122 protein-coding genes, 1 tRNA gene and 2 pseudogenes (1 of these 125 cut by a window edge) are annotated in these 110,038 nt (G+C 63.4%); 79 read left to right on the forward strand and 46 right to left on the reverse strand.

Annotation, left to right across the window (positions count from 1 at the left end; genetic code table 11):
* The first annotated feature begins 477 nt into the window (after positions 1–477).
* Positions 478–996: an STAS domain-containing protein gene (locus ACXAF3_RS11420; protein ID WP_475112430.1), complete on the forward strand. Its 519-nt coding sequence runs from the start codon at positions 478–480 to the stop codon at positions 994–996.
* Between the two features lie 158 nt (positions 997–1,154).
* On the opposite strand, the gene ACXAF3_RS11425 is transcribed toward ACXAF3_RS11420, so the two are convergent.
* The 3 genes from ACXAF3_RS11425 to dusA form a co-directional block, all read right to left on the reverse strand.
* On the reverse strand, positions 1,155–1,628 hold the full coding sequence (locus tag ACXAF3_RS11425) for a tellurite resistance TerB family protein (protein ID WP_475112431.1): 474 nt from the start codon (positions 1,626–1,628) through the stop codon (positions 1,155–1,157).
* The gene (gene tal, locus ACXAF3_RS11430; RefSeq protein WP_475112432.1) at positions 1,609–2,604 is read right to left on the reverse strand and encodes a transaldolase; all 996 of its coding nucleotides are present in this window, start codon (positions 2,602–2,604) and stop codon (positions 1,609–1,611) included. The genes ACXAF3_RS11425 and tal overlap by 20 nt, the downstream gene beginning before the upstream one ends.
* Before the next feature lie 106 nt (positions 2,605–2,710).
* The gene (gene dusA, locus ACXAF3_RS11435) at positions 2,711–3,688 is read right to left on the reverse strand and encodes a tRNA dihydrouridine(20/20a) synthase DusA (RefSeq protein WP_475112433.1); all 978 of its coding nucleotides are present in this window, start codon (positions 3,686–3,688) and stop codon (positions 2,711–2,713) included.
* Between the two features lie 147 nt (positions 3,689–3,835).
* Between dusA and ACXAF3_RS11440 the strand changes: the two genes are divergently transcribed.
* A complete protein-coding gene (locus ACXAF3_RS11440; protein ID WP_475112434.1) occupies positions 3,836–4,918 on the forward strand; it encodes a tyrosine-type recombinase/integrase in 1,083 nt (360 codons plus the stop codon).
* 3 nt (positions 4,919–4,921) lie between these two features.
* On the opposite strand, the gene ACXAF3_RS11445 is transcribed toward ACXAF3_RS11440, so the two are convergent.
* The 9 genes from ACXAF3_RS11445 to ACXAF3_RS11485 all read right to left on the reverse strand — a co-directional run bounded on the left by ACXAF3_RS11445 (position 4,922) and on the right by ACXAF3_RS11485 (position 7,897).
* Positions 4,922–5,080 carry a hypothetical protein gene (locus ACXAF3_RS11445; RefSeq protein ID WP_475112435.1) on the reverse strand — a complete coding sequence of 53 codons (159 nt, stop codon included), beginning with the start codon at positions 5,078–5,080 and terminating at the stop codon, positions 4,922–4,924.
* Positions 5,073–5,468: a hypothetical protein gene (locus ACXAF3_RS11450; RefSeq protein ID WP_475112436.1), complete on the reverse strand. Its 396-nt coding sequence runs from the start codon at positions 5,466–5,468 to the stop codon at positions 5,073–5,075. Before ACXAF3_RS11450 ends, ACXAF3_RS11445 begins: the two co-directional genes overlap by 8 nt.
* A 16-nt stretch (positions 5,469–5,484) precedes the next feature.
* Entirely contained in the window at positions 5,485–5,742 is a 258-nt protein-coding gene (locus ACXAF3_RS11455; RefSeq protein ID WP_475112437.1) for a hypothetical protein, read from the reverse strand.
* 80 nt (positions 5,743–5,822) lie between these two features.
* Positions 5,823–6,068: a hypothetical protein gene (locus tag ACXAF3_RS11460; RefSeq protein ID WP_475112438.1), complete on the reverse strand. Its 246-nt coding sequence runs from the start codon at positions 6,066–6,068 to the stop codon at positions 5,823–5,825.
* On the reverse strand, positions 6,052–6,702 hold the full coding sequence (locus ACXAF3_RS11465; protein WP_475112439.1) for an HNH endonuclease signature motif containing protein: 651 nt from the start codon (positions 6,700–6,702) through the stop codon (positions 6,052–6,054). Before ACXAF3_RS11465 ends, ACXAF3_RS11460 begins: the two co-directional genes overlap by 17 nt.
* A complete protein-coding gene (locus ACXAF3_RS11470) occupies positions 6,695–6,946 on the reverse strand; it encodes a pyocin activator PrtN family protein (protein ID WP_475112440.1) in 252 nt (83 codons plus the stop codon). The genes ACXAF3_RS11465 and ACXAF3_RS11470 overlap by 8 nt, the downstream gene beginning before the upstream one ends.
* A complete protein-coding gene (locus ACXAF3_RS11475; RefSeq protein ID WP_475112441.1) occupies positions 6,943–7,320 on the reverse strand; it encodes a hypothetical protein in 378 nt (125 codons plus the stop codon). Before ACXAF3_RS11475 ends, ACXAF3_RS11470 begins: the two co-directional genes overlap by 4 nt.
* Positions 7,317–7,574 (reverse strand): hypothetical protein, encoded by a 258-nt coding sequence (locus ACXAF3_RS11480; protein WP_475112442.1) that lies wholly within the window; start codon positions 7,572–7,574, stop codon positions 7,317–7,319. The genes ACXAF3_RS11475 and ACXAF3_RS11480 overlap by 4 nt, the downstream gene beginning before the upstream one ends.
* Positions 7,571–7,897 (reverse strand): sigma factor-like helix-turn-helix DNA-binding protein, encoded by a 327-nt coding sequence (locus ACXAF3_RS11485; RefSeq protein WP_475112444.1) that lies wholly within the window; start codon positions 7,895–7,897, stop codon positions 7,571–7,573. Before ACXAF3_RS11485 ends, ACXAF3_RS11480 begins: the two co-directional genes overlap by 4 nt.
* Positions 7,898–8,096: 199 nt before the next feature.
* Between ACXAF3_RS11485 and ACXAF3_RS11490 the strand changes: the two genes are divergently transcribed.
* The gene (locus tag ACXAF3_RS11490; RefSeq protein ID WP_475112445.1) at positions 8,097–9,047 is read left to right on the forward strand and encodes a WYL domain-containing protein; all 951 of its coding nucleotides are present in this window, start codon (positions 8,097–8,099) and stop codon (positions 9,045–9,047) included.
* A 46-nt stretch (positions 9,048–9,093) separates the two neighbouring features.
* Here the strand turns inward: ACXAF3_RS11490 and ACXAF3_RS11495 are convergent, their stop codons facing one another.
* From ACXAF3_RS11495 to ACXAF3_RS11510, 4 genes are all read right to left on the reverse strand, one after another.
* The gene (locus ACXAF3_RS11495) at positions 9,094–9,591 is read right to left on the reverse strand and encodes a hypothetical protein (RefSeq protein WP_475112446.1); all 498 of its coding nucleotides are present in this window, start codon (positions 9,589–9,591) and stop codon (positions 9,094–9,096) included.
* Complete coding sequence (locus ACXAF3_RS11500; protein WP_475112447.1) at positions 9,566–10,009, reverse strand: helix-turn-helix domain-containing protein; 444 nt, start codon at positions 10,007–10,009, stop codon at positions 9,566–9,568. The genes ACXAF3_RS11495 and ACXAF3_RS11500 overlap by 26 nt, the downstream gene beginning before the upstream one ends.
* Positions 10,010–10,014: 5 nt before the next feature.
* Positions 10,015–10,425 (reverse strand): type II toxin-antitoxin system RelE/ParE family toxin, encoded by a 411-nt coding sequence (locus ACXAF3_RS11505; RefSeq protein WP_475112448.1) that lies wholly within the window; start codon positions 10,423–10,425, stop codon positions 10,015–10,017.
* Between the two features lie 145 nt (positions 10,426–10,570).
* Positions 10,571–11,320, reverse strand: a complete 750-nt coding sequence (locus ACXAF3_RS11510; RefSeq protein ID WP_475112449.1) for a helix-turn-helix domain-containing protein — start codon at positions 11,318–11,320, stop codon at positions 10,571–10,573.
* A 36-nt stretch (positions 11,321–11,356) separates the two neighbouring features.
* Here ACXAF3_RS11510 and ACXAF3_RS11515 point away from each other — a divergent pair, with 36 nt between their 5' ends.
* The 34 genes and pseudogenes from ACXAF3_RS11515 to ACXAF3_RS11680 all read left to right on the forward strand — a co-directional run bounded on the left by ACXAF3_RS11515 (position 11,357) and on the right by ACXAF3_RS11680 (position 37,149).
* Positions 11,357–11,593 (forward strand): Cro/CI family transcriptional regulator, encoded by a 237-nt coding sequence (locus tag ACXAF3_RS11515; protein WP_475112450.1) that lies wholly within the window; start codon positions 11,357–11,359, stop codon positions 11,591–11,593.
* A gap of 475 nt (positions 11,594–12,068) precedes the next feature.
* Positions 12,069–12,167 (forward strand): annotated as a pseudogene (locus ACXAF3_RS11520) (helix-turn-helix domain-containing protein); the annotation flags it as partial.
* A gap of 288 nt (positions 12,168–12,455) precedes the next feature.
* Positions 12,456–12,830, forward strand: a complete 375-nt coding sequence (locus ACXAF3_RS11525) for a hypothetical protein (protein WP_475112565.1) — start codon at positions 12,456–12,458, stop codon at positions 12,828–12,830.
* 5 nt (positions 12,831–12,835) lie between these two features.
* Positions 12,836–13,234, forward strand: coding sequence for a hypothetical protein (locus ACXAF3_RS11530; RefSeq protein WP_475112451.1), 399 nt, complete (start codon positions 12,836–12,838; stop codon positions 13,232–13,234).
* Entirely contained in the window at positions 13,231–13,548 is a 318-nt protein-coding gene (locus ACXAF3_RS11535) for a hypothetical protein (protein WP_475112452.1), read from the forward strand. The genes ACXAF3_RS11530 and ACXAF3_RS11535 overlap by 4 nt, the downstream gene beginning before the upstream one ends.
* On the forward strand, positions 13,545–14,054 hold the full coding sequence (locus ACXAF3_RS11540; RefSeq protein ID WP_475112453.1) for a hypothetical protein: 510 nt from the start codon (positions 13,545–13,547) through the stop codon (positions 14,052–14,054). Before ACXAF3_RS11535 ends, ACXAF3_RS11540 begins: the two co-directional genes overlap by 4 nt.
* 10 nt (positions 14,055–14,064) lie before the next feature.
* On the forward strand, positions 14,065–14,484 hold the full coding sequence (locus ACXAF3_RS11545; RefSeq protein WP_475112454.1) for a hypothetical protein: 420 nt from the start codon (positions 14,065–14,067) through the stop codon (positions 14,482–14,484).
* Complete coding sequence (locus ACXAF3_RS11550) at positions 14,481–14,669, forward strand: hypothetical protein (protein ID WP_475112455.1); 189 nt, start codon at positions 14,481–14,483, stop codon at positions 14,667–14,669. The genes ACXAF3_RS11545 and ACXAF3_RS11550 overlap by 4 nt, the downstream gene beginning before the upstream one ends.
* Positions 14,666–15,163 (forward strand): hypothetical protein, encoded by a 498-nt coding sequence (locus ACXAF3_RS11555; protein ID WP_475112456.1) that lies wholly within the window; start codon positions 14,666–14,668, stop codon positions 15,161–15,163. The genes ACXAF3_RS11550 and ACXAF3_RS11555 overlap by 4 nt, the downstream gene beginning before the upstream one ends.
* A complete protein-coding gene (locus tag ACXAF3_RS11560; protein ID WP_475112457.1) occupies positions 15,150–15,365 on the forward strand; it encodes a hypothetical protein in 216 nt (71 codons plus the stop codon). The genes ACXAF3_RS11555 and ACXAF3_RS11560 overlap by 14 nt, the downstream gene beginning before the upstream one ends.
* Positions 15,366–15,388: 23 nt before the next feature.
* A complete protein-coding gene (locus tag ACXAF3_RS11565) occupies positions 15,389–15,766 on the forward strand; it encodes a hypothetical protein (protein ID WP_475112458.1) in 378 nt (125 codons plus the stop codon).
* A gap of 10 nt (positions 15,767–15,776) precedes the next feature.
* Positions 15,777–16,115, forward strand: a pseudogene (gene ssb, locus ACXAF3_RS11570) (single-stranded DNA-binding protein); the annotation flags it as partial.
* 125 nt (positions 16,116–16,240) lie between these two features.
* The gene (locus ACXAF3_RS11575) at positions 16,241–16,552 is read left to right on the forward strand and encodes a DUF6378 domain-containing protein (protein WP_475112459.1); all 312 of its coding nucleotides are present in this window, start codon (positions 16,241–16,243) and stop codon (positions 16,550–16,552) included.
* Between the two features lie 72 nt (positions 16,553–16,624).
* Positions 16,625–16,969, forward strand: a complete 345-nt coding sequence (locus ACXAF3_RS11580; RefSeq protein ID WP_475112460.1) for a Gp49 family protein — start codon at positions 16,625–16,627, stop codon at positions 16,967–16,969.
* Between the two features lie 133 nt (positions 16,970–17,102).
* Complete coding sequence (locus ACXAF3_RS11585) at positions 17,103–17,324, forward strand: hypothetical protein (RefSeq protein ID WP_475112461.1); 222 nt, start codon at positions 17,103–17,105, stop codon at positions 17,322–17,324.
* Positions 17,325–17,399: 75 nt separating this feature from the next.
* Entirely contained in the window at positions 17,400–17,918 is a 519-nt protein-coding gene (locus tag ACXAF3_RS11590) for a hypothetical protein (RefSeq protein WP_475112462.1), read from the forward strand.
* Entirely contained in the window at positions 17,918–18,505 is a 588-nt protein-coding gene (locus ACXAF3_RS11595; RefSeq protein ID WP_475112463.1) for a phage tail protein, read from the forward strand. The genes ACXAF3_RS11590 and ACXAF3_RS11595 overlap by 1 nt, the downstream gene beginning before the upstream one ends.
* Positions 18,506–18,640: 135 nt before the next feature.
* Positions 18,641–19,261, forward strand: coding sequence for a terminase small subunit (locus ACXAF3_RS11600; RefSeq protein WP_475112464.1), 621 nt, complete (start codon positions 18,641–18,643; stop codon positions 19,259–19,261).
* The gene (locus tag ACXAF3_RS11605; protein WP_475112465.1) at positions 19,227–21,170 is read left to right on the forward strand and encodes a phage terminase large subunit family protein; all 1,944 of its coding nucleotides are present in this window, start codon (positions 19,227–19,229) and stop codon (positions 21,168–21,170) included. The genes ACXAF3_RS11600 and ACXAF3_RS11605 overlap by 35 nt, the downstream gene beginning before the upstream one ends.
* Before the next feature lie 6 nt (positions 21,171–21,176).
* Complete coding sequence (locus ACXAF3_RS11610; RefSeq protein WP_475112466.1) at positions 21,177–21,713, forward strand: hypothetical protein; 537 nt, start codon at positions 21,177–21,179, stop codon at positions 21,711–21,713.
* Between the two features lie 9 nt (positions 21,714–21,722).
* The gene (locus ACXAF3_RS11615) at positions 21,723–23,396 is read left to right on the forward strand and encodes a phage portal protein (RefSeq protein ID WP_475112467.1); all 1,674 of its coding nucleotides are present in this window, start codon (positions 21,723–21,725) and stop codon (positions 23,394–23,396) included.
* Positions 23,386–25,398 (forward strand): phage major capsid protein, encoded by a 2,013-nt coding sequence (locus tag ACXAF3_RS11620; RefSeq protein WP_475112468.1) that lies wholly within the window; start codon positions 23,386–23,388, stop codon positions 25,396–25,398. Before ACXAF3_RS11615 ends, ACXAF3_RS11620 begins: the two co-directional genes overlap by 11 nt.
* Positions 25,399–25,485: 87 nt before the next feature.
* Positions 25,486–25,956, forward strand: coding sequence for a hypothetical protein (locus ACXAF3_RS11625; RefSeq protein ID WP_475112469.1), 471 nt, complete (start codon positions 25,486–25,488; stop codon positions 25,954–25,956).
* Positions 25,957–25,959: 3 nt separating this feature from the next.
* On the forward strand, positions 25,960–26,244 hold the full coding sequence (locus ACXAF3_RS11630; protein ID WP_475112470.1) for a head-tail joining protein: 285 nt from the start codon (positions 25,960–25,962) through the stop codon (positions 26,242–26,244).
* Positions 26,244–26,675 (forward strand): hypothetical protein, encoded by a 432-nt coding sequence (locus ACXAF3_RS11635; RefSeq protein WP_475112471.1) that lies wholly within the window; start codon positions 26,244–26,246, stop codon positions 26,673–26,675. Before ACXAF3_RS11630 ends, ACXAF3_RS11635 begins: the two co-directional genes overlap by 1 nt.
* 105 nt (positions 26,676–26,780) lie before the next feature.
* Positions 26,781–27,707: a phage tail tube protein gene (locus ACXAF3_RS11640; protein WP_475112472.1), complete on the forward strand. Its 927-nt coding sequence runs from the start codon at positions 26,781–26,783 to the stop codon at positions 27,705–27,707.
* Between the two features lie 158 nt (positions 27,708–27,865).
* Positions 27,866–28,351, forward strand: a complete 486-nt coding sequence (locus ACXAF3_RS11645) for a hypothetical protein (RefSeq protein WP_475112473.1) — start codon at positions 27,866–27,868, stop codon at positions 28,349–28,351.
* 23 nt (positions 28,352–28,374) lie between these two features.
* Positions 28,375–28,512 carry a hypothetical protein gene (locus ACXAF3_RS11650; protein ID WP_475112474.1) on the forward strand — a complete coding sequence of 46 codons (138 nt, stop codon included), beginning with the start codon at positions 28,375–28,377 and terminating at the stop codon, positions 28,510–28,512.
* 12 nt (positions 28,513–28,524) lie between these two features.
* The gene (locus tag ACXAF3_RS11655; protein ID WP_475112475.1) at positions 28,525–30,582 is read left to right on the forward strand and encodes a hypothetical protein; all 2,058 of its coding nucleotides are present in this window, start codon (positions 28,525–28,527) and stop codon (positions 30,580–30,582) included.
* Complete coding sequence (locus ACXAF3_RS11660) at positions 30,583–31,047, forward strand: hypothetical protein (RefSeq protein ID WP_475112476.1); 465 nt, start codon at positions 30,583–30,585, stop codon at positions 31,045–31,047.
* Between the two features lie 3 nt (positions 31,048–31,050).
* Positions 31,051–33,783: an SGNH/GDSL hydrolase family protein gene (locus ACXAF3_RS11665; RefSeq protein ID WP_475112477.1), complete on the forward strand. Its 2,733-nt coding sequence runs from the start codon at positions 31,051–31,053 to the stop codon at positions 33,781–33,783.
* A 3-nt stretch (positions 33,784–33,786) separates the two neighbouring features.
* Positions 33,787–34,284, forward strand: coding sequence for a DUF1833 family protein (locus ACXAF3_RS11670; protein ID WP_475112478.1), 498 nt, complete (start codon positions 33,787–33,789; stop codon positions 34,282–34,284).
* Positions 34,285–34,289: 5 nt separating this feature from the next.
* Positions 34,290–34,700, forward strand: a complete 411-nt coding sequence (locus ACXAF3_RS11675) for an NlpC/P60 family protein (protein ID WP_475112479.1) — start codon at positions 34,290–34,292, stop codon at positions 34,698–34,700.
* Positions 34,684–37,149, forward strand: coding sequence for a host specificity factor TipJ family phage tail protein (locus ACXAF3_RS11680; protein WP_475112480.1), 2,466 nt, complete (start codon positions 34,684–34,686; stop codon positions 37,147–37,149). The genes ACXAF3_RS11675 and ACXAF3_RS11680 overlap by 17 nt, the downstream gene beginning before the upstream one ends.
* Here the strand turns inward: ACXAF3_RS11680 and ACXAF3_RS11685 are convergent.
* Entirely contained in the window at positions 37,146–37,379 is a 234-nt protein-coding gene (locus ACXAF3_RS11685; RefSeq protein ID WP_475112481.1) for a hypothetical protein, read from the reverse strand. The two genes, ACXAF3_RS11680 and ACXAF3_RS11685, sit on opposite strands and share 4 nt — an antisense overlap.
* A 9-nt stretch (positions 37,380–37,388) precedes the next feature.
* On the reverse strand, positions 37,389–37,529 hold the full coding sequence (locus ACXAF3_RS11690) for a hypothetical protein (RefSeq protein ID WP_475112482.1): 141 nt from the start codon (positions 37,527–37,529) through the stop codon (positions 37,389–37,391).
* A gap of 570 nt (positions 37,530–38,099) precedes the next feature.
* On the opposite strand from ACXAF3_RS11690, the gene ACXAF3_RS11695 reads away from it, so the two are divergent.
* The 3 genes from ACXAF3_RS11695 to ACXAF3_RS11705 all read left to right on the forward strand — a co-directional run bounded on the left by ACXAF3_RS11695 (position 38,100) and on the right by ACXAF3_RS11705 (position 40,049).
* Entirely contained in the window at positions 38,100–38,309 is a 210-nt protein-coding gene (locus tag ACXAF3_RS11695; RefSeq protein ID WP_475112483.1) for a hypothetical protein, read from the forward strand.
* A 436-nt stretch (positions 38,310–38,745) separates the two neighbouring features.
* Entirely contained in the window at positions 38,746–39,600 is an 855-nt protein-coding gene (locus tag ACXAF3_RS11700) for a hypothetical protein (protein WP_475112484.1), read from the forward strand.
* 29 nt (positions 39,601–39,629) lie between these two features.
* Positions 39,630–40,049, forward strand: coding sequence for a DUF5991 domain-containing protein (locus ACXAF3_RS11705; RefSeq protein ID WP_475112485.1), 420 nt, complete (start codon positions 39,630–39,632; stop codon positions 40,047–40,049).
* 19 nt (positions 40,050–40,068) lie between these two features.
* Here ACXAF3_RS11705 and ACXAF3_RS11710 read toward each other — a convergent pair whose 3' ends face one another.
* Positions 40,069–41,274: a glycerol-3-phosphate dehydrogenase/oxidase gene (locus ACXAF3_RS11710; protein ID WP_475112486.1), complete on the reverse strand. Its 1,206-nt coding sequence runs from the start codon at positions 41,272–41,274 to the stop codon at positions 40,069–40,071.
* Positions 41,258–41,950 (reverse strand): glycerophosphodiester phosphodiesterase family protein, encoded by a 693-nt coding sequence (locus tag ACXAF3_RS11715; protein WP_475112487.1) that lies wholly within the window; start codon positions 41,948–41,950, stop codon positions 41,258–41,260. The genes ACXAF3_RS11710 and ACXAF3_RS11715 overlap by 17 nt, the downstream gene beginning before the upstream one ends.
* Positions 41,951–42,270: 320 nt before the next feature.
* Between ACXAF3_RS11715 and motA the strand changes: the two genes are divergently transcribed.
* The 13 genes from motA to ACXAF3_RS11780 all read left to right on the forward strand — a co-directional run bounded on the left by motA (position 42,271) and on the right by ACXAF3_RS11780 (position 57,622).
* Entirely contained in the window at positions 42,271–43,134 is an 864-nt protein-coding gene (motA, locus tag ACXAF3_RS11720; protein WP_475112488.1) for a flagellar motor stator protein MotA, read from the forward strand.
* A gap of 5 nt (positions 43,135–43,139) precedes the next feature.
* Complete coding sequence (motB, locus tag ACXAF3_RS11725) at positions 43,140–43,997, forward strand: flagellar motor protein MotB (RefSeq protein WP_475112489.1); 858 nt, start codon at positions 43,140–43,142, stop codon at positions 43,995–43,997.
* Positions 43,998–43,999: 2 nt separating this feature from the next.
* Positions 44,000–46,054, forward strand: coding sequence for a chemotaxis protein CheA (gene cheA, locus ACXAF3_RS11730; protein WP_475112490.1), 2,055 nt, complete (start codon positions 44,000–44,002; stop codon positions 46,052–46,054).
* Entirely contained in the window at positions 46,051–46,548 is a 498-nt protein-coding gene (locus tag ACXAF3_RS11735; protein WP_475112491.1) for a chemotaxis protein CheW, read from the forward strand. Before cheA ends, ACXAF3_RS11735 begins: the two co-directional genes overlap by 4 nt.
* A gap of 6 nt (positions 46,549–46,554) precedes the next feature.
* The gene (locus ACXAF3_RS11740) at positions 46,555–48,222 is read left to right on the forward strand and encodes a methyl-accepting chemotaxis protein (RefSeq protein WP_475112492.1); all 1,668 of its coding nucleotides are present in this window, start codon (positions 46,555–46,557) and stop codon (positions 48,220–48,222) included.
* 5 nt (positions 48,223–48,227) lie between these two features.
* On the forward strand, positions 48,228–49,088 hold the full coding sequence (locus ACXAF3_RS11745) for a CheR family methyltransferase (protein ID WP_475112493.1): 861 nt from the start codon (positions 48,228–48,230) through the stop codon (positions 49,086–49,088).
* 122 nt (positions 49,089–49,210) lie between these two features.
* Positions 49,211–50,266, forward strand: a complete 1,056-nt coding sequence (locus ACXAF3_RS11750; RefSeq protein WP_475112494.1) for a protein-glutamate methylesterase/protein-glutamine glutaminase — start codon at positions 49,211–49,213, stop codon at positions 50,264–50,266.
* A 123-nt stretch (positions 50,267–50,389) separates the two neighbouring features.
* Positions 50,390–52,144, forward strand: coding sequence for a methyl-accepting chemotaxis protein (locus ACXAF3_RS11755; protein ID WP_475112495.1), 1,755 nt, complete (start codon positions 50,390–50,392; stop codon positions 52,142–52,144).
* 26 nt (positions 52,145–52,170) lie between these two features.
* Complete coding sequence (gene cheY, locus ACXAF3_RS11760; protein WP_475112496.1) at positions 52,171–52,557, forward strand: chemotaxis response regulator CheY; 387 nt, start codon at positions 52,171–52,173, stop codon at positions 52,555–52,557.
* Positions 52,558–52,582: 25 nt separating this feature from the next.
* Complete coding sequence (gene cheZ, locus ACXAF3_RS11765; RefSeq protein ID WP_475112497.1) at positions 52,583–53,278, forward strand: protein phosphatase CheZ; 696 nt, start codon at positions 52,583–52,585, stop codon at positions 53,276–53,278.
* 180 nt (positions 53,279–53,458) lie between these two features.
* Positions 53,459–54,595: a flagellar biosynthesis protein FlhB gene (gene flhB, locus ACXAF3_RS11770; RefSeq protein ID WP_475112498.1), complete on the forward strand. Its 1,137-nt coding sequence runs from the start codon at positions 53,459–53,461 to the stop codon at positions 54,593–54,595.
* A 22-nt stretch (positions 54,596–54,617) separates the two neighbouring features.
* A complete protein-coding gene (gene flhA / locus ACXAF3_RS11775; RefSeq protein WP_475112499.1) occupies positions 54,618–56,690 on the forward strand; it encodes a flagellar biosynthesis protein FlhA in 2,073 nt (690 codons plus the stop codon).
* 230 nt (positions 56,691–56,920) lie between these two features.
* On the forward strand, positions 56,921–57,622 hold the full coding sequence (locus ACXAF3_RS11780; protein ID WP_475112500.1) for an RNA polymerase sigma factor FliA: 702 nt from the start codon (positions 56,921–56,923) through the stop codon (positions 57,620–57,622).
* Between the two features lie 231 nt (positions 57,623–57,853).
* Here ACXAF3_RS11780 and traF read toward each other — a convergent pair whose 3' ends face one another.
* The 7 genes from traF to flgA all read right to left on the reverse strand — a co-directional run bounded on the left by traF (position 57,854) and on the right by flgA (position 63,702).
* Complete coding sequence (traF, locus tag ACXAF3_RS11785) at positions 57,854–59,002, reverse strand: conjugal transfer protein TraF (protein WP_475112501.1); 1,149 nt, start codon at positions 59,000–59,002, stop codon at positions 57,854–57,856.
* A gap of 17 nt (positions 59,003–59,019) precedes the next feature.
* Entirely contained in the window at positions 59,020–59,382 is a 363-nt protein-coding gene (locus ACXAF3_RS11790; RefSeq protein WP_475112502.1) for an energy transducer TonB, read from the reverse strand.
* A gap of 176 nt (positions 59,383–59,558) precedes the next feature.
* Positions 59,559–60,869: a DcaP family trimeric outer membrane transporter gene (locus ACXAF3_RS11795; RefSeq protein ID WP_475112503.1), complete on the reverse strand. Its 1,311-nt coding sequence runs from the start codon at positions 60,867–60,869 to the stop codon at positions 59,559–59,561.
* An 18-nt stretch (positions 60,870–60,887) separates the two neighbouring features.
* On the reverse strand, positions 60,888–62,144 hold the full coding sequence (locus ACXAF3_RS11800) for an EAL and HDOD domain-containing protein (RefSeq protein WP_475112504.1): 1,257 nt from the start codon (positions 62,142–62,144) through the stop codon (positions 60,888–60,890).
* Positions 62,145–62,210: 66 nt separating this feature from the next.
* On the reverse strand, positions 62,211–62,660 hold the full coding sequence (locus ACXAF3_RS11805; RefSeq protein ID WP_475112505.1) for a flagella synthesis protein FlgN: 450 nt from the start codon (positions 62,658–62,660) through the stop codon (positions 62,211–62,213).
* 4 nt (positions 62,661–62,664) lie between these two features.
* On the reverse strand, positions 62,665–62,940 hold the full coding sequence (gene flgM / locus ACXAF3_RS11810) for a flagellar biosynthesis anti-sigma factor FlgM (RefSeq protein ID WP_475112506.1): 276 nt from the start codon (positions 62,938–62,940) through the stop codon (positions 62,665–62,667).
* 84 nt (positions 62,941–63,024) lie between these two features.
* On the reverse strand, positions 63,025–63,702 hold the full coding sequence (flgA, locus tag ACXAF3_RS11815) for a flagellar basal body P-ring formation chaperone FlgA (protein ID WP_475112507.1): 678 nt from the start codon (positions 63,700–63,702) through the stop codon (positions 63,025–63,027).
* Between the two features lie 177 nt (positions 63,703–63,879).
* On the opposite strand from flgA, the gene flgB reads away from it, so the two are divergent.
* The 11 genes from flgB (at position 63,880) to flgL (ending at position 73,664) form a co-directional block, all read left to right on the forward strand.
* On the forward strand, positions 63,880–64,290 hold the full coding sequence (gene flgB, locus ACXAF3_RS11820) for a flagellar basal body rod protein FlgB (protein WP_475112508.1): 411 nt from the start codon (positions 63,880–63,882) through the stop codon (positions 64,288–64,290).
* A 203-nt stretch (positions 64,291–64,493) separates the two neighbouring features.
* The gene (gene flgC, locus ACXAF3_RS11825; protein WP_475112509.1) at positions 64,494–64,889 is read left to right on the forward strand and encodes a flagellar basal body rod protein FlgC; all 396 of its coding nucleotides are present in this window, start codon (positions 64,494–64,496) and stop codon (positions 64,887–64,889) included.
* A complete protein-coding gene (flgD, locus tag ACXAF3_RS11830; RefSeq protein WP_475112510.1) occupies positions 64,889–65,569 on the forward strand; it encodes a flagellar hook assembly protein FlgD in 681 nt (226 codons plus the stop codon). The genes flgC and flgD overlap by 1 nt, the downstream gene beginning before the upstream one ends.
* A gap of 22 nt (positions 65,570–65,591) precedes the next feature.
* Entirely contained in the window at positions 65,592–66,782 is a 1,191-nt protein-coding gene (gene flgE / locus ACXAF3_RS11835) for a flagellar hook protein FlgE (RefSeq protein WP_475112511.1), read from the forward strand.
* A gap of 19 nt (positions 66,783–66,801) precedes the next feature.
* Positions 66,802–67,545 (forward strand): flagellar basal-body rod protein FlgF, encoded by a 744-nt coding sequence (gene flgF / locus ACXAF3_RS11840; RefSeq protein WP_475112512.1) that lies wholly within the window; start codon positions 66,802–66,804, stop codon positions 67,543–67,545.
* A gap of 198 nt (positions 67,546–67,743) precedes the next feature.
* Positions 67,744–68,526, forward strand: coding sequence for a flagellar basal-body rod protein FlgG (gene flgG, locus ACXAF3_RS11845; protein WP_475112513.1), 783 nt, complete (start codon positions 67,744–67,746; stop codon positions 68,524–68,526).
* A 13-nt stretch (positions 68,527–68,539) separates the two neighbouring features.
* Positions 68,540–69,211 (forward strand): flagellar basal body L-ring protein FlgH, encoded by a 672-nt coding sequence (locus ACXAF3_RS11850; protein ID WP_475112514.1) that lies wholly within the window; start codon positions 68,540–68,542, stop codon positions 69,209–69,211.
* Positions 69,212–69,233: 22 nt separating this feature from the next.
* Complete coding sequence (locus tag ACXAF3_RS11855; protein WP_475112515.1) at positions 69,234–70,328, forward strand: flagellar basal body P-ring protein FlgI; 1,095 nt, start codon at positions 69,234–69,236, stop codon at positions 70,326–70,328.
* Positions 70,328–70,633, forward strand: coding sequence for a rod-binding protein (locus ACXAF3_RS11860; RefSeq protein ID WP_475112516.1), 306 nt, complete (start codon positions 70,328–70,330; stop codon positions 70,631–70,633). The genes ACXAF3_RS11855 and ACXAF3_RS11860 overlap by 1 nt, the downstream gene beginning before the upstream one ends.
* A gap of 199 nt (positions 70,634–70,832) precedes the next feature.
* Complete coding sequence (flgK, locus tag ACXAF3_RS11865) at positions 70,833–72,452, forward strand: flagellar hook-associated protein FlgK (RefSeq protein ID WP_475112517.1); 1,620 nt, start codon at positions 70,833–70,835, stop codon at positions 72,450–72,452.
* A 15-nt stretch (positions 72,453–72,467) separates the two neighbouring features.
* A complete protein-coding gene (gene flgL / locus ACXAF3_RS11870; protein ID WP_475112518.1) occupies positions 72,468–73,664 on the forward strand; it encodes a flagellar hook-associated protein FlgL in 1,197 nt (398 codons plus the stop codon).
* Between the two features lie 105 nt (positions 73,665–73,769).
* Here the strand turns inward: flgL and fliR are convergent, their stop codons facing one another.
* From fliR to fliF, 14 genes are all read right to left on the reverse strand, one after another.
* On the reverse strand, positions 73,770–74,555 hold the full coding sequence (fliR, locus tag ACXAF3_RS11875; RefSeq protein WP_475112519.1) for a flagellar biosynthetic protein FliR: 786 nt from the start codon (positions 74,553–74,555) through the stop codon (positions 73,770–73,772).
* Positions 74,556–74,807: a flagellar biosynthesis protein FliQ gene (fliQ, locus tag ACXAF3_RS11880; protein ID WP_475112520.1), complete on the reverse strand. Its 252-nt coding sequence runs from the start codon at positions 74,805–74,807 to the stop codon at positions 74,556–74,558.
* A gap of 14 nt (positions 74,808–74,821) precedes the next feature.
* Positions 74,822–75,553, reverse strand: coding sequence for a flagellar type III secretion system pore protein FliP (gene fliP, locus ACXAF3_RS11885; protein WP_475112563.1), 732 nt, complete (start codon positions 75,551–75,553; stop codon positions 74,822–74,824).
* Between the two features lie 17 nt (positions 75,554–75,570).
* On the reverse strand, positions 75,571–75,963 hold the full coding sequence (fliO, locus tag ACXAF3_RS11890; protein ID WP_475112521.1) for a flagellar biosynthetic protein FliO: 393 nt from the start codon (positions 75,961–75,963) through the stop codon (positions 75,571–75,573).
* A complete protein-coding gene (fliN, locus tag ACXAF3_RS11895) occupies positions 75,960–76,424 on the reverse strand; it encodes a flagellar motor switch protein FliN (protein ID WP_475112522.1) in 465 nt (154 codons plus the stop codon). Before fliN ends, fliO begins: the two co-directional genes overlap by 4 nt.
* Positions 76,421–77,464 carry a flagellar motor switch protein FliM gene (gene fliM, locus ACXAF3_RS11900; protein WP_475112523.1) on the reverse strand — a complete coding sequence of 348 codons (1,044 nt, stop codon included), beginning with the start codon at positions 77,462–77,464 and terminating at the stop codon, positions 76,421–76,423. The genes fliN and fliM overlap by 4 nt, the downstream gene beginning before the upstream one ends.
* A 13-nt stretch (positions 77,465–77,477) precedes the next feature.
* Complete coding sequence (gene fliL, locus ACXAF3_RS11905; RefSeq protein ID WP_475112524.1) at positions 77,478–77,957, reverse strand: flagellar basal body-associated protein FliL; 480 nt, start codon at positions 77,955–77,957, stop codon at positions 77,478–77,480.
* A 140-nt stretch (positions 77,958–78,097) separates the two neighbouring features.
* Positions 78,098–79,843: a methyl-accepting chemotaxis protein gene (locus ACXAF3_RS11910; RefSeq protein WP_475112525.1), complete on the reverse strand. Its 1,746-nt coding sequence runs from the start codon at positions 79,841–79,843 to the stop codon at positions 78,098–78,100.
* 138 nt (positions 79,844–79,981) lie between these two features.
* Positions 79,982–81,151, reverse strand: coding sequence for a flagellar hook-length control protein FliK (locus ACXAF3_RS11915; protein WP_475112526.1), 1,170 nt, complete (start codon positions 81,149–81,151; stop codon positions 79,982–79,984).
* Positions 81,152–81,161: 10 nt separating this feature from the next.
* On the reverse strand, positions 81,162–81,626 hold the full coding sequence (fliJ, locus tag ACXAF3_RS11920) for a flagellar export protein FliJ (RefSeq protein WP_475112527.1): 465 nt from the start codon (positions 81,624–81,626) through the stop codon (positions 81,162–81,164).
* A gap of 24 nt (positions 81,627–81,650) precedes the next feature.
* Complete coding sequence (gene fliI, locus ACXAF3_RS11925) at positions 81,651–82,964, reverse strand: flagellar protein export ATPase FliI (protein WP_475112564.1); 1,314 nt, start codon at positions 82,962–82,964, stop codon at positions 81,651–81,653.
* Between the two features lie 44 nt (positions 82,965–83,008).
* On the reverse strand, positions 83,009–83,686 hold the full coding sequence (locus tag ACXAF3_RS11930; RefSeq protein ID WP_475112528.1) for a flagellar assembly protein FliH: 678 nt from the start codon (positions 83,684–83,686) through the stop codon (positions 83,009–83,011).
* Positions 83,679–84,683, reverse strand: coding sequence for a flagellar motor switch protein FliG (gene fliG / locus ACXAF3_RS11935; RefSeq protein ID WP_475112529.1), 1,005 nt, complete (start codon positions 84,681–84,683; stop codon positions 83,679–83,681). Before fliG ends, ACXAF3_RS11930 begins: the two co-directional genes overlap by 8 nt.
* Complete coding sequence (fliF, locus tag ACXAF3_RS11940; protein WP_475112530.1) at positions 84,676–86,361, reverse strand: flagellar basal-body MS-ring/collar protein FliF; 1,686 nt, start codon at positions 86,359–86,361, stop codon at positions 84,676–84,678. Before fliF ends, fliG begins: the two co-directional genes overlap by 8 nt.
* Positions 86,362–86,589: 228 nt before the next feature.
* On the opposite strand from fliF, the gene fliE reads away from it, so the two are divergent.
* Complete coding sequence (gene fliE / locus ACXAF3_RS11945) at positions 86,590–86,907, forward strand: flagellar hook-basal body complex protein FliE (RefSeq protein WP_475112531.1); 318 nt, start codon at positions 86,590–86,592, stop codon at positions 86,905–86,907.
* Positions 86,908–87,241: 334 nt separating this feature from the next.
* Here the strand turns inward: fliE and ACXAF3_RS11950 are convergent, their stop codons facing one another.
* Together ACXAF3_RS11950 and ACXAF3_RS11955 are read right to left on the reverse strand one after the other, a co-directional pair.
* Entirely contained in the window at positions 87,242–90,754 is a 3,513-nt protein-coding gene (locus ACXAF3_RS11950) for an O-linked N-acetylglucosamine transferase, SPINDLY family protein (RefSeq protein WP_475112532.1), read from the reverse strand.
* Between the two features lie 141 nt (positions 90,755–90,895).
* Complete coding sequence (locus tag ACXAF3_RS11955) at positions 90,896–92,095, reverse strand: FliC/FljB family flagellin (protein WP_475112533.1); 1,200 nt, start codon at positions 92,093–92,095, stop codon at positions 90,896–90,898.
* Between the two features lie 269 nt (positions 92,096–92,364).
* Here ACXAF3_RS11955 and fliD point away from each other — a divergent pair, with 269 nt between their 5' ends.
* The 8 genes from fliD (at position 92,365) to ACXAF3_RS11995 (ending at position 99,458) form a co-directional block, all read left to right on the forward strand.
* Entirely contained in the window at positions 92,365–93,714 is a 1,350-nt protein-coding gene (fliD, locus tag ACXAF3_RS11960; RefSeq protein WP_475112534.1) for a flagellar filament capping protein FliD, read from the forward strand.
* Positions 93,715–93,732: 18 nt separating this feature from the next.
* Positions 93,733–94,152, forward strand: coding sequence for a flagellar export chaperone FliS (gene fliS / locus ACXAF3_RS11965; protein ID WP_475112535.1), 420 nt, complete (start codon positions 93,733–93,735; stop codon positions 94,150–94,152).
* Complete coding sequence (locus tag ACXAF3_RS11970; RefSeq protein ID WP_475112536.1) at positions 94,152–94,538, forward strand: flagellar protein FliT; 387 nt, start codon at positions 94,152–94,154, stop codon at positions 94,536–94,538. The genes fliS and ACXAF3_RS11970 overlap by 1 nt, the downstream gene beginning before the upstream one ends.
* A complete protein-coding gene (fliK, locus tag ACXAF3_RS11975; protein WP_475112537.1) occupies positions 94,535–95,677 on the forward strand; it encodes a flagellar hook-length control protein FliK in 1,143 nt (380 codons plus the stop codon). Before ACXAF3_RS11970 ends, fliK begins: the two co-directional genes overlap by 4 nt.
* Positions 95,674–95,958, forward strand: a complete 285-nt coding sequence (locus ACXAF3_RS11980) for an EscU/YscU/HrcU family type III secretion system export apparatus switch protein (RefSeq protein ID WP_475112538.1) — start codon at positions 95,674–95,676, stop codon at positions 95,956–95,958. Before fliK ends, ACXAF3_RS11980 begins: the two co-directional genes overlap by 4 nt.
* A 929-nt stretch (positions 95,959–96,887) precedes the next feature.
* A complete protein-coding gene (gene flhD, locus ACXAF3_RS11985; protein WP_475112539.1) occupies positions 96,888–97,193 on the forward strand; it encodes a flagellar transcriptional regulator FlhD in 306 nt (101 codons plus the stop codon).
* Positions 97,194–97,206: 13 nt separating this feature from the next.
* Positions 97,207–97,773: a flagellar transcriptional regulator FlhC gene (gene flhC / locus ACXAF3_RS11990; RefSeq protein ID WP_475112540.1), complete on the forward strand. Its 567-nt coding sequence runs from the start codon at positions 97,207–97,209 to the stop codon at positions 97,771–97,773.
* A 1,004-nt stretch (positions 97,774–98,777) separates the two neighbouring features.
* Positions 98,778–99,458 carry a fimbrial biogenesis chaperone gene (locus ACXAF3_RS11995; RefSeq protein ID WP_475112541.1) on the forward strand — a complete coding sequence of 227 codons (681 nt, stop codon included), beginning with the start codon at positions 98,778–98,780 and terminating at the stop codon, positions 99,456–99,458.
* Between the two features lie 20 nt (positions 99,459–99,478).
* On the opposite strand, the gene ACXAF3_RS12000 is transcribed toward ACXAF3_RS11995, so the two are convergent.
* Genes ACXAF3_RS12000 through ACXAF3_RS12010 form a run of 3 tightly spaced genes read right to left on the reverse strand, consistent with a single transcriptional unit; the run spans position 99,479 to position 103,580 of the window.
* A complete protein-coding gene (locus tag ACXAF3_RS12000; protein ID WP_475112542.1) occupies positions 99,479–100,447 on the reverse strand; it encodes a hypothetical protein in 969 nt (322 codons plus the stop codon).
* Positions 100,434–102,965 (reverse strand): TcfC E-set like domain-containing protein, encoded by a 2,532-nt coding sequence (locus ACXAF3_RS12005; RefSeq protein ID WP_475112543.1) that lies wholly within the window; start codon positions 102,963–102,965, stop codon positions 100,434–100,436. Before ACXAF3_RS12005 ends, ACXAF3_RS12000 begins: the two co-directional genes overlap by 14 nt.
* Positions 102,966–103,004: 39 nt before the next feature.
* Positions 103,005–103,580 carry a hypothetical protein gene (locus tag ACXAF3_RS12010; protein WP_475112544.1) on the reverse strand — a complete coding sequence of 192 codons (576 nt, stop codon included), beginning with the start codon at positions 103,578–103,580 and terminating at the stop codon, positions 103,005–103,007.
* A 306-nt stretch (positions 103,581–103,886) separates the two neighbouring features.
* On the opposite strand from ACXAF3_RS12010, the gene gltX reads away from it, so the two are divergent.
* The 6 genes from gltX to ACXAF3_RS12040 all read left to right on the forward strand — a co-directional run.
* Positions 103,887–105,362 carry a glutamate--tRNA ligase gene (gene gltX / locus ACXAF3_RS12015; RefSeq protein WP_475112545.1) on the forward strand — a complete coding sequence of 492 codons (1,476 nt, stop codon included), beginning with the start codon at positions 103,887–103,889 and terminating at the stop codon, positions 105,360–105,362.
* Positions 105,363–105,652: 290 nt separating this feature from the next.
* A tRNA-Ala gene (locus ACXAF3_RS12020) sits at positions 105,653–105,728 on the forward strand.
* Between the two features lie 366 nt (positions 105,729–106,094).
* Positions 106,095–106,886: an ABC transporter permease gene (locus ACXAF3_RS12025; RefSeq protein WP_475112546.1), complete on the forward strand. Its 792-nt coding sequence runs from the start codon at positions 106,095–106,097 to the stop codon at positions 106,884–106,886.
* Positions 106,883–107,614, forward strand: coding sequence for an ABC transporter ATP-binding protein (locus ACXAF3_RS12030; protein WP_475112547.1), 732 nt, complete (start codon positions 106,883–106,885; stop codon positions 107,612–107,614). The genes ACXAF3_RS12025 and ACXAF3_RS12030 overlap by 4 nt, the downstream gene beginning before the upstream one ends.
* Before the next feature lie 14 nt (positions 107,615–107,628).
* Complete coding sequence (locus tag ACXAF3_RS12035; RefSeq protein WP_475112548.1) at positions 107,629–108,855, forward strand: KpsE/RkpR family capsule polysaccharide export protein; 1,227 nt, start codon at positions 107,629–107,631, stop codon at positions 108,853–108,855.
* Positions 108,856–108,968: 113 nt separating this feature from the next.
* Positions 108,969–110,038 carry the 5' portion of a polysaccharide biosynthesis/export family protein gene (locus ACXAF3_RS12040; protein ID WP_475112549.1) on the forward strand. It continues 565 nt past the right edge of the window, so the window shows 1,070 of its 1,635 coding nt (coding positions 1–1,070); the start codon lies at positions 108,969–108,971; its stop codon lies beyond the right edge, outside the window.

The following is a 110,038-nucleotide window of genomic DNA, read 5'->3' on the forward strand; positions in this document are numbered from 1 at the left end:
CGGCGCGTTTACGGCGCATTGCGCCGTGCGCGACTCAGCGACCCGCCAGGGATGGCGGGGCCGGGGCCGGATCGAAAGCGCGGGGTCGCGCCAGGGATGGCGGGCATGCCCCGTATGCCGGCACCGACCGGTCGGTGTGCGGCGCGTTTACGGCGCATTGCGCCGTGCGCGACTCAGCGACCCGCCAGGGATGGCGGGGCCGGGGCCGGATCGAAAGCGCGGGGTCGCGCCAGGGATGGCGGGCATGCCCGCGTCTAGGCATCCACCGATGGAGTGCACGGGCTGACCGACTGGTCTGTTTGTCCGACCTTGGCACCCTTGCCAGCCCCGGCGCGCAGGAGTAAGCTCCGCCCACTTTATGCACAAACTGGGGCGACGGAATCACCCTGCCGTCGGCAGTTGTGTTCTCCACAAGTGAACTTTCGCCATCCACTTGCGCGCAGTACTTGCCGCGGGGCGGATGTGCCAGGGGTTGTTATGCAGTCCGGGCAGATTATGGTTGGGGCCCACGAGGGCGTCTACGTCATCAAGCTGGTGGGTGATGTGCGACTCAACCTGTGTACCTCTTTCGATAATTTTATCGACACCATGTTCGCGCAAGACGACTTTACCGACGTGGTGTTCGATATGCACGGCGCCGAGGGCGTCGACAGCACGACACTCGGGTTGATGGCCAAGATCGCCATCCGCGCGCTGGAGCGGGGCTGCCAGAAACCCCTCGCCCTCTCCGCCGACAAGGGTATCCGCCACCTGCTGGATGCGATGGGCTTCGATGCGCTGATCGAAATCAGCGACGAGCGGCGCGACTACGGCGCCGAGACAAAACCGCTGCAGTGCAAGACGCCGGACGAATGCGCGGCGCGGGAGAAAGTGCTGGAGGCCCACCGCGTACTGATGAGCATGAACGAGCAGAACGCGGAAACCTTCCGCGACCTGGTGCACACGCTGGAGCTGGAGTGCGACCCCATCGGCAAGCCCTCGGCGCGAATGCACTGACGTTCCCGGATGGTGAACACTCGGAAGGTGTAGACGTAGGATGGGGAAAGCGCAGCGTGCCCATCGCTGTCCCAGGTGATGGGCAGGTCGCTGCGCGCCTTTGCCCATCCTACTCGCGTCTGATTTAAATTGAAGGCACAACCGACGGGCCGGCCGGTTCAGTCGGGGCTATTTTCCTTTCCCCGCATTTCCCTCGCCTCGGCCCGCGCGCGGGTAAAGAGCCCGTGCGGCAGGTGGATCAGCTCGGCCACCCGGCGAATCATGTGTTCCTCGAAGGCTTCTATCACTTCATCGGAAAAAGCCACCTGCCACATCTGGCGAACCAGCAGATATTTGCTTTTCTCGTCGAACTGTTCGTTGACCGTCTGCGTGAACTCGTACAGGGAAGTGGCCTGTTCGCGGTGGGACAGGGCCTCGCGGACTAGCTCGTGAGCGACATCCGCGTCCAGTTGGTAGTGCTGTTGCAGTACCTGGGTGAGGGTTTCCTGCTCGCGCGGGTCCAGCTTCTGGTCCACGGTGGCGACCTCCGCCAGCAGCGCGGCGCTGATCATGCGCACATCCTTTTCGTCGCGCACCTCGACATCGGCGCCGCTGCCGATCTGCTCGAACAGCTTACGGATTTGTTGCAGCATCGGCTTCCCTGTGCCCCATCATTTGCCCCTGCAGGAGTATTTCCAGCCGCTCCTGATCCTGCACGAAATTGCGGATGCCCTCGGCCAGTTTTTCCGTGGCCATGGCGTCGCTGTTCAGCTGGTAGCGGAATTCCGCCTCGGACAGCGCGCGTGCCGGCCGCGGTGCGCCGTCCACGTGTTCCGGCAGCCCGTCGGCCAGCGTCGCCGTATCCTCCTCCAGCGCCTGGAGCAGCTGCGGGCTGATGGTCAGCCGGTCGCAGCCGGCCAGGGCCTCGATCTCGCCGGTATTGCGGAAGCTGGCGCCCATCACGACGGTGTCGTAGCCGCGGGACTTGTAGTAATGGTAGATGCTGCGCACCGAGTGCACACCGGGATCCTCGTCGGCGCTGAAATCGTCGCGGCCGCTGGCGGCCTTGTGCCAGTCCAGGATGCGGCCGACAAACGGCGAGATCAGCGTGACTCCAGCCTCGGCGCAGGCCACCGCCTGGCAGAAGCTGAACAGCAGGGTCAGGTTGCAGCGGATTCCCTCGCGTTCGAGTACCGCCGCCGCCGCAATCCCCTCCCAGGTGGACGCGATCTTGATCAGCACCCGTTCCCGCGGCACGCCGGCCTCATCGTAGAGGGCGATCAGGCGGCGCGCATAGTCGATGGTGGCGCGGGTATCGAAGGACAGGCGCGCGTCCACCTCGGTGGAAACCACGCCGGGCACCAGCTGCAGTATCTCGGCGCCAATGGCCACCGCGAGTTTGATCGCCGCCAGCTTTGCGGTTTCCGACGCATCGCCGCGGCCGTGGTGCCGCTCCGCCCAGGTCAGGGACTCGGCGATCAGTTCGCGGTACTGCGGCAGCTGCGCGGCCTTGAACAGCAGAGACGGGTTGGTCGTCGCGTCCTGCGGCCGGTAGCGGCGGATCGCGTCGATATCGCCGGTGTCCGCGACCACCTGGCTGCGCTGCTTCAGTTGTTCCAGCTTGTTCATACCAGTCCCTCGTCTGTGTTTCGATAGTGCGCAATGCTGTGGGGGCGAACCTTGTATTGGCCCGCCCGGGCCGGGATTTTACGGCGCCTTAGTCCCTATAAATGTCCTATGCCGCCCGGGTCATCAGCGCCAGCGCCTGTTCCACCACCTCGGGGCCGGCGCCCTTTTTGTGCGCGTTCTCGCTCAAATGGCGGCGGAAGCGGCGCGCCCCCGGCAGCCCCTGGAAGAGCCCGAGCATATGTCGGGTGATATGGTTCAGGCGCGCGCCCAGGCCCAGTTCGCGTTCGATATAGGGCAACATCCGCTCGACGACCTGGGCCGCATCCGGCCCCGGCTCGCCGCCGAACAGTGCGCTGTCCACCCCGGCGAGCAGCGCCGGCGTCTGGTAGGCCGCGCGCCCGAGCATAACACCGTCCACATGACGCAGATGCTGCCGGCATTCGTCCAGCGAGTTGATACCGCCGTTGATGACAATCTCCAACTGCGGATAGTCGCGCTTCAGCCGGTACACCATGTCGTAGTTGAGCGGCGGAATTTCGCGGTTCTCCTTCGGGCTCAGGCCGTTCAGCCACGCCTTGCGCGCGTGCACGATAAAAGTGGTGATGCCGACCGCGGCCTGGGCCTCGACGAAGCGGGTCAGGCCGGCGTAGTCCTCCATATCGTCGATGCCGATACGGTGCTTGACCGTGACGGGAATCGAGACCGCCTCGCGCATCGCCGCCAGCCCCGCGGCCACCAGCTCCGGCTCCGCCATCAGGCAGGCGCCGAAGCGGCCGGACTGCACCCGGTCGCTGGGGCAGCCGCAGTTCAGATTGATCTCGTCGTAGCCCCACTGCTCGGCGATGCGCGCGCACTCCGCCAGCGTCTGCGGGTCGCTGCCGCCGATCTGCAGCGCCAGCGGGTGCTCGGCCGCATCAAACTGCAGGTGCCGCTCCCTGTCCCCGTGCAGTATCGCGCCGGTGGTCACCATCTCCGTGTACAGCAGCGCGCGCCTGCTGAACAGGCGCCACATATAGCGGCAGTGTCTGTCGCTCCAATCCATCAGCGGGGCGGTGCAGAAGCGGTGAGGGGGTAAATCTGTCATAACTCGTTGATTTTACAGCGTATTACCTGAAATTCTGCAGTTGGGGGTGATTCGGTTTTTGTACCATATCGACCCCGTTTTCCCCCATTTTCTGCGTCCCTGTGGTACATTTCTGGTACGGGAATTGGCTTGTACCAGTGGGGAGATATGGCGACCATCAGGGCGCGCAAGAATGCGCGGGGTGAAGTGCGCTACACGGCGCAGATCCGCCTCTTTCAGGGTGGAAAGGTAGTTTATACAGAATCGGAAACCTTCGGCAAAAAAGCCTTGGCCAAAGCCTGGGCGGACAAGCGCGAGCAGGAGCTGCGCGACCCTGCCGAACGGCTCAAGCAGCAGGTGCGCGGTATCACCGTCGGCGACGTGCTGCAGACCTATCTCGGCGATTTTATCGACGTCGGCAGCTTCGGGCGCACAAAGCTGGCCGCCATCAAGGCGCTGATCAACCGGCCCGATATCGCCGGCCTCGATGCGGTGCACCTGCGCCGCGGCGACATCCTCGATTTCCTACGACGGCGCTTAAAGGAGGCGAAGCCGCAAACGGTGAAGAATGACATCATGTGGCTGTCGGTGGCCTTCCGCACGGTTGCCAATAGCCGCGAGTGGCCGATTGCGCACCAGGAGGTCAGCGCGGCATTCGATGTTGCTGTGCAGACGAAAATGGTGACGAAATCTGAGCAGCGCGACCGGCGGCCGACGCTGCAAGAGCTGGATGCGCTGCTGGATTACTGCTACGCCAGCCGAAAGATGGTGATACCGCTGGGCGAGGTCATCCTGTTTGCGATTTTTTCCGCGCGGCGTCAGGAGGAGATCACCAAGCTGTGCTGGGCAGACCTGGACCGCGAGCGCCGGCAGATCCTGGTGCGCGACGCCAAGGACCCGGTGCGGCCGGTCAGCTACTGGGTGCACGTCCCGGACGAGGCGCTGGCGGTGATCGAGCGCCAGCCCCGCAACAGTGAATTCATTTTCCCCTACGAGTCGAAGTCGATCGGCGACCGCTTCTTGTGGACAAGGAAGGTGCTGGGTATCGAGGACCTGAGATTCCACGATTTCCGCCACGAGGCGGCCAGTTACTGGTTCGAGCGTGGTTTACCGATCCACCGCGTGGCGCAGATCACCGGCCACCGCTCCTGGAACACCCTGCGGCGCTACACGCACCTGTACGACTTCGGCGAGCGGGACAAATACGCGGGGTGGCGGTATCGGCCGGTGCTGGAATCAGAGCCGGCCTGAGTGTCAGAGCAAGGTTAATTGGGTTTCCGCAAAGCGCCCGCGGCGAAACTGAAAGTCGATCAAGGTCTGCTGCACCTGCGGATCCTGGTAGTAGCCGTCTGCCCTGCGCCACAGTGCGAGGTTGCGCTGCTTGGCCCACTGCTCGAATGCTGTGTCAGCCATTGCCGGCCTCCGGTACTGCGGCGAGTAGATTGTCAATCGCTTTGCGTGTGGTGCGGTTGTCATAGACTCCGGCGCGCATGGCGCTCTCAGGGTTGCGCAGGTTTGCCCGCAAAATCGCAATGGCGTTCGCAATCGGCTCCGGTACTGCGGCTGGCTGCTGGGGTTCCTGCGCAGAGAAAGCTGGATCTACGTAATCGAGAAAATCTTCTTCTTCTCTCGTTACTACAATATGCACCTGTATGCCTGGAATCTCTGCTATGGCAAATCTTTCATCGCATATGTAAGGCGTTTGGCGCATTTCAGCCACAACTTTTTCAATTTCATGCTGAACCGCTTTTCTGTTGATACTGAGTGCCTCAAACCCTTCCCGTATTTTGTCGTTACCCATTTCTCTATCCATTCAGTCAGTGGGCTGGGTAAAGCTCTACCTTGCCCATGGTCAATTTTCTGGGGCTGGGCATCTTGCGATCTGATCCTGATGTCTTGTGCTGGCGCCGCAGTTCGGCGAGCACCGCCCGTTTCACAAGGTCGTATTTATCTGCACGCAGCGCCACCCTCGAGGGGGGGGCGGATTTGCAGCGCTGGAATGCCTCCACGAAGCGGGAGACCTCGTTCTTGACCCTGGTGGCTGTTTTGTTGAGTTGCAGTTTTGAAATGTCCATTGTCATCCCCTGAAAAGTGGGCCCCAGCACCGGCGGCCCTAGACGGTTGCTACTGAATGATGCGCCAGGGCGCGGTGAAATTATTTGCGGTCGGCGATGGCCAGCGGCGGCACCGGGTCGCGCGGCGCCTCGGGGATAAAACCGCTACCCTGGTCCGCGCCGGTGACTTTCATGAAATCGACTTCCACTTTGGCGGAGTTGATGACGGTCTGCGCCACGTCGGCGATGGCCTTGGCGCGCTGCAGTTCCATCGGGTTTCCCTCGTCCTGCAGGGCCTCGAGGGTGGCGAACAGGTGGTTGCGCAGGTCTTCAATCTTGTTTTTCACGTTTTGCTCTCTTGTTGATTTGCCGGGTTACCGCGCCCTTCAGCTGGCACAATTCGGCCAACGCCTTCGGCAGGGTGTGCACAGTGTTGCGGCGCATGTTTTCGGCCCGGGTGATGCACTCGAGGTTATCCAGGCGGATATCGGTCTTGTCGCCGTTCCTGAACACCAGCATGTGCCCCTTCGGCAACGGTCCGTGTTGCGATTCCCACAGCATCACGTGCACGAATTTCCAGTCCCTGGGGGTGTAGCCGGTGTCGGTTATCTTGCGCTGCAGGTAGCCATCCTTGGTTAGGCGCTCGCTGCCGATCGGTTTCCAGGTGTGCGGCCTGTGCCCCTTCTTGAACTGGGTTTTCTTCGCGTTGCCGCCGGCCTGCCAGCCCTTCACGCCCTTGTTGTGCGGCTTGTGCCCGGGCAGGAAGCGGGCGTCGGCACCGCGCGCGGATCCGGGCAGGGTGCGGCCGCTCTCCGGACTGGACAGAAACGCCTGGCTCTTCTGCAGGCCGAGAGCGTCGGCCTTGCCGTAGACGGCGCTGGTGCTGCGACCGAACTCGCGCGCGATATCGGCGGTGCGCCGGTTCGGGTACTCGGCGCGCAGCCTGGCGACCTCCTGCTCCGTCCAGGGGCGCCTAGCCATTGAGCCGCTCCCAGTCGTGCCGCGCCTTCTGCCGGCACTGGTCAATATGCTGCGCCAGGTCATTGGCGCTGATCAGCCACTCGCTCTTCTGCGATCCGCCGCGGTAGCACGGCACCGGCAGCTGTTGCAGGCGCGCGCGGGCGAGGGCTTTCTTCTCCCCCAGGCCGAAATACTTGTCACAGCACTGGCGCAGCGGGATATCGGCGCTGCCGAACTCGGCCATGAGCAAAAACACCGTGTTCACTGTTGGGTCACCTCCTGTCGGTCGGTGGTCAGCAGGTAGTTGATGTATTGGCTGCGCTGCACCAGGCGGTCGCTCAGCAGCTCGAGGCGCATATTGCCGGCCTCGATGGCGCCGAGCAGTTGGCTGACGCGGTGCGCGGGCTCGCCGGCCTTGCGGCGCACGCAGCTGGCGTGGTCGAGCAGGCTCTGGCGCAGGGCGTCCAGCTCGGCGGCGAGCTCGCGCGGGTCCGGCTGCTCCTCGAGCATCCTGACGGCCTCCGCGACGCTGCTCTGCAGCGCGCCGAGCTGGTAGGCGTGCTCCCGCTGCGGGTGGGCGGCCAGCGCCCTGCGCAGCATCCTGGCGACGTGTTTGGGGGTGTTGGCTTGCATGCTCATGCCGGTACCTCTCCGGTGCTGTGGATGGGTTCCCAGCGCTCGGCGCCGTGGTAGGGGTCGCCGCCCATGGCCTGCCACTGGTTGCCGTGCTCGTCCACGGCGATACAGCCGGGCTCCCAGCCCTGTGGGTCGCGCAGGGCGTTCATCCAGCCGGACGCCTCACCCTGGAAGATCACCACGACGCCGCCGGCGCAGCGGGGGTTCTGCCGGCGCCACCTGGCGGCGGTGGCGATGTGCTTGCTTGCGGTGTTCACGCTATCACCTCCCGGTAGATGCGGACGGCCTGGACCGGGCGGCGCGGCATGCGCGGGCGGACGAAGCGGTCCGCATCGAGCGCGGTGCCCAGGCACACGGTCAGCAGCAGGCAGAATTGGATCAGCCCGTACTTGATGGCCTTGGCCACGGCATCGGTGGCGCCGCGGGCGTGCAGCTTGAAGAAGCACTCGGCCAGCAGGTTGCCCACATTGGCCACGGAGCAGCCCATGGCGGCGGCGGTTTCGGCGTTGCTGAGGCCGCGCGCCCTGTAGGTCAGCGCCTCGGCCTGGCGCGGCGCCAGCTTGCGGTAGGTGGTTTCCATGTGTGTTCTCCCGAATCCCTGGGATAAAGATAAACCGGGGGGTTTATTTGGTGTCAACGAGTGGAGTTCATTTTTTCTGATAACAGTGCTGATCGGGCTGCAATAGCGTGTAATGGGGCGAGTGCTGAATGGCGGCAGTTGCTGGTTTACACTCTGGCCGGTGACCTGAAAATCCAATAACGACAGGGGAGGTGGGGCCATGTTTTCAACCAGAGGCAGAGAGCGCCAAGTACTGCGTGCGGAGCAGATAAAACCGGCGGACGCGCCGATCTCCAAGGTGCACGCGAAGAGGATCTACCGGGACTACATGCTGAAGACCGGGCATCTGGACAAGGATGAGATAGCCGAGCACGTCGAGTACCTGATTGATGACATGCGAGAGCATGAAGAAGATCTCAAGATGGAGCGCGACGACTGTCAGGATAACCTGGCCGAGGAAAAAAGAGAGTTGGCCCAGGCCAAGGAGGCGCTGAAAGTATTCTCCGGCACGGATGAGCAAGAGCGCTGGGAAGATGAAGTTCAGTCCCTGCAGGAAAGTGTCCGGCAGATGACCGAGGAGCTGGAGAGCAGCAAAGGTCAACTGGCTGCGTTTAAGGCGGATAAGCGGGCCTTCCTGGTGGAGTACATCAATCGGGAGATCTTTGCCGGTGAATGGGAGTTGGTAAAGGAAGAGGCGCTGAAAGCTGACGCGAAGCGCCAGGGCAAGTGCTATCGAATGAAATACAGCGATGCATCGGGAGCAGTAACCGAGCGGGACACGGGGCCGCTGGTGCCTGAGGGGGCCGACATGTTGACCGGCTATTGCTTTCTGCGGGGAGAGAGGAGAACCTTCAGGGTTGCCCGTATAGCGCAGCTGACGGATCTGCGTCTGAATATGGTGGTGGATCCCAAGTCCCTGTTCACCTCTGCTCCGGAGAAGGCACCTGCGTCAGCCCCGACGGCGAGTGCGCCACCGGCAAGTCGAAAGCCTGCGCCGGTTTCGCCCCCTCCGTCCAGAGAGCGCAGCGTGTCATTCTTGTTGGGGGTGGGGATATTTCTGATGCCCTATATCTTCGCCTGGCTGCTGTTGCGGCCGGGGTATAGCGATGGGGCCCGCACAGTTGGCTTTGTGTGGATGGGGCTAATGTTGCTGGGTATCCTGGCCGGGTAGGGGACGAGTTTGCAGAAATGAAAAAGCCCGCGGTTGCGGGCTTTTGTTATTCTGCAGCCTGTTGAGGCTGGCTTTCGCTGTTATGCGCTTTGGATTTGACCAAGCCATCAAATGTGGCGAGGGGTAATATTACTCTTCCCCATGGCATTGATGAAGTGATGGATTCCAGCCTGTCGCGCATCAGTCCATAGAGGATGTTGGCTCCGTTCATCACCAGCACCTTGTCAGCCGCAACGGGGTCTTCCTTATAGCCTTCCGGCGCCTCGTCGGTGAAAGAAAGGTAGCCAATTGCCTCTATGTTTACTGTATAAAATGTGCCAAAACTGCTTTTATGAAGGTCGTCAGACTTAGTTTTGACATTGAGCTTCACGATGGCCCGGCGAGGACCGTTTTCAATTTGTTCAGACTCAAATTGCTCCAAAGAAAAATCCAGATCATCGACCCGGAAAACCTCTGGCATATCCTCCGTCTCTGCTGCGATGTTGCACCTAACAGAGAAGTCTACAAACGTATAGTGCTCAAGCTGCAATATAGATTGATTCATCGCTTTCACACCCTGCTCGAATTTGTTCAAGATCAATTACTTTTCCTGGCTTATTACGTACCGGCTTGACATCTGCCTGAGCAGCCTTAATCCTCTCGGCCTCTTGCTTTTTGATTACGGCAGTAACCCTTTCAATCATTTCGTTGTAAATAGCCTTTGGCATCAGGGCAACTTTAACTTCGCAATCAAGCGCTGTTGCCAGTTTAGCAAGGCTGAGGATGGAAAAGTTTTTATCGCCCCGGAGTGCCTGAGTAACGTAAGAGCGGCTGCAGTTTAGCGCGCCGGCCAGGTCCGCTTTGGTCATGTTTTTCATGTCCATCGCATTTTCCAGCATTATCGCCAAGTCCATTTGGATCCTGGCGGCCTGGAGTTCTGGCCGATTAGAGAGCTTTGAAAAGATATCCTTGAAACGGGCCATGCTATTTACTCCTCCTCGTAATCCAGGATTTCCAGCGTTCCCGCCTCTTTGGCGGAAAAATAACGTTGCTTTAATCGCCTGGCTGTCTTTTTTTCTGATTTTGGCGTTTCTTGCCCTTTCTTTCGGAACAGGTGGCAGCAAATCACCATGTTCTCATCATCGGTGAAAAACGATATTCGGTAGTTGCCCTTAATGAACTCATATATATCGTTGGGCTTGTCGATGTGATGCCTGTTGGCGCTCGGCATATTCCGAGGCCCCATTTGGCTTGCCAGTTCAAGTAATGCCTGCCAGCGGGCTTGCTCGCCGGTGGTCAGCAGTTTGGCAAAACCTTCAGCCATCTCCGAATTACCGTCTTCGTCGGTTTCCACCAATACTCGCCAATTGCCGGGCGCGACTATATCAGAGAGTTTCACAGGTTGTTAACCTATTAGTTAACAGGTTTAGGGGAAAGTTCACAGAAATCAAATGCAGCCACTCCGATTTGGCCAGTTAGGCGTTATTTTTGTCCTGAATGGCCGGTCACCGGCTATCGGCGGCGGCTTTCTGGGTGCCTGTTAATTATCGCTTATTCCCAGTCATCAGCTCCAGGCTACTTTTCAGCACTGCTGTATGTTCTTTGGTCAGGGAGCCGTCGCGGGCCTTGCGGAGGATGGCGTCTACCAGGTCGCGGACATGGCGGGGGAGCTCTGCTTTGGGTGGGGGCGGCGCCTCGTCGTCCAGCGTGATGGTAAATCCGCTGGTGTACGTCTGGGCGCTTGGTGGCTGTTGTCCACTGACCATATCGCCCCACTGAAAATCCGGGTCGATATCAGTCGGCTTCACCTGTAGCAGCTTCGCGAACTTTAATAGGGCGTCGGTGTTCACTGGCGTTCTACCCAGCAGGTATGCACCAACGGCACCCTGAGAACTCCACCCAAACTGGTGCGCCGCCTTCTCCTGAGTAAGTCCCAGTTCTTTCTTCTTCGCATTCCAGATAGCGCGCAGATTTTGCTGCGCGATCTTCTCTCTGGCTGTCAGTGGGCGACGGTTTGTGATCTCAACTACTGACTGGGCAATCCAGCTGATATCCGTCGGCTCGCAGCCCAGTAGCTCTGCTGTTCTTACGGCAAAGGTGGATGCGACCCCACGTTCACGCCAATTTTGGATGGTCTGAGGTGTAACACCCAGTTCTCGCGCTAGCTGTGCCCATTTGAAGCCGGCAGCCTTAGCCAAGCGCTCGAAGGCCTTCCCTTTCTCTTGTGATTCTTTTGAGCGCTTCTTCATAAACGAAAAGTTTACCCGCGGCGCGCTTGTGTCGATAGATTCCACGCGTTTATACTTAAAATGTAAACAAGGGGATTATTCATGAGTTTGCCCATTGAAAAGGCTGCGAAGCACTTCGGCTCTCAAGCCGCGCTGGCTAGAAAGCTGGGTGTAACCCCGATGACTGTTAGCAACTGGAAGCGCAGGAGAGTTCCAGTAGAGCGAGCTGTGCAGATCGAGCGCTTGACCGATGGCGCCGTGCGGAAAGAGCAGCTGCGCCCGGATGTGTTCGGGCCGGCGCCGGAGTCGGCCGCAGAAGAGCAGCGCCAGGCCGGTTGAGCGGCCCGCGCTGCGGTGAGCAGTGCTTTGTAGTTATCAGCATTTGAAGAGTTTCCCTTATCCCTGCCTCGCATTGTGGGGGTGTAGCAAGGGGGAATGAATCAGCCGGGATAGATGGGGATTTATCCAGTACCGAATGCCCGGCATTGAACAATGCAGCCACCTCTGGAGGGGCAGAGCAGCCACGAGGGGGCTTTTAGGTGGCACGACACGACCGCGGGGAACTCTGTCCGAATCGCGGAGAAACAGCGCCAAGGGCTGTGATGGCCTGGAGCCGGTGGAAGCCCGGCCTCGAATAACCGGCGGGAGCCGGACGGGAATCGCCAGCGGTACCGGCGATGACGGAAATATCGAGTGTGGCAGTTGCCGCGCAAACCGGGGCCCCTGTGGGGGTGGGAGAGACTATGGCGATTGCGCTATCAGCGGGGGTGGTCGTATGAGCACGCGGATAATGGCCGAGTGCTGGCCCCTGTCTATGTCGCCGACACAGAAGTCGGTGCTCATATCTCTGGCCGACCAGGCCAACGATGCCGGCGTCTGCTGGCCCTCCATCGACACCATGGCCGAGCGCACCTGCTTGAGCCCGCGGTCTGTGCAACGGGCGTTGCGCGAGCTGCAGGCGTTGGGGCTGGTGGAGCGCAATGGCCGTTCCGGTCGCTCCAATTACTACACGATCACGCCGGCCAATTTCCGCCCGGAACCCCCGTCAGGGTGTCACCCCACCCCTGACACAGTGACACCCCCTGACAGAGTGACACCCCGTCAGAGTGACACCCCACCCCCGTCAGAGTGTCACCCCACCCCTGACACAGTGACGGGGGACCCCCGTCAGAGTGTCACCCAGAACCGTAAAGAACCGTCATTGAACCATCAGGGAACCGTCAGAGAGGGGCACGCAGGCGCGCCCCCTGCGCTGGTTGAAAAATCGCCAGCGAAAAAATCCGCTCGCGGCACCCGGCTGCCGAGCGACTGGCAACCGGGCCCCGAGTTCTTCGCCGCGGCTGCGGAGATCAATCCGCGGCTGAGCAACCTGCAGATCGTCGAGATCGCCAACGGCTTCCGGGATCACTGGATCGCCCAGCCCGGGCAGCGTGGCGTAAAGCTCGACTGGCTGGCGACCTGGCGCAACTGGGTGCGGCGCGAGCGGGGCCTGCCGCCGGTGCCGCCTGCACCGGCGGGCAATCGCCGCACTCGCGACGTCAGCGCAATGGAAATCGCCACGGACACGGGTTGGTGACTGGCATGCGCACAATCGAGTTCACCATCCCGCAACCGACGCCGCTCCTGAACCAGCTGCTGCGCAAGAGCCGCCAGCAGCGTTGCCGCGAAAACCGCGACCTGGCCATGCAGGTGCTGGCCGCGATGAGCCGCGCCGGTGTGCGCCGTCCGCGCGAGCCGCTGGCCCGCTGCCAGATCCACGTGGTGCGCGGCAGCTCCGGCCTGCCTGACTGGGACGGACTGTACGGCGGGCTGAAACCGCTGCTGGACACCCTGGTGCGCCCCAGCGCTCGCAATCCGCATGGCCTGGGCCTGATCGAGGACGACAACCCGCTGTGCGTGGTGAGCCTGCGGGCGGAGCCAGAGAAGGCGTCGCCGGGATCCGGTTACACCCGGGTAGTGATCGCGGAGGTGGTGGAGTGAATCGCGAACTGATGCCCCACCGCTGGGCCGCCGATATCGCCGAGGGCCGCGCCACCATCGAGAGCGTGCCTGCAGGCCTGCGCACCGCCGTCGAGTACCAACTGGGCCTGCTGATCGGCAGCCGCCGCGCCAAGCAACTGGACGTGCGCCGTGGGTTGGCCGAGCAGGGCAGCCGCATGACCGACTTCGAGCAGCTGAGCGACGCCACCAAGCGCGGTGTGCGCCTCGGCCTGCGCCGGGAATTTTTCTACCGCCGCCACCAGGCGCGGCAGTTTGTCCGCACGCAGATGGGTCACAGGGGGAACCGGGTATGACACACAGCATCGACGCGCAGCCGACGCGCAATTACTTCACCGAGGAGGAGCTGCAGTGCCGTTGTGCGCACTGCCAGGCGGAGCGGGCGGCGGGGGAGGCCATCGCCTTCAATGCCGACCAGGTGGACCGCGAGTTTCTGCGGCACCTGAACCTGGTGCGCGAGCAGTGGTACGGCAAGGCCATGCCGGTGTCGTCCGGCTTCCGTTGCCTCGAGCACCCGCGGGAGGCGAAGAAATTCCGCGCGGCGCGGGCGAGAGGCGAGGTCTTCGTGCTCGGGGATCACCCCAGCGGCGTGGGGGTGGATATCCGCGTGGCCGGCGAGCAGGCGCTGCAGCTGATCGAGGCGGTGGCTGCGTACAACTGGGCGCACCTGGAGGCCGGCAAGCCGCGGCCATTTACCGCCATCAGCCCGAACCAGCGCGGCGACTGGGGTAAGCGCTTTGTGCACCTGGGCGGCAACAGCCCCGCCACCGGCCGCCCCCGTCCCACCACCTGGACCTACTGAGGGGCGAGCCATGCGAATCAATCAACACCTGATCGAAATGCTCGAGGAGCGCCTGTACCAGTGGGCGCTGTTCCACGCGACTGGATCCGGCGGCTGCAGTACCAGCCCGATCTATGCGCTGATGATGACCAAGGTACAGAACCCCCGCAGCGGCGCCACTGTGCTGATCGACGATACCGCAGTGGCAGCCATCGACAGCGCCATGGCCGCGGTAAAGCGCGAGAGCCCGGAACAGTACCAGGTGCTCAGCGTGGAGGCCTTCAGCCTGCTGGGTGGTGACTCTCTTGCAATGCAGCAGTCCCGCGCCCGCCGCCTGCGCATGAGCCTGCGCACCTACCAGCGGATCCTCGAGCGCGCACGCATCTTCCTGACTGGTCTGCTGTTCGGCCCGGTGTGGAACCAGCACGCGGAACAGGGGGTGGCAGCGTGATCGATGCACAGTATTGCGAACAGTTTACGGACGACGAGTTGGATGTGGCGTGGCTACGCAACGGTCTGGTGCGGCTAGTGAAAAACCCAAAGCGTCGCCGCAAGCTGCAGAAGCGTGGCGTATTCCTGTGGTGGTCGTCTGCTCTTCAGGGGTGGCTGTGGGATCCGAAGGGGATGATGCCATGAGTCTGAAACCCTCCCGCCTGCCGAAACTGCTGGCGCTGGCCAACGGCCGCACCTGCGTGCGTTGCGGTGTCCACGACGACACCACTGTGGCAGCCCACTACCAGGGCTATCGCTCCCATGCCTACGGCAAGGGACGCGGCATCAAGCCCCACGATGCCATGGCCGCGCACCTTTGCTTCAAATGCCACGGCGAGGCCGACCGCAGCGGACTGGCGAAAGACCGTATTGAGCACAGCCGGGCCTTCCTGCGACTGATCGTCGTCACCCACATGCGTCTGTACTTTGAGGGCCTGCTGTACGCGGACGAGGAGGCCGGACAGCTGCTGGCGGGACTGTGCCAGAACGCGCGGGCCCTGATGCGCCAGCGTGAGGAGGATCTGCACCGCACGGCTCTGGAGATTGCCGGGCACTACGACCGCGGTGGCCTGCAGCCGGTCAAGCGGCGCGGTGCCAATGTCGGGGATTTTGTGGGGGTGATGTATGCGGGCGGTTAACGGATTTGGCGAGCTCTACTGCACCCGCGGCGAGCACTGGGGCGCCCCTGAAGAGTTCGCGCGGGATAGTCGCGCTAAGAGCGGCCGCAGCAGCTGGTGCCGGAAATGCACCGCCGAATACCGCCGCCAGCGCCGCACCCAGCAGAAAACCGACGAGCTCCGCCAGCTGGCGGAGCGCAAAAAACTACAGCCTATCTACTGAGGGCCAGGATGAGGGCCAGGACCATGGAAGCGAAAAAACAAACCAACCTGCTGCGCCACTTGTGGCTGCTGCGATTCCCGGGCCTGCTGGCAGCCGTCTTGGTAGTCACAGGGTTGGTGCCCGGCGCCATCTTGTGGTTGTGCCTGGAGGCGTGGTTGGTTGCCTGCGCACTGTTAGCTGCAGCATGGATTCCCGCCGAGGCTCTGTCCGATCTGCCTCGGCCACGGTACTCCACGGCCAATCTGTTGCAGCTCTGCCTGTACCTGATTGCCGGCGCTGCGTTTCTGGCGGTTGTATGGCTGGCGCTCATGTTGACCCTGGAGCGCCGGGCGCGAATCGCTGAGCGTTGGGCCGAGGGTGGACGGGGCCGGTCGCAAATTAGGGCCGGCGCAGCGGAGTAGGAGGCGAGACATGGCGCTCGGAATTAACAAGGTAATCCTGATCGGCAATCTGGGCGCAGACCCGGAGACCCGCTATATGCCCAGCGGCGGTGCTGTGACCAACGTGAATCTGGCGACTTCCGAGACCTGGAAGGACAAGCAGACCGGTCAGCAGCAGGAGCGCACCGAGTGGCACCGCGTGGTGTTCTTCAACCGCCTGGCGGAGATCGCCGGCGAGTACCTGCGCAAGGGCTCCAAGGTCTACATCGAGGGCTCCCTGCGCACCCGCAAGTGGCAGGACAAGAACACCGGCCAGGACCGCTACACCACCGAGGTGGTCGCGAGTGAAATGCAGATGCTGGACGGCCGGAACAGCGAATCACCGATTTAACTGAGGAGCAGGCGCCCAGCCGGCGGTGACGCCAGCCTGTGAGGCTCAATAACGGCAACCGGGCCTCGGTGCCGCGACTACCAACGGAAACAGGAGCAATGCGAATGAGTGATGGCGATAACGTCGAGGCAATACAGCTGGACGCCCCCGGGTTTCTAAAGCGTGGGCTGATGCACATGGAGGACAGGGCGGCCCAGCGCGACGAGCCCGGCGGCGAGCGCTCAATGGGCAAGACCGTGGCAGCCTTCAACGCGCTGTTTGGCACGGACCTGACCGAGGAGCAGGGGTGGCTGTTTATGGTGCTGTTGAAGCAGGCCCGCGCCAGCTGTGGAGTATTTGTGCCCGACGACTACGAAGACGGCGCGGCCTATTTCGCGCTGGCTGGTGAGGCGGCAGCGGCAAGCAGAAGAGAGTAAATCCACCTCTCACAGGGTGATACCAGCGCGGCGCCGGGAGAGGCCGCATACTTTAGCAAGAGGAAAAGACCGATGGATGAAAAAGCACTTGAGCAGGAAATAACCGATAAAGGCCTTAATGCGCCGCGCCTGACGCCGGATTTGATTGATGGCAAGATCGTGTCCGAGCAGTTCCATGTGTTCGATGGGAGCCGCCTAACGGTGTGCTGCTTGACCTTGGAAAATGGGTTTACCGTAACCGGTGAGAGTGCCTGCGCCAGCCCGGAAAATTTCAATTACCAAATTGGCCGAAAAATTGCCAGGGACAATGCGCGCTCAAAAATATGGCAACTGGAGGGGTACCTTCTGCGCGAGAGGCTCCAGCAAGCGAGCGTGGATCGAGTAGCTGCGGCCGCCCTCGCAGATAATGGCGATTGAAATTTCAATCGCGCAATTTTGAGAGTTGGCGGAAAGGGGGTATAAATTCGCTAACTTGGAAAAGTTGTCTCTACCAGACACCGAATCACTCAAGCCGGCCGCAGAGCCGGTTTTTTTATGCCTGGAGAATAATATGCGCTTGAGCGGCCAAGAGGTGGGCAGTGCAACCACAACTGGAACCGGGGTGGCGCTGACCCAAACCCCCGTCTCAGCGTTACAGGTTGCGGGCCTGATCATTGCCGCCCTCGGCCTGGTGTGGAACGTCTACGCCACGGTCACGCGCAACCGACACAACAAATTTATGCGCGAGCAGCACAAGGCTGGCTGCAGCGAATCAGAAACAAATCCAAATTAACCAGTTTCGCCACCCCTGATCTCCCTATCCCCAATCCCGTTTGGGGGTGGCGCCCTACAGCCAGAGAGCACGCGCATGGACTGGAAAGCCCTAGTAAAAAACGTGGCCCCCACCATTGGCGCGGCTCTCGGTGGCCCGGCTGCCGGCACTGCAGTGAAGTTCCTCGCCGATAAGTTCCTCGGCGATCCTGAGGCCACAGAGCAGCAGATTGCCGAGGCAATTCTGCACAGTAGCCCCGAGCAGTTGGCCGAGCTGCGCCGCCTCGACAATGAGTTCCGCATTCGCATGCGCGAGCTGGATATCGACGTCTTTGCACTGGTCATTGATGACCGCAAGGATGCGCGCGGCATGGCCACCAAGACCAGCCTGGGGCCGCAGATCATCCTGTCGCTGTTGTTCATCGGCGGTTATTTCGCGTTGCTGTATTACCTGTTCAGTGGGCAGGTGGTGCTGAGCGATAGCCTGCGCGAGCTGTGTTTTATTCTGCTGGGGGTGATGACCGGCGAGGTGCCGCGCATCATGTCCTTCTGGTTTGGCAGCAGCCAGGGCAGTAAGGACAAGGACAAAAAGCTGACAAGTACCGCTCCCTCCTGATGTTCAGTATCAAGCATGAGCTGGGCCAGCTCGAAAAGAAGCTGGGCAAGATGGAGCGCGGCCTGATACCGACGGTCGCTAGCCAGGCAGTCAATCGCACTATCAAGTCGGTCAACAGTGCTGCCATCAAAGAGGTGGCCGCAGAGACAGGGACCAAACAGAAAGAGATCCGCCAGGCGCACCAGTTGTACCTGGCGCGGCGCGAGCGACTGCAGGCCGCCATCGATGCGAAGAAAGCGCGAGCCCGCAACCTGATTGAGTCTGTGCGCCCAGCCCAGCGAAAGCCGGGCTACTTCAATAGCCGCAGTAAGCGTGGCAAGTTCAAAGCCCCGGGGGTTAAGGCCAGAGCCTGGGGTAAGACCAAGACCTATCGCGGCACCTTTATCGCGCGCGCCCCACAGGGGCAGCTGCTGGTGTTCGCACGCAAAGGCCCCGGGCGCACTCCTCTGAAGGGGGTGGTGGGACCGAGCCCCCGCGGCACATTCGTGAGCCAGCGCCTGGTGCAGGTGATGCAGCGAAAGGCCGGCGAGCGATTCCGTATAGAGCTGACGCGATCTATCAACAATGAGCTGCGAAAACTCAAGTAAGAGGCGCGATTCACGCGCGGCCGCGGGTCCTTCCCGGGGTGTGCGGCATACGGGTACGCAGCTGCGCGAGGTTTCGCTATTTATGAGGCGTTTTTTCGGGGGGTTGGTGGTTGGTCATTGACCGGGGATTGAGTTATGGCCGAAAAGACACAAAAACCCCGGAAAACACAGGCTAAAAAGCAACCGGCCAAGGTCGTGAAAAAGATCGGCAATGACCAACCTGGTACCCCCTCGGTGCCGGACTACTGGCTGAACAAGCGCCAGGTTTGCGAAAGCTTGGGGATCACCGCTACCGCCTTCGACAAGTGGCGGGTGGAGCCGGTGGCCCGGGTGGGCAATTCCAACTACTACGACGCGCGCAGCCTGGTGGACAACCGGGTGGACGCGGCCCTGCGCAAGCAGCAGCTGGAGCGGCCGGACCCGGACGAGGGTTGCGATTTGAACCCGGTGGCCGAGCAGGCGCGGCTGGCCAAAGAGCGGGCCGACAGCGTCGCGCTGAAAAATGCCCGGGACCGCGGCGAGATGATCCCGGCCGAGGTCGCAGGCCCGCTGTTCGGCAAGATCGGCGCGGCCATGGCCTCGGCGCTCGATGGTCTGCCGGCCAACATCAAGCGCCGGGTGCCGAGCCTAACCGCCACCGATATGGAGTTTATCAAGGCGGAGATTGTGCAGGCGCAGAATGCGGCGGCCGAGGTTGACCGCCACCTGGACGAATTTATAGATGACTTTATCAGCGCAGCAGACCCGGGCGATTAAGCACCACCTGCGCGCGGCCCTGCGCGTGTTGAAGCGGCCGGAGCCGCTACCGCTGGCGGAATGGGCCGACAAGAATTTTTATCTTGTGCCGGAATCCAGCTACACCATCGGCCAGTGGACGTCTGATCCCTACCAGGTTCCCATCCTCAACATGATGGGCAACGACGACATTGAGGTATTCAACTGGCGCAAGTCAGCCAGGGTCGGTTACACCAAGTGCGTAACCGCGGCGATTGCCTATTACGCCGAGCACAAACAGCGCAACCAGATTCTCTGGCAGCCCACCGACGGGGATGCCGAGAACTTCATGAAAAAGCATGTGCAGCCGGTGATCCGCGATGTGCCGCCGCTGCGCAAACTGGCGCCCTGGTACGGCAAAAAGCACAGCGACAATACGCTGGATTGCAAACTGTTCTCCAACCACCGCCAGCTGTACGTGCTCGGCGGCAAGTCCGCCGGCAACTTCCGTGAGAAGTCGGTGGACGTCGTCTACTACGACGAGCTATCGAAATTCGACGCCGACATCGAGGGCGAGGGCTCCGCCACCCAGCTGGGTGACAAGCGCCTAGAGGGTTCCAGCTTTCCTAAGTCGATCCGCGGTAGTACGCCCACCCGGATGGGTGAATGCCAGCTGACCAAGGCGGCCGACAAGGCGGCCGAAGATTTTAAGCGCTGGGTGCCGTGCCCGCACTGCGGTGAGTACCAGGTGCTGGAGTGGGGCGGCAAAGAGTGCCCCCACGGCATCAAGTGGGATGAGGGCAAAACGCGGCAGGCGTACTACGTGTGCGCGCACTGCGCCTGTGTGATCGAGCAGCGCGAACTCGCGTGGATGGACGCGCGCGGCGAAATGCGCAGCCAGTCCGGCATGGTCACCCGAGACGGCCTCACATTCTATCGGGACGGCGAAAAAGTGGACCCGCCGCGGTCGGTATCGGTGCACGTCTGGTCCGCCTACAGCCCCCGTACTACTTGGGGAAAAATCGCGGAAGACTTCCTGGAGGTTAAAGCCGATCCCATCGAGCTAAAGGGCTGGGTCAACACCACCCTGGGCGAACCGTGGGAGGAGCAAGGCGAGCGCGTGGAGGCGCACCATCTGTATATGCGCCGAGAACACTACCCCGCCCAGGTGCCGCAGGCCGCTGTCGTTATCGTCGGTTTTGTCGACGTGCAGGACGACCGACTGGAGGCGTCCGCCTGGGCTTTTGGCGGCGACCGCGGCACCGAATCCTGGCTGGTTGAACACCAGGTTTTCTGGGGCGACCCCGGCCGGCCGGAATTGTGGGACCGCCTCACCCAGTGGCGGCACAGCCGCTACGAGCACGAAAGCGGCAATTACCTGCGCATCGCCGCCACTGGCATCGACACCGGTGGCCACTACACCACGGATGTATACAAGTATTGCAAGCGGTTTGAAGCTGAGCGGGTCTACGCCTGCAAGGGCTCCAGCGAGCGCGCCGCGCCACTGGTGTCGCGCCCGAGCCGGAACAACAAGGGCAATGTGCTGTTGTTCCGCATCGGCACCGACACCGGCAAAGACTTGGTAATGGGGCGGCTCAAAATCAGCGAGCCCGGCGCCGGCTATGTGCATTTCCCGGTGTCGATTGACCAGGAGTTCTGCGAGCAGATGACCAGCGAAAAGCGGGTCACCGACTACAAGAGCGGCCGACCGGTTTCGGTCTACAAGCAGATGCGCCCGCGCAACGAAGCCCTGGACTGTTACGTCGGCGCCAATGCGGTGCTGGAAATCCTAAATCCCGATTTTGCCGCCCTGGCGCGCAAGCTGAAGCCGCGCGAGCCGGAGCCAGAAAGCTCCACCGACGGCATCTACTACCCGCAAGAGCCCGAACAACCAAAGCCGCGCAAGCGCGGCAGACGCAACAGCGCGCGCAAGGTGGGCGGCCTGAGATAACGGAACATGACCGAACCGCGAAAATTTATTGCCGGCGACTCCGTCAGCTGGAGCCGCGCGCTGCCCGACTATCCGCCGGCCGACGGCTGGGCGCTGCAGTACAAGCTGGTGTCCCTCGGACAGAGCCACACCATTGAAGCCACGGACGACGGCACCGAGTACCAGGTAAGTCTCGCCAGCGCGGAGACCAGCAGCTGGGCCGCGGGCGAGTATCAGCTGGTGGCGATGGTGAGCAAGGGCACCGACCGCTACACGGTGGACAGCCAGCGGGTGGTGGTAAAGCCGAACCCGGCCAGTGCCAGCTACGACCCGCGCAGCTTTGACGAGAAGGTGCTGGCGGAGCTGGAAACCCTGCTGCAGAAGAAAGCCACCGCGGACAAGCAGACCGTCACCGTAGAGGGGCAGACCGTTGGCCGCTACACCTGGGCGGAACTGCAGGCGGCGGAAAAATACTACCGCGGCCGGGTCAATCGCCAGCGCCGCCGCGAGCGCGACAAGCGCACCGGGCGCAAATCCAACCGCGTGTTAGCGCGCATTCCATAAGGGCCGCCCATGAAATTTTTAGACCGCATGACCGGCCGCGCTGCGCTGCATGAAGAAATCGGCCGGCTGGAAACGGGCAGCACCGCGCTGCGCGATGAGATTGGACGGCTTGAAAATCGCCTCAATCAGGTGAGCCGGCAGGCGCACCACACCCGCGGCGCCGTGCGCGCGGCGGGGCACTTCAAGGCTGCGCAGAAAAATCGCCTGGCTGAAGGGTGGGACACCACCCCGGTACCGATCAACCAGCAACTGCAGCAAGAACTGCACAGCATGGTGGCGCGTAGCCGCCAGCTGGCGAAAAACGACCCCTATTACCGCCGCTTTTTGGGGTTGGCGAAAAACAATGTCATCGGCCACGCCGGTTTCAAGTTTGCCGCCAATATCAAAACCGCCACTGACAAGCCGGATAAGCGCGCCAGTATGGCGGTGGAAAAGGCGTGGAAGCGGGCCTGTAAAAAGGGTGTGCTGGATTACCGCGGGCGGCACAGCTTCAAGCAGCTGTGTGGCCTGATGCTGGCCAGCCTGCTGCGTGACGGCGAGGTGTTGGCGCTCAAGGTTCGTAACCGCAATATCAAGCCGTTTGGGTTTGCCATCCAGCTGCTGGACCCGCTGCTGCTGCAGCTGTCCAGTGACCATGTACCGGGGAAACTTGGTCACAAGGTGACACTGGGGGTAGAGTTCAACCGCGAAGGCCGCCGGGTGGCCTACTGGCTGCACAGCACCGACACCACCCACGAGGACTATTACACCCTGCAGGGGCGCGGCTATATCCGCATTACTGCCGACCGGATCATCCACGAATTTCTCGACGAGTACATCGACCAGGCCCGCGGCTTTCCGCTGGGCTGCGCTGCTGCTTCGCGCCACCACATGCTCGACAAGTACGAGGATGCCGAACTGGCGGGGGCGGTTATCGGCTCCAGCACCATGGGGATTATCGAACGCGGCGAGGACGATACCGGCTTTGATGGCGGTATCGAGTCCGACGACGAGGACGATTACGAGGACGACGACGAGTTTTACATGGACGTCGAGGGCGGCACCTTCCAGCAGCTGCCCCACGGCGCCAAGCTGAACACCTGGGACCCGCAGCACCCCAATCAAGCATTTAAGGATTTTGTAAAGGGCATCCTGCGCGGTATCGCCGCCGCCCTGGGCGTCTCCTATTTCTCGCTTGCCAACGACCTGGAGGGGGTGAATTTTTCCAGCGGCCGACTGGGCGCACTGGAGGACCGCGAGGTCTGGAAGGCCCTGCAGGACTGGATGATCGACAACCTGCTGCAACCCATTTTCGAGGACTGGCTGGCACAGGCGCTGCTGATGGGGGCTATCCGCTTCAACAGTGGCACCCCGCTGAATGCAGGCGACCTGTGGCGCTACGCCGAAGGGGCACAGTTCAACGGCCGTCGCTGGGCCTGGGTGGACCCGCAGAAGGAAATCAACGCGCACAAAGAAGCCGTCGCCCTCAAGGTGGCGAGCCGCAGCGAAATCATCCGCGAGCGCGGCCGCGAGCCGAGCGAAGTGTGGGACGAGATCGAGCGCGAGGAGGAGGAGCTGCGCCGCCGCGGTATCAACCCGGACAACGCCCTGGACAAGGCCAAGGCGAAAACCGAGCAACCCCCGGCAGGGGATGACCCCGAAACCGACGACGAGGACCAGGAGCCCCCTGACGATGAAACCTGAAAACCTTGGCGAGTTAATTCGCCAGATCAATAAAAAAGGGTCGCAACGTGCGGCCCTTTTTTGTGCCTCACCGAAAGGTGGCACCCGCGCTGAGGGTGACGAGGCCGGCCCCATTGATACCGAGGCGCGCACCGTAGAGGTGGCGTTTGCCAGTGAGACCGAGGAGGTCGAGCGCTGGTACGGCATCGAGGTGCTGGTTTGTACGCCCGAAGCGGTGGACCTGTCGCTGCTGCAGAACGCTGCCCCGGTGCTGGATTCGCACGACCGCTGGGACCAGGTGGGCGTGGTAGATGAGGCCCGCGTAGATGCGGACCACATCGCCCGCGCCGTACTGCGTTACAGCCGTGTTGGCAAAGGTGCCGAGTATTTCCAAGACATCGTTGACCGTATCCGCACAAAAATTAGCGTCGGTTACGAAGTGCTGGAAATGAAGCTGGTGCAGCAGAACGACGAAGGCCCGGACGTGTACCACGTCACGCGCTGGCGTCCCTATGAAATTTCCAACGTGTCGGTGCCCGCCGACGACGCCGTGGGTGTCGGCCGCAGTGCGGCCAAACAGGGCCAGACACACAACCCCCAAGAATCCGACGACAACGCCAGAGGCGGGGACCGCAGCGCGGCGCCCACTGTCAGCGATTCGCCCGCAACCCCGAAAGACACTGAAACCCGAGAGGCCATTGTTATGACCGAAGAAGAAAAGAAAGCCGCGCGTGAAGCTGCGCGCAAGCAGGGCGGCGTTGATGAAGCTCAGCGCGTGTCCGACATTCTCGACGTTGCGCGTGCGCACAACGCCGACAGCGAGCTGGTAGACACCTACCTGCGCGACTCCACCAAAAGTAAGCACGACCTGATCGAGGCGATCCTGAACGCCAAGGCCGGCGAGCGCGGCACCCAGGCGGAGTCGCCGGAAATCGGCATGAGCGACAAGGAAGTGCGCCAGTTCAGTTTCCTGAACCTGCTGCGCGCGATGGCGTTCCCCGACAATTCCGAGTTTCGCAAAAAGGCCGGCTTCGAGCTGGATTGTGCTGCTGCAGCCGCCGAAACCTTCCGCGGCGAACGCCAGGGTACCCAGCTGATCCCGCACGACGTGCTGGTGGCCAGCCGCTCCCTGGATGCGAACCAGCTGCGCCAGGCCGGATTCAACGTGCGCGCACTGAGCGCCACCCTGGGCACCGACACCGGCAGCAACCTGGTGGGCACCACCCTGATGGGTGCGAGCTTCATCGACCTGCTGCGCAACCGCCTGTTACTGGCGCGCTTGGGTGCCACCACCCTGACCGGCCTGTCCGGCAACCTGGCAATCCCGCGCCAGACCGGCGGTGCCACCACCTACTGGCTGGACCCGGAAAACTCCGATATCACCGCCGAGGGCCTGGCGACCTTCGACCAGGTGGGCCTGACCCCGAAAACCCTGGGCGCCTTCACCGAAATTTCCCGCCAGCTGCTGCTGCAGGGCTCGCCGGACGTGGAGAACCTGGTACGCATGGACCTGGCCAAGCAGATTGCGCTGGGTCTGGACAAGGCCGCGTTTTACGGTACCGGCGCCAACGGCCAGCCCAAGGGTATCGCCAACCAGACAGGCATCAATGCCACCGACTTCGCCGCGGTGCTGCCGACCTATCTGGAAGTGGTGGATATGGAAACTCAGGTGGCGCTCGACAACGCCGACGAGGGCACCTGCGCCTATGCGCTGGGCGCCGGTATGCGCGGCCACCTCAAGACCACCGAGAAGTTCGCCGGCAGCAATGGCAGCCCCATCTGGGAACCGGGCAACCAGGTCAACGGCTACGCCGCCGCGGTATCCAACCAGATCGTGGCCGGCGATATGTTCTTCGGCGACTGGGCGCAAATGGTCATTGGCATGTGGGGCGGCCTCGATATGCAGGTCAACCCCTACAGCCTCGACAAGTCCGGCGCGGTGCGTATCACGGCGTTCCAGACCTGCGATACCCAGTGCCGCCACCCGGAGAGCTTCAACCACGGCAAGCAGCACACCCCGTAAGGCTGACGGCCTGACGAGGTAACCCGCAAAGGCCCGCCGGTGTGCGGGCCTTTGTATTTAGCTACCAGATTCCAGAGGGAAAACCCCATGAGCAAGCCTGACGAAAAGCCGGTGAATGAAGTCACCATGACCCGCAACAGCACTGCCGGCGGTAAGTTCCGTGCCCGTGGTGACGTGCTGACCATTGGCAAAGATATCGAAAAGAACGACGCCCGCCAGCTGCTGCGCAGCGGTAAGGCGCTGCCTGGTGCACAGACCCGCATCGCCGAAGAAGCGGCCGCGGAAAAAAAAAGCGCTGAGGCCGCGCAGCTAAAAGCGGCTGACTCCAGCGCGGCGAAAGTGGCCGAGCTGGAAAAGCGGCTGGCGGACGCTGAGGACGATGCTGCCGACGAGCAGGAGCGTGCCGAGGCTGCCGAAAAGCGCGCCGCAGAAGCAGAAAAACGTGCTGCCGATGCAGAGAAGCGCGCCGCAGAAGCAGAAAAACGTGCTGCCGATGCAGAGAAGCGCGCGGCAGAAGCCGAGAAGGCCCTGGCTGCCGCCAAGAAAAACGGCAAGTAAACCGTGGCCGGTTTCTTTGCCGAGCTGATCGACCCGGACCTGCCGGACTACGTCGAGGCGGAAGTGGTCGCAAGTGGCGGCACCCTGCCGGGCATCTTTACCGATGCCTGGCAGGAGTCGGCGCAGCAGGCGGGCACCGTGCCGGTACTCACCTGTGACGCCGACACCGCGGCCATGATGGGCGCGACCGAGGGCGCCGAGCTGCTGGTGCGCGGTGCGTCCTACGTCGTGCGCGAGCTGCAGCCCCGCAATGGTGGCGGCACGTCGCTGGTACTGGAGAAACAGTAATGGCCCACGTATCCAAGCAGCTAATGGACGCGGTCACCACTGCGCTGACTGGCCTGCCGACAACCGGCGACCGGGTGCGGCAGTCGCGTACCTATGCGCACCACCGCGCCCCCGCGCTGAATATCCGCCTTGGTGGGCGCACTACCCAGGGCATTCGCAGCAACAGCTGGCTGGATGCCGAGCAGGATATTCATATCGACATTGCTGTGGCCGGGCCTGCCGATTCTATCGACGACCAGCTGCTGCAGATCGAGGCAGAGATTTACCGCGGCCTGATGGCCGACCACACCCTGGGCCTGTCATTTGTGGTGGACCTTAACCCGCAGGGGTTGAGCGAGCCGGACCTGGAACAGGGCGAGAAACCCAAGGCGGTGGCCACCAGTTCCTGGCGCTATGTGATCCGCCACAGCCTCACCGACCCGGAGACCTGACCATGGCCGACAAGCCCAAAACCATGACCCTGAAACCCCGTAAGGGTGGCCGCACCGAAAAGCCGGCGCCCGCCAAACCCAAGCAAGTGAAAGAGGCCGCAACCGATGCCAAAGCTGGTTAAACGCGAGGCCATCCTGGCCAAGGTCGAAGCGACCTACAACACCGATGCCGCGCCAGTGGCGAGCACCGACGCGGTGCTAGTGGAAAATATCGGCTGGAGCTATGCCGGCGCCCGCATGGCGGAGCGCAACCCGGTGAAACCCACCCTAGGCAAGTTTCAGGGGATTTTTGCCGGCACGCTGATGGAACTGACATTCGACGTGGAAGTGAAAGGCAGCGGCACCGCTGGTACTGCGCCTGAGTTCGACGCCCTGCTGCGCGCTTGTGGCATGGCGGCGACGGTGACCGCCAGCACCAGCGTGGAATACGCACCGGCGAGTGAAGACCACGAAAGCGCAACGATTTATTACTACGAGGACGGCAGCCTGTATGTGCTGACCGGGTGCCGCGGCACCTTCTCGATGGCGGCCAACACCGGCGAGGTGAGCAAGCTCAGTTTCACCCTGACCGGGCATATTTCTGGCCCCAGTGACGCCAGCTTGCCAGCCGCCACTTACCTGTCCACCACGCCGCCGCCGGTGCTCGCGGTGCCGTTCAGCATTGGCGGTTACAGCGCTGTGATTAACGGTCTGTCATTGGACGCGGGCAACCAGATTGCCACGCCATCCAGTATTGCCAGCGCCGACGGTTACGGCGATGTGCTGATTACCGACCGCGAGGTAACCGGCAGTATCGACCCCGAGGCCACCACCGTGGCAGCACAGGATTGGGTCGGCGATTGGAAGGCGGGCAACACCAAAGCCATCACCACCGGCGTGATCGGCAATACCGCCGGTAACCGCTTCCAGCTGGATATTCCAGAAGCCTGGTACAGCGAACTGAGCCCCGGCGACCGCGACGGCCTGCGCACCGTGGAAATCGGTTTCGGTGCGGCCGGCGACGATGCCGCATTTACCCTGACGTTTACCTAATGGGCAAAAAGGTGGGAAACCCGCCGCCACCAGATGCGCGGCGGCCGGCTCCACCACCACCGCCGCCCCCGCGCATTTTCTGTTACCACGTCCCGCGCCCTTGGCCGCTGCCGCGTTGTCGGCACTGCGGCGGGCGCTGATTATTTAAGGAGGCCAGCATGGCCATGAAACTGACCCGCGGCCTGGCGCCGCGCTGGTACACCCCGGAAGGGCAGCAGGGCGAGAGCCGCCCCGCGCGCTTCCAGTTAAAGCCCCTCACCGGCCTGTACAAAATCGGCCTTTCCAGCTGCTACCGCGGCGGCCAGTTTGAAATGACCGAGATGCAGGCGCGCGACATTCTGCAGCACACCCTGATGGGCTGGGATGGCATCGACGACGAGCAGGGCAACCCGCTGCCGTGCAGCCCGGAGCACTTCGACCTGTTGCCGGGCGAGATTGTGCAGGAGCTGCTGCGCGAGGCGCTGGAGTCCAGCACTTTGGTGGAGGACGAAAGAAAAAACTCGCCATCGCAATCGCCGTGCACCGAGACCCCGGCGCCTTCGATTGCGGCGACTGCAAATGGGGCCGCCACTGCGACGAGCGCAACCCCGCCCCCTTCGCAAAGTGGAGCCTCCCCGGCGTCATCGAGTCCCGAACCTGCCTAAAGCCCATGGTGACCCGGCAGAGCGTGGACCTGCTGCGACTGCACAACCACTACCGCGCCGGGCACCTGTTGGTGGCCGGTGGGGTGGGCGATCAGCCCAACTATTACCTGGACGCCATGGCCGAGATTGAGGCCCTGCGCGCGGACGCTGAGCGCGACTAGACCGAGGACGTTATGGCCGACAACTACAAGTTTACGATCACCGGCAGCGACAAAACCCGGGCGATGTTCAAGAGCCTCAAGGCCAACCTGGGCAACCTGCGCGGCGCGCTCAACAGTACCGCCGGTAAGGTGGCGGGGCTGGCAGGTGGTGCCGGCCTGGGCTTGCTGATTAACTCCACCATCACCGCCAACAGCGAAACCACGCGGCTTGCAAAATCCCTGCGTGTGTCCACCCAGGCACTGAGCGAATGGCAATACGCCGGCAGCAAGGTGAATCTGGAAGGGGACAAGATGGCGGACATTTTCAAGGACGTGTCTGACAAGATCGGAGACTTTGCCACCACTGGCGGCGGTGGTGCCGCCGATATGTTCGAGCAGCTGAATCTGGATGTTAAGGACCTGGTGAAGCTGTCGCCCGACCAGCAGCTGCTAAAGATCGGCGAGGCCATGGAGTCTGTCGGCTCCCAGTCCGAAAAGGTGTTCTTTATGGAGGCGCTGGCCGGCGATGCTTCGCGGCTGCTGCCATTGCTGGAGAACAACGCCGAGGGACTGCGCGCGTTGCAGCAGGAGGCGCGTGAATTGGGTGTATCCCTGGACAGTGTCGATGCCGCGAAGATGGAGCAGGCGCGCCTGTCAATGGAGCGGGTGCACGCCGTCGGGCAGGGGATATCAAACCAGCTAACCGTCAGCCTGGCGCCGATCATCGAGGAGCTGGCCAACAGCTTTGTTGAGGCCGCTAAGGCCGGCGGCGGCATGGGCGCAATGGTAGAAAAAGCCTTTCGCGGCGGCGTCAAGGTGGTTGGTGTATTCGCCGACGGTATCCACGGCATAAAGATAATTTTTCAATCGCTGATGACCCTGGGGCAGGGGCTGTTTGCCGCCTGGATCACCGGGTTTACCAAGGTCATCGAGATTGTGGGCAGCGTTGCCAACGGCATTGTGGACGACATTGTGTGGCCCATCCGCAAGGTGCTGGAGCTGCTGGCGCCGTTCAATGACGGTGCCGCGAACGCGCTGGCCAGCGTCGATGCGCTGGTAGAAAAAATCCGCATCACCGCGCCCGAGGGCATGAAGCAGTTTGCCGCGGCCCAGCGCGAAGCGCTCGAGGAATCCCGGGCGAAGCTCAACGAGCTGCTGATGACCGAGCTGCCCAGCGACGTGCTGAAAAGCAGGGTCAACGAGATTCTGGCGGCGGCGCAGATTCGCGCGGAAGAAATCGCCGCGACCGCCGAGCAAAAGGCGGGCTTGCCCGGTGTGGCTGCCAACGACGAGGGCGACGGCACTGGCAAGGGCGCCGACGGCCTCACCAGCAAAGAGCGCGACGCACTCGCCGCGCGGCTGGAAACGCTGAAAATGTCCTGGCTTTCCGAAGCCGAGCAGCTGCAGGTCCAGCACGACGAGGAAATGGCGCTGCTGGATTCGGCATTTGCGGAAAAGCTGCTGAAGCAGGACGAGTACGAGCGCAGCCTGACCGAGCTGGAGAAAAAGCACAAAAAAGAGCGCGAAGCCATCGAGCAGGCCACCGGCAAAAGCAAGCTGGCCCTGTTCACTGACGGCGCCAAACAGTTGCTATCTGCGGCCGGCACGCAAAACAAAAAAATGGCCGCGCTGCAGATGGGCATGGCGATTTTTACCGCCGGTACCGCCATGGTGCAGAACATTGCCGAAGCGTCAAAAATCGGCTTCCCGCAGAACATTCCAATGATTGCCGGCGCGACCGCGCAGGGCATCCAGATTGCCAATCAGCTGCAGAGCATCAAAGAGCCCGCGGGCATTGCCCACGGCGGCCTCGACTATGTGCCGAAGGAATCCACCTACCTGCTGGATGAGGGCGAGCGCGTGCTTTCCCCACGGCAAAACAAGGACCTGACCGGCGCACTGAAAAACGGCGGCATGGGTAACGTCACCGTCAACCTGATCGAGGACCGCAGCAAAGCCGGGCAGGTGGAGCGCGAGCGCCTGAACGGCGAGGACGTGGTGCGCGTGTTTGTGGCGAATATCCGCGAGGGCGGCGACGCGGCAACCGCGCTGGAAAATACCTACGGGCTGCAACGCGCCGGGAGTTTTTAAGTGATTGTGTATCCCGACAACCTGCCCATGCCAGAGCTGGACGGTTACAGCCTGAAGCGGCAGAACAACGTGCTGCGCACAGAAATGGCCACGGGCCGCGCCCGCCAGCGCCGGCGCTTTGTGCGCGTGCCTTCGGAGCTTTCGGCCAGCTGGACCTGCCAGGCCGAGCAGGCGGCGCTATTCGAGGGGTTTGTGGTGCACGCCCTGCAGGACGGTGCCAACTGGTTCCTGATGGATGTGCTCACCCCGGCGGGGCTGGTGCAGCACCAGGTGCGTTTTATCAGCCACCCGCTGGAGGAGTGCAGCCCGGTGGGGCCGCGCACCTGGTCCTACCGGGCGCGCATCGAGGTCGAGCAGCGCCAGGTGATCGACGAGCAGCCGCTGGCTGAGCAGCTGCTGGCCCCCAACACCATTGAACAATTTGCCGATGGCGTCGAGGACGCCGTGGAAAGCTACCAGGAGTGATTCATGTCTGTATTTTTTGACCAGGTGGCGCGGCTGCAGGAGCAGATCGACGCCCTCGACGTGATCCTGTCCGGCGACGATGCCGCCACGGTAACCGTCGGCGGTGTCAGCAAGCCGAGCGTGAGTCGCGATATCAAGCTGCGCCTGGCACAGATTCAGGCCATGGTGCAGGGCTCGCTGGCCTATGAAACCAAGGCGGAAATGGACGCGGCCGGTGCGCCGCCCAGCGGTGAGCTGGCGCGGGTGTGGAAGGATGCCACCGAATCCAATAATGGTATTTACGGCTACAGCGGTGGCGCCTGGGTCAAATCCATCTACGACCCGGAGCAGTACGTAGATAATCGCCTTAAAAACCAGATGCTGCTGCCGAACGGGCTTTACCCGGTGCTGGACCGCAGCGGCGTACTGGGCGCAGCAAATACCCTGTATCTGCCGCGTAAGCTTTATTTCCAGCAAGGCAGTGCGGTATCCAATCAGGATGTAGCCAATGCAGAGAGCGCTATTCTGCCAGGCTATAGCGAGCTGACTATCAGCAGTGGCTCCTCGGTGGCTTTTGTCTACTACGACCGCACTGACAACAGTTACAAGTCCGCGATTTATTCCGGCGGCATCGACCTGCAGGATGCGAAAAAAGGCGATGCCATCCCGGTGTTTATGGCCTGGGGTGAGGGCGTTTGGTCGCTGTGGGATTACAAGGACGCCGACGACAAGGGTAGCCAGCACGTACTGCTGCGCAAGGGGCCTATGATTATCGAGGGCGACACCCTGTATGTGCCCGAGTTCTATGTGTACGGCAGCGACCTGGGGTTTGTGCTGCTTTCGCCGTCATCCGGTCGATTCTTCGAGCTGCCCGCGTCCACCGAAAGTTCCATTGTGCACACGCACTATGTGGATATGGCGGCGGTCAAGCGCGGCGAGACTCCCGAGGACAGTATCAAAACCGTCACCGCTGCCGGTGGCGGCTATCTGGGTGGGTTCAACAATCACACCATAGCCAAAACCATCGGCCGCCAGCTGACCACGCCGTATCCTGCCGCGGGCGATGTGCCCGGCGGGCGGGTGCCCAACCTGTGCCCGCACGGCAAGGTGGCCGACGGTCTAGACCGGGTGTACGGCTCCACCGAGTTTGTGGACGTGACCGACCCGGACCTGCTGGCAATGGGGCTTACCCGTGGATTCACTGACAACAGCGGCACCCGGCCTTATGCCGGCATGGAATTTCCCGATAAGCGCGGCGGCGGTCGCGCATTCTTTCGCTTCTGCATTGAGACCGCGACGCCGGACGAGTTCGGGATTCCGGTGATTTATGTGTGGAGCTCCACCGGCGTACTCTTAGCCGCCTACCCGGCCCTGGAGAAAAAGCTGTCATCTACTGCGGCGATTTATTCAGCCAGCTTTCTGATGCCGAACAGCGACGACCTGCTGTTTTTCTATGTGGGTGCAGAGCAGGGCAATTCCGCCGGCTTGACCATTTGCGGGGTGCAGTTTTATCACGGCGAGCTGCCCGGCTGGTGGATTCGCCGCGACGACTACCCGAGCGATGTGCCACTGGTCAGCCTGTTAAGTCAAATTTCCGGCGACGTGGCGAATTTCAATATTGCCTACCCCAGCGATATGTTCCTGGTGTCCGGTCGGCCGCTGCCGCTGTATCCGGTGAACATCTGCCAGGAGCGTTCCGAGGGCACCGCCTTCGAGACCGTTTTCTGGAGTGAGGGGCCGGGCGCGGCAAATGGCTATTACCCCTACGTGGTCAATGGTCGGTCCTCGATCCTGATTGACCCGGACAAGTGCGCCGGTAGCGCTGGCATCGAGATGCGCCGCCACGGCGACAGCTTCCAGCGCACCACCTACCGCTACGGCATTCCGTTGACGGTGCATGTGGCGCCGGAAGCCCAGGCGGGCACCGTGCGCGTGCTGTCCATCGGCGACAGCCTCACCAACCGCGACCAGCCCATGCTGCTGGGGCGCAAGCTGGAGCACATGGGGCTGACCGTGGAAATGATCGGCACCATGGATAACGGCGGCAGCGGCAGCTACAACGGCGAGGCGCGCGAGGGCCGGGAGTGGGCCGACTTCATCTACGAGCACACCGATTCGGTGGCGCCCGTAGCGGACGGCACCGAGGCGGTGTACCTGGCCAGCTCCAACAATAACAAGCTGACCAGCAACCCGTTCCTGAAGGTGCCGGACAGCAACGACACCGACAACAAGGCCGGATATATCTATAACGGGTATATCTTCGATATGGCCTACTATCTGCAGCGCTTCGGCTTTGCGGACCCGGATTTTGTGACCATCAACCTGGGCACCAACGACGTCAGCCAGCAGGACGAGGCGGAGACCCTGGCGCAGGTGCAGCGCGGTTTCGAGGTGATCTACAACCAGACCCGCGAGGCGCTGCCGAATGCGCATATCGGCATTCTGGTGAACACCCTGCCGCGGTCATCCGGTGGCGACAACCGCTGGGCCAGTGACCGCTTCCCGACGCTGATTGTGGAGCAGATGAAGCTGGTTAAGGCCGCGCGGGATGCCGGCGACAGCAAAGTGTGGTTTGTGCCCTGTTACGCGCACATGAGCCAGGAAACCGGGTGGCCCCAGAACATTCTGGAAACCGACCCGAACACCGGCATGGTAACCATTGGGATGCCCGATCAGATCCACTTTGAACGCCACGGCCGCGAGCAGTACGCCGAGGCGGTGACCGCCTGGGTTGCCGCCCTCTACGCTGGGGTGTGATCCGTGAGCCAGGTATTGCAAACCGTTTACGCCAGTGCGCCGGTGGACCAGGTCATCATCCACACACTGGAGCTTGCGCACGCGGCATTCGATACCGGCGCCATTCGCCTGTGCCAGGGTTTCGATGACATCACCGCGACGCTGGAGAATGCCAGCGAGGCCCTGTTTACCGCGTCTGGCTTCGGCGTATCACTGCCCACGCGGGCGGTGAAAGGCCGGCAGGACCTGCAGTTTCAGCTCGACAACGTCACCGGCGAGGCGCTGCGGCAGATTCGCGCGGCGAAGGAGGCCGGCGGGGCGGTGCAGGTGATTTACCGGGTTTATCTGGCCAGTGACTTGAGCGCGCCAGCGCAACCGCCCACGGTAATGACCGCGGTATCGGTGCAGGCCAAACCGTCCTCGGTGTCGGTGGTGGCGAGCTTCCACGACCTGGTCAACAAGTCGTGGCCGACCCTGTTCTACACCCCCGACTTTGCCCCCGGCCTCAAATACTACGGCTGACCCTTATGTCCGTTTGGATCAACGATTACCTGCAGGTGCCCTATGTGGACGGCGGCCGCGACTGCTGCGGCTTCGACTGCTGGGGCCTGGTGCGGCATGTACTGCACCGGCAGTTTGATGTGCCCTGGCTCGAGTCTTTCGGCCATGTGTGCCCGGACGATAAGCCAGGGCTGACCAACGGTTACCACCAGGTGGTGCCGGCGTTTGCGCTAGGTGCCTGTGTGCCCGGAGCGGTGGCCTGCGGGTTTCGCGGCGGCTGCCTGATCCATGTTGGCGTGGTGGTGGACAACGGCGGCGCGCTCATGGTGCTGCACACCGGGCGCCAGCACGGCCCCGCATTGCAGAACCCGCGCGCCTTCCGTCGCCTGTTCGAGCGCACCGAGTTTTACGAGTACCAGCATGGCCGCAACCATTAAAGTTTTCCCCAGCAAGCTGGACCCGCACACCTTCGAGACCTGCAACGCCGAGGCGGGGCAGACGTTCGAGGCCTGGCTGCGGGCCAATGTGCCGGCCTACCACGAGCGCGAGCAGCCGCTGTTTTCCGCCACGGTCAACGGTGTGCAGCTGGCGCCGATCGGTTGGGATAGCTACGTGATCCAGCCCGGTGACGAGTTCGAGCTGGTGGTGGAGGCGAAAGACCCGGTCACCATTGCCTGGGCCGTGGTGGCAATCATCGCGGTGGGTGCGGCGGTCTACTACTCCAACCAGATTCCGGACACCTACAACAACACCACCCCTGATGGCTCCACCATCTACAACCCCAACGCCCAGGGCAACCAGGCGCGGTTGATGGGCGTGGTGCCGGAAATCGCCGGGCGCCATAAGGTGTTTCCCGACCTTCTGAGTCAGCCGCGGCGTGAGTACATCAGCAACGACCAGTATCTCTACTTGATGATGGCCGTCGGCGTTGGCGAATACGAGATAGACCCGGACGAAATCTATATCGGCAACACGCCCGTCTCGCGTTACGCCGGCGACATCGACTACCAGGTGTTTGGCCCCGGGGCGGATGTGTCCGGCCACGAGGCACACCGCAATGTGTACACCTCGCCGGAAGTTGGCAGCAGTGCCGGCAGTTCCGGGCTGGAGCTGGAGGGGCCGCTGCAAACCGGCGGTAGCGGTTTTATAAAGTGGAGTTTCAACGGCACCTCGATGCGCAGCTACGCCCGCAGTTTCGAGGACGAGTTCGGAGGTGAGGCCTTATACGAACCAATGCCCTTCCCCTACGCTGAGGGTGACATCCTCACCGTTAGCGGAGTTGAGACCGTCAATGACGGCGACTACCGGGTAGTGTCCAAATCCGGAAATACCGGCACCATGCAACAGGTGGACGGCAATGGCGATGATGTTGCAAGCTGGCCCGGATTCACCGGTGAATACCTGGTTTACGCATCGGTGTCGACTGATGGCAGCGGAACAGGAATGGGGCCGTTTTTCGCCTGTCCGGCCAACGAAACCACCGGTACCATCTGGCTCGACTTTATGTTGCCGCAGGGGCTCGGCGAGCTGGATGACAACGGAAATTTCCTAAACCGAACGGTTACGATTGAGATTGCCTACCGCGACGAGGGTGGTGCCAGCTGGACAACGGTAACGCACACATTTAGCGGTGCCACGAACGACCAGCTCGGCTATACAAAAAAAATAACATTGCCCAGCGCCATACGCCCCGAGGTGCGAGTTACGCGCACCACCGTGGCCACAGACGATACTAGGGTCTACGACACGGTGCAGTGGACCGCGCTCAAGGCCGAACTGGACAGTGCCACAAGCTATGCCGGTGTCACCACTATCGCAATCAAGATCAAGGGCACCAACTCCCTGGCCGGCAGTGCTGAAAACAAGTTCAACCTGATTGCCACGCGCAAGCTGCCGGTGTATTCCGGTGGCAACTGGTCCGCGCCGGTGGCCACGCGGGACATTGCCCCGTTTTTTGCCTACGTGATTAAAAACGTGGGGCACACGGATAACCAGATCGGCCTCGACGAACTGGAGGCGCTGCACACGACGTGGAGCGGGCGCGGCGATACCTTCGACGCGGTGTTCGACAACAAGAGCACCCTGTTTGAAGCGTTAAAGCGCACGCTGGCGCCGGGCTACGCCGAGCCGACCCTGGACTATGGGCAGATTGTGCCGGTGCGCGACGGCCCGCGCACGGCGTTCGAGCAGATGTACCAGCCGGACAACATGACAGGCGACCTGTCGCAGGATATCCAGCTGATCGAACCGGACGAGCCAGACGGGGTTGAGGTGGAGTATTTCGATCCGCAGACCTGGAAGCCGGCCACCATACTGTGCACGCTGCCGGGCGACGTTGGGCAGGCCCCGAAAAAGGTGCGCGCCTTCGGGGTCACCGACCGCACCCGCGCCTGGCGCTACGGTATGCGTCAGCGCCGCATTCAGCGGTACCGGGACACCCGCTACAGCTTCAAGACGGAGATGGACGGGCTCAACAGCGCGTACATGAGCTATGTGGCACTGGCGGACGATATCCCCGGATATTCGCAGACCGGGCGGGTGCTGGCCGTGAGCGGGCGCAATGTCACCCTGGACGCGGCGGTGGAGTGGGGCACAGGTACGCACCACCTGGCGCTGCGCAAACCGGACGGACGGCTGTCTGGCCCCTATGTGGCCACGGCAACCGGCAATCCGTCGGTGGTGGCCATCGACGCGGACCTGGACTTTGCCCCGGTGGTGGACGGCAGCATGGAGCCGCCACTGTGGATGTTCGGTACCGCAGAGCGTTGGAGTTATCCGGCACTGGTGACGGAGATCAAGCCCAGCGGTACCGACTCGGTGAATGTGGTCGCGGTCAACTATGACGAGCGTATCTACGCGGACGACGACAACAGCCCGCCGGCTTAACCTTCGGCGGGCTTGCGCACCGCTTCGGCGTGGCACTCCCAGCTGTTCCAGCAGTTTTTCACCAGCGAGAAACTGCCCTGCGTGCAGCTGGGGGTTGTGATGGCGTCGGCGCCTTTCTGTGCGGCGACTATGCGCAGCTGGTCGATGGCGCCCACCTGGGTGGCGTCGGCCTCGCCCACCATCACCTGGTTCTTACAGGAGTGCCCGACAATCGGCCCCAGGGATTCCATGGCGTCCGCTTACTGCGGCGTCACCATCTCAATTTCCCCGGCCCGCTGCATCACCGCCAGCCCCACCTTATCGACGGTTTGTTTTGGTACGAATTGGCCGGTACAGCCGGAAACCACCGCCAGCACGGCGGCCACAATCAACAGTCTCATTTTTTATCTCTTATCCCTAGATTGACTTGCTAGTTTACCCAGCATGCCTGCGCTGTCTATCACAGTGAAAATTTAGAGGAAGTCACTTTCCCACCTTTGAGTTGGTAGTGGATGATTCCGTTTGCCATGGTTTGGCTTTTTAGGGCGAGTTCGCATTTTTTTCGAAAACCGGCTCTGCGCATGCAAACTTCGCTGGTCTCTCATTTACAAAATGCTTCAAAAACATACAGGTTGTGGTCAATTGAACGCGCAATGTGATCAATCACTACGTTCAGATGCGAGAAAGTCTCGCTGTCGATAGTTAATTATCCTGTTGCGATTAATTGCTTAGGAATGCCATTCTGCGACAGAATTTGTACTCAGGCTTTGGGCGCAGTTCTGGAACTCTCCATACTAGGTCAATACTGTATAAATATACAGTATTCGGTTAGATTTGTTTCCGCTCCCCTGGCAGCGCGGATATCACAAAAAAATGAACAGCGTGCCAAATTGCACACCTACTGCAAGCGAGGTTGCATATCTGAAATCGCTGATAGGGTGGCATCAACCAACAGAAAATGGAGTAACGGGATGGGACAGGTTGATATCGTGGAGTTCACCGAAGAAGTGCAGGAGATGCAGTTTCTGGTCGAGGAACAGCTTTCTGCACTGCAGCGCTTTAAGCAGGAACCGGACAAATTGGTAGTGGTGACGGAAACCATTGCCGAGGCCGTGCTGGCGCGACTGGGTGGGGTCATTTTCAGACTGAATGGGGCGGAGAATGATCCGAAAATTTCATAAGGCTGGTACTAGGGTGGTACAAGCTGTATTGGCGACTTTTAACTAATTGTTTTTGTTGGATTTTATCGTGTGTCGCTCCAATCCATCAGCGGGGCGGTGCAGAAGCGGTGGGTGGGGTGGTCAGGCATATCTCGACTTCGGGTTACAGCGGATCCGCGGCACTGGCGCGGCGATCCTTTATTCGGAACTGGGTACATATTATCCCGATCCCATCGCTAGACGCACTAGGGCCTGTTCCCCTGGATCCGCTGCTTGGATCCAGAGGGACCAGGCCCGGTGACGAAAGGTATAGTCGACCGAGCGGCCCTCTGGCCAGTGCCACCGGTGGGGCGCATTGGCGGCAGGGTGCCGCGCGATGGTTTTGTGAACAGACGCATGTTCGCAGTCGCCGCCATTTTTTACACTTGGTGCCGTCAGAATCTCCAGGGAGCAGGATATGAAGACTCTCGTCAAGCTGAGCGGATCGGTGGGTTTTCGGGGCAGAAATCTCCGCGAGGATGTCAGGCTGGTACAGGAGCTGCTAAACAGGGCCACCCGTATCCCCTGGGCGCTGTTGGCGGTGGACGGCCTGATCGGCCCCAACACGATCAACCGCATCAAGGACTTCCAGCGGAATGTTGTCGGTTTCTCCAGGCCCGATGGCCGGGTGGATGCCGGTGGCAGGACCTGGCGCAGTCTGGCGCGCTATGCGGAGGATACGCCCGCCCATTTCAGCGGCGCTTTTTCCGTACATCCGCCGGGCAGCAGTCCCCGCGCTCCCGAGGCAGCCAGCCGTCCCGCTGCCGGGGCCATCGCCTGGGGGGCCAAGGTTTCCGGCGCCTTCAAGACCAGAGTCCGGCAGATAGCCGCGAACCTCGATATCTCTCCGGATTTCCTGATGGCCTGCATGGCTTTCGAAACCGGTGAAACCTTCAGCCCTTCGATAAAAAACGCAGCCGGCAGTGGCGCCACCGGCCTGATCCAGTTTATGCCCAGAACCGCCAAGGGCCTGGGAACGACAACCGAAGCGCTGGCGAAAATGACGGCGGAAAAACAGCTGGATTATGTCGAAAAATACTTCCGGCCCTACAAGGGCAGGCTGAAGACGCTGGAGGACATCTATATGGCGATCCTGTATCCGGCGGCGATAGGTATGGAACCGAGCGACCCGCTGTTCCGCCGCGGGGCCAAGACCTATGAACAGAACTCCGGATTCGATAAGAATAAAGATGGTGTCATAACGCCGGCTGAAATTTCCATCAAGGTAAGACAGAAGTATGAAAAGGGGCTGCAGAAAGGCTATCTGGGCTGAGAAGTGAGATGAATATGCGGAAAAGACTTTTGATCACAGCGCTTTGCGCACTACTGCTTTCCGTCGCCGCCTGCCAGTCCAGAGCCGACTGGCGCGGTGTCTACGGGTTTAGCGAAAACCTGGGCGAGGATCCCGGCGGGGCGGCGATGCTGGTGGAGTACCGCCTGCAGCTCGGGGCGGATCTCTGTCTGCTCGATATCACCGGCTACCAGTCCGATACGCGCATTGTCTGTACCCTCGATGCCACTGACGAGGCGGCGGTCGTCCGTTTCCGCTCCTACGGCGACGGCGATGTGAAAAATCTCTACGGGGTGCAGGTCTATCAGGTGGGCGAGCCGCTGTTGACACTGCGCGCCGCCCCCGATTCCGGGGCGCTGATCACCGAGTGGGGCGGCCTTGTGCCGGACTCGGTCGAGAAAAAGTCGGGCGCCTATTTCGCCAGGCAGTAGCTGCGCGCCGCCGGGCGGACTACAGATTGCGCTCTTTTTCCGAGACGGTGGCCGGTCGATTCCTCGGCTGACCGCCGCCGTTCCGATGCTCTTCCTCCAGCGTCGGCCGCAACTTTTTCAGTATCCTGCGCGCCGTGGCGCGGTAGCTGGTGAGCTTGCCCCCGGCCACCGCCAGTATCCGCGGCGCCCTGTCGTTGTCGCAGCAGAGCAGCGTTTCCCGCGGCCGCGAGAAGGGACTGCCGGAGCCCTGGGGCAATACCCGCAGGCCGGCAAAGCTGTCGCAGATATCCCGAAACTGCAGCGCGCGGGCCTGCGGGAAGTAGCGCTGCACCGTGCGCAGCAGGTAGCTCTGCTCCTCGCGGGTCGGCGCCACATCGCGGGGATCCCCCTCATAGCGGCGCTCGGTGGTGCCCACCAGGGTCTTGCCCTGCCAGGGCATCACGAACACCGCGCGGCCGTCCTCCGCCTCCAGATAGAAAATCTTCTCGCCCAGGAACATCGGCAGCTGAATATGGGAGCCGGCGACCAGATCGATCGGCGGCAGCGGCACCGCCGGCGTACAGCGCGCGTTGGTGTGCGCCACCCAGGGGCCACTGCAATTGACCAGTGCGCGGGTGCGCAGGGTGCTCAACTGACCGTCGGCAAAATAGTCGACGCGCACGCCGTTTGAGGTCAGTTCCGCGCCCACCAGGCTGCCGGGGCAGATCAGCCGGGCGCCGTGGGAAAGAGCCGACTCGACCACGTTGCGTGTCAGCGCCGCGTCGTCCGTCTGCGCATCGTAGTAGCGGTAGACCGCCACCAGATCGTCGCCGTTGAGGCCGGAGAGGTTTTGCCACTGGGATCTGGGCAGGGCGCGGAAGCGGGAGTGGCGGCGGGCCACGCCGGACAGCAGCGCGTAGACGGTCAGGCCCAGGCGCACCAGCCACGCGGATCTCTTGCTGTGCTGATAGACGGGGATGTAGAAGGGCACCATACGCACCAGCTGCGGCTTGTGCTCCAGCAGCCAGCGCCGCTCGCGCAGACACTCGTAGACCAGCTGAAACTGGCCGCTCTCCAGGTAGCGCAGGCCGCCGTGAATCAGCTTGGAGGAGCGGGACGAGGTGGCCGCGGCGATACCCATCTGCTCCAGAATCACCACCCGGTAGCCGGCCATCGCCAGCGCCTCGGCGGCCCCGGCGCCCTGGATACCGGCCCCCACCACCAGGACGTCAAAATCCGTAGACATCGCTGGCTTCCCGGGAGCGCATCAGCAGCGGCAGATTGCCGGTGAGTATGTGGTGGGCGCCGCGCGCGCGCCAACGCACCGCCTCCTCGGCGGAATTGATTTCGTAAACCACCCATTGCCAGGGGCCCGGCGGCAGCTCGCTGCGCTCGACGCGGCTGTCCCGGATCAGCAGGTAGTCCGGCGCCAGGGTCACGACCTCCGCCGACAGGCACTGTGCCACGCTGTCCACCTTCAGCGCCACCTGGTGGCAGCCGAGGCTGCGCGCCATACGCAGGCTGCGGTGATCGCGTGCCAGCAGCGCGAAGGAGGCGCACTCATTGCGCATCAGGTCCACCAGGGTTTCCACCGCCCGCTCGGTGCCGGTGTGCGCCAGGCACCCGCCCGAGATCTCGACAAACCAGTCCAGGTGCCGGTGACAGCTGGCCCAGTCCACGAGCTGGATAAAGGTGTTGATGGGCTGCTCGCGCAGCTCGCGATCCCTGAACGCGTGAAAATGCCGCTCGCTGCCGCGCTTGGCGCCGGGCAGCGTGTCCCTGTGGAAGCACCAGGGGGTGCCGTCGGCACTGAAACGGATGTCGGTCTTTATCGCGCAGGCGCCCAGGCCGTGCGCGGCCTCGAAGGCGGCGATGGTGTTTTCCGGCTGGCGGGTCTTGTCGCCTCGGTGCGCAATCAGCATGGGAGTCGGGTCCGGATAAGCGGCGTTATTGTCGTCTTGACGGGAGTGGCGGGGCACTCGCAGATCCACTGAATCCAGGACGGGCTACAGCGGCCGGTCCTACAGGAAAAAATAGCCTGTGGCGGTGATGTTGCAAGGCGAAGTGGCTGCTTCGAGCCTCGGCGGGGAGCTGTGCCCGCGTGCCACAGATCCCGCGATTGCGGACACATTCGCGCGCCCCGATACCCGACCTTTTTCTGCCGCTGCACCCTCAAGGCCGGCCCTTGGCCGCCGATAGAGACGCTAAAGGCAGTAAATGTGTTAGCGGAGGGATGCCGGTCGTGTTGATATTTCTGGGGTTCATCATTGTCGCCCTGTCGGTGTTCGGCGGCTTCTCCCTGTCCGGCGGGAGCCTGGGGCCGCTGTACCAGCCGATGGAGATACTCATCATCGTGGGGGCGGCACTGGGGTCGTTTATTGCCGGCAACAACGGCAAAGCGATCAAGGCTACCCTGCGCACCCTGTCCAGGCTCAGGCGCACCGGGAAGTACAACAAAGAGACCTATATGGACCTGATGGCGCTGCAGTACAAGCTGCTCAGCAAGATGCGTCGCGAGGGCGCCATGGGCATCGAAAAGGATATCGAAAATCCCGAGGAGAGCCCCCTCTTCGCCGAGCACCCGCGCATTCTCCGAGACGCGTTAATCATGGGCTTCATCACCGATTACCTGCGCCTGATGGTGAGCGGCAGCATGGACCCGCTGGAGCTGGACGAGCTGATGACCCATGAGATCGAGGCTTTTGAACACGAGGCCCGCATACCCGCCGATGCGCTGCTCAAGGTCGGTGACGGTTTGCCCGCATTCGGCATAGTCGCCGCGGTGTTGGGGGTGGTGAAAGCGCTGGCCTCGGCGGATTCCGGAGTCGCTGAAATCGGCGTGATGGTCGCGCACGCCCTGGTGGGCACCTTTATGGGCATCCTGCTCGCCTACGGATTCGTCAACCCGATGGCCAGCCGTATCGAGCGCCAGGTAGGGGAGGTGGTGAAGATACTGCAGTGTGTGCGCGTCACCCTGCTGGCCAGCCTGAATGGCTACGCGCCGCAGCTGGCAGTGGAGTTCGGCCGCAAGACCCTGGATACCGCCGAGAGGCCCACTTTCGGCGAGCTCGAGGGCCATGTGCGCGCTGGTCTGTCCAGCGTGTGAAGCCGGTGAGCAAGGTCGAACGCCGCATCGTCGTCCGGCGCCCGCGCAAGGGGCGTGAAGAGCATCACGGCGGCGGTTGGAAGATAGCCCTGGCGGACCTGATGACGGCACTGATGGCGCTGTTCCTGGTGTTGTGGATTATTTCCACCGCTTCGCCGCGGGAGCTGCAGGGGCTGGCCGAGTATTTCCGAACCCCCTTGGCGGTGGCCCTGAGCAATGGCGACCGGGACAGTGCCAGCACCAGTGTGATTCCCGGCGGCGGCCCGGACCCCGCCCATGCGGAGGGGGAACGGGCCCGGGTCGATCTGCGCACCCAGCGGTTGCCGGACGAGGTGCGCCGCAGTCTGCTCGAACTGCGCCACCGCATAGAGACCGTAATAGAGGCGGATCCGGAATTGCGCGACCTGCGCGAGCAGATGCGTTTCGAAATGACACCCGAGGGGATGCGCATACAGCTGCTGGATACCGAGAGCCGGCCCATGTTCCGCCTCGGCAGCGACCAGGTGGCGCCCTATATGCGCGACCTGTTGCGCACCCTGGCGCCACTGCTTAACGAACTGCCCAACCGGGTGGCCATCAGCGGCCATACCGACAGCCTCAGCTACGCCACCGGCGATGCCGGCTACAGCAATTGGGAATTGTCCACCGACAGGGCCAACGCGTCGCGGCGGGAATTGGCGGCCGGCGGCCTGGACGGAACCAAGCTGTTGCGCGTGGTCGGCATGGGCGATCGCGTGCCGCTGCCGGGCAGTGCCCCCGGCGACCCGGTGAACCGGCGGATCACCTTAACGGTGCTCAGCGAGCAGGCGGCGGCGAGGATTCTGGCCGGCAGCCGGCCCCGAGTACACCCAATGCGTGAGTGAAGATGGATATAACGGAATTCTACGACACCTTTTTCGAGGAGGCGGGCGAGCTTCTGGCGGAGATGGAATCCCATCTTCTGGAGCTGGACGTGGATGCCCCGGACCCGGAGCAGCTGAATGCCATTTTTCGCGCGGCCCACTCTATCAAGGGCGGCGCTGGAACTTTCGGTTTCGAGGCGCTGCAGCGCACCACCCACCTGCTGGAGAACCTGCTGGATTACACCCGCCGCGGCGAGTTGGCCCTGCGTCGCGACATAGTGGACACCTTTCTGGAAGCCAAAGACATGTTGAACGACCAACTGGAAGCCTATCGCCAGGGCGCCGAGCCGGATCCCGAGGCGCTGGAGCGGATCTGCCAGACGCTGCGGCAGCTGGCCCTGGAGGAAATCGGTGAGGAGGCCGATGTGGATGGCGAAAAGCCGCAGCCGGTGCCAGCCGTTGCGGCGCAGCCACCGGCGGAGCCGGAGCCCGCTTCCGCCGCCGATGGCCGCTATTCGGTGGCACTGCTGGGGGTGGCGGAAAAGGACCGCCAGTTGCTGATCGAGGAGCTGGGACAGCTGGGCCGGATAGAGGCGCAGTCCGGTAGCGGTGAGCGCTACGAGGTGACCCTGTCCACCTCCCTGGGGTGCGACGATATCGAGGCGGTGATGTGCTTTATCGTTGAGCCGGAGCAGCTGGAGATCCGCCCGCTGGGTCCGGATCAGTCCGCCGCGGAGAAAACGCCCGCGGAGAAAAGTCGCCCCGACACAGCCGCCGAACAGGCGCCGCGGGCTACGGCGCCGGCGGGCCGGGCCGCCGCGCCGGCGAACACCGCCGCAAGGGGCGGCGAGTCCACCTCGATTCGCGTGCCGGTGACCAAGGTGGACCAGATCATCAACCTGGTGGGCGAGCTGATCATCACCCAGTCGATGCTCAACCAGGTAGCGGCGGAATCCGGCGATATCAGGGACGGCAAACTGGTCAACGGTCTCAACCTGCTCGCCCGCACCGCCCGCGATCTGCAGGAGGCGGTGATGTCGGTGCGCATGGTGCCGATGGACTATGTGTTCAGCCGCTTTCCGCGCCTGGTGCGCGACCTGGCCGGCAAGCTGGGCAAGGAGGTGGAGCTGGTCACCGAGGGCAAATCCACCGAACTGGACAAGGGACTCACCGAACGCATTATCGATCCGCTCACGCACCTGGTGCGCAACAGCCTGGACCACGGCATAGAGACGCCGGAGCGCCGCGCCGCCGCCGGCAAGCCGCGCTGTGGCCGCCTGACCCTGTCCGCCCGCCACCAGGGCGGCAACATCCTGATCGAGGTGAGCGATGACGGCGGCGGTCTGAACCGCGAAAAAATACTCGCCAAGGCGCGCGGAAACGGCCTGGCGGTATCCGACAACATGGCCGACGACGAAGTCTGGCAGCTGATCTTCGCCCCCGGATTCTCCACCGCCGAAGCCGTCAGCGATGTATCGGGCCGCGGTGTGGGTATGGACGTGGTCAAGCGCAACATTCAGACCATGGGGGGCCATGTGGAGATCCTCTCCCGGTCGGGGCAGGGCACCACCACCCGCATAGTGCTGCCGCTGACCTTGGCGATTCTCGACGGCATGTCGGTGCGCGTCGGTGGCGAGACCTTCATCCTGCCGGTGAGCGCGGTGATCGAATCCCTGCAGCCCCGTGCGGAGGATCTCTACTCCATGGCCGGCGACGACCTGTTGCTCAAGGTGCGCGAGGACTATCTGCCACTGGTGGCGGTGCACCGGGCCATGGACGTGCGCGACGCCACCGAGGATCCGACCGGGGCCATCGCCGTGATAGTACAGGGCGAGGGGCGCCGCTATGCCCTGCAGGTAGACGAACTGATCGGCCAGCAGCAGGTGGTGGTCAAGAACCTGGAAACCAATTACCGCAAGGTTCCGGGCGTGTCCGCCGCCACCATCCTCGGCGACGGCAGCGTGGCCCTGATTCTGGACATCGCCGAGCTACACCGGCTCAGCCTGAGCAAGAAAGAAAACCCCATATTCGGGTCGCGCGAGCCGGCCCGGCGCCAACAGGAGGTAGAACCGTTATGAGCAATGCCAGCGCACTGGAAAATGCCGCCGCCGTCGAGGGTGGCGAGCGGGAATTCCTGGTCTTCTCCCTGGGGGAGGAAGAGTACGCCATCGATATCCTCAAGGTGCAGGAAATCCGCGGTTACGACAATGTAACCCGCATCGCCAACGCCCCGGACTTTATCAAGGGCGTCGCCAACCTGCGCGGCGTGATAGTGCCGATCGTGGACCTGCGCATCAAATTCCGCCTCTCCAGCGCCGAGTACGACGAGCAGACGGTGGTGATCGTGGTCAACATCGCCGGGCGTGTTGTCGGCATCGTCGTCGATCGCGTCTCCGATGTTATGACCCTCGGCGGCGAGCAGATAAAGCCGGCACCGGAGTTCGGCGTCAGCCTGCCGCTGGATTACATCGAGGGCCTGGGCAACCTGGAGGAGCGCATGCTCGTGCTGGTGGATATCGAGAAGCTGCTTACCAGCGAGGAGATGGCGCTGGTGGAAGAGGCTGGGGAGTAGTCGCCGATGCGCAACAACCAGCCGGTCAGCAACCGGGAATACAGCCTGCGCGACGACCACTTCCTGATCTCGCGCACCGACCTGCGCGGCAATATCACCTACGCCAACCCGGCCTTCGTGGAAGTGAGCGGCTACAGCCGCGAAGAATTGGTCGGCGCACCGCACAACCTGGTGCGCCACCCGGATATGCCCCGGGAGGCCTTCGCCAACCTGTGGGACACCATCAAGCGGGGCGAGACCTGGATAGGCCTGGTCAAGAACCGGCGCAAGAACGGCGACTACTACTGGGTCAAGGCCCATGTCACCCCGGTGATCGAAGACGGCCGCACGGTGGGCTATGTCTCGGTGCGCCTGAAGGCCGACCGGGATGCAGTGGCGCGGGCGGACGAAGACTACCGGGCGCTGCGCGAAGGCCGCGGCCGCCACCTGGCCCTCCATCGCGGGCGCCTGGTATCGCGCAGTCTGCGCGGCAGGCTCGACCGCATTAATTTCGCCTCTCTCAAAGTGCGTCTGGGCATGCTGGCCGGCACCGCGGCGCTGCTGCTCGCCGGCAGCAGCGCCCTCGGCTGGCGGGCACTGACCGCCGCCTCTGCCGGGGAGGTGTCCACGGCCCTGCTCGGCGGCCAATTGGCCCTGTTCGCCCTGGGCACACCGCTGCTGGCCCTGCTGGCGTTTGGCGCCGGGCGTGCGGTATTGCGGCCGCTGCGCGACGCGGAGACCTTCACCATCCAGATCGCCGCTGGCAACCTGGGGGCGCGCCCGCCACAGCGGGTCCACAGCGAAGTGGGGCACCTGGCCGCGGCGCTGGACATTATGCGCAGGAGCCTCGGCAGTATCGTCAGCGAGGTCAACGGCAGTATCGCCGTAGTCGCGCCGGCGGCGCGCGAGATAGCCGCCGGCAACGAGGATCTGTCCTCCCGCTCCGAACAGCAGGCCGCTTCTCTGCAACAGACGGCGTCGAGCATGGAGGAGATGACCGCCACCGTCGGCCAGAACGCGGACAATGCGCGCCAGGCCAGCGGCCTGGCCGCCGACGCCTCCCGCACCGTTCGCGAAAGTGGCGATGCGATGCGGCAGGTGGTGGAAACCATGGGGCGTATCACCGCCAGTTCACAGAAGATGGCGGCGATTATCGAGACCATCGACGGTATCGCCTTTCAGACCAATATTCTCGCCCTCAACGCCTCCGTGGAGGCTGCCCGCGCCGGCGAGCACGGTCGAGGTTTCTCGGTCGTGGCCCAGGAGGTGCGCAATCTGGCCGGCCGTTCCGCCGATGCCGCGCGGGAGATTCGCGGCCTGATCGACGGCTCCGCGCGGGAGATCGACAGCGGTGCCGGGCTGGTGCGCCGGGCCGAGGCCTCAATCGCGTCCGTGGTGGATACAGTGACCCGGGTCAGCGACATCATGGAGGAGATATCCGCGGCCTCCGCCGAGCAGAGTACCGGCCTCACGCAGATCAATCAGGCAGTGGCACAGATGGATGAGGTGACTCAGCAGAATGCCGAGCGCGTACAGTCCTCGGCCCGCGCCTCCGCCGCCCTGCGGGCGCGTGTTGAGCTGCTCGCCCAGGCCACCGCCGTTTTTCGCCTGCAGGGGGCTGGGCGAGAGGAGCTGCGCGCGGGCAGCCATAGGTTTCCCGAAGCCGGCGCGCCGGCCCTGTTGCCAGCGGAGTGATGGTCTTGAGTTCAACTGTTTCCGGCCCCGCTCGCGCGCCTGCTGAGGGGGCCCCGCTGCAGCGGGATCTGGTGCTCACCGACGGCGATTTTGCCCGTATCCGCGAGCTGATCGGCCAGCGCGCCGGCATAGTGCTGGCCGATCACAAGCGCGACATGGTGTACAGCCGTATAGGCCGGCGTGTGCGGCAGCGGGGCCTGACCCGATTCGGCGACTACCTGGCGGAACTGGAGCGCAGCGCCGGCGGCCCCGAGTGGGAGGCGTTTACCAACGCGCTCACCACCAATCTCACGTCTTTTTTCCGCGAGGCGCATCACTTCCCGCTGCTCGCCGAGCATTTTCGCGGACGCCCTGGACCGGCGCGGGTGTGGAGCGCCGGTGCTTCCACCGGGGAGGAGCCCTATTCCATCGCCATGACACTGGTGGAGTCTCTGGGGGAGGGCGCGGATATTCAGGTGCTGGCGACGGATATCGACACCGAGGCTCTGGAGCGGGCGCGGCAGGGCATCTACTCCCTGGAGCAGGTGCGCCGCCAGTTGGATGAGCAGCGCATCCGGCGTTTCTTTCTCAGAGGCAGCGGCAGGCGTACCGGCTTCGCGCGCGTGCGCCCGGAACTGGCTGCGCGGGTGCGCTTCGAGCGGCTCAATCTGGTCCGGGGCGACTGGCCGATAAACCAGCGCTTCGATGCCATCTTCTGCCGCAACGTGATGATCTATTTCGACAAGACCACCCAAGCGCGCATCCTGGAGCGTTTTGCGCCGCTGTTGAAACACGACGGCCTGTTGTTCGTCGGCCACTCGGAAAGTTTTTCCCATATCAGCGACCGCTTCCGCCTGCGAGGCCAGACGGTTTACACCCTGGGGTGAGGAAAGACCATCTGTTGGCCCATTGCGGCATGGTTTTTCAGGAGCCGGCTAAAGCGGCGCGCCCCGCTGCCGATGAATAAACAGTGACGCGGCGCCCGTGGCACCGCTAGGAGGAACAGATTTTGTCAGAGGAAAAAATCAAAGTTCTGTGCGTGGATGACTCGGCGCTGATCCGCGGCCTGATGAGCGAAATCATCAACAGCCAGCCGGATATGGAAGTGGTGGCGGTGGCGCCGGACCCACTGGTGGCGCGCGACCTGATAAAGCGTCACAACCCGGACGTGCTGACCCTGGACGTGGAAATGCCGCGCATGGACGGTTTGGATTTCCTCGAGCGCCTGATGCGGCTCCGCCCCATGCCGGTACTGATGGTCTCCTCCCTGACCCGCGCCGGCTCCGAGATCACCCTGCGAGCCCTGGAACTGGGTGCGGTGGATTTCGTGCAGAAACCGGAGATGGGCATTCGCAGCGGCATGCTCGAATACGGCGCCCTGATCGCCGACAAGATACGGGCCGCTGCCCGCGCCCGGCCGCGGCGCGCGCAGCAGCGGACATCACCCGGAGGGCTCAAACCGGTGCTGGTGTCCAGTGAGAAGCTGGTGATCCTGGGGGCCTCTACGGGTGGGCCCGAGGCGATCCGCCAGGTGCTCGAGCCGCTGCCGGCCAACAGCCCGGCGATACTGATCGCCCAGCATATGCCGGCGGGTTTTACCCGCTCCTTTGCCGAGCGGCTCGACAGACTCTGCCGCATCGGCGTCAAGGAAGCCGAGGACGGCGAGCGGGTGCTGCCGGGGCACGCCTATATCGCCCCCGGCGATCGCCACCTGAAACTGGATCGCAGTGGCGCCAACTACCTGGTGCGGCTCGATTCGGGGCCGGCGGTCAACCGGCACCGCCCGTCGGTAGACGTGCTCTTCCACTCGGCGGCACAGAAAGCCGGTCGCAACGCTATAGGTGTGCTGCTTACCGGCATGGGTCGGGACGGCGCCGCCGGCCTGTTGGCCATGCGCGAAGCCGGGGCGCCGACACTGGCCCAGGATGAGGAGACATCCCTGGTATACGGCATGCCCCGCGAGGCAGTGGCCCTGGGCGCAGCCGACGAAGTCGTGGCGCTGGAGAATGTGGCCGCGCGCATGATGTCGCTGGCCGCGGCCTCGGGGCGCGCACAGCGGGTTTAGAAAAATTGCAACAAGGGAACCTCTGAATAATTCCGCAATGCCTCAGAAAGTCAGAGGTATCGCGGAACTATTCAGAGGTTTCCAAGAATCCCTGCGAGGACGGACGAGGAGGAAACGCCGCCCATGACCAAGCTGATCCGGAATCTCAATATCAACGCGATAGTGGCGGGAGTGCTGGTGTGCTGCACCCTGCTGATGGCGGGGCTGGCCGCTTTGCGCATCAGCACCAGCCAGGTGGGTGAGGAATCCATCCGCTCCCTGCATCGGATCAACGTGCATGAGCTGCACGATATCTTCCGAGCCATCACCCTGCTCAACCAGGGCCGCATCGAGATGAATCTGGCCGCCGAGGAGCTGGGCGCCGGGCGCAAATTGAGCGCGGGCACCTACCTGGACGAGGCCGGCCCCCTGTTGGCGCGCGCAGGCGAAAAATTTTCCGCCCTGGAGAAAACCGAAGGGGCCGAGGGGGAGTCCGGGGCATTCGGCAAACTGGCCGCCGCCTTTCCGGAGCTCCTCGGCGAGATACAGGCCCAATACCAGATGCTGCGGCAGGAGAGGCCGGACTTGCAGGGGTTCCGCGAAGTACAGGAGGACGTGAGCTTTCTCAACGATGATCTGAACTCGGCCCTGCTCGATTATCTGGACCGGGCGGGCGAGGACAGCGCCGCGATCATGGCCGACTTCCGCGATAAGAGTGATCACTACGGCAGCATCGGCACAGCCGTGCTGGCGGTAATCCTGCTGATCCTGGCGCTCATCTACCTGCTGTTGCGCAACACCGTGGTAAGGCCTCTCGGCGAGGCAGTGGACAACCTGCAGCGCATTGCACAGGCGGACCTGTCGCAGCCGATTAGTGACCACGGGCGCAACGAGATCGGCAAGCTGTTTGGCGCCATGCGCGAAGTGCAGGACAGCCTCGGCAGCATAGTCACCCAGGTGCGCGCCGGCAGTAATTCCATCTACACCGGTTCTTCGGAAATTGCCCGCGGCAACGCCGACCTGTCCGCGCGCACCGAGCAGCAGGCCGCCTCACTCGAGGAGACCGCCACCAGCATGGAAGAACTCACCGCAACGGTGAAACAGAACGCGGACAACGCGCGGCAGGCCAGCGGGCTCGCCAACGATGCGTCCGGCACCGCGACCCGCGGCGGCGAGGTGATGCAACAGGTGTCCGCCAAGATGCAGGGCATCACCGAGAGCTCACGCAAGGTGGCGGAGATCACCGGCATGATCGATTCCATCGCCTTCCAGACCAACATCCTCGCGCTGAATGCCTCGGTAGAGGCGGCCCGCGCCGGCGAGCAGGGACGCGGCTTCGCCGTGGTGGCCGGGGAGGTGCGCAACCTGGCCGGAAACAGTGCCGACGCCGCGCGCCAGATCAAGGCGCTGATCGAGAAATCCGTCAGTGAAGTGGAGGAGGGGGCCGACCTGGTGGCCCAAGCCGGCGAGACCATGAAAGAAGTCGTGGCCGCCGTGAAGCGGGTGACCGACATCATGGACGAGATTTCCGCCGCCTCCCAGGAACAGAGCAGTGGTATCGAACAGGTCAGCCGCGCGGTCAGCCAGATGGATGAGACCACCCAGCAAAACGCGGCTCTGGTGGAAGAGGCCACCGCTGCGGCGGCGTCTCTGGAGGAGCAGGCCCGACGCCTGGAAGAGGCGGTGGCCGTGTTCCGCCTCTCTGCCGAGGCGGAGTCCACGGCGGTTGCCCCGGAGCGCAGCGTCGATGAGGTGTCGGCGCCTGCAGCCAATGACACCGAAGAGGCCCAAGAGGAGAGCGCCACACAGCGCCGGGGCGCGCACCGCGCCACCGGATCCGCGGACGAGCCGCGTCGCGAGCCGGTCGCCGCAGGCGAAGACGAGTGGGAAGAGTTTTAATCGAAGACCTAGTGGGAAGTACAAAAATGGATAAAGGTATGAAAATTCTGGTGGTGGACGATTTCCCCACCATGCGTCGCATCATCCGCAGCCTGTTGAAAGAATTGGGTTTCACCAACGTGGAGGAGGCGGAGGACGGCCAGGAGGCGCTTTCCAAACTCGCAGGTGGTGATTTCGAATTCGTGATATCGGACTGGAATATGCCCAACCTGGATGGCCTCGACATGCTCAAGCAGATCCGCGCCGACGAGACCACCAAGGCCCTGCCGGTGCTGATGGTTACCGCCGAGGCGAAAAAGGACAACATAGTGGCGGCCGCCCAGGCCGGTGCCAACGGCTATATCGTTAAGCCTTTCACCGCCGCGACCCTGGAAGAAAAGCTCAACAAGATTTTCGAAAAGCTGGGGAAGTAGGGCCCACCTTTGAGGAGAAAAGATTATGAGTGGTGAGGCACGGCAACTGGTTGCTCCGGAAGGCTGCCCCAACGACGACCTGATTCAACGCATCGGGCAGCTCACCCGGATGCTGCGCGAAAGTATGCGCGAACTGGGCCTGGACAAGGAGGTGGAAAAGGCGGCCAAGGCCATCCCGGATGCCCGCGCCAGGCTCAACTATGTGGCCTCGATGACCGAGCAGGCGGCGGAGCGGGCCCTCAATGCGGTGGACAGGGCACAGCCGCTGCAGGGCGAGATAGAGTCCCGCGCTGAGGCCCTCGACAAACAGTGGCAGGCCTGGTTCGAAAACCCGAAAGAGCTGGATGAGGCCCGCGAGCTGGTCAAAGACACCCGCAGCTACCTGAAATCGGTGCCGGCTATGGCCCGCGAGACCAGCAAGGAACTGCTGGAGATCATGATGGCCCAGGACTTCCAGGACCTGACCGGCCAGGTGATCAAAAAAATGATGGATGTGATCCAGGAAGTGGAGCACCAGCTGCTGCAGGTATTGCTGGAGAGCGTGCCCGAGGGCGAGGAGCGCGAGGCCCTGAAGCGGCGCCTCGAGGACGGCAGCGCCGCGGACTGCCGCAAGCGCGAGGAGGCCTCTCTGATCAACGGCCCGCAGATCGGCCAGGGCGGCGACGATGTCGTCAGCAGTCAGGATCAGGTGGATGATCTGCTCGACGAGCTCGGTTTCTGAGGCCGGTGCCGAGTCACGGCCCCGCGACATGCCACCGCTAGCCCCTGAATCAGCGCCCCCTGGCAAAAAAACGCGGGGCGCTTTTTCGGAATAAGCGCCCCGAAGCCCCTCTTATTCCCTCTTTGGCCGCGGCGGCCCTGGCCGACAATGGCCGGCACCCGAACAACCGCCGAGTGCCCCATGGCCGACGACAGCGAAGATCAGGAAAAGACCGAAGCGGCCACGCCCCGGCGCCTGCAGAAGGCCCGCGAGGAGGGGCAGGTGGCCCGTTCCCGCGAGTTGGCCACGGTGCTGTTGCTGGCGGGCGGTGTCGGCGGCCTCTGGGCCCTGGGGCCGCGCCTGTTCGGCCAGGTGGGCGTGGTTATGGAGCAGTCCTTCCTGTTCGAGCGCCGGCAGGCGTTCGACACGAGCGTTATGCTGATCAGCGCCGCCGACCTGGGGGCGCGTACCCTCTTCTCGCTGCTGCCTCTGTTCCTGCTGCTGGCCGCAGTCGCACTGGTGGCCCCGAACCTGCTCGGTGGTTTTCTGATCTCCGCCAAGTCCCTCAAACCCCAGTTCTCCAAGTTGAATCCACTCAAGGGCCTGAAGCGGCAGTTCTCCTCGCAGGCGCTGGCGGAACTGGCCAAGGCCATCGCCAAGTCACTGCTGGTGGGCGGCGTGGTGGCCACGTTCCTGATGGCCAGGCGCGGCGAATTTATGGCCCTGATGGACATGCCCAGGGAGCAAGCCCTCGCGGCCGCGCTGCAGCTGGCGGCCCAGGCCTGCGGGCTCATGGTGCTGTCCCTGGTCGTGGTGATATTGCTCGACGTGCCCTACCAGCTGTGGAGCCACGCAAAAAAACTGCGCATGAGCAAGGAGGAGGTCCGGCGCGAGCACAAGGAGACGGAGGGCGATCCGCAGTTGAAGGGTCGCATCCGCCAACAGCAGCAGGCCATGGCCCGCAGCCGCATGATGAGCAAGGTCCCCGAGGCGGATGTCATTGTCACCAACCCCACCCACTACGCCGTGGCCCTGCGCTACGACGAATGCAGTATGGCGGCGCCGCGGGTGGTGGCTAAGGGCGTCGACGCCGTGGCCGCGCGCATCCGCGCGCTGGGGGCGGACAGCGGCGTTCCGCTGCTGGAGGCGCCGCCGCTGGCGCGCGCCCTCTACCGCCACGTGGATCTGGACCGGGAGATCCCCGGCCAGCTCTATACCGCCGTGGCCGAGGTGCTGGCGTGGGCCATGCGCCTGCGCCGCGCCCGCGATGGCGACGGCGCCTTCCCCGAGAAACCGGCCAATCTGCCGGTTCCCGAAGAGATGGAGCCAAAGAAATGATGGAGAGAGTTCAGTGAATGTGATGAGCCGGTATCTGGGTATGGGCAGCCTCGGCAATCCAGACGGCAAGGTGCTGGCGGGGCCGGTACTGATACTGCTGATCATGGCGATGCTGATACTGCCGTTGCCGCCCTTCGCCCTGGACATGTTTTTCACTTTCAACATCGCCCTGTCGCTGATGGTGTTGCTGGTCAGCATGTTTACCCTGAGGGCGCTGGACTTCGCCGCCTTCCCGGCGGTGCTGCTGTTCACCACCCTGCTGCGCCTGGCCCTGAACGTGGCCTCCACACGGGTGGTGCTGATGGAGGGGCACCAGGGCGGCGCCGCCGCCGGCAAGGTGATCGAGGCCTTCGGCCAGTTTCTGGTGGGGGGCAACTTCGCCGTGGGTCTGGTGGTCTTCCTGATTCTGGTGGTGATCAACTTTATGGTGATCACCAAGGGCGCCGGACGCATCGCCGAAGTCGGTGCGCGCTTTATGCTCGACGCCATGCCCGGCAAACAGATGGCCATAGACGCCGACCTCAACGCAGGCCTGATCGGCGAGGAGGAGGCCCGCAGCCGCCGCGCCGAGGTGGCGCGGGAGGCGGACTTCTACGGCTCCATGGACGGCGCCAGCAAGTTCGTGCGCGGCGATGCGGTGGCCGGCCTGGTGATCATGGCGGTGAATATTATCGGCGGCCTGCTGATCGGCACCATGCAGCACGACATGTCTTTTGCCGACGCCGCGCGCACCTACACCCTGTTGACCATCGGCGACGGCCTGGTGGCGCAGATTCCGGCACTGGTGATTTCCACCGCCGCCGGTGTCACCGTATCCCGGGTCAACACCGACCAGGACGTGGGCCAGCAGATGATCGAGCAGCTGCTGACCAATCCCAGGGTACTTTTCCTCGCCGCCGGCGTCATGGGCCTGCTGGGGTTGGTGCCGGGGATGCCGAATTTCGTCTTCCTGTTGTTCACCCTTGCCCTGGGCGGCCTGGCCTGGTTTATCGGCCGGCGCCGGGACGACCGCCTGGCGGAGGAGCAGATGCAGGCGGAGGCGCCGCCGCAACAGGAGGCCCCCGAGGCCAGTTGGGACGACGTGGAGCTGATCGACACCCTGGGGCTGGAAGTGGGCCACCGCCTGATTCCGCTGGTGGACCAACGACAGCAGGGGGAGCTGCTGGGGCGCATCAAGAGCGTGCGCCGGAAGTTCGCCCGGGAGCTGGGCTTTCTGCCGCCGGTGGTGCATATCCGCGACAATCTGGAACTGGGTCCCAACAGTTATGTGGTGACCCTTAAGGGCGCCGAGGTGGGGCGCGGCGAGGCCTTCCCGGGCAAGTGGCTGGCGATCAATCCGGGCCAGGTCACCGGAGAACTGGCCGGCAACGCGACCGAAGACCCGGCCTTCGGGCTGCCGGCGGTGTGGATAGACGCGGAGCAGCGCGAACAGGCCCAGGCCTACGGCTACACGGTGGTGGATGCCGGCACCGTGGTGGCCACGCACTTCAACCACCTGCTGCACCGCCACGCCGCCGAGATGCTCGGCCGCCAGGAGGTGCAGCAGCTGCTCGACAAGCTGGGCGGCGACAACAAGAGCCTGGTGGAGGAGGTGGTGCCCAAGGTGGTATCGCTGACGGTGCTGCAGCGCATACTGCAAAACCTGCTCGACGAGGAAGTGCCCATCCGCGATATGCGCAGCATCCTCGACACACTGGCAGACTGCGAGGGCAAGCAACAGGATGTCCACGAGCTCACCGCCCGGGTGCGTATCGCCCTGGGCCGCGCCATCACCCATCAATGGTTCCCGGGGCGGGAGGAGCTGCGCGTTATCGGTCTGGACGACCGCCTGGAGCAGGTGCTGTCGCAGGCCCTGGATGGCGGCGGTGCCCTGGAGCCGGGTCTGGCGGATACCCTGATGGCCCAGGCCGCCGCGGCCCTGGAGCGCCAGGAGACCGCCGGCGATCCGCCGGTACTGGTGGTGCCGCACAACCTGCGTCCGCTGCTGGCACATTTCCTGCGCCGGCGCCTGCGTCAAATGGCGGTGCTGTCACAGGCGGAGATTCCCGACGACCGCCACCTGCGCGTCACCAACCTGATCGGCGGCGCGACCTGAGACTTGGCGCGGGCAGCTCAAAAGCCTGCCTGAAGTCTTCGCAAGTCCGGTTGTGGGAACCCGGGCAAGACTGCGGGTGGGCGCTAACGGCAAAAAAGCCGCTAACAAGACCTTCTTTTCCCCGCTTCCAAATTTTTTCCACCGCAAATAATGGATCGGCGCCGGTATTGGTTTCTTGCCGGCGCCCGAGACACGAGAAGTGATAGCCGAGGTATTGCCCGGGGAATCGAATGTATACGGCACAGGGAAAAATAAAACGAGACGCACTGCTGGAACAGCATCTGCCCATGGTCCGGCGCCAGGCGCTGGCCCTGCAGGTGAAGCTGCCCTCCGGCATAGACCTGGACGACCTGATCCAGGCCGGCACCCTGGGATTGCTCGACGCGCTGCAGCGTTTCGATCCCAACGCCGGCGCCAGTTTTTCCACTTTTGCCAGCCAGCGTGTTCGCGGTGCCATGATCGACGAGTTGCGCACCCGCGACTGGCTGCCGCGCAGCGTGCGCCGAAATGCGCGCGCGGTGGAGCAGCAGCTGTACAAGTTGGAACAGCGTCTGGGGCGCCCCGCCAGCGAGCGCGAGATCGCCGCGGAAATGGGGATGGGGCTGGAGGAGTACCGGCAGCTGCTCAACGACACCAACTGCGGTCACCTGCTGCCCTACGAGGAACTGGTGGCGGAGAGCGGCGAGCCGGAGGCGGGCGCCGAGGGCCCGCTGTCGCCCTTCGCCGCCCTGGTGGACCGGGAGCAGCGCGAGCGGCTGGTGGAGGCCATCGAGGCACTGCCGGAGCGGGAAAAACTGTTGATGGCGCTCTACTACCAGGAAGAGCTGAACCTGAAGGAAATAGGTGCAGTGCTCGGTGTTACCGAATCCCGCGTGTGCCAGTTGCACAGCCAGGCGATCAAGCGCTTGCGGGCGAAACTCGCGGCGCAATAGCGGCGGCACATCGCTGCGCCGTATTATTAAGCTGACAATAAAATACATGAATCCTCATATATTTTGTTGTCGCCCGCGAAATACTGGCGCAGATACGCGAATCTGCTGGTATTTCGCAGGCTCGCGCCGGCCGATGGCCGGCGGCGGCACATCCCTGTGCCGCACTAACCCGTTAACCTATTCGGTTGCCGGGCTGATAGATCCGCAGCAGCCGCCTTTACTTTGACCCGATTACAGATTCAACCCGAATTCCAGCGCCGCGCCGAGGGTGTCGCCGGAGGACTTGACTGCGGCCAGGTGCAGGTGCAAGACGTCGAAGGGCGAGAAGCCGAAGCCGGCGCTCGCCACGCCGTCGACATTGCCCTCCAGATCGTGGCGGTAGCCGAGGCGCAGCTGTACCCAGTCTGCCACATCCAGTTCCACACCAGCGCGTGCGAAGCGCGTCTCGCTGTCGGGGAGACCACCCCTGGTCAGATCCAGGTCGAGCAGGGCGGTCAGGGTTTCGCCATTGTAGCCGGCACCGGCGCTGACCAGCGTTTCGGTGGGGACCCTGTTGCCGCCCACGGTTTCGTAGTCCCGCTCCACCAGGTTGCGCGCGGAAAGACCGAAGCGGGCGTTGCGCCAGGCGAGCGCGACGCCCAGATCCAGGTTGTAGCCGCTCTCTTCGGTGGTGTAGGCATCGGAATCCAGGTCGTCGGCGTCGTAGCTGCCGGCGGAGGCGCTGTACTCGATCGTCTCTACCGTCTGGTGTTTGGGGGTGACGCCGAGCGACAGCTGCCAATCCGGGCTGCCCATGGGAATGCTGCGGGCCAGGGCCAGGCCCACTTCGCGCACGGCGCGGCCGCTGGCGCTGGCGGTGGAGGTCAGCCGGTTTTCCAGGAGGGGCTCCAGTCGCAGGTTTTCCAGGTACTCGCGGTCTTCGTCGCTGTAGTGGAAGCCTGCGGAAATCAGCAGCTTCTGCCGCGCGAACAAAATCGCGCTGACCAGTTCATTGGGAACTGCCACGCTGAACTGGGCACCGAACTCGCCGCCGAGAGCGCCCTCGGAGAGATCGGAGAGCAGGGTGGATATTTCCCGCAGGTCCTCCTCAGTGGCGAGCGTGCCGTCGAGCTGATCGAGCCGCTCCTGCAGTGCATCGCCGACATCGAGAAAATCGTTGCGCTCGTCGGCGATGGCGCCGGCATTCAGGAAACTGCCGAAGTCATCGCCGTCGCGAAAGAATACCGCGTTGGCCGGGTTGATGATGGCGCCGACGGTGTAATCACCGCCGGCGACGCCCGCGCCGCCCATGGCGCTGGTGCGACCGCCGAGCACCTCGGCGGCAGCGGTGCCAGCAGCAAAAACCAGTGCCGAAGAAAGTGTGGCCAGTTTGGTTTTCATGCTTTATTCGTCCCGGTTCAGCCGGACAGGCGGAAGTTGATGGGCATGGTGAATTCATAGCTCTTGAGGCCCAGCTCCACCGGTATTGGCGGGTAGGGGTTGGCGCGCTCTATGCTGCGCAGGGCTTCCCGGTTGAGGGTGGAGTAGCTGGATTCCTCCAGAACTTCGATATTCTGTACCTGCCCCTTGGCATCGATGGTGACACGCAGCTGAACTTCGCCCTCCCAGTTGCGCTCTACTGCACGCTTGGGGTATTTGATGTGCTTGACGGTGTGGCGCTTCAGCTCAGACGCGTAGTCTTCGAGAGAAGCGCTGGCGGCGCCGGCGTTCAGCGCTGCGGTGGACAGCGCCAGGGCGAAAAAGAGGTTCATCAGTTTCATGGCTTGGTTCCCCGGTAAAAGTTTTCCGGATCACAGATTTCCGGAGGTTTGACGTAGTTGCGCCTCCATGGGGGCGCGTCGGCAGGTCGAATCGACCTGCTACTTCTCACTATCGGCGGAGTTTGAACGGGCTTTAGCCGAGGGGCTGTTCGGGTGGGGTTTCCGGCGGTGGATATTCAGAAAGTGTATTTCACGGAAAACTGCAGGCGCTGCAGTTTGCCCTCGTCGTCCGCGAGATTTCCGCGCGCGTTTTCCACCTCCTTGGCCGCCAGAATATACTCACAGCCCAGGGTCATTTCCGGCGCTGGCGAATAGAGCAGGTTCAGCTGCAGGCTGCGATAGGCGGAGGCGGTGGTATCCGGGACTGTGTCCGGATTGTCCGCCCGGGACGCGGACAGCACCAGGTTGCTGCGCCAGCCTTCGTTCCAGAAGTGGCGCAGGGCGACGAAGCCGCCGCTCTGATCGATCAGTTCTATATCGCCGTCCGCCCCGACAATACCGGCGCGAAAACCGTTCAGGCCCATATAGCGGCCCAGTGCATTGCCGGAACTGAGCATAAAGCGGATGTCGCCGCGGTCCAGCTGGTATCTGCCGGAAACACTGATGGCGTGGCCGCGTTCGGATTCCCTTCGCTCGCCGTTGTCGTAGGCAAGTTCGCGGCTCAGGGAGGCCACGGCGTAGTGAAAGTTGCCGGCGCTGGTGTTGTAGCGCAGGACCAGGTCCGGTGTGCCATTGTCGTCGAAGGGGTTTTTCGAGCCCGCGATATTCAGGGGGTCGTACAGGGTGGAGGCGGGGTTTTCCGCGGCCAATTGCAGGCTGCCGCTACCTGTCTTGTAGGTGTAGCGCAGCTGCGGTTGGCGTTCGAAGACCGTGCCCACCGGGCCGACAAAATCCAGGCTCTCCGGCAGCGCGCCCACATTGAAGAAAGTGGACCAGCTCTGGCCAGCCAGCAGTCCGTTGTGCGCGTCCACCTGCCAGTCTACATAGGCGTGGCGCAGCCGCTGTGCGTAGGAATTGCTGGTGCGCTCATCTCCCTGGCCACTGGCCACGGCGTCGATTTCCAGATGCGTGCGCACTTCGCTGCCGGCCAATGTGCTGCGGCTCTTGATAAACAGGCGTGAGGTCTTGGCCTGGGCGTGGAACTTTGTATCTCCGTCCTCGCCGCCTACCGGTATCGTCGAAGGAACCAGGAAGTCCTCGCCGATGGCGGAGGTGGCGGAACGCCCGTCGGTATAGTCGCTGAACTGGCTGTCGAGCTTGATAAAGCCGCCTATAGAAATCCGGGTTTTCCCTTTCTGCTGCGCCGTCAGCGGGGTTTCGAGCTCGGCCTGCTCTGCCAGTTGCGCGACCTGAGCCTGAAGTTCTTCGATGCGCAGTCGCAGTTTCCCTTCGCCGCCTTGGGCCGCGGCGAGCTGTGGTGCCAGGTGCGCCACCGAAAAGGCCAGCAGGCCCACAGGAAGACGCGCTCGGTTGTTCTTGCTGAACATTTTCAAATCTCTTGTGGCTTACCGGGGGTCGTCGTCCCCGGCGCTCATGGCGTATTGCACCTGACGGGCCCAGGCCGTTGCATGGCGGTAGGCTGCCTCGTAGAAACGGGTATCCTGCAGCATTTTCAGCGCATCGAAGCGGCCCTGTTCGTAGTGCTCCACCTCACCGAGGATCTCGCCCAGGCTGCCGCTGCGCTCGAGCAGGGCGCTCTTGACTTCTCTGGCGAGGGGCACCTGCTCCATCAGGTCGGGCATGGCGATATCCATCAGGGCGTCCAGCTGTGACAGCAGGCCGACGATAAAGTGGTTGACGGTATTGTCGCGCCCGGCGATTTCCGCCAGTACCTCGCACATGCGCCCGCGCACCAGCATGCTGCGGGTCAGTGCCTCCGGCTTGTCGCCTTCGTCCGCCACCAGGAACAGGTTGGCCCAGCGCTTGATCTCCTCGAGGCCCAGCAATCCGATGGCGTGGGAGACGGAATATACTTCCCGGTGCAGACCTACAGCGGCGGAATTCACTACTTTCAGTATCCGGTAGGTGAGGTTGGCATCCTTGAGGGCTATTTCCTCCAGGCGCAACGGAGAGGCGTCGGGGCTTTGCAGTTCCGATAGCAGCTGCAGCAGCAGCACCTTGTTGCCGGTAATTTTTTTGCCTTTGATGGGCGCGGGCGCGCTGAGGAAATCCCCCTGGTAGTAGTCAAAATCCAGTTCCGTGCAACGCTGGAAACGCTCGCGGCTGTCGATATTGTCGGCCAGTATCTCGACGCCGTAGGCGCGCAGTTTGTCCGCGGCCCGGCGCAGTGCCGCCTCGTCCAGTAGGCGGGTGTCCAGCTTGACGATATGCACCAGATCCAGCAGCACATCCAGTTCACTGTCATCGGAATCGTAGCCGGCCAGGATCAGGCGGTAGCCGCGCTGGGCCAGGTGCTTGAGCCGCTCCACCCGCTCGGAGGTGAGCAGCATCCCGTCGGGTAACTCCAGTAGGTACTGGTCTTTGGGCAGATCGGGAAGCTCGGGCGCCAGGATCACTTCGTCGGTGACCTTGAGAAAGCTGGGTACCCTGCGCAGCCGTCCGCCCTGGAACAACTGGGTGTAGGTGCCGAGGATCACCGGGCTGCTGGCTTCTATGTCCGACAGAGTCGCGCCCTGCTCCTGGGCTTCTCCCTGCAGCAGAAGCTCAAAGGCGGACACCTCCTGGTCGCGGGAATACACCGGCCGGCAGGCCAGGGCCACGTCGAGCAGGTCGTCTTCAATGGTGTCTGGTAATCGTGTCACGCTTGTCGACTCTCCAATTGCGCAGAAGAAAGAGTGAACCGGGAAAAGAACGGCTCTGAGTCGGCCCTACGCCCGTGAGCTGATGCGTCCGGCGCTGCTGCGGGCACGGCCGTCGGGGCCGTAGAGGTCTCTGCCCGCCGCTTGCTGGAGGAAGTCCAGCAGGCGCCGGTTGTGTTCCATGCGGATATCGATCAGGGCACCGTTGCCTCGGTTCAGCGCCTCTGCCTCACTGGCGCACTCGCGGATAGCGCGCCACAGGGGCAGGCAGCCGGCATCGGCAGCGGCGCGTTCGTCGCCCGCGCGATCGTCGCTGTAACCCAGGCGGCGCAACGCCTGGCGGCGCTGACGTTCGAAGTCTTCCAGTTCCGCCAGCCGCCGTTTTTTTTGCTCGGCCAGCTCCGCCAGCCGGGTGCCGTTCACCTTGCCTTCCAGCAGTGTGGCGCGCTCCTCCCGCAGCAGTGCCCGCAGCTGCTGCAGCCGCGCCATCTGCCTTTCCAGGGAGTCTGCCAGTGCCACTGTGTTACGGCTCCAGCAGTTCGCGCAGGCTGTCAATCAGGCCGTCGGCGATCCTGTCGGCGCGTATTTCCAGGCGGCCCTCGGCAATCGCCTGACGAAGTTCCTCCACCCGGGTGCTGTCTATGTCCTGACTGCTGTCGGCGCCCGGCTGGCGCAGCCGGCTGACACTGGCGGAGGCCTCCGCGGCTGTGCCTTTGGCCACGGCGGCAGTTTCGTCGCCGCGCCTGCCTTCGCCCAAGGCCTTCGCCGGTGTCAGTTGGGTAATGTTGTCGATTTTCAAAGGAAGTACTCCGTTATTCTTCAGTGGCTATATCGGCGCTTTTCACCGCTTCTTTAATTACCACCTGTGAATGGCGTCACAAATTCAGAAGCTGACCTGCGCCCGTCCGGCGCCACTTACCACGGCGGACACCACACTCCGGTCTGGCAGGCGCACCCGTACCGGTTCGCCCAGTGCGCCGTTGTCCAGGGCGATGCCCTCGCGGGCGATGCGAAAGCCGCGACCGCGGGCTTCCAGGGTGACCGCCTGGCGCCGCCGCACCAGCGGTCGCGGCTTGAGCAGATGTTCCTGCAGCACCGTGCCGGCGCTCAGGGGGCGGCTGGCCACCTGGCCGAGTATTCGTTCGGGTTCCAGTATTGCTCCCCGCGGCAGGGAGGCCAGGTCACCGCGAGCCCGGCGCAGCATGCTCTGCTCGATCGGGGTGCCGGCCTCTATGGCGCGGGCACTGACCCAGTAACTGCCGACCACCGACACCCGCGCCTGCAGGTAGCGCACCCGACCTTCCGGGCCGCAGCGCACGCCCACGGTGACCCGCCCGCGCAGCTTCTGCTCGCTGCCGGGCAGGAAGGGGCGGGGCCTTTCGCAGCGCGGCAGTTGCGCGGCGGGTTGATGTACTTCGATCTTTACCTCCGCTCCCGCCACCTGGCTGTGTCGCTGCAGAAATTGGTGCGCGGCCTTTACCGCGGGATCTGTTGCCGCGGCGGCGGAGAGCGTTTGTGCGGCCAACAGCAGGGCGGCCAGTGATTTGCGTTTTTTTTTCATCTGTCCGGGTGCTGTTTGTGTCGATTCCCTGGCGCGTTTGTTTGAGGGGATTCTAAGTGGGGTGCCTGCGGGTGAAGAGCGGAAATAGGGGTAAAACTCCGGCTTGTTTTTCCATTTGCTATTGCGCCGGCGGCTGTAGTCTCCAGCCTGACCAAGTAAGACCCCGGGAGTGACGGCATGATCGACCGACTCACCGCCGCCCTGAATTTCGATCGGGAGGCGCTCAACCTGCGCCACGAGCGCCACAAGGTGCTGGCCGGCAATATTGCCAATGCGGATACGCCCAACTACAAGGCCCGTGATTTCGATTTTTCCAGAGAGCTTGCCCGCGCCGTGAAGCAGGGCGGCGCAGAAGGCGGCCTGGCACTGCGCACCACCTCATCGCGACACCTGACCGCCGGTGCCTCGGCGGCGGCTTCGCTGGAGCTGCTCTACCGGGTGCCGGACCAGCCGAGCCTGGACGGCAACACCGTCAATATGGATGTGGAGCGCAGCCGCTTCGCGGACAACACGGTGCGCTACCAGGCGGCGCTGACGATTCTCAACGGCCGCATCCAGGGCCTCAAGTCGGCGATGCAGCCGGAATAAGCGCAGTATTAACCCGGCGATAAATATTGCCGGGTTAATAGCGGCACTGGGAGGTGTCGCCGCCAGCCGCAGGCTGGCGCGAGCCCTTGAAATGCAGGCAAATCCACGTATTTGCGCCAGTATTTCAAGGGCGACGAACAAATATATCAGGACGATATATTTGTTCGCCGGGTTAATAAAAGGAACAGGAGAGCCCCGTGTCCATGTTTTCGATTTTTGAAATCTCCGGCTCGGCCATGACCGCCCAGGCCCAGCGTATGAATGTCTCCGCCAGTAACCTGGCCAATGCGGACAGTGTGGCCGGCCCGGACGGCCAGGCCTACCGCGCCAAACAGCTGGTGTTTGAGGCCCGCGGTCGCGATGGCATCGGCGGCGTGGCGGTGCGCGGCCTGGTGGAGGACCCGTCGCCGCTGCGCCGCGAGTACCGCCCCGAGCATCCGCTGGCGGATGCCGAGGGTTATGTGCAGATGCCCAACGTGGAGCCGGTCAACGAGATGGTCAATATGATTTCTGCGTCCCGCTCCTACCAGGCCAACGTGGAGGTCATGAACACCGGCAAGCAGCTGATGATGAAGACCCTGACCCTGGGAGAAAACTGATGGCCGCGACCAATGTGATCGACAGCGGGGTGCGCGGTGCCCTGAACGCAACGGCAGGGGGCTCGACCCGCAACGGCGGCGTCGAGCTGCAGGACAGTTTTATGACTCTGCTGGTGGCCCAGCTCAGGAACCAGGACCCGATGAATCCGATGGAAAACGCGGAGATGACCTCCCAGCTGGCGCAGATCAATACCGTCAGCGGTATTCAGAGTCTGAACGACACCCTGGAGGGCATCACCGGCCAACTGGATGCCAGCCAGCTGCTGCAGGCCACCGGCCTGATCGGCAAGGGGGTACTGGTGCCCGGCGAGCGGGTACTGGTGGGAGAGACGGGCGCAACCACTCCCTTCGGCATAGAGCTGCCGCAGGCGGCGGACGAAGTGCGCATCACCATCCGCGATGGTAACGGCGAGGTGGTGCGCAGTTTCGAACCCTTCGCCCTGGATGCCGGTGTCGAGTCTTTCACCTGGGACGGTACTGCCGACGACGGCGCAGCCGTGCCCGAGGGTGCCTACACGGTTTCCGTCGAGGCGCTCGCCGACGGCGAGCCGGTGGACGGCACTCTTCTCAGTTATGCCCTGGTCAACGGCGTCAGCCTGGACGAGCGGGGCGCGCCGCTGCTGGATCTGGGCGGCATTTCCGAACCTGTCGACCTCGGCGACATACGCCAGATTCTCTGACGAATATTTCAAGGAGCAAACAATGGGATTTTCACAGGCACTCAGCGGCCTCAACGCCGCCGCCACCAACCTGGACGTGGTGGGTAACAACATCGCCAACTCGCAGACGGTCGGCTTCAAGGGCTCCAGCGTGCAGTTCGCCGACGTCTATACCGGCGCCCTGGCCGGCCAGGGCACCCGGGTGGCGGCGGTGTTGCAGGACTTCTCCAACGGCACCCTGGAATCCACCGGCCGCAACCTGGACCTGGGGATCAACGGCAACGGTTTCTTCCGCTTCACCCAGGGCGGCGAGGTGCTCTACTCGCGCAACGGCCAGTTGACCCTGACCCGCGAGGGCTATTTGGAGAATGCCCAGGGCGCGCGCCTGACAGGCTTCCCCGCCGGGGTCGGCACCGGCGGTCAGCCGGAGGTGCTGCAGGTGCCCGCCGGCGCCATGAACGCCACCGCCACCACCGCCGTCGAGGCCTCTTTCAATCTGGATGCGACAGTCGCCGTTATCGACCGCGCGGTGACCCCCTTCGACACCGCGGACGCCAACAGCTACTCCTATGCCAACACCGGCACCGCCTACGACTCCCTGGGCGTGCAGCACACCATGACCACCTACTTCACCAAGACCGCCGACAACACCTGGGAGGTGCGGGTAGCGGTGGACGGCAGCGACGACACCACCAACGTGGGCCAGCTGATCTTCAACAGCAACGGCACCCTGGACAGGGCCGCCAGCAGTTTCCCCACCTACAGCTTTGCGCCGGGTGGCGGCGCCGACCCGCTGAACTTCACCGTCACCTTTGACGGCAGCACCCAGTTCGGCAACGACTTCGCGCTGGATTCCCTGACCCAGAACGGCTACGCCGCCGGTGCCCTGGTGGGCATCAGTTTCGACGAGGACGGCAACATCATCGGCAACTACGCCAACGAGCAGAGCCAGGTGCTGGGCACTGTGGCCCTGGCCAACTTCCGCAATCCGGAGGGGCTGACCCCGGCGGGCGACAACGCCTGGGTGGAGTCCGGGAGCTCCGGCCAGCCGCTGCTGGGTCTGGCGGGCTCCGGCCAGTTCGGCACACTGGAGTCGGGTTCAGTGGAAGTGTCCAACGTGGACCTGACGCGGGAACTGGTGGACCTGATCGTGGCGCAGCGCAACTACCAGGCCAACACCCAGACCATCAAGGTGCAGGACGAGGTACTGCAGAGCGCGGTGAACCTGCGCTAAGCGGATCGGGAGCTGAAAAATGGATCGCATTCTCTACACCGCCATGAGCGGTGCGCGCCAGAGCATGGAGCAGCAGGCGGTGGTTAGCAACAACCTGGCCAACGCCTCCACCGCCGGCTTCCGCGCCCAGCTGCAGGCGCTGCGTGCGGTGCCGGTGCAGGGCGACGGCCTGCTGCCCACGCGCGTCTCGGTGATGGCCTCGACGCCGGGGGCGGATTTCAGTGCCGGCCCGGTGAACGCTACCGGCCGCGACCTGGACGTGGCCCTGCAGGGCAATGCCTGGCTGGCGGTGCAGGCGGTCGATGGCAGTGAGGCCTATACCCGCCGCGGCGACCTGCAGGTGGACGCCAACGGCATGCTCTCCAGCGCCGGCCGCCCGGTGATCGGCGAGGGAGGGCCAATCGTGGTGCCCCTGGGCGCGGCACTCTCCATTGGCGCCGACGGCACCATCAGCGCCATAGGTGCGGGCGAGGACCCGGAGGCCCTGGTGCAGGTGGGCCGGCTCAAACTGGTGACGCCCGGTGCGCAGCCCCTGCAGCGGGGCGAGGACGGTCTGTTCCGCGCACCGGCGGGGGCCGGCCCGCTGCCCGGCGACGAAAACGCGCGCCTGATCAGCGGCGCCCTGGAGGGCAGCAATGTCAACGCGGTGGAATCCATGGTGGCCATGATCGACAACGCGCGCCGCTACGAGATGCAGATCAAGGTGATCGAGAGCGCCGACGAAAACGCCCGGCGGGCGGACAACCTTTTATCCATTGAATAGAAAACCAAGGGCTGCCCGGCCAAGACAGTGGCGGGCCTGCTGTCGGGGTGCCTTGCGGGATGCGCCGTGAATACATCCCCGTAGGCTTGTCTGCGAGGTCCCTCTCGCAGACAGTCCCGCAAGGCACCCCGGCAGCAGGCCCTTCACATCGGGCTTGTTACCCCACCAGGCGCCAACCCGGCCTGAGAGGAAAAGAAAATGATCAAATCACTGTGGACGGCCAAGACCGGCCTCGAGTCACAGCAAGTAAAAATGGACGTGATTGCCAACAACCTGGCCAACGTCAGCACCAACGGCTTCAAGAAATCCCGCGCCGTGTTCGAAGACCTGCTGTACCAGAACCTGCGCCAGCCCGGCGCGCAGAACGATATGCAGAACACCCTGCCGTCGGGCATGCAGGTGGGCAGTGGCGTGCGCCCGGTGGCCACCGAGCGCCTGCACACCCAGGGCGGCCTGGAGGAAACCGGCAACTCCCGCGACCTGGCCATCAACGGCAAGGGCTTCTTCCAGGTGCGCCTGCCGGATGGCAGCACCGCCTACACCCGCGACGGCAGCTTCCAGCTGGACCAGAACGGCCAGATGGTGACCGCGAGCGGTTATCCCCTGGAGCCGGCGGTGATCATCCCCGAAAACGCCCTGTCCGTGACCATCGGCAAGGATGGCCTGGTGTCGGTGACCGAGCCCGGCTCCAGCCAGAGCGTGGAGGTGGGCCAGCTGACCCTGTCCACCTTTGTCAACCCGGCGGGCCTGCAGAGTATCGGCGAGAACCTCTACCTGGAGACCGCCGCCTCCGGCATGCGCACCGAGAGCATACCGGGCATGAACGGCGCCGGCAGCCTCTACCAGTCCTATGTGGAGACCTCCAACGTCAACGTGGTGGAGGAGATGGTGAGTATGATTCAGACCCAGCGCGCCTACGAGATCAACAGCAAGGCGGTGCAGGCATCCGACGAGATGCTCTCGCGCCTGGCCCAGCTGTAAACGGATCGCGGCCATGTTTTTCGCACTGAAAAGAGCCGCCGCCGTGGCGCTGATTTCACTGGTTGCCGGCTGCGCGCAATTGCCGCGTTCCTCGGTGGTGAGCCAGGAGGAGTGGGTGCAAATACCCCTGCCGCCACCGGCACGGGCCGACGGGGCCATCTACCAGCCCGAGCGCGGCTACAGGCCCCTGTTCGAGGACCGCCGCCCGCGCATGGCCGGCGACCTGTTGACAGTGGTGTTCAACGAGCAGGTGAGCGCTTCCAAACGCTCGGAGAGCAGTGCCAACCGCAGCGGTGCCGCCTCCCTGACTTCCACCCTGGTGCCGGACGGCCTCGAGAGCCTGACCGACTACGGCTTCGACATTGCCGGCAGCAGCGACTTCGAGGGTGGCGGCGGTGCCAGCGCCCGCAACACTTTTACCGGCACCATGACGGTGACGGTGCTGGAGGTGTTGCCGAACGGCAACCTGCGGGTGCGCGGCGAGAAGCAGATACTGATCAACCAGGGCACAGAGTTTATCCGCTTCTCCGGCATCATCGACCCGCGCGAGATCTCCGGCAGCAATAGCGTGCGCTCCACCCAGGTGGCCGACGCGCGTATCGAATACGTCGGCGACGGCTATATCGATGAGGCCCAGCATATGGGCTGGCTCCAGCGCCTGTTCTTGAACCTTTCCCCTTTCTGAGCCCCTTCTGACGGCAGCGAAGATGAGAATCCCTTTCCCCAACTGGACACTGTTGCTGCTGGCGCTGCTCGGCGCCGCGGCGCGCGCCGAGCCACTGCGCGAGCTGGCGGACTTTGCCGGCGTGCGCGACAACTTACTGGTGGGCTACGGCCTGGTGGTGGGCCTGGACGGCAGCGGCGACCAGACGATGCAGACCCCTTTTACCACCCAGAGTCTGACCAACATGTTCTCGCAGCTGGGGATCACCATTCCCCAGGGCACCAATATGCAGCTGCGCAATGTTGCCGGTGTGATGGTCACCGCCGAGCTGCCGCCCTTCGCGCGGCCCGGCCAGCGCATCGACGTGGTGGTGTCCTCCATCGGCAACGCCCGCAGCCTGCGCGGCGGCACCCTGTTGATGACGCCGCTGAAGGGTATGGACGGCCTCACCTATGCCGTCGCTCAGGGCAACCTGCTGGTGGGGGGGGCCGGCGCCGAGGCCGGCGGCTCCAGTGTGCAGATCAATCAGCAGGCCGGCGGCCGCATCGCCGGCGGCGCCCTGGTGGAGCGGCAGGTGCCCCTGGATCTGAGCAGTGCCCTGGAGCTGCACCTGCGCGAGGCCGATTTCGGCACCGCGCGGCGTGTGGTGCGCGCCATCAACGCCGAGTTCGGCCGCCCGGTGGCCGAAGCCCTGGATGCCGGGGTTATACGCCTGCACGGCCCCGCGGGGCGCAACGAGCGGGTCAATTTTATGGCGCGGGTGGAGAGCGTGGAGGTGACGCCGGTGGAGCCCCCGGCGCGGGTGGTGCTCAACGCCCGCAGCGGCTCGGTGGTGCTGAATGGCCGCGTCACCCTCGGCCCCGCCGCCGTGGCCCACGGCAATCTGTCGGTGGTGATAGACACCCACTTCGGCGTCAGTCAGCCGGCGCCCTTCAGCGAAGGGCAGACGGTGGTGGTGCCGGACAGCGACATCACTGTGCGCCAGCAGATGGGTGCCCTGCAGTTCGTCGAGGGGGCCGACCTGCTGGAGGTGGTGGACGCGCTCAACGCCCTCGGCGCCACGCCCCAGGATCTGATGTCCATCCTCGAGGCCCTCAAGGCGGCGGGCTCCCTGCGCGCGGAACTGGAGATCATCTGATGGACAAGACCACAGTGAATACACACTTCGCCCTGGATATACAGGGCCTGGAGCGGCTGAAAAGCGGCGCCGCCGCGGACCCGCAGAAAAGCCTGCGCGCCGCCGCAGAGCAGTTCGAGGCGCTCTTCCTGCAACAGCTGATGAAGAGCATGCGCGAGGCCACGCCCCGCGCCGGCCTCATCGACAACTCCGATATCCGCTTCTACGAATCCCTGCACGATCAGCAGTTGTCCCAGCATCTGGCCGGGCGGAGACTGGGGCTGGCGGAGCAGCTGGTCAGCCAGCTGTCCCGCACCCAAAAATAATCTCTGCGGGCCGGCTCAAGCGGCGTGCGCAGCGGCCGATAACCGGGATATGAATTTTGTGGGGCGGGCATAGGCAGGGCGACCACCACCAATAGGCGCGCAGCGACCTGCCCATCGAGACTGCGGAGATGGGCACGCTGCGCTTTTCCCATCCAGTGGCAGCCGGCAGCCCGAGTGCCGGGTCAACAGGAAAGCGAGTATGAGTATTTTTTCGATCGGCTTGAGCGGCCTCAACGCCGCGCAGAACGCACTCAACACCACCAGCAACAATATCAGCAACGTCTATACCCCCGGCTATAACCGGGAGCTGACCCTGCTCGGCGAGCGCAGCGCCGGTCGCGGCGTACAGGTAAACGATATACAGCGCCAGTTCGATCACTTCGTGGCCAACCAGCTCAACGCCGCCAACAGCAGGACCAGTGCCCTGGCCAGCTACCAGGTGCAGGTGTCGCAGATCGACAACCTGCTCGCCGACCGCGAGGCGGGGCTGGCGCCGCTGATGCAGAATTTTTTCTCCGCCATCGAAGATCTGGTGGGTGCCCCCGCCGATCCGGCGGCGCGCCAGGGCGTGATCGGCGCGGCGGACACCCTGAGCGCCCAGTTTCGCGCCTTCGACGGCTACCTGGAGGATATGCGCCACGGTGTCAACGGCGAAATCGCCGGTGAGATAACCCAGATCAACAACGCCGCCGAGCAGATCGCCGGCCTCAACCGCGAAATCGCCCTGGCCAGGGCCAAGCACGGCGAGGCGCCCAACAGCCTGCTCAACCAGCGCGATCAGCTGGTGGCGGATCTGAGCGAGCGTATCGACGTGCAGCTCACGGTGCAGGAGAGCGGCACCTACAACCTGTCCATCGGCAATGGCCAGCCGATCGTGGCCGGCTCGCGCAGCTTCGCCCTGGAGGCGGTGGATTCCGCAGCCGATCCCGGCCGCACCGCCGTCGGCTACCGGGATTCCTCCGGCAACCTGATCGAGCTGGACGAGGACATCATCAGCGGCGGCGCCCTGGGCGGCCTGCTCAGCTTCCGCCGCGAGACCCTGGACAAGACCCAGAACCAGCTCGGCCAACTGGCCGTGTCCCTGGCCATGGGCCTGAATGCCCAACACCGCGCCGGCGTGGACCTGAACGGCAACCCGGGCGGCGACCTCTTCGCCGTGGGCCAGCCGCGCGCCTACAGCAACGCCGGCAACAGCGGCAGCGCCACCATCAGCGCGGCCTTCGGCGCTATCGACCAGCTCACCGCCAGTGACTTCGAATTGAAGGTGACCGACGCCGCGAGCGGTGAGTTCGCCATCACCCGCCTGGACAGCGGCGAGACCTTCACCGCCACCCTGGATGCCAGCGACCAGCTCAGCTTCGGCGGCCTGGTGGTGACCATCGGCGGCGCCGCCGGCCTGGCCGACGGCGATCGCTTTCAGTTGCAACCCACCCGCGCCGCCGCCGGCGGCGTGGAAAACCTGATTCGCGATGGCGCGGAAATCGCCGCCGGTGCCGGAGGTGGCAGCGGCGACAACGAGAATGCCCTGGCGCTGCAGGGTCTGCAGAATGCGCAGCTGGTCGGCGGCAATGCCACCCTGAGCGGTGCCTATGCGTCCATTGTCGGCGACGTCGGCAGCCGCACGAACATCGTCCAGGTCAACCTGGAGGCCCAGCAGGGCCTCAGCGAACAGCTGCGCGCGCTGCAACAGTCGGAATCCGGCGTCAACCTGGACGAGGAGGCCGCCAACCTGATCCGCTTCCAGCAGTACTACCAGGCCAATGCCAAGGTGATCCAGACGGCGTCCACCGTGATGGACGCGATACTGGGCCTGCGATAAGGAGACTTCGACGCTATGCGTATCAGTACCGTCACCATCTACGAACAGAGCATGGGCTCCTTGAACCGCCAGCAGGGCGATTTTCTCAAGGTGGGCCAGCAGATCGCCTCCGGCCGGCGCGTGGTCAACCCCTCCGACGACCCCCAGGCCGCGTCCCGGGCGGTGCAGGTTTCCCAGGCGCTGGCGGTCACCGGGCAGTACGCCGACGCCCGCGTCGGCGCCCGCAACGCCCTCTCCCAGGAGGAGAGCGTGCTCAACAGTGTCAGCGACGCCATCGCCAGCGCCAAGGCCCTGATGGTGCAGGCCGCCAGCGACACCCTGAGCGACGCCGACCGCGCCTCTGTGGCCAGCGAACTGCGCGGCATCTACGAGACAGTGATAGGCCAGGCCAACGCCACCGACGGCAACGGCCGCTACCTGTTCGGTGGCTACCGGGACGGCAGCGAGCCCTTCGTGCGCGCCGCCGACGGCAGTGTCAGCTACGTCGGCGACAACAACAGCCGCGCAGTGCGCATCGACGCCTCGCGCCTGATGCCGGTGGCGGACAGCGGCCGGCAGGTATTCCAGAGTGTGCCCGCCGGCGCCGGCTATGTGGCCGAGGCGGATGCCGGCAACGCCGGCAGCGTCACCTTCAGGGGGCCCCAGGTGGTGGATGAGAGCGACCCCGGCTACGGCGGCGCCTTCGATATCCGCTTCTCGGTGTCTGCTGGAACCGCCACCTATTCCATCAACGGCGGCCCGGCGCAGCCCTATGTGGCCGGCGAGGCGATTCGCTTCGGCGGCCTGTCCCTGACTCTGGAGGGCAGCCCCGCCGACGGCGACCGCATTGCGCTGGACAGGGCGCAGAACATGAACACCGACCTGTTCAAGACTTTCGAGAAGGCCCTGGCGGTGCTGGAGCAGCCCGCCGGCACGGACGCGGAAAAGGCCGCGCGCAAAAACACCCTCAGCACCGCAATGCGCGAGTTCGACAACAGCCTCGACAATGTACTCTCCACCCGCGCCTCGGTGGGCGCGCGCCTGAACGAACTGGACGTGGTGGACTCGGTGGCCGGCAACCGGACGCTCAATTACGAGCAGACGCTGTCGGATCTGGTGGATCTCGATTATGTGGAGGCCATCGCCGAGTACAGCCTGCGCCAGATAGGCCTGCAGGCGGCGCAGAAGGCGTTCGTGGACATCAAGAGCATGACGCTGTTCGACCGCCTCTGATTCTTTCCCCGGTGGGCAGGCTGCGCTTTGCCCATCCTACGGTTGTCCTTGCGCAGGATGGGCAAAGGCGCTTAGCGACGTGCCCATCAATTCTGTGAGTCGCAGTTACAGCGGCGCCAGTGCCTGCACCAGCTGTTGCAGGAATAACAGCCCATCGCCGAACAGTTGCTGCAGGAAACGGCCGAAGTCGGTCATCAGCACCGTCAGCAGGAAGAGGCCCAGGGTCAGGGAGGTGGGGAAGCCCACCGAGAAGACCGTCAGCTGCGGCGCCGAGCGGTTGAGGATACCGAGCGACAGATTGACGATCAGCAGCGCCGCCACCACCGGCAGGGCCAGCAGCAGGCCGGAGGCGAAAATAGTGCCGCCGTAGCGCACCAGCAGGTCCAGGCCGCCGGGGTTGAGGCCCGAATAGCCGATGGGCAGGGTGCGGAAGCTGGCGGCCAGAGTGTCGATGACGATCAGGTGGCCGTTCACCGCCAGGAACATCATCAGCGTGATCATATTGAATATGCGCGACAGCACCACCGTGTTGGCGCCGTCCGGACTCACGAAGGTGGCGAAGGCCAGGCCCATCTGCAGACCGATATACTCCCCCGCCGCCTGCACCGCGCTGAACATCACCCGCAGCGCCAGGCCCATGGCCGCGCCTATCAGGGTCTGCTCCACGATGATGCCGAGCCCGGCCCAGGACCACACAGGCGCGGCCGGCAGCGGCGGCAGGCCCGGCGCCACCGCGGCGCTGAGCAGCGCCGCCAAGCCTATCTTGACCCGCGCCGGCACCGCCTTGTGGCCGAGCAGGGGCGCCGCCATCAAAAAAGCCGAGAGGCGCATAAAGGGCCAGAGGAAAGCCACCAGCCAGGCGTGCAGTTGCGCGAAGGTGATCTCGACCACTCAGGAGACCAGATAGGGAATATTCTGCAACAGCGCGCGGGTGTAATCGGTGATCAGCGCCAGCAGCCAGGGGCCGGCGATCACCAACACCGCGAACACCGCCAGTATCTTGGGGATAAACGACAGGGTCATCTCGTTGATCTGGGTGGCGGCCTGGAAGAGGCTCACCAGCAGGCCCACCAGCAGGGCGGTGACCAGCATGGGCGCGCCCATGTAGAGGGTCATCATCATGGCCCTGTAGGCGATGTTCATTACGGTTTCCGGGCTCATACGAAAAAGCTCTGTGCCAGGGACCCGATCAGCAGCTGCCAGCCGTCCACCAGCACGAACAGCATCAGCTTGAAGGGCAGGGAGATGGTGGCCGGCGGCACCATCATCATACCCAGCGCCATCAGCACGCTGGCCACCACCAGGTCGATGATCAAAAAGGGAATGAATATCGTGAAGCCTATCTGGAAGGCGGTCTTCAGCTCACTGGTGACGAAGGCCGGCAGCAGCACCCGCAGGGGCGTGTCTTCCGGGCCCTGCAGCGGGCCCACCTCCGCCAGGCGCGCGAACAGGGCTATGTCCGGCTCGCGGGTCTGGGCCAGCATAAACTGCCGCAGCGGCTGGATGCCGCGCTCCAGCGCCTGTTCGAAGCCGATCTCGTCCGCCGCCAGCGGCTGCCAGGCGTTGGTGTAGATTTCCTGCAGTACCGGCGCCATCACGAAGAAGGTCAGGAACAGCGTCAGGCCCAGCAGCACCTGGTTGGGCGGCGTCGCCTGGGTGCCCATGGCGGTGCGCAACAGGCTCAGCACTATGATGATGCGCGTGAAACAGGTCATCATCAGCAGTACCGCGGGAATAAAGGCCAGGCTGGTGAGCAGCAGCAGCGTCTGCAGCTTGATGGACCACTGTTGGCCGCCGTCCGCCGTGGGCTGGCTGACGATGCCCGGCAGGCCCGCCTGTGCCCAGGCACCGTCGGCGAACAGCAGGCACAGGGCCGGGAGCAGTGCCAGGGGGACTAGACGCGGATTCACCGGCTGTCCCCCCGGCCGCGGAGGTTCTGCCCCAGGGCGCGGGCGAAACGGCCGGCGAAGCTGTCGCCGTCGCTGTGCGCGGCTGCGCCTGTCGAGGGCGGCGTTTCCGGCGGCGCCGGCAATTGGTGCAGCTTGCTGACTGTGCCGCCGCCGACGCCCAGCAGCAGCCGGGTACCCTCGACTTCCACCATCACCACCCGCTCCCGCGGGCCGACGGCGCGGCTGGCGATCACCTTCAGGGCCGGGTTGGCAGCGCCCTGGCCGGGGGCCAGGCGCCGCAGCAGCCAGCCGCACAGCAGTATCAGGCCTACCAGCGCGGCCAGCACCAGGGCGGTCTTGCCCAGTGCGGCCATGCCGGATACGGCGGCGCCGTTGTCGCTCGGGTTCATCGGTTCAGCTTCTGTACGCGTTCCTGGGGGGTGATGATCTCGGTGATGCGGATACCGTACTTGTCGTCCACCACCACCACCTCGCCCTGGGCGATCAGGTAGCCGTTGATCAGTATGTCCATCGGCTCCCCGGCCAGACCGTCCAGCTCGATCACCGAGCCCTGGGCCAGTTCCAACAGCTGCTTGATGGTAATGCGGGTGCGCCCCAGCTCGACGCTGAGCTTGACCGGTATATCCATCACCATCTCCAGGTCGCGGCTGGCGGCATTGGTGCCGCCCTGTTCCAGCGGTTTGAAGACCTGCTCGCCGGCGCTGCGCGCGCCGGCGTTTTCCTTGCTGTCGGCGGATTTTTGTTCCGCCAGGGCCTCAGCCCAGGGGTCGGCGTCGCTCAGCTGTTCGGCCATGGCCGCCGCCCAGCTTTCGCCACCGGTGTTGTCTTCGGTTTTTTCGGCGTCGCTCATTGCTCGCTCTCCTCGCTCTTGGGCATTGCCCCCTCGATAAAATTGTCGGCGCCGAGCAGCGTGCGCCCGCCGCTGCGCTCTATCACGCGGGATACGCGCAGGGCTCGCTGGCCGTTGCGGCTACCGAATTCACACTCCAGCACCGGCACGCCATCCACCCGCGCGGTGACCGTGTCCGGCAGATCCAGGGGCAGCACGTCGCCGCGCTTCAGATTAAGTACCGCGCCGATACGGCTCGGCAGGCTGGCAAACTCCGCTACCAGCTCCACTTCGGACTGGCGTATCTCGCCGGCCATACGCCGGTTCCAGGTCTTGTCGCCGGCGTTGCGGCCGTCCGCCACCGGGTTGGTGAGCAGATCGCGCAGCGGCTCGATCATCGAATAGGGCATACAGATCTGGAAGCGATCGGACAGGTTGCCCACTTCCAGGTGGAAGGTGGTGTTGACGATGATCTCGTTGGGCGAATTGGTGATATTGGCGAAACGCGCCTGCAGCTCGGAGCGCAGGTAGCTGATGTCCAGTTCGTACACCGATTTCCAGGAGTCGCGGTAGGCGCCGATGGCCAGGTTCAGTATGCGCCGGATCACGCGCTGCTCGGTGTTGGTGAACTCGCGCCCCTCGGAGCGGGTGACGAAGCGCCCGTCGCCGCCGAACAGGCTGTCCACCACCATGAATACCATACTCGGCGGGAATACCATCAGGCCGGTGCCGCGCAGAGGCTTCATGGATATCAGGTTCAGGTTGGTGGGCACCGGCAGATTGCGGGCGAAATCCTTGAAACTCTGGTAGCGCACCGACTCCACCGTGATATCGGCGCTGCGGCGGATCAGGTTGAACAGGCTGACACGGAAGTGCCGCGCGAACCGCTCGTTGATAATGTCCATGCTGTGCAGCCGCTCGCGGATCACCCGCTGTTGGGTGGCCGGGTCATAGGGCCGCATTTGCGGTGCCGAGCTGGCGGTGCCACTGTCGGCGCCGTCGCCGGGGCCGTGCAGCAGGGCGTCGATTTCCTCCTGTGAGAGCAGGTCGTCCTGGGCCATGATCTGCCTTCCCCTATTGCACGATGAACTCGGTGAAGAGGACGTCGTCGATCTGCAGTTCCGGCTGGGCTTTGGCCATGGGTTCCGCCAGCGCGGCGATTATGTCCGCGATCAGTGCGCGCTTGCCTTCGGGGGTGACCAGCTCTTCCGCGCTCTGGGCCGAGTGGAGTATCAGCAGGCGGCTGCGCACCTGGGGCATATGTTCGAGGAGGAATTCCCGGGTTTCCTCATCGCCCACCTGCAGTGACAGGCCCACATACAGCAGGCGGCCGTAGAGGTCGCCCTGCAGATTGACAGTGAAGGGATCTATCTTGACGAAGATGGGGTCGGCGGGCCGCTCGGGTTCCTGCGCCTGCGCTTCGGGCACAGTGTCGCCGCCGTTCATACCCCTTAGCAGCAGGACCATATTCATCGCCACCAGGGCGACGATCAGCGCTGCCGCCACTACCGCCAGCCACACCAGACCGCGCGGTTTGCTCGATGTCTCTGCCATTCACTTGCGCCTTTTAACGGAAATTCATTCATGGATGGCGACGGAGTATGCCGCTGGCGTGCGCGGGGGAAATCGAAGAAAAGGGCGTCGTAATGGGCTTATCTCGACGTTTAGCACCGAGGCGAAGGAAACGGGGCGGCTCAAAAAGCCGCCCACTCCTCAATTTCCTGCGCACGGGCCTTTGCCGGCGTGGTCGATGCGTTCTGTTTGCCGTTGCGGTGCGTGTCCAGGTAGGTGATCTTTTCTTCCACCGCTTCGTCATCGCCGAGGATAAAGGCGCTGACCAGTTGGTTGAGTCTGTCGGCGTGGGCGCGCATCTGACCTGCGGCCGCGGAGGCCTGCTGTACCATGGCGGCGTTCTGTTGGGTTACCGCATCCAGTTCCGATACGGCGGTGTTGATCTGGCCTATGCCGCCGCTCTGCTCCCGGGCGCCGCTGCTGATTTCCTCAATCACGTCGGTTACCCGGGTCACGCTGGCGACAATCTCCCGCATGGTGCTGCCCGCTTCGCGCACCATCTCGCTGCCCTGTTGAGTGTGCTTCACCGAGGTGTCGATCAACTGGCGGATATCGCGCGCGGCATCGGCGGAGCGGCTCGCCAGGGTGCGCACCTCCTGGGCCACGACAGCGAAGCCGCGGCCGTGGTCGCCGGCGCGGGCCGCCTCCACCGAGGCGTTGAGGGCCAGAATATTGGTCTGGAAGGCGATGCCGTCGATCAGGCCGATGATTTCGCCGATCTTGCCCGAAGAGCGGCTGATGTCCTCCATGGTGCGCTCCACCTGGGCCATGGCCTGCTCGCCGCTGCGGGCCACGCTGGCGGTGTTGCCCGCCAGATCGCTGGCCTGTTGCGCCGCGTCACTGGTGTTGTTGACGGTGGCGGTGATCTCCTCCATCGAGGCGGAGGTCTCCTGCAGGCTGGCGGCGGCCTGCTCGGTGCGACTGGCGAGCTCCTCACTGCTCTGGGCTATCTCGCCGGCGGCCAGGTGTACCGAGCGTGTGCTGGCGCGCACCTGCCGCAGGGTTTCCTGCATGCGCGTGACGAAGGCGTTGAACTGGGTGGCCAGTTCACCCACTTCGTCGTCGCTCACGACTTGCAGGCGGCGGGTCAGGTCGCCCTCGCCCTTGGCGATATCCTCCATGGCCCGGGCGGTGTCGCGGATTGGGCGCACGGTGCGGCGCACCAGCCATACGGCGATGCAGGCCACCAGCGCGAAGCTGAGAGCGCCGGTGACCACGGTGGCGATGATCGCCGTGCGCAGATCGCGCCTGGCTGTCACCTCTACCGCGGCCATTGCATCGTTGATTTCCGTCATATAGACGCCCGCGCCAATAGCCCAGCGCCACTCCGGGATGGCGGCGACAAAGGAGTATTTCTGTTCCACTTCGCCGGTGTTGAGATTTTGCCAGTGGTACTGGAACTGGCCGCCGCCCCGCTTGGCGACCTTGACGATCTCCCGAATCAGGTAGGCGCCATCGGCGCTCTGCAGATCGCTGGCATCCTTGCCTTCCGAGGCGGGGTTGTTCGGCGTGACGACACCGATATGGTCGAAGTCGTAGACAAAGATGTAGTTGTTGCCCTCGAAGCGCATGGCGCGCACCATTTCCTTTGCCCGTCGCTGGGCCTCGCGGGCGCTCAGCCGCTGGTTGGCGATCATGTCATTGATGGCCGTGGTCGCGGCGGTGATCAGGTTTTCGAGCCCCTTTATCCGGTTCTCGATCAACAGCTGCCGCTGTGCGTCGAGAGACTGCTGCATCTCCTGGGTACGCGTCACGGCGGTCAGGGTGGTAAGTGTCGCTGTGACGAGAAACAGAGGGAGCAGTGTCAGCAGCAGAACCTTGGTTTGCAGTTTGAGTTTGAGGGGTTTGATAGCGTTTTTCAGGATCATTTGCGGGTGCCTTTTAATCAGCTGTAGGTGGCCGTTGCTGTTTCCAATATTTGTCGGCACCCGCCGAAAAGCCTTTACCCCGAGAGTGGAAGTCACGGTAAAAAAGTGCTCCGCTGCCGGGGTGCTGTCACCCGTGCCCTAAGCGTATAGATCCACACCGCCGATACGGTCCGCGGGTGCGGCAGACAGCTGCGAGCTGGGTCTTGGCGGAACTGAGTCCGCTGCAGTTTCGCCGTCGCTGGTCCGGTTGCCGGGGGCGTAGTCCCAGGCAGTCGGCGCCCGCCGCTGCTGCTGTTGTTGCTCGCCCACGGTGGCCTCGCCCAGTGCGATGCCCTGCTGGGCCAGCGCGTCGCGCAGCTGGGGTATGGCCTGCTCCACGGCGCCGCGCACCGCCGCCTGGGCGGACCAGAACTGGGCTCTGGCTCCCTGGTCGTCCAGGGTCAGACTCACCGACAGCGGGCCCAACTCGCGCGGATTCAGCTGCAGCTCCACTTGCTCTTCACCGCGTTGCACCAGTCCCAACAGCTGCTGGCCCAATTCCTGGCCCCAGGGTTGGCTGGCGAGCGGGGCCTGCAGACTGGGGGACAGCGCGGGGGCAGCGGGCGAGGCCGGGCCCGAGTGGTTGCCCGGCGGCGGGCCGGAAACAGCGGCGGGCGCCGCTGTCGACGGTGCGTTTTGCGAGAGAGGCTCCGCCGCGGCGCCGGCCGGGACTGCGGGTCCCTCGGCGCGGGTCAATTTGGGCGCGGCCCCGCGGGTGTCCGCTGCGGGGGCGGTGGTTTCCCCGGCGCCGCCGGCACGGGTATCGGGTTGCGGCTGAACCGGGGGCTCCGCGGTTGCGGGCATGTCCCGTCGCGGTGCGGCCTCTTGTAGCGCGCGCTGCGCGAGGGGAGCGGCCGCGGCCAGGCGCTCAAGGGGGCGGTCGGCCGTCGCGCTGTCGCCGGGTTCGCCGGACAAAGGCGCCGGGGAAGTGCGCAGGTCGGCTGCGGCGGCGAGGGGTAGCCACAAGGCGCTATCCACCTCTGCGGCCCGCTCTTCGTTGCCGCTGTCCCCGCCGGTGATTTCCAGCGGGTTGCTATCCGTCCCCGCGAGAGGGGCGCCGGGGGGCATTGTTAGCGCGGCAGGTTTTTCGCCCGCCGGGGCCGTGCGGCTTCCGGCGCGCGGGTCTCCGTCATCCACGCCTCTGCCGCCGGCGGCGGCCCGCAGCGCGAGGGCGAAGGCCTCGCCCCCATCGGCCGGGTCTGTCTCTCCGCTGCGGATTCTGTCGCCGGCCCCGGGCGGCAGCCCGGCCAGCAGTGCGCTGATGTCCATGATCTTTCTCCTATACAGGGTTGGGGCCTTCCGCGCGCGGGCGCCGCGCGAGCATGTTCTGGGTCATCTCGTCGGCCTGCAGGCGCTCGCGCCTCTGCGCCTGGTGGCGTTCGCGTTCCGAGCGCCGCGCGGCCAGGGTGTTGTAGGACGACAGCTGGCGCTGCCGCTGTTGCCAGTGCTCGCGGCTGGCGGAGAGTCTTTCCTGCTGCTGCGCCAGGGCCTCGCGGGCGCGGGCTATGGCGCCGTCGAGAGAGCGAATAAAGCGGTTGTAGTCGTCCAGGGCGGCGGCGCTGATGCCGCGGCCCATGGCCTCCTGCCGCCGCTGGCAGTATTCCCGCCGGTACCGCTGCAGTGTTTCCAACTGAGCGGCGGTCGCTTCGCTGCCGCGCTGTTCCTCGGCCAGCAGGCGCCCGGCGCTGTCGCGGGCCCTGCGGCTCTGGTCGATCAGTGTGTCCAGTGGATTGGATGTACTCATGGCTCAACTCCCGTTGCGGCTTGGTCAAGCGAGCAGGGCCGCCATGGCCCGCTGTGAGTCCTCGATACCGGCGCGCTCGCCGATGCCCTGTTGCAGAAAGGCCTCCATCTGCGGGTACAGCTGCACGGCCAGGTCCAATTGCGGATCCTGGCCGGGGCTGTAGGCGCCGACGCTGATCAGGTCGCGGTTGCGCTGGTAGCGGGAGAAGAGTTGCTTGAAGCGCTGTGCATTGCGCTGCTGCTCTCCATCGGTGATTGCGGTCATGGCGCGGCTGATGGAGGCCTCTATGTCGATCGCCGGGTAGTGGCCCGCCTCCGCCAGGGTGCGCGACAGCACTATGTGGCCGTCGAGGATGGCGCGCGCCGAGTCGGCGATGGGGTCCTGCTGGTCGTCGCCCTCGGCGAGCACGGTATAGAAAGCGGTGATGGAGCCGCCGTTTTCCCCATTGCCCGCCCGCTCGACGAGCCCCGGCAGCTTGGCGAATACCGACGGCGGATAGCCCTTGGTGGCCGGTGGTTCGCCGATGGCCAGGGCGATCTCCCGCTGGGCCATGGCGTAGCGGGTCAGGGAGTCCATGATCAGCAGCACGCTCTTGCCCCGGTCGCGGAAATACTCCGCCACGCGGGTGGCATAGGCGGCACCCTGCAACCGCTGCAGCGGCGAGGTGTCCGCCGGCGCGGCCACCACCACCGAGCGGCGCAGGCCCTCCTCGCCGAGGATGTTGTCGATAAAGTCCTTCACTTCGCGGCCGCGCTCGCCGATCAGCCCCACGACAATGACGTCGGCGCTGGTGTAGCGGGCCATCATGCCCAGCAGCACCGACTTACCCACGCCGGAACCGGCGAAGAGCCCCAGGCGCTGGCCGCGGCCGACGCAGAGCAGGCCGTTGATGGCGCGTATGCCGACATCTATCTGGGTCTGGATCGGCGTGCGCGCCAGGGGGTTCAGCGGCGGGGCGGCGAGGGTGCCGCGGTCGCGTTCGGGGAGTGGGGCTCCGCCGTCCAGGGGGCGGCCGCTGCCGTCCACTACGCGCCCGAGCAGGGCCTCGCCCAGGGGAAAACGGCGCGCGCCGCTGTCGCCGAGGGGGAAGACGCGGGCGCCGGGCGCGAGTCCGACTATCTCCTCCAGCGGCATCAGGTACAGCCTGTCGCCGGCAAAGCCCACCACCTCCGCCTCGGCGAAGGCCGGTTGCGCGCCGGAGGTCAGTTCTATACGGCAGCCGCTGCCGAGGGGTACCTGCAGGCCCACGGCTTCCAGCACCAGTCCGGTGGCGCGCACTATCCGGCCGCTGGCGCGGTAGGCGGGAAGTGCCGCTACCCGGGCCGCGCTGCCGCGCAGCGCGCGGCGCCAGTGTTCACTGTGGGGATTGGCCGGGAGTGCGCTCACGCCTGCGCCTCCGCGCCGCCGGACGTGCCGCGGATCAGGCGGTGCACCCGTTCCTGCAGCTGCTCCCAGCGGGTTTCCAGAGTCGCGTCCAGCTCTCCGGAGGGGCCGGTCACTCGGCAGCCGCCGCGATCGAGGCGCGGATCGGGCCTGGCCTGCCAGCCGCTGGCGGCCAGCTCGCGTTCCAGTTCCGCTTCCACCAGGGGCAGATCTTGCGGGTGCAGCCACAGGCGCGAGCCGCCGTTGAATGTCGGTTCCTCGCGCAGCAGGGTGCGCACCAGTTCCACCACCTGCTGAGGCTGGGCCTGCAGGGCGTCGCCGGCCAGCTGCCGGCCCACGGCCAGGGCCAGTTCCGCCAGCTCTGTGGCCATCTCTTCATCGAGGCGTGCCAGGGCGTCGCTGAACTCGCGCGCCAGACCGGCCAGGGGCTGCAGCAGTTCCCGGCGCCGGCGCTCGCTCTCCTCTTCGCCGGCGCGGCGGCCCTCTTCGAGGCCCCGGGCCAGCCCCTCCTCGCGGCCGGCGTCGAAACCGGCCTGCCAGCCTTCGCGGCGGGCCTGTTCGCGGGCCTCGTCCAAGCGGGCCTGTAATTCCGCCTCGCGCTCGGCGGCGCGGCGCCGGGCGCCGTCGACGTCCAGTTCCTCCATGTGCCAGGCCTGCCACCGGAAGGCTTCAGACATAGACCTCGTCCCCGCCGCTCAGCACGATTTCGCCGCTGTCCGCGAGGCGGCGCACCACCTGCAGAATGGCTTTCTGTTCCCGCTCCACCTGGGATTTGCGGATGGGGCCGCTGGCCTCCATGTCCTCGCGCAGCAAGGCGCCGGCGCGGCTGGACATGTTGTTCAGGAACTTGTCCACCAGCTTTTGCTGGCTGCCCTTCAGGGCCACCACCAGGGACTTGGTGTTGATCTCCTTCAGCAGCAGCTGTATCGCGCGGTCGTCCAGTTCCAGCAGATTCTCGAACAGGAACATCTCGTCGATGATCTTCTGTGCCAGCTCCTCGCTGTGGGCGCGCACCCGCTCGATGACGGTTTCCTCGGCACCCGAATTCATCAGGTTGAGTATCTCCGCTGCGGTGCGGGCGCCGCCCATCTTGGCGCGCTTGAGGTTCTGGCCGTCGAGCATGCTGGTGAGTACCTCGGTCAGTTCCTGCAGCGCGGCCGGCTGCACGCCGCTGAAGGTGGCGATGCGCAGCACCACGTCGTCGCGTAGTTTGTCCTCGAAGTGTTCGAGCACGGCGGCGGCCTGGCGGCGCTCCAGGTGCACCAGGATGGTGGCGATGATCTGCGGGTGTTCATCGCGGATCATCTCGGCCACGGTGTTGGCGTCCATCAGGTTGAGGGCGTCTATGCCGGAGTCGGCGTTGTTCATCTCGAGGATGTCTTCCAGCAGGCTGGCGGCCCTGTCAGTGCCCAGCGCCTTGGTGAGCACCGCGCGGATACGGTCGCTGGAGTAGAGATTGAGAGCGGTGAACTCCTCTGATTCCTCGTAGAAATCCTGCAGTACCCGGCGCATCTCCTCGTGGGAGACACTGTGCAGTCTGGCCATTTCCTGGCCTATCTCCTGCACCTCGCGGGCGCTCAGGTGCCGGAACACCTCGGCGGAGCTGTCTTCGTCCAGGGCCAGCAGCAGTATGGCGCAGCGGCGCAGGTTGCTCATGGGGCTAGCGTCAGTCATTGCGGTTCATCCAACTGCGCACGATCATGGCCACCATGGCGGGGTCGTCTTTGGCCATCTCGTGCAGGTCCTTCAGGTTCTGCTCATAGGCCGGCGAGCGGCGCCGCCGGCGCGGTGGTGGCAGCCCCTCCTCTTCCTCGGCCTCATTGGTCCCGCTGCTTTCCGCCGCCGAGCCCTGGGGCAGGGCCGCCGGTGCGTTGGTGTCCGCCTTCAGTCGCGTGTATCTGTCGACCAGGGGGCGCAGCACCCAGCGGAACAGCATCAGCGCCGCCAGAGCTGCCAGCAGGTAGCGGGCCAGACTCAGGAGCAACTGCTGCCAGAAGGGATCTCTGTGCCAGGGAGGTGCCACTTCGGCGACCGCTTCGCCGGTCGCAAACGGGCTGTTGACCACTTGCAGACCGTCGCCGCGGGCTTCCGAATAGCCCATGGCCTGACGCACCAGTTGTTCGATGCGCTGCAGCTCCTCGTCGGAAAGGGGCGCGGGTTCCGTTCCTCCCTGCTCGCTGGGGATCTCGCGATAATTGACCACCACCGCAGCCGACAGCCGCAGTATCCGCCCGCGCTGGCGCTGGATATGGGTGATGTTGCGATCCACTTCGTAGTTGATCAGCTGCTCGCTGCGCAGGCGGCCCCGGTTGTCGCCCTCGTCGTCGGCCTGATCTCCGCCTCCGCCATCGCCCGCTCCCTGAATCGGTGACGCGGCGGCGCCGGGCGGCGTGTTGGTGAGGGCGCCGGGAATACCGCCGATGGCGGCCGGGTCGCCGTCGAAGTCGGTGTTGCGCCGCGCACTGCGCACCGCCGCCGGCTGGCCGTCCTGGTTGGGGGTGTAGCGCTCGCTGGTTTCCTCGCGCTGGTCGAAGTCGATTTCCGCCACCACCTGGGCGCGCACATTGCCGCTGCCGAGAATGGGCTCGAGGATGTTTTCGATACGCTGCCGGTAGTGGCGCTCCACGTCCCGCACATAGTCGAGCCGGGTGCCGTCCAGGCCGGCGCCGTCGCCGGGGCGGGACAGCAGGCGGCCGGCCTGGTCCACGACGGTGACATTTTCCATCGCCAGGTCCGGCACACTGCTGGAGACCAGGTGCACTATGGCGTTGACCTGGCCCTCGCCGAGGGTGCGGCCCGGAGCCAGGGTCAGCACCACCGAGGCCTTGGCCGGTTCGCGGTCGCGAATAAAAACCGACGGCTTGGCCAGGGACAGGTGCACCCGGGCGCGGGATACAGGGCCCAGGGATTCGATGGAGCTGGCCAGTTCCCCCTGCAGGCCGCGCTGGAAGTTCACCCGCTCGGTGAACTGGCTGACGCCGAAGGCCTGCTTGTCCATGATCTCGAACCCCGCGTTGGCGCCCTCCGGCAGGCCCTGCTCGGCGAGCTGCAGGCGCAGCCTGTACACCTGGTCGCCGGGCACCAGCAGGGTGCGGCCACCCTGGCTCAACTCGTAGGGAATGGCGCGACTCTCCAGCTCGCTGATGATGCGGCCGCCATCCGCTTCGCTGAGGTTGCTGTAGAGCACGCGATACTGCGGCCCCCCGGCCCACATCCACAGGGCCGCGATCAAAGCGATGGCGGCGGCGCCGGCCACCAACAGGGGGATCAGCGGGTTGGCGAGCAGCCGCGCCGGCAACTGGTTCAGTGCCGGCGTCGATGCGCTCGGGCTTGTTTGGGCGACGCTGCTCATGCCGCGGCTCCGCCGTCGCAGAGGGGGGAGAGGTCGCGGTGCATTGGTCTCTTATATAAAGGCATTGCTGCTTGGATCGATTCTGGCGGCTGATAAGACTGGGCTGATTATGGCCAGACCGAATTTGGGCAAAGGAAAGAAAAGCCCATTTTTTTTCCGCTATTTGGCCGCTTGGCCTTGGGCGGGGCGCTGTTACCTTTGCGTCGCAACCCAATAGAGGCAGTGATGATGACCAGTCCCTCAATCGATAGTGTATTGGCGCAGATGCACAGCCTGGCCGGAGAGGCCGCAGGCGGTGACAGGCGTGTGGATCTCGCGGTGGGCGGCGGCTTTGCCGATGCGCTGCGCGACAGCTTGGCGCGGATCAACCAGCTGCAAAATCTGAGCGGCGATATGAGCCGCGCCTTTCAGTCCGGCGAGCCGGGCGTGGCACTGCACGATGTGATGATCGCCAGCCAGAAGGCGGGTATCGCCTTCGAGATGGGCGTGCAGGTACGCAACCGTCTGGTGGCGGCCTACAAGGACATTATGAATATGCAGATATAGGCGTCCGCATAGCGGCGGGAAAACCTGCTCCGTTGAGTGGGCTCCCGCCGCGCGGGTGTCAGCGCCTCCAGACAGAAATCGAGATTCCCCTCCGAACGCGCCCGCCGCGGCTATGGGCAGTACCCAGGCCCGGGATGCGATCCACTTTTTCCCGCAGTTTTCGATTATGGCCGGTGTTCCATTGCCTGCCGCCGGACTTAAAAAAAGCCCCCGAGCGGGGGCAAGGATGGTCCCAATCTTGGGAGGGGGTTAGTGGACAAGTGCGTTTGGGCTATGGAGCAGCTGTATCTGATCTATCGGCAGCAGGCGCGAAGACTTTAGGCTTGGCCTCGCCTTACGCCGGCTGACAGGAATAGTCACTCCACAGGCTTTGCAGTTTCTGCAGGTCGATATCCGGCTTGATGCGAAACAGACCGGCGCTCTCAATGCTTTCCTCCTCGTGCAAAAACTCGAGTACACAGTGGTATTGAGGACGGTTCCAGAAGTCGTGAATGAAAATTCTGGCGCTATCTCTGTCCCGGTTTCGGGTCAGGATGTGTTCGATCGCCGCAAGGGTACAGGCGACGCGAAAGCGGCCGTCTACGAGTATCAGGTCAAACCCCGTGTCGTGTGCGTGAATAGCGCGGCTATAGGCGGAGAACTTGGGCTTGTCGGCCAATGACAGCGGGTACCCCCAGTCACCGGTTGGGCCGATATCGACCGTTTTCACCTGGCAACTGTCGCCGAGCCGGCTCTTTAGGGCGCTGACCCACTTTTCATCGCTTTCCACGCCGTATACCGTTAGGCCCTGTTCTACTGCCCACACGGTAGAACCTCCGCAACCGAACTCGAAATAGCGCCGGGCGCCCCGAAGGGATTTCCTGAAAAGTTCACGTTCGGCGTGCGACATGAAAGGGGCATCGGGAATACGAATACCGCCTTGATCGCTGGGGGCCTCGCCGGGGGTATCTGCGGTGTCCGGTGCGGCCGTCTGTGTTGCCGTTTGTGCGCTTGCCAGGTCTTCGGCCTGCAGATAGCGCTCCGCCTTTTCCGTGTCTACGCTCGCTATCAGGGAATAGGTAACATCCTTTACGCCGTATACCGTGTGCAGCAGGAACGCCAGCTTCGTCTTCTGACCGTCGTCCAGTTTTGCCATGCGTTCCCGGTCGGGCAGGAACAGGGCGTCGGCGCTTTCCAACTCGCTCGCCTGTTGTTGCCGCAAATCGCCGAGGATCGGAAAGTGGCTTCGGTATGTTGGATTATTCAGACGATAGAAACGGAAACCGAGTCGGGACATGCAGTGGCTGATTTTTCCGAGATCGGGTTGCCGTTCGTGTGTCGGTTGGAAGACGACGCGCGCCTGAATCAGCAAGGTCTCCCGCAATGCCTGTTCGCCGTGCACCAGGACACTCTCGGTGTCGCTGAGGTGGTCCAGGATCAGCCAGTCCAGGCTTTGCAGGCCTTCGATGCTGTCGAGGGCGATGGTATTGATGGGCAGTGTGGCCAGCACCCGCGCACACTGGCGCCGGTCTTCCGGCAGCTGCTCAGGCGGCAGGGGTTTCAGCGTGGCGCTCATCTCTGGCGACAGGCAGGCGTACAGCGTGGAGGTCTGGCCGCTGCCCAGCGCCGCGTGCGGGAAGAGCTGTACGTCTTCGCTGCCCTCGAAGCGCTTCGGGTCTTTTACGCGGCTGCCTGGATCGAAGGCCACCACACCGAACGCCTTCAGGTCCAGCAACTTTTCCAGGCCGCTTTCACCGATCAGCTTGGCACCATTGTCGATGGCGATGATTTTTCCCGGAAGCTGCCAATCGAATTCTAGGGAAGGTCTGCAATCGGAGTGAGCGGCCCGTGAAGCGGCACCGGCTATCACGGGCATCCTGATTCTGACCGGCTCTGCCTCTCCGTCGAATTGGGCCCGCCCCTCCTTGTCGAATGTGAGCGCCGCGGGGGCCTTGCCGTCGCAGTAGCGCTGCCAGATGGCGCGCAGGGCTGTGCCAAGATGCCTGGCAAAGCGGCGGTGGTCGCAGACCGGCGAGTCCTTGAGCTGCTGGCGCAGGCCGCGGCGAATCGCGCTGAGGCTGGCGGTATCGGAAGCTAGTTCCACCGCCAGCGATTCGTAGCGCTCCCAGCTGTCCACCACCAGTTCCGGCAGGCCGGCATTGATCAGGTGGGTGGCGGAGTGGCGCCCCGCAAAGCTGGGGCCTGGCAGTGTAATAACAGGTACGCCCATCAACAGCGCTTCGCAGGTCGTCAGACCACCGGAGTAGGGCCAGGGATCCAGCGCTACATCCACGCGGCTATAGGCTTCTAGCAGTTGATAGTGCTTCGAGTGGCCTTCGAGAATAAGGCGGTGGCGCTCGATACCCAGGTGCTCCATCGTCACGCAGGTGCGTTCGAGGAACTCCTCACTGTCGAATTGCATCCCCTTCAGGAACAGCCGGCTGCCGGGTACCCGCTGCATGATCGACGCCCATTTGCTGAGTACCACATCATTCAACTTGGAGGGGTTGTTGAAACAGCCGAAGGTGACATAGCCGTTGTGGAGGGCGGGGAGTGGTGACACTTCCGGCGCATCGCCGCGGGGCATGTAGCAAATATAGTCATCCGGGAGGCGGATCAGCTTCTCTATATACTGCCCGTCCACGCCGGGGGGTGTTTCCACCGCGTCGGATATCAGGTAGTCCATGGCCTGCAGGCCGGTGGTATTGATCAGGCCGCCCACCCATTTCACATGCAGCGGGGCGGGTTCGTGCGCGATCGTCAGCAGCCGGTTGCCCTCCGTGTGGCCGCAGAGATCCAGCAGTATGTCGATGCGGTCTTCCCGCACCTTCTCGGCCAGTTGCCGTTCATCGAGATGGGTCACCGACATCCAGTGGTCTGCCCGTTGGCGCATGCGCCTGGTCAGGGTGTCGACCATGTCGTCTACGGTGTAGGCGAAAATCTCAAAGTCCTCCCGCGGCAGCGTTTCGATCGCCGAGGTGATCATCTGCCCTACCGGATGGATGCGGAAACCGGCTGAAATCATGCCGATGCGCAGGCGGCGCTCGGGGGACAGGTCCGCGGGGCGGGGGCGCGGTTTGCGCTGCACTGGCCGGAAACGGGTGTCCCACTCGCGGTGCGCCTTGAAGAGATCCTCCGCGGTATATTCCGGGTTGTAGTGCATTGCCATCAGGTAGTTGGAGTAGGTCTTGTCCTGCTCTGGTGCCAGCGCCAACGCCTTCAGGTAGTAGCGCTCCGCCTCCTTGAAGCGCCCGACGTTGCGGTAGGCGCTGGCCAGGTTGGACAGGTGAACCGGGTCGTCGGGGAACCTGGCAACAATGGCCTCATGGGTGCGGATTCCCTCGCCGAAGCGGGTCAGCTTGATCAGGGCGTGCGCCTTGCGGGAAAGCAGAGTGCCGTCGTTGGGGAAATAGCGCTCGGCAACCGAAATATGTTCCAACGCCTGCTGGAATCCACCGGCGTCGTTGTAGAGCTTGATCAGCATTAATCGCGGCTGTTTGAAGGCGGGGTTGAGCTCCAGGGCCTTCTCGAGATGTTCGACCGCATCGCCGGCCCGCCCCAGTCGGTACAGGGCCTGGGCCATGGTGTTGTGAATTTCCGCATCGCCGGGGTCCAGCGCCAGCGCCTTTTCCAGTATCTCCAGCGACGGGTGCCACTGCCCCGACTCCAGCATGATCGAGCCCAGGGATTTCCAGGCGAAGGAATCCCTCGGGTACCTGCGCGTCAGTTTCCGGGCCAGAGTTTCGGCCTCGCGCCACTGTCGCGCCCGATAGAGGGCGATCAGTCTGTTCTGCTCTTTTGGTGCAACGGCGTTGATGGCGCGGCGCGTGGGCTGGTGACTGGGTGAGTACGGGCGTAGTTTGCTCATGGGCTGATAATCCAGTGCTATAGGCTGGGATGAGATAGCGGAGAAGGATGCCTCAGGCAAAAGCGGCGTTAACAAAAGAAAAGGGGGCCCAGAGGCCCCCTTTTCGTTGGACCGGAAAGGTCCCGGTCACTTGGCTGGCGATTAGCCCAGCAGGGACAGCACGTTCTGCGGTACCTGGTTGGCCTGGGCCAGAACGGAAGTGCCGGCCTGCTGCAGAATTTGCGCGCGGGTCATATTGGAGACTTCGACAGCGTAGTCGGCGTCTTCAATACGCGAGCGGGCTGCAGAGAGGTTGGTCTGGTTGGTCTGCAGGTTGGTGATGGCCGACTCGAAACGGTTCTGGATGGCACCCAGATCGGAGCGCAGCTCGTCCACCTGTTCCAGGGCGCTGTCCAGAGCCGCCAGGCCGTTGGAGGTGCGGCCGGCACTCAGGTCGGACAGGCTGATATTGGCGGTGTCGATGCTGAACGCGGCGGTGGTGGCTGCAGAGGTTACATCGGCGTCGCTCGGCTCCAGGGCGATGTAGTAGGTACCGCTGGCGCCGTTGTCCAGATCGAAGCCCAGCGCCTTCAGTGAGTTGGACTCGGCCGTGGAGTTGGCGGTGATGGTGACTTCGGCATACCAGTTACCGGCTTCGTCGGTCTGCGCGGTGCCGGTGAAGACGACGCTGCCGGCTGCGACACCCAGACGGGATGCCAGGTCACCGGCATTGTTCTCGGCAATAGTGGAGTCGGCGATCTGGGTCGTGGTGCCGTAGGCGTCCTGCATTTCAGTGGTGGTGCCACCGGTTTGGGCGGTCAGGGTGCCTTGGGGGCCATTGACGTTGAAGCTGTCGAGGCCGAGGGTGGCGGAGGTAATTTCCTTCAGACTGATGCTAATGCTCTCGCCGTCGTTGGCGCCCACCTGGATGGACAGGGTCTGGTCGTCGGCCAGCACCTTGACGCCGTTGAAGTCAGTCTGTTCGGAGATGCGGTTGATCTCGGTCAGGCGCTGATCGATCTCGGCCTGGATAGACTTCAGGTCGTCGGCAGAGTTGGTACCGTTCTGGGATTGAACGGTCAGCTCGCGGATGCGCTGCAGGTTGTCGTTAACCTGGTTCAGGGCGCCTTCGGCAGTCTGGGCCACGGAGATGCCGTCGTTGGCGTTGCGCTGGGCCTGGGACAGACCAGTGATCTGGGCAGTCATGCGGTTGGCGATGGCCTGGCCGGCGGCGTCGTCCTTGGCGCTGTTGATACGCAGGCCGGAGGACAGGCGCTCCATGGCGGTCTGCAGGGCGCTCTGGGATTTGCCCAGATTTTGTTGGCCGATCATGGCCGTGATGTTGGTATTGATTACTGACATATCGATGTCCCTCGGTTTCTCACCGTTTGGCGTTTGATTTCTAGAACAACGGCGCTGGCCGTTACCCAGTCTTTCGGCGAATCTGCGCTGGCCTTTAGGGTGTGACAAAAAAACTTTTTCCACATGCCCGGGGCTCTAAAGTCCTGTCCGGCTGGGCCGATAGGCAGAAATAGCGGGTGTTGCCGGGCTTTTTCGGCGGCTTCCTTTTTTATCGGCGCGCCACAATGGGCGGCTGTGTAGACTAGGTACCTCCATATTAAGGAAAACATATGGCCAGTATTTCATCCCTGGGCATCGGTTCCGGCCTGGATTTGAACGGTCTCCTGGACCAGCTGGAGTCCGCGGAGCGACAGCAACTGACTCCGATCGTGCAGCAGCAGAAGAGCTACCAGGCAAAGATCTCCGCCTTCGGTCGGCTGGAGAGCGCCCTGGCCAGTTTTCAGGAGGCGGCGGCCAAGCTCGCGGACGCGGAGACTTTCCGCGCGGTGAAAACCGATATCGGCGGCGAGTCGCTCGCGGCGTCCGCGAATGAGGAGGCCGTGGTGGGGGCCTACGATATCGATGTGACGCAAATGGCCCGCCGCTACAGCATCGCCTCCGCGGGCCTGGCGGACAAAAGCGAGGCCCTGGGGGCGGGGAGTATCGACTTTACCCTGGGCAGTGGCGAAAGCTTCAGTGTAAATGTGAGCGCGAAAGACAGCTCGCTGGAAGGGATCCGCGATGCGATCAACGACGCCGATGCCGGCGTCACCGCGTCGATTGTCAACGACGGCAGCGGGCAGCCCTATCGCCTGGTGCTGTCCTCCAGAGAAACCGGCACCGAGGCGGCCATTGCCTCGGTGAACTTCACTGGCCTGGGCGGGCAGCTGAGCCTGGATGCGGCCACCGAAATACAGGCGCGCAACGCAGAGCTGACCGTCAACGGCATCGCAATTGAAAGCCAGAGTAACCGGGTCGAAGGGGCCATCCAGGGTGTGGTGCTGGATATCGGCGACACCGGCAGCGCGACCCTGGATATAACCCGCGACAGCGAATCCGTGCAGAAAAATATCAAAGCCTTTGTCTCCGCCTACAACGACCTGCAGAAGACCTTGTCAGACCTGACTGGCTACAACGCGGACACCGGCAGTGCCGGCACGCTCCTGGGCAACGCTACGGTGCGCAGCGTCGAGAGCCAACTGCGTAACCTGATGGGCGAGGTCGTCGACGGTGCCGGTTTCAGTACCCTGGCTGACTTGGGTATCAGCCTGCAACTGGACGGCACGCTGGAGGTGGACGAAGAGGCGCTCGACGATGCGGTGGCCAACCGGCTCGCGGATCTGACGGGATTCTTTGCCGGTGCGACCGGTGACGCCGCGGGCTTTGCCGACCGCGTCGACAGCACCTTGGATCGCCTGCTGGAAGAGGATGGTACGCTGAAAAATGCCACCGAGGGACTTGAAAGCAGCATTGAGGGGCTGTCGGAGCGCTACGAGCGTACCGAAGCCCGCATCGAGGAGACCATCGCCCGCTACCGCAGCCAGTTCGCCCAGCTCGATAGCCTGATCGCGCAGATGAATTCCACCAGTACCTATCTGACGCAGCAGTTCGAGGCCCTGAGCGCGCAATTGAAGCAATAACGCAGGGAGAAGTCATTGATGAACCTGAATCCAGGCGCGGGCCGCTCCCGCGGCGCCGCCGCCTATGCCCGGGTCGGGGTGGAGAGCGATGTGCTCTCCGCCAGCCCCCACCGCCTGATCACCCTTCTGTTCGACGGCGCGGACAGTGCCATCCGCGCTGCGGAGATTCACCTCCGCGACGGCAACCGTGCGGAAAAAGGCAAGGCCATTTCCAAAGCCCTGGACATCGTCAACAAAGGGCTGCTGGCCGCCCTTGACCGCGAGCGCGGCGGTGAACTGGCCGAGCGCATGGCGTCCCTGTACGACTACATCGCCCGCCTTCTGCTCAAGGCCAACCTGCACGACGATGCGGCGGCGCTGGAAGAAGCCCGGCGCCTGCTCGGGGAGTTGGCCTCCGCGTGGCGCGAAATCGAACCTCGGGGAGATAAGGGGGCGTGATGAAAGACTCCTATTCCACGGAGGGCGGTCCGCTGAATTCACCGGAGCGGTTGCTGGCGGCTTACGCGAGTCTGTTGGCGCGATCCTCCCGCATGCTCGCCTGCGTGCGGGAAAAGGACTGGTTCACACTGGTCGAGGAGCAATCCTGCTATGTCGTCGAAGTGGAATCCCTCTCCAGGGCCGAGGAGGGCATCCAGCTCAGCGACGAGGATCGCCGCCGCAAGGGTGAAATGCTGGAGCGGATTCTGGAACAGGATATGGAAATACGCCGCTGTCTGTTGGAGCGGCGGGAGGAGCTGCAGAAACAGATAGGCGTATCCCAGCGCAGGCGCGATCTAGCGCGATCCTACGGCACCCGTGCCGACGATGATCAAGGGCGCCTGTGAGCGGAATTACCCCGATACTGGACACCCTTTTGCACCAGGTGTTGGGCAAGCGGGTGGACACGGCACCGGCGCCGACCCTGACCGAGCCGGTGCGCCCGGCGGCTCCCGGAGAGGCGGTGTCGGCGCTGCGCAGCGATTCGCGTCTGCACCCGCGTGCCCCCCTGCCGGAGGCGGCTGGCCCCGGAGCCCCTGGGCTGCTGCGGGGGGAGAAGGTCGCGGCTGGCACCAGTCGGGCCCGGCCCGGCGGCGCGCCGGTGGAAACGGCCTCTTCCGGCGCCGGCTCGGTGCGCACTCATTTCAGCGCCGCCGCTCGCGCGATTGCAGACCTGCTGCTGCGCTACCCGGCGCCGCCCTCTGCGATACGTCCACCGGCGCCGCTGTTGCCTTCTGCCGAAGCGGCGCAGCCGGAGCAGCTGGCCCGGGAACTGCGCACCAGCGTGGACCGCAGCGGGCTCTTTTACGAGCCCCACCTGGAGCGCTGGTATCGCGGCGCCTTGGGGAGCGAGATGCTGTCGCGGGAGCCGCAGATGCGCCTGACCCGGGTGCCGCCGCGGGCGCCGGAGCCCGCCGCCCCCGCGGGGCGGGGCGCGTCCCCGCTTTCGGACGCTCCTTCCGACTCCGGCCGGATCCCCGCCGCGGGGTTGCCGAAAGGCAGTGGGCAGACGGCGCCGTCTCCGCCAGCCGGGACGGCACCGGTGGAGGGCGCTACCGAAACGGCTCCCCGGCTCAGAGTTCCGCGCGACGGGGCGGCCGGCGAGACCCTGCGGGGGCTGTTGCGCCATCAGCTGGAAATGCTCGCCGCACCGGTTCTGCGCTGGGAGGGGGAGGTCTGGCCCGGGCTTGCCATGGCCCTCACGTTTCAGCCGCCCGAACTGGTCTCGCAGCGGGAGGGCGGTGAGGCGGCCGACGGCCGGCGAGAGCGGCAACAGGAGAACAGTTGGCGCTCGCATCTGACCCTGCGGCTGCTGGGCGGCGGCGAGATACAGGTGCGCCTGGGGCTGCACGGGGAGCGCCTCGATCTGGTGCTGGCCTCCACCTCCGAGGGATTGGCGGCGCGGCTCGATGGCGCCGCCGCGCGTCTGCGCGAGCGCCTCAGCGCGCTGGGCTTTGAAGAGGTAATACTGAAGGTGGAAGCGTGACGGCCAAGCGGGAAGAGCGGCGTCGAGCGGTCGCTTTGGCCTACCGGGACGGCGATACAGCGCCGCGAGTGGTGGCCCGGGGCTACGGCGAACTGGCGGAGCGCATTGTTGCCGAGGCGCGCGCACAGGGCATTTTCGTCCACGACGCTCCCGAACTGGTCGCCTTGCTGATGCAACTGGACATAGATGAGCGCATTCCACCCCGCCTCTACCAGGTAATTGCGGAACTGTTGGTCTGGGTGAGGGAGTTGCAGACGCTAGATCTGGAATACCAGAAATAGTTTGTGATGCGTGTCACAAAATTAATTTTGTGCAGGTTGGATGTGAAGAATTGTCACAAAAGACTGGTTCTGCTGTGGTAAAGTGCACCCGAAATGTGAATTCTCTCACTGATTCTTTGAGGATTTCATGCTAGTGCAAAGTTTTCTTTCCGGGGCAGCTCGGTAAGCAGGAGCGGCAAGAAGCGGGCCTGTGGGCAATTGAGAAGTTTTTGTGTTGAGGGTGTTCATATTTTATTCGGAAGCTGCCGGCGCGATAGAGCTTTTACCGGATGGGAGCGGCCTTCGGAAAGTGGTGAGCTTAAGTGCTGAGTGTGGCTATTTTCTACAAAGCAGCGGAAAGACCGTTTGAAGTTTGACCGCTTCCGCTAGGGGTGGGGAAATTCCAGCAGTAGTGGTCGGGGAGAGGGGAAGCGCGCAATCGGTGACTTGTAATCACTTTTGCTTTTTTGGCTGCCCGCCGTTGCGATTCGTCCTCATGAATGGTTTTCAGGTGCAACGGATTTGCTGAACTGTCACGAAATCAAAGTGCACTTTGTCCTGAAAGTGCCTCTGTGGCTTTTAGTCACAACAGGCATATCAATAGATTGTTAAGTTATGGTAATTTCGCCTCGACGCGATCATGTGTCACAAAACTGACATGATGCATTTCACATTTTTTTGGGGGATTTGATTTCGGGGTGTGTGGGCTCCGAAGCTGCATGGAGGCGGTGTATGAAGGGTTCTCAGTAGAAAAAAACTCAAGGCATGATTTTTACTCGAGGGGTCCCCGGCGAGGCCGATCCGACTCCACCGGCGGTTTTCGCAGCCCTCCCGAAGGTCGTGTTTGAAGTCTGCCCCTGCGATGGTGTAGTCGCGCAAGAGCATTCCTTGAACCGATCCAGGGTATTCGGGCGCTCCCTGGGTGAGATCACCGTAGGAGAAAACAAAAGATGAAGTTGGAAAGTGCCATCGACGAGATCCAGGAAATCAACCTCAGTTACTTGCTGCTGGCACAGCGGCTTCTCAAGGAAGACTACGCAACAGCCCTATTCCGGCTGAAAATCAAGGAATCGCTGGCTAAGGTACTGGTATCGCTGACCGCGAAACAGCTAACTCAGCTGGCGCGGACCAATCAGTTGCTGTTCCGTTTGCATTTCGATGACGCGGATCAGTTGACCAAGCTCACAAGCAACAAGCGCGCTCAGGGGTTGGGCCATATACATACGGCTCTTCTGATGTCTTCAAATGCAGGCTAAGGGGTAGTGGACCATGTCCGAAAAAAGCCTGGTCAACGAAATGCAGCAGGTACAGCTCGCCATAGAGCTGATCGAGCTGAACGCGCGCTTGCAGGTGCTGGAATCTGAAACCGATTTGAGTCGGGGGCGCCTGATCCGGCTCTACAAGGAGGTGCGGGGCATGTCGCCACCCAAGGGTATGCTGCCGTTTTCCACCGATTGGTTCATTACCTGGCTGCCGAATATCCACTCGTCCCTCTTCTATGGTATCTACCGGCGCCTCACGGAAGAGCAGGGGTGCGAGAGAATGGAAGGCCTGGTAAAGGCCTACCGGCTGTATCTGGAGCAGGTGGAGTTGGACGGCGAGGAGCCGGTGCTGGGGCTCACCCGCGCCTGGACCCTGGTGCGCTTCTTCGAGAGCGGCATGTTCGAGCTGTCCGAGTGCACCAGTTGTCACGGCAAGTTCGTCAACCACGCACACACGCCCAGTCAGGATTTCGTCTGCGGAATCTGCCAGCCGCCGTCCCGGGCGGGCAAGACTCGCAAGGGGCGGGCCTCCTCCTCTCACGCCGGGCAGGAGCGCCTGGCCGCCGAGGCCTGACGATTCTCGATCAGGCAATAAAGTTGGGGAACCTCTGAATAACTCCGCAATGCCTCTGCGGGCCCTGAAGGCTGCAGCTGTTAGGCGCAGCTCGCCGCGAATGGCCCGGCCCTTTGCAAGAGCTGCAACGCCGCAGATGCGGCCTTCAGGGCCCGCCCTGCGGGGCTTGCAGAGGTATCGCGGAATTATTCAGAGGTTCCTTAGGGCCTGTTCACACTAAATTCGATAGCTGCGGCGGCGGTCGTTTAATTTAGTGTGGGCAGGCCCTAGATGCGGTACGGGGATATGTCGCGGAAAGCGCTTCCCGCCGACATTTCCCGCTCTTTCAACACTGACCGCAAGCATCCTCAGGGTCTCCCCGCATAGAGCGTTTTTTCTCCCTTTTCCACCCTCAATCTCGCCGTTCGCCGGCCGATAAGGAGTTTATACATAAAAGTGGCGCGGGCGGGCGGAGCCCGTCGGGAGGGCTGGTGGGCACACTTGGCGCTCCCGGCGCCAAATATTCTCAAGGGCCATTTGAACTCCATCCGGCTGATAGACTAAAAAAGAGCGGGTGGAAAACCACGGAAGGGATAGTGGCCGAGATGGAAATAGGGAGCCTGCGCCATGAGGTATGGGAAGCTTTCGGTCGGTGTGCTGCTTAGCCTGGGACTCGCCCTGCCAATCGCTACCGGTGGCGCTGAAAATATAGTCAGCGCCTCGGCTTCGGCGCGTATCACGCTGCGCCTCTCCTCCAGAGCGCAGCTGCGCCAGACCGATGACCCAGACACGGGGCAGCTGTGTCTCAGCCGCATCCCCGCCGATCACTATTACCTCTCCGTTCGCGATATGAGGAATCAGGCGTTGGAAGAGAGGCGCCTGGCCGGTCGCCCGGGTGCTTACTGTGTCCCCCTTTCCGCGTCCGCAGACGGCAAAATGGTGCTGATAACTGCGGAATAGCGGTTCCCCGGCCCTGTAGGCGCGGATAGAATGTGGCTTTCCACGTAAAGCTACGCCCGTTTGCTATGAAGAGAATTCTTGCCGCTCTTTTGCTGTCGCTCACCCAGTCGGCCCTGGCCGCCATGTCCCTGGACAAGATCATTGTCTATCTGGACGACTCCCCCAATGCCCGCGACGATATCGTCGTGACCAACCCGGACAAGGAGACGCTCTATCTGCAGACGGAGATCTACCGGGTGGACAACCCCGGCCTGCCGGACGAGAAGCGGGTGCGGGTGGTGGACCCGAAGGAGTTCAAGCTGCTGGTCAGTCCTTCCAAGGCGGTGCTGACCACCGGTGAGCAGAAGCGTTTTCGCATCATGTCTCTGGAGCGGAACCTGGAGCGGGAGAGGGTCTACCGGGTGACCTTCAAGCCGGTGGTCGGGAAAATCAAGAGCGACCGCTCCGCACTGAAAATCCTCGTTGCCTATCAGGCGCTGATCTTCGTGCAGCCGAAGGATGGCCGCTACAAGCTGGAGGTCGAAAAGCAGGGGGATCAGTGGGTGCTGAAGAACAGTGGCAATATCAACGTCGAGGTGGCCGAGGTACAGCACTGCCTGAGCGAAGCCAGCTGCCGCCCGCTGTCGCTGAAGGGGCGGCTTTACGCCGGCGCCGCTCTGCCGATACAGGAGGATATCACCGGTGGGCACCTCGAGCTGCTGGCGCGGGGGCGGGAAACTAAAAGGCTTAGTATACCCCTTCGCTGACGGTAGGCCGGGCGCAATCGTTACTCCAGCTCCACAGTCAGCGTCAGGGTGTCGTGGTATTGCCGCTCCATAGCGTTGTCGAGAGCGCCAGGCGGCAGACTGATAACGATGCGCATATTGGAGCTGTTGTTACAGTCCTGCTGGGGATGGCCGCTCCAGATGGCAGTTGTCGGGATACCTTCACTAAGCGGTACTGGGGCACTGGCGGGAAAGGTATCTGCCTCGGTATTGTAGGAAATTTTTTCGCCGGTGTTCTGTCCTTCGAGCTGAAAGCTGCCGTTGCCCACGGCACTGTCCGCTCTGATGCCGAAGTTGGCGCCGCCCTGGGTGAACACGCAGAAATCTTCGCTTTTAGTCATCTCGGCGGGAGCATTGATCGGCATATTGTCCAGACCGCTGATACGAATATTGGCCGGCACATTCAATTCAATACTGAATGAAACCGTATCGACCTGACAGCCGCGGTAATCGCAGTTGCCTTGTTGTCGCAGGGTAAGGGTAAATGTTCCGGTATAGGTGCCGGGAAGCAGTGATGCTCCAGCGTCAGGCCCCGTAAGCCAGACAGTGATATTCGCATTTTCGTGGCTGTTGGTGCCCGGAACGGGGCTGGTCGGCACTCCGGGCTGCAGCGGTTGGTCCGAGGCGCTAGTGCTTGAGTATGTCAAATTAATGGGCACTGACCCATTTGCTCCAGAAAGCAAGAAAGAGCTTCCTGCTGAAGAGCCGTCGACCTGGGCGGTGTAACTGACGGCGTTCCAAGGAGTGCACCAAATAAATAAACAGAAACGGCCGCGGCTGATACTGCGGAACGGAATGTACCCTTGCTCGGCAGTTTGCAAGTCAAGCGCAATGGGTTGCGAATCGAATTCGCAGGCCTCGATTCGGGTATTGGACTGGGGGCTAGAGCATGGCTGGGCCATCACCTGGTTACAAAGGCCCGCGAAAATACAAAGCGCCCCAAGCGCAAGCAAGTTACTAATGCGTTTCATATGTTTCACGTGCGGCATAGTCGCTTTGATAGCCTCCGCATTCCGCGTTTGAAAGATCGATATCCCCCAAATTCACCCAGTGCTCACCGGCACTCTGCTCCGGCAGGGGAATCCGGCAGTCGCCCCAAACCACAGGCGGTACCTGCAGCTTGCGTGGATTGGCATACATCTCCAGCTGGAAGACGCCGAACTCGTCGGTGATGGCGCTTTGCTCGCCGATGGAGATTTTTCTGTGGGCAACGGGTTTGCCATCCTCCATGATGCGCCCCAATACCAGTATCAGCGGTTTGACCTGATAACTGGCATTGGCGACATTGCCGGGGTACAGAGTGATCCTGTTTTGCAGCTCCCGGTAGTCATAGAAGCCGTCTGCCACTGGGCGCAGGGTGATGTCGTAGCTCTGAAAGGCGGGGAGGCTGATCGCCGAGCGTTGTCCGCCCTTCGCATAGCCACGCCGCGCGCCGTCCACCAGAATTTCGAAATCCTGCTCCGGGCTGCCTTGGATATCCACCAGCAGGGCGCTGCCCGTGGCTCTTTCGCCACCCCAGGCGAAGCGGTTGCCATCGGTCATCAGGGTGGTGTTGAAGTTGCCGAGGTAGTTGAAAGAGCGCTCTCCGCTGATGCTTTCCGCGCGGTAGTCCAGCGTGGAGCTGATCGCACCCCGCCGCCCGGCCACCCGGGTGCCACTGCCCAGATAGTAGCGGTTTTCGGATATCTCGCCGGAGAACTGCTGTGACAAATCCATCGGCAGGCGGTTGCCGTCCTGCCAGCTCGAGTTGAACCCGAGGCGCGTACCGCCGTACTCCGCAGGGTTGGTATCGCCGCGCAAGGTGGCGCTGTGGTTCCAGCTGTCGCCACGGTAGTGGAAGCGGATGCTGGCTGCGGTGAGTTGTTCGCCATCGGCGTCGCTGTGGGACAGGGTCAGTTCTCCCAGCCAGCGGCTATTGCGGAATATATCGCGGCGGTACTCCAAAGTGGTTAGGCGATTGGCGGCCGACACCTGCGGCGCGCCGGGCAGGTCCGTCGCGGAAACATAAATACCGCGATCCTGTTCAGAGTAGCGCAGTGAAATCTGGCCGCCCAGCATGGCACTGTTCAGGCTGGCGTTGCGGCTGGAATAGCCTGTGCCGAGCAGCGCATAGCGGCTGAAGTCTACCGTATCTGGTCTGCGTTCCGGGCTCAGCCGGGTGTCGGAGCCGCTTAGGGTGAAATAGGGGGTCTTCAGCAAGGCGTGTATCCGATGGCCGCTGCTGCCGTCGCGCGCCTTAAGCAGGGAGGGGGACAGTTCCACGTATTCACTGATCCAGCGCGCCCCCAGCTCCAGCAGCTGTTCTTTCTCGGTGGCTGCAGCGGTGGCAAAGAGGCCGGTGTCATCGAAGAGCCGGCGGGCTACACCGGTCTGGAAGAAGTAGTCTTCTCCCCGCTCGGGTAGCAAGTCGTCCTGCACCAATTGGGCCGGCTGGCCGGCCTGCAGTGTCCAGCGCCACTCTCCCGGGGCGGGCAGAAGAGAGTCCTTGGCGAAGAAACGCTGCTGTTGGGAGAGCGGCCTGCCGTTTTCGTCGAAAGCGCGGATCTCCAGTTCGTAGGCGCCGCCGGGCAGGCTGGAGGTATCGAGCAGCTGGTTGCCGGCTTCGAGAAGCTGGCTGAACAGCAGGCGCCCCTCCCGGTGAATTTCCACGCGGCCGCGTACCGGCATGTTGATCTCCAGCGGTGTGCCCCCCTGGTAGCGGCTGTCGATACGGCTGTTATTGGAGCTGCGGTATTCCAGGCCGTAGAGGTAGGGCGCGGCGAGAAAGCTGCTGAAGCCGCCCTGGGGCTGTATCAAGCCCAGGGACCAGGCGTGGCCGCGGAAGTCGCGCGCCCAGTTGAGCTGGTATATCTGCCCGTTACCCTCATCCGTGGCGGTCCACTGGCTGTGCAGGCCGCTTTCGCCGAAGCTCAGAATCGACTGGCCGAACAGCGAGGCGCTGCGGCCATCAATACCGCGGTTCGACTCTACGCCGGACCAGCTACCGCTGAAACTCTGCATGAAGGAAAAGCTGCTGCTGGATTCGGGCAGGTAGGGATCGTCAATCGCCGCCTGTTGCGACAGCAGATCTGCGGCAAAAAACAGATCGATGCGGAAGCGGCTGTCATCGTATATCAGCGCAAAGTCTTCCGGCGCGAGATAGCCGCAGTGTCGTTGCCGAGCCGTGCGGCACACTTTATCGGAGTTGCGAGGCTGTGGTTCGCTCAGGTGCGCAAGTGCGGCCTCCTTGTCCACTGCGGGCGGCAGCAGCCGGAGCACGGTCTCGGGATCTTCGAAGCGTACAGTGGCCGGATCGACCGTTACCAGCGCGGCACCGAGTGCACGGCTGCCATAGTAAAGGTCCGCGATCAACTGCTGGGGTTCGGTCAGATCGGCAAAACCGTCCGGCGCTGCGGTATCCAGCGTAAAGGCCGCGCTGGCGGCGAGCCCGGTGGTACTCCGGGCGCACAGCGCCAGCGCGAGCATTGCTCCCGCTACTAGGCGATTCATGGGGGACATGACCGGGCCAGAGGCCCGGTGGCAGGGCTATCAGATGGCTGTCACCATCACGGTGAGGGTGTCGGTAAAGTTCTTGCCCTGCACATCCTGCCAGTCGGCGGCGTTGACGCCTACGAACAGGGTGGCGTTCTCGCCGCCGCCCGTGCAAGCGGCCGCGGTGGCGTTGGCCGCGCGCGCGAAGCTGGTGCTCAGAGAGCCGTCGGAGCTGGTTTCGTCTGCGGCACCTGCTGAGGCGCTGTTAGCGAAGCCAACGGAGTAGGGAATGGTTTCGGAGGTGCTGGAGTCCAGCAGCAGGAAGGGATCTGTGCCGTTGGGCGTACCCACATCCGCGTTGCCGTTCAGGCTGCCGAAAGATACGTTGAAGTTGGAAAAGCCAAAGCCGCCGATACAGATATTGTCAGTCTCGGTGACATCGGTGTCGGCCGCATTGATGGTCATATCCTCAAAGCCGGTCACGATGACGTGCGGCTCTAGTATCAGGTTGATATCGAAGCTTCCCTGGGAGGAGCCGGCGGTAGCCGCCGTGGGATTGGTGGCCGCGGTTGCGCTCAGAGATACGGCGGCCAAAGTGGCAGCGACCACGGAACGAAGTACTGTGTTTTTCATGGTGAATCTTCCTGGGACCAAGAAATTGTTGTTGATTGTAGTGACTATTTTGCAGGCTACAGCCCTACAACGACTATCCTTAACGGTTTAGCCTGGGCCCTATTCATGCAATTAGTACCAATGATACCAGTTTTGTGAGGGAGGTCACGTTTTTTTGAGCTTTTTTCTTGTCATTTGGTGCAAAATTGGGACGTTGTACTAAAAAGGCAGGTGTTCTGACGCTCACTGTGCCCGCGGCCCCGCCGGCGCTATAATCGCGCGCCTCGAATTCTCCTTCTCTATTATTAACCTCCAACCAGGTTGACCATGACCGTAAGAACCCGAATCGCACCGTCCCCCACCGGTGACCCCCATGTGGGCACCGCCTATATCGCCCTGTTTAACCAGTGTTTCGCCCGCGCCCAGGGCGGTCAGTTTGTACTGCGGATCGAGGATACCGACCGGAGCCGCAGCACCCCCGAGTCGGAGCGTGCCATCCTCGACAGCCTGCGCTGGCTGGGCCTGGACTGGGATGAGGGGCCGGACGTGGGCGGCCCCCACGGCCCCTACCGCCAGAGCGAGCGCGGCGACATCTATAAGAAGTACTGCGACGAGCTGGTCGAGAAGGGCCACGCCTTCCACTGCTACCGCACCGCCGAGGAGCTGGAGCAGCTGCGCGAGCAACTGCGCGAGGCCGGCCGCACCGCGCTGAAGCCCAGCGATCTGGCCCTGCCGGAGGCTGAAGTCGAGCGGCGCCGCGCCGCAGGCCTGCCCTATGTGGTGCGCATGAAGGTGCCGGAAGAGGGCACCTGCGTGGTCGACGACCTGCTGCGCGGCCCGATCGAGATCGACTGGGCTCAAGTAGACGCGCAGATTCTGCTCAAGTCCGACGGCATGCCCACCTACCACCTGGCCAACGTCGTGGACGACCACCTGATGCAGATCACCCACGTGCTGCGCGGCGAGGAGTGGATCAACTCGGCCCCCAAGCACAAGCTGCTGTACGAGTATTTCGGCTGGGAAATGCCGGTGCTCTGCCACCTGCCGCTGTTGCGCAATCCGGACAAGACCAAGCTGTCCAAGCGCAAGAACCCCACCTCCATCCTCTATTACCAGCGCGCCGGCTTTATGCCCGAGGCGCTGCTGAACTACCTGGGGCGCATGGGCTGGTCCATGCCGGACGAGCGCGAGAAGTTCTCCCTGGGTGAGATGCTGGAACACTTCGATATCCACCGTGTTTCCCTCGGTGGGCCCGTGTTCGACGTGGAGAAGCTGTCCTGGCTGAACGGCCTGTGGATCCGCGAGCTGGAGAACGAGCAGCTGGCGGACCGCCTGGTCGACTGGCTGTTCAACCGCGACAACCTGCTCAAGGTCCTGCCCCACGCCCGCGAGCGGATGGAGACTTTCGGCGACTTCGCCCCGCTGGTCAGTTTCCTCGCCGCCGGCAAGCTGCCGCTGACCGAGGCCAGCTTCGCCGACAACAAGCTGGATCTGGACGAGCAGAAGAAGTTGCTGCAGTTCGCCCTCTGGCGCCTCGAGGCCCTGCGCAACTGGGACAGGGACAACATCTTCCAGACGGTCAAGGCATTGGCCGCGGCAATGGATATCAAGTTGAAGGATTTCAACGCGCCGCTGTTTGTCGCCATCAGCGGAACCACCGCCTCCTTCTCGGTCATGGATGCGATGGTCCTGCTGGGCCCGGACCTCAGTCGCGCCCGCCTGCGCCAGGCCATAGAGGTGCTCGGCGGCGCCGGCAAGAAGGTGCTGAAGCGCTGGGAGAAGGAGTACGCGGCCCTGGCCTGATTCCGGTATCGGGCGAACCTCGTGTTCGCCCGCGCGGGCCTGCAGCCCGCATGTGGAGCCGGAGCTCCGCGCGCCCGGGGCCGGGTCGTGACGTAGGATGGGCAAAGGAGCGCAGCGGCATGCCCATCGCCGGGGCCGCGGTGGGCGGGCAGGAGGGCGGACCGCAGGCGCCGGAACCAGTTCCGACGCCCCGGTCGCTAACTAATTGATTAAAAAGTTATTTTTCCTGTTGACAGGCGCCGGGGCGCTGTTAAAATGCGCCCCGCTTTCGACGGAAAGCACAACAATTTGGGGCTATAGCTCAGCTGGGAGAGCGCAACACTGGCAGTGTTGAGGTCAGCGGTTCGATCCCGCTTAGCTCCACCAAATACGCAAAGGCCGCACTCGAGAGGGTGCGGCCTTTTGTTTTTGCCTTTCCTCCATCTCTCTCCACTCCCTCTGCGGCGTGTTTCTGTGGCGGCGCGGCCGTGTAATGGCGTGTAATCGATTCGGTAATGAAGGTGCCACTGCCATTGAGTAATATGCATGCCGATGGAGGGCTTTGCTTGTGGCACCAGGTGGCAACGGATTGTTGGGAATCGGGCGTTGACGCATGTCTCAAAAAGAATGAGACTTGCGTCCATTATTTCTGGTGAGGCATGGATGTTTTTCGGCACAGCGGAGTGCGCAGTGGCCCAGGCAAACGAAGAAAAAATCAGCACAGGCTGCAAAAACATCAGAGTGATTTAATACATGGGCTCGGTCGTTCAGCGCACACCCTGGCAGATCCAGCGCGACGTGATTCACGCGCTGCTGGTGCGCGAGATGAAAACCCGCTTCGGCAAATGGAAGCTGGGTTACGCCTGGGTGCTGCTGGAGCCGGCCATGCACATCATGGTGCTGGCCACCATATTCAGCTTTATGGGGCGGGAATTCTACCCGGGTATTCCCACCATTCTGTTTATGCTCGGCGGCATCGCCCCCTTCCTGTTCTTCAGCCATTCGTTCAGCAAGAGCCTGGCGGCGGTGGAATCCAACCGCGGCCTGTTTAACTACCGGCAGCTGCGTCCCTTCGATGCGGTGCTGAGCCGAACCCTGCTGGAGTTTTGCATCTACCTGTTCAGCATGATCGCGCTGCTGGGCATCCTGGCCTGGTTTGGTATCAGTGCCACGTTCAATGACTTTTTGCTGCTGGTTGTGGTCAACCTACTCTACTTTGGCTTCTGTTTCGGTCTCAGTCTCGCGCTGTGTGTGGCGGGCGAGCGTTTCCCCGAGGCGGCCAAGTTCAGCAGTATGATCCAGCGGCCGCTGTATTTTATGTCCGGGGTCTTCTTCTCCCTGGAGCAGGTGCCGGAGGAATACCACCCCTACCTGGCCTGGAATCCGCTGTTGCACATGGTGGAACTGACCCGCGAGGGGCTGTTTGCCAGCTATCACGGCATGTTCGCGAACCTGCCGTACTTCGCGTTCTGCTCTCTGGGCATGCTCGCGTTTGGCCTGCTGGTCTACCGGGCCAACTGGCGCGACCTGGTGCGTAGCCGATGATCGAACTGCGCAACCTCACCAAGTCGTTCCGCACGCCGCAGGGGCGCAAGGTGCTGTTTAAGGACGTGAATGCGGTTTTCCCGGAGGGGAAGAATATCGGCATCCTCGGCCGCAACGGCGCCGGCAAGTCCACGCTGCTGCGCATTATGGGGGGGATCGACTATCCCGATTCCGGCCGCGTGATTACCGACCAGCGGATCTCCTGGCCCATGGGTCTCTCCGGTGGTTTTCAGGGCAGCATGACCGGGCGCGAGAACTGCGCTTTCGTGTGCGGCCTGCACGGTATCTGGGGCGCGGCGCGCCGGCGGGTGCTGGACAAGGTGCAGGACTTTGCCGAGATCGGCGACTACTTCGACGCGCCGGTAAAGAGTTATTCGTCCGGTATGCGCTCGCGGCTCGCATTCGGACTCAGCATCGCGGTGGATTTCGATATCTATCTGGTGGACGAGGTGATGTCGGTGGGAGATGCGCACTTCAAGCACAAGTGCGAGGCGGTGATCGCCGAAAAGCGCAAGACGTCCAATTTCATCATCGTCGCCCACGCAATGCCAACGCTGAAGAAGAACTGCGATGTGGGCATTTACTTGGGGCCGGAGGGGCTGCAGATCTTCGACACGGTGGAGGAAGCCATCGCCCTCTACCAGCAGGGAGTGCCGAAGCCCCGAGCCCAGCAGCCGCAGCAACAGGCAGCGCAGCAAGCGCGCGCGGCGGCCAATCAGAGAGTGTAAGTAAGCATTTACCTATGGAAATGACCTCCACAAAAGAGCGGGCGCCTAAGGCCGACAGCAGGGCCCTGCGCCGCGCATCCGCAGCGGTGAAAGGCATACTCGCCCGCCTGTCTGCGAGTGTGTCTCAGGAGACCGCCGAGCCTGCGGGCCTGCGGCGCTGGATGGGGCTCGCGCTCTTCGTACTGCTGCCGCTGCTGCTGGTGTCCGCCTACTACGCCCTCTGGGTGTCCGACCGCTATGTGAGCAGCACCCAGCTGATCGTGAAGGAAAACGGTTCCGGCCAGAATATGTCCTCCACGCTCGGCTTCCTGGTGCCGGGTATGAGCGGCGACAACCAGGACGCCTATCTCGTGGTGAACTATATCCAGTCCCTGGATATGGCCCTGTACCTGGACGAGGCGCTGGGCCTCGCCGACTACTACAAGAGCGAGCGCTACGACTTCTTCTCCCGCCTGGCCGCGGATGCCTCCCAGGAGGACTACCTGGAGTACTACCGCGAGCATATCGCCGTCGGCCATGACGAGCAGACCGGCATCATCACCATCGAGGTGCAGGCATTCGAACCGGAATTCGCCCGCGAGCTGATCCAGACGGTGACGCAAAAGGCCGAGGACTTCGTCAACGCCATCAGCAACCAGTTGGCGGACAAGCAGGTGGCTTTCGTGCGCAGCGAGATGGAGCTGGCCCAGGCCAAACTGCGCACTGCCAAGCAGCAGATACTCGATTTCCAGAACCGCAACAATGTGGTCAGCCCGGAAGAACTGACCAAGGGCATCAGCGGCATTATCCAGGGGCTGGAGGCCAAGCTGGCCGAGCAGCGGGCCAAGCTCACCGCCGCCAAAACCTATCTGAACCCCGGTTCGTCGCAGATCGTTTCCATGCAGGCGGAGATCGACGCGCTGGAAAGCCAGATAGCCGCGGAAAAGGAGCGGCTCGTCGGCGTCTCGGACGCGCAGGGTGAGCAGCGCCTCAACAGCCTCAGCGCCCACTTCCAGAACCTGGAGCTGGACCTGCAGTTTGCCGCAGACGCCTATGCCGCATCGCTGAAAGCGCTGGAGACTGCGCGCATGGAGGCGTCGAACCGCCTGAAGCACCTGATGGTAGTCAGCCAGCCGTCGCTGGCGGAAGAGGCGGAGTACCCGCGCAAGCTGTACAACCTGGCCAGTCTGGCGGTCATTCTGCTGCTGGTCTACGGCATCGGCAAAATGCTGGTCGCCAGCATCCGCGACCACAGAATCTAGCCGGTTTGGCGAAGCACAGAACGTAGGATGGGCAAAGCGCAGCGTGCCCATCATATAGGCTCCTGCGAGAGCCCAGAGAAAGAACGAAAAATACCGTTTAAAAACGCAAAAACATGATCGCAAAAACACTAAAAAATCTGGGCGGATTGCTGGGGTTGATAACGGCCCTGGCCTGGCCGAGCGCCCATGCCCTGGAAACCCAACTGCTGGACAAAACCGACCAGGCGCCGGACCTCTCCGCCGGCGTGCCGGTGTTCGGCCAGTCCCTGTTCCAGGGCGCCTTCAAGGACCAGCCCTTCAGCGGTTTCAACCCCGACTACCGCATCACCGTGGGAGACAAGATCAACCTGCAGCTGTGGGGTGCCTACAGCTTCAGTGCCAGCCTGCCGGTGGACCCGCAGGGCAATATCTTCGTACCGGAAGTGGGGCCGGTGCATGTGGCCGGCGTACAGAACGGCGAGCTGAACAACTTCGTGTTGCGTCACGTCAAGCGCGTATTCAAGAACAATGTGCACGCCTACGCGAACCTGGAAGCCAGCCAGCCGGTCAAGGTGTTCGTCACCGGCTATGTCAACAACCCGGGCCTCTACAACGGCTATTCGTCCGATTCCATCCTCTACTACCTGGACAGCGCCGGCGGCATTGACCAGAAAAGCGGCAGCTTTATCGATATCAAAGTGCTGCGCGGCCAGCAGCAGGTGCAAAAAATCAACCTGTACAACTTCCTGGTCGAAGGCGCCATGCCGGCACTGCAGCTGCGCAGCGGCGATGTCATCGTCGTGGGGCCGCGCAACGGCGCGGTGACCATCGAGGGCGCGGTGCAGCAGGCCGCGCAGATCGAGTTTATCGGCCCCTACACCCAGCTCGGCGAAATGCTGCTGGTGGCCAAGCCGGACCCGCAGGCCAACTTCGCCCGCATCACCCAGGTGGTTGACGACCAGCGGCAGGCCAGCTACCTGCCGCTGGCGGAGGCTCTGAGTACACCGCTGTACCCCGGCGCCCATGTGGAGCTGGTCAGCGACAACGATATCAAGTCCATCTCCGTGCGCGTCAGCGGTGAGCTGGACGGCCCGGCCACCTATGTGCTGCCCTACGGCGCCACCCTGGACGAGCTGATGGCGCAACTCAATTTCCGCGCCAATGCCGACCGCTCCGCCGTGCAGCTGTACCGGAAAAGCGTGGC

The organism is Microbulbifer sp. ABF4_143, assembly GCF_056160225.1.

Excerpts from the sequence above, each read along its gene's own strand:
- ACXAF3_RS11420 (WP_475112430.1), top strand. The coding sequence starts at position 478 with ATGCAGTCCGGGCAGATTATGGTTGGGGCCCACGAGGGCGTCTACGTC.
- ACXAF3_RS11425 (WP_475112431.1), bottom strand. The coding sequence starts at position 1,628 with ATGCTGCAACAAATCCGTAAGCTGTTCGAGCAGATCGGCAGCGGCGCC.
- tal (WP_475112432.1), bottom strand. The coding sequence starts at position 2,604 with ATGAACAAGCTGGAACAACTGAAGCAGCGCAGCCAGGTGGTCGCGGAC.
- dusA (WP_475112433.1), bottom strand. The coding sequence starts at position 3,688 with ATGACAGATTTACCCCCTCACCGCTTCTGCACCGCCCCGCTGATGGAT.
- ACXAF3_RS11440 (WP_475112434.1), top strand. The coding sequence starts at position 3,836 with ATGGCGACCATCAGGGCGCGCAAGAATGCGCGGGGTGAAGTGCGCTAC.
- ACXAF3_RS11445 (WP_475112435.1), bottom strand. The coding sequence starts at position 5,080 with ATGGCTGACACAGCATTCGAGCAGTGGGCCAAGCAGCGCAACCTCGCA.
- ACXAF3_RS11450 (WP_475112436.1), bottom strand. The coding sequence starts at position 5,468 with ATGGGTAACGACAAAATACGGGAAGGGTTTGAGGCACTCAGTATCAAC.
- ACXAF3_RS11455 (WP_475112437.1), bottom strand. The coding sequence starts at position 5,742 with ATGGACATTTCAAAACTGCAACTCAACAAAACAGCCACCAGGGTCAAG.
- ACXAF3_RS11465 (WP_475112439.1), bottom strand. The coding sequence starts at position 6,702 with ATGGCTAGGCGCCCCTGGACGGAGCAGGAGGTCGCCAGGCTGCGCGCC.
- ACXAF3_RS11475 (WP_475112441.1), bottom strand. The coding sequence starts at position 7,320 with ATGAGCATGCAAGCCAACACCCCCAAACACGTCGCCAGGATGCTGCGC.
- ACXAF3_RS11485 (WP_475112444.1), bottom strand. The coding sequence starts at position 7,897 with ATGGAAACCACCTACCGCAAGCTGGCGCCGCGCCAGGCCGAGGCGCTG.
- ACXAF3_RS11490 (WP_475112445.1), top strand. The coding sequence starts at position 8,097 with ATGTTTTCAACCAGAGGCAGAGAGCGCCAAGTACTGCGTGCGGAGCAG.
- ACXAF3_RS11495 (WP_475112446.1), bottom strand. The coding sequence starts at position 9,591 with ATGAATCAATCTATATTGCAGCTTGAGCACTATACGTTTGTAGACTTC.
- ACXAF3_RS11500 (WP_475112447.1), bottom strand. The coding sequence starts at position 10,009 with ATGGCCCGTTTCAAGGATATCTTTTCAAAGCTCTCTAATCGGCCAGAA.
- ACXAF3_RS11515 (WP_475112450.1), top strand. The coding sequence starts at position 11,357 with ATGAGTTTGCCCATTGAAAAGGCTGCGAAGCACTTCGGCTCTCAAGCC.
- ACXAF3_RS11530 (WP_475112451.1), top strand. The coding sequence starts at position 12,836 with ATGCGCACAATCGAGTTCACCATCCCGCAACCGACGCCGCTCCTGAAC.
- ACXAF3_RS11540 (WP_475112453.1), top strand. The coding sequence starts at position 13,545 with ATGACACACAGCATCGACGCGCAGCCGACGCGCAATTACTTCACCGAG.
- ACXAF3_RS11545 (WP_475112454.1), top strand. The coding sequence starts at position 14,065 with ATGCGAATCAATCAACACCTGATCGAAATGCTCGAGGAGCGCCTGTAC.
- ACXAF3_RS11555 (WP_475112456.1), top strand. The coding sequence starts at position 14,666 with ATGAGTCTGAAACCCTCCCGCCTGCCGAAACTGCTGGCGCTGGCCAAC.
- ACXAF3_RS11560 (WP_475112457.1), top strand. The coding sequence starts at position 15,150 with ATGCGGGCGGTTAACGGATTTGGCGAGCTCTACTGCACCCGCGGCGAG.
- ACXAF3_RS11565 (WP_475112458.1), top strand. The coding sequence starts at position 15,389 with ATGGAAGCGAAAAAACAAACCAACCTGCTGCGCCACTTGTGGCTGCTG.
- ACXAF3_RS11575 (WP_475112459.1), top strand. The coding sequence starts at position 16,241 with ATGAGTGATGGCGATAACGTCGAGGCAATACAGCTGGACGCCCCCGGG.
- ACXAF3_RS11580 (WP_475112460.1), top strand. The coding sequence starts at position 16,625 with ATGGATGAAAAAGCACTTGAGCAGGAAATAACCGATAAAGGCCTTAAT.
- ACXAF3_RS11585 (WP_475112461.1), top strand. The coding sequence starts at position 17,103 with ATGCGCTTGAGCGGCCAAGAGGTGGGCAGTGCAACCACAACTGGAACC.
- ACXAF3_RS11590 (WP_475112462.1), top strand. The coding sequence starts at position 17,400 with ATGGACTGGAAAGCCCTAGTAAAAAACGTGGCCCCCACCATTGGCGCG.
- ACXAF3_RS11595 (WP_475112463.1), top strand. The coding sequence starts at position 17,918 with ATGTTCAGTATCAAGCATGAGCTGGGCCAGCTCGAAAAGAAGCTGGGC.
- ACXAF3_RS11600 (WP_475112464.1), top strand. The coding sequence starts at position 18,641 with ATGGCCGAAAAGACACAAAAACCCCGGAAAACACAGGCTAAAAAGCAA.
- ACXAF3_RS11605 (WP_475112465.1), top strand. The coding sequence starts at position 19,227 with ATGACTTTATCAGCGCAGCAGACCCGGGCGATTAAGCACCACCTGCGC.
- ACXAF3_RS11610 (WP_475112466.1), top strand. The coding sequence starts at position 21,177 with ATGACCGAACCGCGAAAATTTATTGCCGGCGACTCCGTCAGCTGGAGC.
- ACXAF3_RS11615 (WP_475112467.1), top strand. The coding sequence starts at position 21,723 with ATGAAATTTTTAGACCGCATGACCGGCCGCGCTGCGCTGCATGAAGAA.
- ACXAF3_RS11620 (WP_475112468.1), top strand. The coding sequence starts at position 23,386 with ATGAAACCTGAAAACCTTGGCGAGTTAATTCGCCAGATCAATAAAAAA.
- ACXAF3_RS11625 (WP_475112469.1), top strand. The coding sequence starts at position 25,486 with ATGAGCAAGCCTGACGAAAAGCCGGTGAATGAAGTCACCATGACCCGC.
- ACXAF3_RS11635 (WP_475112471.1), top strand. The coding sequence starts at position 26,244 with ATGGCCCACGTATCCAAGCAGCTAATGGACGCGGTCACCACTGCGCTG.
- ACXAF3_RS11640 (WP_475112472.1), top strand. The coding sequence starts at position 26,781 with ATGCCAAAGCTGGTTAAACGCGAGGCCATCCTGGCCAAGGTCGAAGCG.
- ACXAF3_RS11645 (WP_475112473.1), top strand. The coding sequence starts at position 27,866 with ATGGCCATGAAACTGACCCGCGGCCTGGCGCCGCGCTGGTACACCCCG.
- ACXAF3_RS11655 (WP_475112475.1), top strand. The coding sequence starts at position 28,525 with ATGGCCGACAACTACAAGTTTACGATCACCGGCAGCGACAAAACCCGG.
- ACXAF3_RS11665 (WP_475112477.1), top strand. The coding sequence starts at position 31,051 with ATGTCTGTATTTTTTGACCAGGTGGCGCGGCTGCAGGAGCAGATCGAC.
- ACXAF3_RS11675 (WP_475112479.1), top strand. The coding sequence starts at position 34,290 with ATGTCCGTTTGGATCAACGATTACCTGCAGGTGCCCTATGTGGACGGC.
- ACXAF3_RS11680 (WP_475112480.1), top strand. The coding sequence starts at position 34,684 with ATGGCCGCAACCATTAAAGTTTTCCCCAGCAAGCTGGACCCGCACACC.
- ACXAF3_RS11685 (WP_475112481.1), bottom strand. The coding sequence starts at position 37,379 with ATGGAATCCCTGGGGCCGATTGTCGGGCACTCCTGTAAGAACCAGGTG.
- ACXAF3_RS11690 (WP_475112482.1), bottom strand. The coding sequence starts at position 37,529 with ATGAGACTGTTGATTGTGGCCGCCGTGCTGGCGGTGGTTTCCGGCTGT.
- ACXAF3_RS11695 (WP_475112483.1), top strand. The coding sequence starts at position 38,100 with ATGGGACAGGTTGATATCGTGGAGTTCACCGAAGAAGTGCAGGAGATG.
- ACXAF3_RS11700 (WP_475112484.1), top strand. The coding sequence starts at position 38,746 with ATGAAGACTCTCGTCAAGCTGAGCGGATCGGTGGGTTTTCGGGGCAGA.
- ACXAF3_RS11710 (WP_475112486.1), bottom strand. The coding sequence starts at position 41,274 with ATGTCTACGGATTTTGACGTCCTGGTGGTGGGGGCCGGTATCCAGGGC.
- ACXAF3_RS11715 (WP_475112487.1), bottom strand. The coding sequence starts at position 41,950 with ATGCTGATTGCGCACCGAGGCGACAAGACCCGCCAGCCGGAAAACACC.
- cheA (WP_475112490.1), top strand. The coding sequence starts at position 44,000 with ATGGATATAACGGAATTCTACGACACCTTTTTCGAGGAGGCGGGCGAG.
- ACXAF3_RS11735 (WP_475112491.1), top strand. The coding sequence starts at position 46,051 with ATGAGCAATGCCAGCGCACTGGAAAATGCCGCCGCCGTCGAGGGTGGC.
- ACXAF3_RS11740 (WP_475112492.1), top strand. The coding sequence starts at position 46,555 with ATGCGCAACAACCAGCCGGTCAGCAACCGGGAATACAGCCTGCGCGAC.
- ACXAF3_RS11755 (WP_475112495.1), top strand. The coding sequence starts at position 50,390 with ATGACCAAGCTGATCCGGAATCTCAATATCAACGCGATAGTGGCGGGA.
- cheY (WP_475112496.1), top strand. The coding sequence starts at position 52,171 with ATGGATAAAGGTATGAAAATTCTGGTGGTGGACGATTTCCCCACCATG.
- cheZ (WP_475112497.1), top strand. The coding sequence starts at position 52,583 with ATGAGTGGTGAGGCACGGCAACTGGTTGCTCCGGAAGGCTGCCCCAAC.
- flhB (WP_475112498.1), top strand. The coding sequence starts at position 53,459 with ATGGCCGACGACAGCGAAGATCAGGAAAAGACCGAAGCGGCCACGCCC.
- flhA (WP_475112499.1), top strand. The coding sequence starts at position 54,618 with ATGAGCCGGTATCTGGGTATGGGCAGCCTCGGCAATCCAGACGGCAAG.
- ACXAF3_RS11780 (WP_475112500.1), top strand. The coding sequence starts at position 56,921 with ATGTATACGGCACAGGGAAAAATAAAACGAGACGCACTGCTGGAACAG.
- traF (WP_475112501.1), bottom strand. The coding sequence starts at position 59,002 with ATGAAAACCAAACTGGCCACACTTTCTTCGGCACTGGTTTTTGCTGCT.
- ACXAF3_RS11790 (WP_475112502.1), bottom strand. The coding sequence starts at position 59,382 with ATGAAACTGATGAACCTCTTTTTCGCCCTGGCGCTGTCCACCGCAGCG.
- ACXAF3_RS11795 (WP_475112503.1), bottom strand. The coding sequence starts at position 60,869 with ATGTTCAGCAAGAACAACCGAGCGCGTCTTCCTGTGGGCCTGCTGGCC.
- flgA (WP_475112507.1), bottom strand. The coding sequence starts at position 63,702 with ATGAAAAAAAAACGCAAATCACTGGCCGCCCTGCTGTTGGCCGCACAA.
- flgB (WP_475112508.1), top strand. The coding sequence starts at position 63,880 with ATGATCGACCGACTCACCGCCGCCCTGAATTTCGATCGGGAGGCGCTC.
- flgC (WP_475112509.1), top strand. The coding sequence starts at position 64,494 with ATGTTTTCGATTTTTGAAATCTCCGGCTCGGCCATGACCGCCCAGGCC.
- flgD (WP_475112510.1), top strand. The coding sequence starts at position 64,889 with ATGGCCGCGACCAATGTGATCGACAGCGGGGTGCGCGGTGCCCTGAAC.
- flgE (WP_475112511.1), top strand. The coding sequence starts at position 65,592 with ATGGGATTTTCACAGGCACTCAGCGGCCTCAACGCCGCCGCCACCAAC.
- flgF (WP_475112512.1), top strand. The coding sequence starts at position 66,802 with ATGGATCGCATTCTCTACACCGCCATGAGCGGTGCGCGCCAGAGCATG.
- flgG (WP_475112513.1), top strand. The coding sequence starts at position 67,744 with ATGATCAAATCACTGTGGACGGCCAAGACCGGCCTCGAGTCACAGCAA.
- ACXAF3_RS11850 (WP_475112514.1), top strand. The coding sequence starts at position 68,540 with ATGTTTTTCGCACTGAAAAGAGCCGCCGCCGTGGCGCTGATTTCACTG.
- ACXAF3_RS11855 (WP_475112515.1), top strand. The coding sequence starts at position 69,234 with ATGAGAATCCCTTTCCCCAACTGGACACTGTTGCTGCTGGCGCTGCTC.
- ACXAF3_RS11860 (WP_475112516.1), top strand. The coding sequence starts at position 70,328 with ATGGACAAGACCACAGTGAATACACACTTCGCCCTGGATATACAGGGC.
- flgK (WP_475112517.1), top strand. The coding sequence starts at position 70,833 with ATGAGTATTTTTTCGATCGGCTTGAGCGGCCTCAACGCCGCGCAGAAC.
- flgL (WP_475112518.1), top strand. The coding sequence starts at position 72,468 with ATGCGTATCAGTACCGTCACCATCTACGAACAGAGCATGGGCTCCTTG.
- fliQ (WP_475112520.1), bottom strand. The coding sequence starts at position 74,807 with ATGAACATCGCCTACAGGGCCATGATGATGACCCTCTACATGGGCGCG.
- fliO (WP_475112521.1), bottom strand. The coding sequence starts at position 75,963 with ATGAACCCGAGCGACAACGGCGCCGCCGTATCCGGCATGGCCGCACTG.
- fliN (WP_475112522.1), bottom strand. The coding sequence starts at position 76,424 with ATGAGCGACGCCGAAAAAACCGAAGACAACACCGGTGGCGAAAGCTGG.
- fliM (WP_475112523.1), bottom strand. The coding sequence starts at position 77,464 with ATGGCCCAGGACGACCTGCTCTCACAGGAGGAAATCGACGCCCTGCTG.
- fliL (WP_475112524.1), bottom strand. The coding sequence starts at position 77,957 with ATGGCAGAGACATCGAGCAAACCGCGCGGTCTGGTGTGGCTGGCGGTA.
- ACXAF3_RS11910 (WP_475112525.1), bottom strand. The coding sequence starts at position 79,843 with ATGATCCTGAAAAACGCTATCAAACCCCTCAAACTCAAACTGCAAACC.
- ACXAF3_RS11915 (WP_475112526.1), bottom strand. The coding sequence starts at position 81,151 with ATGGACATCAGCGCACTGCTGGCCGGGCTGCCGCCCGGGGCCGGCGAC.
- fliJ (WP_475112527.1), bottom strand. The coding sequence starts at position 81,626 with ATGAGTACATCCAATCCACTGGACACACTGATCGACCAGAGCCGCAGG.
- ACXAF3_RS11930 (WP_475112528.1), bottom strand. The coding sequence starts at position 83,686 with ATGTCTGAAGCCTTCCGGTGGCAGGCCTGGCACATGGAGGAACTGGAC.
- fliG (WP_475112529.1), bottom strand. The coding sequence starts at position 84,683 with ATGACTGACGCTAGCCCCATGAGCAACCTGCGCCGCTGCGCCATACTG.
- fliF (WP_475112530.1), bottom strand. The coding sequence starts at position 86,361 with ATGAGCAGCGTCGCCCAAACAAGCCCGAGCGCATCGACGCCGGCACTG.
- fliE (WP_475112531.1), top strand. The coding sequence starts at position 86,590 with ATGACCAGTCCCTCAATCGATAGTGTATTGGCGCAGATGCACAGCCTG.
- ACXAF3_RS11950 (WP_475112532.1), bottom strand. The coding sequence starts at position 90,754 with ATGAGCAAACTACGCCCGTACTCACCCAGTCACCAGCCCACGCGCCGC.
- ACXAF3_RS11955 (WP_475112533.1), bottom strand. The coding sequence starts at position 92,095 with ATGTCAGTAATCAATACCAACATCACGGCCATGATCGGCCAACAAAAT.
- fliD (WP_475112534.1), top strand. The coding sequence starts at position 92,365 with ATGGCCAGTATTTCATCCCTGGGCATCGGTTCCGGCCTGGATTTGAAC.
- fliS (WP_475112535.1), top strand. The coding sequence starts at position 93,733 with ATGAACCTGAATCCAGGCGCGGGCCGCTCCCGCGGCGCCGCCGCCTAT.
- ACXAF3_RS11970 (WP_475112536.1), top strand. The coding sequence starts at position 94,152 with ATGAAAGACTCCTATTCCACGGAGGGCGGTCCGCTGAATTCACCGGAG.
- flhD (WP_475112539.1), top strand. The coding sequence starts at position 96,888 with ATGAAGTTGGAAAGTGCCATCGACGAGATCCAGGAAATCAACCTCAGT.
- flhC (WP_475112540.1), top strand. The coding sequence starts at position 97,207 with ATGTCCGAAAAAAGCCTGGTCAACGAAATGCAGCAGGTACAGCTCGCC.
- ACXAF3_RS11995 (WP_475112541.1), top strand. The coding sequence starts at position 98,778 with ATGAAGAGAATTCTTGCCGCTCTTTTGCTGTCGCTCACCCAGTCGGCC.
- ACXAF3_RS12000 (WP_475112542.1), bottom strand. The coding sequence starts at position 100,447 with ATGAAACGCATTAGTAACTTGCTTGCGCTTGGGGCGCTTTGTATTTTC.
- ACXAF3_RS12005 (WP_475112543.1), bottom strand. The coding sequence starts at position 102,965 with ATGAATCGCCTAGTAGCGGGAGCAATGCTCGCGCTGGCGCTGTGCGCC.
- ACXAF3_RS12010 (WP_475112544.1), bottom strand. The coding sequence starts at position 103,580 with ATGAAAAACACAGTACTTCGTTCCGTGGTCGCTGCCACTTTGGCCGCC.
- gltX (WP_475112545.1), top strand. The coding sequence starts at position 103,887 with ATGACCGTAAGAACCCGAATCGCACCGTCCCCCACCGGTGACCCCCAT.
- ACXAF3_RS12025 (WP_475112546.1), top strand. The coding sequence starts at position 106,095 with ATGGGCTCGGTCGTTCAGCGCACACCCTGGCAGATCCAGCGCGACGTG.
- ACXAF3_RS12030 (WP_475112547.1), top strand. The coding sequence starts at position 106,883 with ATGATCGAACTGCGCAACCTCACCAAGTCGTTCCGCACGCCGCAGGGG.
- ACXAF3_RS12035 (WP_475112548.1), top strand. The coding sequence starts at position 107,629 with ATGGAAATGACCTCCACAAAAGAGCGGGCGCCTAAGGCCGACAGCAGG.